The organism is Herminiimonas sp. (assembly GCF_030655415.1).
In genome coordinates, this window is record NZ_JAURVN010000014.1 from 691685 (window position 1) to 807027 (window position 115343).

Annotated in this window: 74 protein-coding genes and 2 tRNA genes (1 of these 76 cut by a window edge); 21 read left to right on the top strand and 55 right to left on the bottom strand. The window is 51.6% G+C overall.

The window, feature by feature from the left end:
• The 9 genes from dapA to Q7T66_RS12540 form a co-directional block, all read right to left on the bottom strand.
• A protein-coding gene (dapA, locus tag Q7T66_RS12500; protein ID WP_304933640.1) for a 4-hydroxy-tetrahydrodipicolinate synthase crosses the window boundary here: on the bottom strand, positions 1-410 show its start. It extends 469 nt beyond the left edge of the window; the window shows 410 of its 879 coding nt (coding positions 1-410); it begins with the start codon at positions 408-410; the stop codon falls past the left edge of the window.
• A gap of 83 nt (positions 411-493) precedes the next feature.
• Entirely contained in the window at positions 494-1084 is a 591-nt protein-coding gene (locus Q7T66_RS12505) for a bifunctional 2-polyprenyl-6-hydroxyphenol methylase/3-demethylubiquinol 3-O-methyltransferase UbiG (protein ID WP_304933641.1), read from the bottom strand.
• A 42-nt stretch (positions 1085-1126) separates the two neighbouring features.
• Complete coding sequence (locus Q7T66_RS12510; protein WP_304933642.1) at positions 1127-1783, bottom strand: site-2 protease family protein; 657 nt, start codon at positions 1781-1783, stop codon at positions 1127-1129.
• A gap of 147 nt (positions 1784-1930) precedes the next feature.
• Positions 1931-2554, bottom strand: a complete 624-nt coding sequence (locus Q7T66_RS12515) for an L-threonylcarbamoyladenylate synthase (RefSeq protein WP_304933643.1) — start codon at positions 2552-2554, stop codon at positions 1931-1933.
• Between the two features lie 80 nt (positions 2555-2634).
• Positions 2635-3510 (bottom strand): protease HtpX, encoded by an 876-nt coding sequence (gene htpX / locus Q7T66_RS12520; RefSeq protein ID WP_304933644.1) that lies wholly within the window; start codon positions 3508-3510, stop codon positions 2635-2637.
• A 129-nt stretch (positions 3511-3639) separates the two neighbouring features.
• On the bottom strand, positions 3640-4476 hold the full coding sequence (locus tag Q7T66_RS12525; protein ID WP_304933645.1) for a 3',5'-nucleoside bisphosphate phosphatase: 837 nt from the start codon (positions 4474-4476) through the stop codon (positions 3640-3642).
• A gap of 98 nt (positions 4477-4574) precedes the next feature.
• Entirely contained in the window at positions 4575-5447 is an 873-nt protein-coding gene (locus tag Q7T66_RS12530) for an alpha/beta fold hydrolase (RefSeq protein ID WP_304933646.1), read from the bottom strand.
• A gap of 263 nt (positions 5448-5710) precedes the next feature.
• Complete coding sequence (locus tag Q7T66_RS12535) at positions 5711-6013, bottom strand: hypothetical protein (RefSeq protein ID WP_304933647.1); 303 nt, start codon at positions 6011-6013, stop codon at positions 5711-5713.
• Between the two features lie 201 nt (positions 6014-6214).
• A complete protein-coding gene (locus Q7T66_RS12540) occupies positions 6215-7069 on the bottom strand; it encodes a ferritin-like domain-containing protein (protein WP_304933648.1) in 855 nt (284 codons plus the stop codon).
• A 172-nt stretch (positions 7070-7241) separates the two neighbouring features.
• Here Q7T66_RS12540 and Q7T66_RS12545 point away from each other — a divergent pair, with 172 nt between their 5' ends.
• Both Q7T66_RS12545 and hslO read left to right on the top strand, forming a co-directional pair.
• A complete protein-coding gene (locus Q7T66_RS12545) occupies positions 7242-7766 on the top strand; it encodes a gamma carbonic anhydrase family protein (protein ID WP_304933649.1) in 525 nt (174 codons plus the stop codon).
• A gap of 3 nt (positions 7767-7769) precedes the next feature.
• A complete protein-coding gene (hslO, locus tag Q7T66_RS12550; RefSeq protein ID WP_304933650.1) occupies positions 7770-8696 on the top strand; it encodes an Hsp33 family molecular chaperone HslO in 927 nt (308 codons plus the stop codon).
• Between the two features lie 64 nt (positions 8697-8760).
• Here the strand turns inward: hslO and ftsB are convergent, their stop codons facing one another.
• The 7 genes from ftsB to Q7T66_RS12585 all read right to left on the bottom strand — a co-directional run bounded on the left by ftsB (position 8761) and on the right by Q7T66_RS12585 (position 17682).
• Positions 8761-9093, bottom strand: a complete 333-nt coding sequence (ftsB, locus tag Q7T66_RS12555; RefSeq protein ID WP_304933651.1) for a cell division protein FtsB — start codon at positions 9091-9093, stop codon at positions 8761-8763.
• Between the two features lie 56 nt (positions 9094-9149).
• Positions 9150-10433 carry a phosphopyruvate hydratase gene (gene eno / locus Q7T66_RS12560; protein ID WP_304933652.1) on the bottom strand — a complete coding sequence of 428 codons (1284 nt, stop codon included), beginning with the start codon at positions 10431-10433 and terminating at the stop codon, positions 9150-9152.
• A gap of 92 nt (positions 10434-10525) precedes the next feature.
• A complete protein-coding gene (locus tag Q7T66_RS12565) occupies positions 10526-12181 on the bottom strand; it encodes a CTP synthase (RefSeq protein WP_304933653.1) in 1656 nt (551 codons plus the stop codon).
• A gap of 232 nt (positions 12182-12413) precedes the next feature.
• On the bottom strand, positions 12414-14828 hold the full coding sequence (locus Q7T66_RS12570) for a DNA internalization-related competence protein ComEC/Rec2 (RefSeq protein ID WP_304933654.1): 2415 nt from the start codon (positions 14826-14828) through the stop codon (positions 12414-12416).
• Positions 14829-14835: 7 nt separating this feature from the next.
• The gene (locus Q7T66_RS12575) at positions 14836-15633 is read right to left on the bottom strand and encodes a TatD family hydrolase (RefSeq protein ID WP_304933655.1); all 798 of its coding nucleotides are present in this window, start codon (positions 15631-15633) and stop codon (positions 14836-14838) included.
• An 89-nt stretch (positions 15634-15722) separates the two neighbouring features.
• A complete protein-coding gene (gene lolD, locus Q7T66_RS12580; protein ID WP_304933656.1) occupies positions 15723-16424 on the bottom strand; it encodes a lipoprotein-releasing ABC transporter ATP-binding protein LolD in 702 nt (233 codons plus the stop codon).
• Entirely contained in the window at positions 16417-17682 is a 1266-nt protein-coding gene (locus Q7T66_RS12585) for a lipoprotein-releasing ABC transporter permease subunit (RefSeq protein WP_304933657.1), read from the bottom strand. Before Q7T66_RS12585 ends, lolD begins: the two co-directional genes overlap by 8 nt.
• 198 nt (positions 17683-17880) lie before the next feature.
• On the opposite strand from Q7T66_RS12585, the gene Q7T66_RS12590 reads away from it, so the two are divergent.
• Both Q7T66_RS12590 and recJ read left to right on the top strand, forming a co-directional pair.
• Positions 17881-18966, top strand: a complete 1086-nt coding sequence (locus Q7T66_RS12590; RefSeq protein ID WP_304933658.1) for a hypothetical protein — start codon at positions 17881-17883, stop codon at positions 18964-18966.
• Positions 18963-20660, top strand: a complete 1698-nt coding sequence (recJ, locus tag Q7T66_RS12595) for a single-stranded-DNA-specific exonuclease RecJ (RefSeq protein ID WP_304933659.1) — start codon at positions 18963-18965, stop codon at positions 20658-20660. Before Q7T66_RS12590 ends, recJ begins: the two co-directional genes overlap by 4 nt.
• 21 nt (positions 20661-20681) lie before the next feature.
• On the opposite strand, the gene Q7T66_RS12600 is transcribed toward recJ, so the two are convergent.
• Complete coding sequence (locus Q7T66_RS12600) at positions 20682-21407, bottom strand: hypothetical protein (RefSeq protein WP_370691647.1); 726 nt, start codon at positions 21405-21407, stop codon at positions 20682-20684.
• Positions 21408-21546: 139 nt separating this feature from the next.
• Here Q7T66_RS12600 and prfB point away from each other — a divergent pair.
• The 3 genes from prfB to Q7T66_RS12615 all read left to right on the top strand — a co-directional run bounded on the left by prfB (position 21547) and on the right by Q7T66_RS12615 (position 25100).
• A protein-coding gene (gene prfB, locus Q7T66_RS12605; protein ID WP_304933661.1) for a peptide chain release factor 2 occupies positions 21547-22651 on the top strand; the annotation gives its coding sequence in 2 pieces (ribosomal slippage) (positions 21547-21627 and positions 21629-22651; 1104 coding nt in all).
• Between the two features lie 60 nt (positions 22652-22711).
• Positions 22712-24247 carry a lysine--tRNA ligase gene (gene lysS, locus Q7T66_RS12610; RefSeq protein ID WP_304933662.1) on the top strand — a complete coding sequence of 512 codons (1536 nt, stop codon included), beginning with the start codon at positions 22712-22714 and terminating at the stop codon, positions 24245-24247.
• Between the two features lie 208 nt (positions 24248-24455).
• The gene (locus Q7T66_RS12615; protein ID WP_304933663.1) at positions 24456-25100 is read left to right on the top strand and encodes a glycine zipper 2TM domain-containing protein; all 645 of its coding nucleotides are present in this window, start codon (positions 24456-24458) and stop codon (positions 25098-25100) included.
• 139 nt (positions 25101-25239) lie between these two features.
• On the opposite strand, the gene iscX is transcribed toward Q7T66_RS12615, so the two are convergent.
• The 8 genes from iscX to iscR form a co-directional block, all read right to left on the bottom strand.
• Positions 25240-25434 (bottom strand): Fe-S cluster assembly protein IscX, encoded by a 195-nt coding sequence (gene iscX / locus Q7T66_RS12620; RefSeq protein WP_304933664.1) that lies wholly within the window; start codon positions 25432-25434, stop codon positions 25240-25242.
• Between the two features lie 19 nt (positions 25435-25453).
• Positions 25454-25792, bottom strand: a complete 339-nt coding sequence (gene fdx / locus Q7T66_RS12625) for an ISC system 2Fe-2S type ferredoxin (protein WP_304933665.1) — start codon at positions 25790-25792, stop codon at positions 25454-25456.
• 110 nt (positions 25793-25902) lie between these two features.
• Entirely contained in the window at positions 25903-27765 is a 1863-nt protein-coding gene (hscA, locus tag Q7T66_RS12630; protein ID WP_304933666.1) for a Fe-S protein assembly chaperone HscA, read from the bottom strand.
• 75 nt (positions 27766-27840) lie between these two features.
• Entirely contained in the window at positions 27841-28356 is a 516-nt protein-coding gene (hscB, locus tag Q7T66_RS12635) for a Fe-S protein assembly co-chaperone HscB (RefSeq protein WP_304933771.1), read from the bottom strand.
• Between the two features lie 151 nt (positions 28357-28507).
• Positions 28508-28831, bottom strand: coding sequence for an iron-sulfur cluster assembly protein IscA (iscA, locus tag Q7T66_RS12640; RefSeq protein ID WP_304933667.1), 324 nt, complete (start codon positions 28829-28831; stop codon positions 28508-28510).
• Positions 28832-28894: 63 nt separating this feature from the next.
• A complete protein-coding gene (gene iscU, locus Q7T66_RS12645) occupies positions 28895-29299 on the bottom strand; it encodes a Fe-S cluster assembly scaffold IscU (RefSeq protein ID WP_304933668.1) in 405 nt (134 codons plus the stop codon).
• Positions 29300-29355: 56 nt separating this feature from the next.
• On the bottom strand, positions 29356-30609 hold the full coding sequence (locus tag Q7T66_RS12650) for an IscS subfamily cysteine desulfurase (RefSeq protein ID WP_304933669.1): 1254 nt from the start codon (positions 30607-30609) through the stop codon (positions 29356-29358).
• A 16-nt stretch (positions 30610-30625) separates the two neighbouring features.
• Positions 30626-31099, bottom strand: coding sequence for a Fe-S cluster assembly transcriptional regulator IscR (gene iscR, locus Q7T66_RS12655; protein ID WP_304933670.1), 474 nt, complete (start codon positions 31097-31099; stop codon positions 30626-30628).
• A gap of 534 nt (positions 31100-31633) precedes the next feature.
• Between iscR and Q7T66_RS12660 the strand changes: the two genes are divergently transcribed.
• On the top strand, positions 31634-32362 hold the full coding sequence (locus Q7T66_RS12660; protein ID WP_304933671.1) for a TetR/AcrR family transcriptional regulator: 729 nt from the start codon (positions 31634-31636) through the stop codon (positions 32360-32362).
• Here Q7T66_RS12660 and Q7T66_RS12665 read toward each other — a convergent pair whose 3' ends face one another.
• Together Q7T66_RS12665 and uvrB are read right to left on the bottom strand one after the other, a co-directional pair.
• On the bottom strand, positions 32363-33154 hold the full coding sequence (locus Q7T66_RS12665) for a uracil-DNA glycosylase (protein ID WP_304933672.1): 792 nt from the start codon (positions 33152-33154) through the stop codon (positions 32363-32365).
• A gap of 141 nt (positions 33155-33295) precedes the next feature.
• Entirely contained in the window at positions 33296-35389 is a 2094-nt protein-coding gene (uvrB, locus tag Q7T66_RS12670; protein WP_304933673.1) for an excinuclease ABC subunit UvrB, read from the bottom strand.
• A gap of 117 nt (positions 35390-35506) precedes the next feature.
• Between uvrB and Q7T66_RS12675 the strand changes: the two genes are divergently transcribed.
• Both Q7T66_RS12675 and Q7T66_RS12680 read left to right on the top strand, forming a co-directional pair.
• Positions 35507-36721 carry an amino acid aminotransferase gene (locus Q7T66_RS12675; RefSeq protein WP_304933772.1) on the top strand — a complete coding sequence of 405 codons (1215 nt, stop codon included), beginning with the start codon at positions 35507-35509 and terminating at the stop codon, positions 36719-36721.
• A 107-nt stretch (positions 36722-36828) separates the two neighbouring features.
• A tRNA-Asn gene (locus Q7T66_RS12680) sits at positions 36829-36904 on the top strand.
• 206 nt (positions 36905-37110) lie between these two features.
• Here Q7T66_RS12680 and Q7T66_RS12685 read toward each other — a convergent pair.
• The 5 genes from Q7T66_RS12685 to Q7T66_RS12705 form a co-directional block, all read right to left on the bottom strand.
• The gene (locus tag Q7T66_RS12685; protein WP_304933674.1) at positions 37111-37242 is read right to left on the bottom strand and encodes a hypothetical protein; all 132 of its coding nucleotides are present in this window, start codon (positions 37240-37242) and stop codon (positions 37111-37113) included.
• 221 nt (positions 37243-37463) lie between these two features.
• Complete coding sequence (locus Q7T66_RS12690) at positions 37464-38084, bottom strand: OmpW family protein (RefSeq protein WP_304933675.1); 621 nt, start codon at positions 38082-38084, stop codon at positions 37464-37466.
• 162 nt (positions 38085-38246) lie between these two features.
• On the bottom strand, positions 38247-39575 hold the full coding sequence (locus Q7T66_RS12695; RefSeq protein WP_304933676.1) for a cyclopropane-fatty-acyl-phospholipid synthase family protein: 1329 nt from the start codon (positions 39573-39575) through the stop codon (positions 38247-38249).
• 387 nt (positions 39576-39962) lie between these two features.
• Positions 39963-40328, bottom strand: a complete 366-nt coding sequence (locus Q7T66_RS12700) for a hypothetical protein (RefSeq protein WP_304933677.1) — start codon at positions 40326-40328, stop codon at positions 39963-39965.
• Positions 40329-40379: 51 nt separating this feature from the next.
• Positions 40380-40694, bottom strand: a complete 315-nt coding sequence (locus Q7T66_RS12705; protein ID WP_304933678.1) for a hypothetical protein — start codon at positions 40692-40694, stop codon at positions 40380-40382.
• Positions 40695-41262: 568 nt separating this feature from the next.
• On the opposite strand from Q7T66_RS12705, the gene Q7T66_RS12710 reads away from it, so the two are divergent.
• Positions 41263-43908, top strand: a complete 2646-nt coding sequence (locus tag Q7T66_RS12710; protein ID WP_304933679.1) for an EAL domain-containing protein — start codon at positions 41263-41265, stop codon at positions 43906-43908.
• Between the two features lie 198 nt (positions 43909-44106).
• Positions 44107-44898 carry a hydroxymethylpyrimidine/phosphomethylpyrimidine kinase gene (locus Q7T66_RS12715; protein WP_304933680.1) on the top strand — a complete coding sequence of 264 codons (792 nt, stop codon included), beginning with the start codon at positions 44107-44109 and terminating at the stop codon, positions 44896-44898.
• 91 nt (positions 44899-44989) lie between these two features.
• Here Q7T66_RS12715 and Q7T66_RS12720 read toward each other — a convergent pair whose 3' ends face one another.
• The 11 genes from Q7T66_RS12720 to Q7T66_RS12770 form a co-directional block, all read right to left on the bottom strand.
• The gene (locus tag Q7T66_RS12720; protein ID WP_304933681.1) at positions 44990-45886 is read right to left on the bottom strand and encodes a radical SAM protein; all 897 of its coding nucleotides are present in this window, start codon (positions 45884-45886) and stop codon (positions 44990-44992) included.
• A 45-nt stretch (positions 45887-45931) separates the two neighbouring features.
• The gene (locus Q7T66_RS12725) at positions 45932-46819 is read right to left on the bottom strand and encodes a hypothetical protein (RefSeq protein WP_304933682.1); all 888 of its coding nucleotides are present in this window, start codon (positions 46817-46819) and stop codon (positions 45932-45934) included.
• A gap of 7 nt (positions 46820-46826) precedes the next feature.
• Complete coding sequence (locus Q7T66_RS12730; RefSeq protein ID WP_304933683.1) at positions 46827-47909, bottom strand: methyltransferase; 1083 nt, start codon at positions 47907-47909, stop codon at positions 46827-46829.
• Positions 47906-48547, bottom strand: coding sequence for a hypothetical protein (locus tag Q7T66_RS12735; protein ID WP_304933684.1), 642 nt, complete (start codon positions 48545-48547; stop codon positions 47906-47908). The genes Q7T66_RS12730 and Q7T66_RS12735 overlap by 4 nt, the downstream gene beginning before the upstream one ends.
• 11 nt (positions 48548-48558) lie before the next feature.
• Positions 48559-49464: an efflux RND transporter periplasmic adaptor subunit gene (locus Q7T66_RS12740; RefSeq protein WP_304933685.1), complete on the bottom strand. Its 906-nt coding sequence runs from the start codon at positions 49462-49464 to the stop codon at positions 48559-48561.
• 74 nt (positions 49465-49538) lie between these two features.
• Positions 49539-51665 carry a preprotein translocase subunit SecA gene (locus Q7T66_RS12745; RefSeq protein WP_304933686.1) on the bottom strand — a complete coding sequence of 709 codons (2127 nt, stop codon included), beginning with the start codon at positions 51663-51665 and terminating at the stop codon, positions 49539-49541.
• Entirely contained in the window at positions 51658-53808 is a 2151-nt protein-coding gene (locus tag Q7T66_RS12750) for an HlyD family efflux transporter periplasmic adaptor subunit (RefSeq protein ID WP_304933687.1), read from the bottom strand. The genes Q7T66_RS12745 and Q7T66_RS12750 overlap by 8 nt, the downstream gene beginning before the upstream one ends.
• Before the next feature lie 9 nt (positions 53809-53817).
• Positions 53818-55668 carry an HlyD family efflux transporter periplasmic adaptor subunit gene (locus tag Q7T66_RS12755; RefSeq protein WP_304933688.1) on the bottom strand — a complete coding sequence of 617 codons (1851 nt, stop codon included), beginning with the start codon at positions 55666-55668 and terminating at the stop codon, positions 53818-53820.
• A gap of 97 nt (positions 55669-55765) precedes the next feature.
• Positions 55766-56155: a DUF3467 domain-containing protein gene (locus tag Q7T66_RS12760; protein ID WP_304933689.1), complete on the bottom strand. Its 390-nt coding sequence runs from the start codon at positions 56153-56155 to the stop codon at positions 55766-55768.
• 34 nt (positions 56156-56189) lie between these two features.
• The gene (locus Q7T66_RS12765; RefSeq protein WP_304933690.1) at positions 56190-87353 is read right to left on the bottom strand and encodes a DUF4347 domain-containing protein; all 31164 of its coding nucleotides are present in this window, start codon (positions 87351-87353) and stop codon (positions 56190-56192) included.
• A gap of 88 nt (positions 87354-87441) precedes the next feature.
• Entirely contained in the window at positions 87442-88779 is a 1338-nt protein-coding gene (locus Q7T66_RS12770; protein ID WP_304933691.1) for a TolC family outer membrane protein, read from the bottom strand.
• Between the two features lie 346 nt (positions 88780-89125).
• On the opposite strand from Q7T66_RS12770, the gene Q7T66_RS12775 reads away from it, so the two are divergent.
• Complete coding sequence (locus tag Q7T66_RS12775; RefSeq protein WP_304933692.1) at positions 89126-90094, top strand: hypothetical protein; 969 nt, start codon at positions 89126-89128, stop codon at positions 90092-90094.
• On the opposite strand, the gene Q7T66_RS12780 is transcribed toward Q7T66_RS12775, so the two are convergent.
• Positions 90091-90879: a SapC family protein gene (locus Q7T66_RS12780; protein ID WP_304933693.1), complete on the bottom strand. Its 789-nt coding sequence runs from the start codon at positions 90877-90879 to the stop codon at positions 90091-90093. The genes Q7T66_RS12775 and Q7T66_RS12780 overlap by 4 nt on opposite strands.
• A gap of 738 nt (positions 90880-91617) precedes the next feature.
• Between Q7T66_RS12780 and Q7T66_RS12785 the strand changes: the two genes are divergently transcribed.
• The 4 genes from Q7T66_RS12785 (at position 91618) to Q7T66_RS12800 (ending at position 99619) form a co-directional block, all read left to right on the top strand.
• On the top strand, positions 91618-94941 hold the full coding sequence (locus Q7T66_RS12785; protein WP_304933694.1) for a DUF2126 domain-containing protein: 3324 nt from the start codon (positions 91618-91620) through the stop codon (positions 94939-94941).
• A 6-nt stretch (positions 94942-94947) separates the two neighbouring features.
• Positions 94948-97563, top strand: coding sequence for a circularly permuted type 2 ATP-grasp protein (locus Q7T66_RS12790; protein WP_304933695.1), 2616 nt, complete (start codon positions 94948-94950; stop codon positions 97561-97563).
• The gene (locus Q7T66_RS12795; protein WP_304933696.1) at positions 97548-98456 is read left to right on the top strand and encodes a transglutaminase family protein; all 909 of its coding nucleotides are present in this window, start codon (positions 97548-97550) and stop codon (positions 98454-98456) included. Before Q7T66_RS12790 ends, Q7T66_RS12795 begins: the two co-directional genes overlap by 16 nt.
• A 92-nt stretch (positions 98457-98548) precedes the next feature.
• Complete coding sequence (locus Q7T66_RS12800) at positions 98549-99619, top strand: putative zinc-binding metallopeptidase (protein WP_304933697.1); 1071 nt, start codon at positions 98549-98551, stop codon at positions 99617-99619.
• A gap of 107 nt (positions 99620-99726) precedes the next feature.
• Here the strand turns inward: Q7T66_RS12800 and Q7T66_RS12805 are convergent.
• From Q7T66_RS12805 to Q7T66_RS12820, 4 genes are all read right to left on the bottom strand, one after another.
• Positions 99727-99801: transfer RNA gene (locus Q7T66_RS12805), tRNA-Val, on the bottom strand.
• 38 nt (positions 99802-99839) lie between these two features.
• The gene (dnaQ, locus tag Q7T66_RS12810; RefSeq protein ID WP_304933698.1) at positions 99840-100547 is read right to left on the bottom strand and encodes a DNA polymerase III subunit epsilon; all 708 of its coding nucleotides are present in this window, start codon (positions 100545-100547) and stop codon (positions 99840-99842) included.
• Positions 100548-100689: 142 nt separating this feature from the next.
• Complete coding sequence (gene rnhA / locus Q7T66_RS12815; RefSeq protein WP_304933773.1) at positions 100690-101127, bottom strand: ribonuclease HI; 438 nt, start codon at positions 101125-101127, stop codon at positions 100690-100692.
• 41 nt (positions 101128-101168) lie between these two features.
• Complete coding sequence (locus tag Q7T66_RS12820; protein ID WP_304933699.1) at positions 101169-101939, bottom strand: class I SAM-dependent methyltransferase; 771 nt, start codon at positions 101937-101939, stop codon at positions 101169-101171.
• Positions 101940-101943: 4 nt separating this feature from the next.
• Here Q7T66_RS12820 and gloB point away from each other — a divergent pair, with 4 nt between their 5' ends.
• Positions 101944-102717, top strand: coding sequence for a hydroxyacylglutathione hydrolase (gloB, locus tag Q7T66_RS12825; RefSeq protein ID WP_304933774.1), 774 nt, complete (start codon positions 101944-101946; stop codon positions 102715-102717).
• A 180-nt stretch (positions 102718-102897) separates the two neighbouring features.
• Entirely contained in the window at positions 102898-104502 is a 1605-nt protein-coding gene (locus Q7T66_RS12830; RefSeq protein WP_304933700.1) for a transglycosylase SLT domain-containing protein, read from the top strand.
• Between the two features lie 101 nt (positions 104503-104603).
• Here the strand turns inward: Q7T66_RS12830 and Q7T66_RS12835 are convergent, their stop codons facing one another.
• From Q7T66_RS12835 to Q7T66_RS12850, 4 genes are read right to left on the bottom strand one after another with little or no spacing between them, the layout of a single operon-like run.
• Positions 104604-106202 (bottom strand): ABC transporter ATP-binding protein, encoded by a 1599-nt coding sequence (locus Q7T66_RS12835; RefSeq protein ID WP_304933701.1) that lies wholly within the window; start codon positions 106200-106202, stop codon positions 104604-104606.
• The gene (locus tag Q7T66_RS12840) at positions 106199-107278 is read right to left on the bottom strand and encodes an ABC transporter permease (RefSeq protein WP_304933702.1); all 1080 of its coding nucleotides are present in this window, start codon (positions 107276-107278) and stop codon (positions 106199-106201) included. Before Q7T66_RS12840 ends, Q7T66_RS12835 begins: the two co-directional genes overlap by 4 nt.
• Positions 107275-108333: a microcin C ABC transporter permease YejB gene (locus Q7T66_RS12845; protein ID WP_304933703.1), complete on the bottom strand. Its 1059-nt coding sequence runs from the start codon at positions 108331-108333 to the stop codon at positions 107275-107277. Before Q7T66_RS12845 ends, Q7T66_RS12840 begins: the two co-directional genes overlap by 4 nt.
• 10 nt (positions 108334-108343) lie before the next feature.
• Complete coding sequence (locus Q7T66_RS12850) at positions 108344-110143, bottom strand: extracellular solute-binding protein (RefSeq protein ID WP_304933704.1); 1800 nt, start codon at positions 110141-110143, stop codon at positions 108344-108346.
• A gap of 325 nt (positions 110144-110468) precedes the next feature.
• Here Q7T66_RS12850 and fabI point away from each other — a divergent pair, with 325 nt between their 5' ends.
• Complete coding sequence (fabI, locus tag Q7T66_RS12855) at positions 110469-111257, top strand: enoyl-ACP reductase FabI (RefSeq protein WP_304933705.1); 789 nt, start codon at positions 110469-110471, stop codon at positions 111255-111257.
• Positions 111258-111698: 441 nt separating this feature from the next.
• Positions 111699-113108, top strand: coding sequence for a DEAD/DEAH box helicase (locus Q7T66_RS12860; RefSeq protein ID WP_304933706.1), 1410 nt, complete (start codon positions 111699-111701; stop codon positions 113106-113108).
• A 124-nt stretch (positions 113109-113232) separates the two neighbouring features.
• Here the strand turns inward: Q7T66_RS12860 and Q7T66_RS12865 are convergent, their stop codons facing one another.
• The 3 genes from Q7T66_RS12865 to Q7T66_RS12875 form a co-directional block, all read right to left on the bottom strand.
• Positions 113233-114591, bottom strand: coding sequence for a DUF4010 domain-containing protein (locus tag Q7T66_RS12865; RefSeq protein ID WP_304933707.1), 1359 nt, complete (start codon positions 114589-114591; stop codon positions 113233-113235).
• 193 nt (positions 114592-114784) lie between these two features.
• Positions 114785-115018: a hypothetical protein gene (locus tag Q7T66_RS12870; protein ID WP_304933708.1), complete on the bottom strand. Its 234-nt coding sequence runs from the start codon at positions 115016-115018 to the stop codon at positions 114785-114787.
• A 37-nt stretch (positions 115019-115055) separates the two neighbouring features.
• Positions 115056-115283: a hypothetical protein gene (locus Q7T66_RS12875; protein WP_304933709.1), complete on the bottom strand. Its 228-nt coding sequence runs from the start codon at positions 115281-115283 to the stop codon at positions 115056-115058.
• Positions 115284-115343: the final 60 nt, after the last annotated feature.

The window sequence follows — 115343 nt, forward strand, 5'->3', positions numbered from 1 at the left end:
CCAGGGACGTTATATAAAATCGCCGGCAGATCAACCGCTTCAGCGATTTTTTTGAAATGCTGATACATGCCTTCTTGCGTCGGGCGATTGTAGTAAGGAACCACCAGCAACGAAGCATCCGCGCCCACGTCTTTGGCAAACTGGGTCAGTTCAATTGCTTCTGAAGTGGAGTTACCGCCTGTGCCGGCAATGATAGGGATACGCTTGGCGGTATGGTCAACCGCGACGCGAATCAGCTCGCAATGTTCATCAACCGAAACGGTAGGCGATTCACCGGTAGTACCGACGATCACGATGCCGTCCGTACCTTCGGCGATATGCCAATCGATCAATTTGCGCAGACCCGGCAAATCGAGTGAGCCGTCCGCGTGCATGGGAGTAACGATTGCGACTATGCTGCCCTGAATCATAATAGTGTCTGAACGAAAAATTGGAGAATATTAGATTGTAGCGGATCGCCCGCTTGTGTGGTGCAGTCTTGCTAAGGCCCAGATCAAATTAAACGAAGATTTTCTGGCGACGCTCTATGGCGGCTCTTGATGGCGCAAATTCTTTGTACCATCGCCGGTTTTGGCGTATCGATGTAACCATTTTCATAGGCAATTACTTGCAAGCCGTGACTATGAGCGATTTCCAGCAACTCACCTTGTCGCAACAAGAAATCAGGATTGGATGGCTTGCCAAATTGTTCGTTCCCCAAAGCGAAGGTTTCATAGAGCAAGATACCGTCTAGCGCGAGGCTTGCGATCATCTTCTTCCAAAGTGGTCTGTGCAGATAGTTCACCACGACCACGCCAGAAAAACGCTCTGCGGCAAACGGCCAGTCTTGCTCGGGATTACCGGTTTCCAGATCCACTTGCTGGGTCTGAATGCCAGCACCAGCAGCCAAGGCCAGTGCATCGGCATTGCGATCAACCGCCAGCACAGGATATCCCTGCGCTGCCAGCCAGCGACTGTGACGACCGGCACCAGATGCCAGATCCAGAACTTCGCCAGATGGAATCAGATGCGTAAAGCGCGTCACCCAATTCGAAGGCGAAGAAATCAAATGTGAATCGGGTGCAATTTTGTCTGTGGTGCTCATGCCTTGTAGCCCAAACCCATCGCGCGGTCGATAGACATCAACTCAGCTCAGGAAAAAAGTAAGAGGAGTAACGAGCAACAACAAGAAAGCTTTCGCACCTTCCATCACTGGCACCATCCAGAAGTGCAGCACTTTCAAAAACATCAGCGCCAACACAATGAAAAAGCCATACGGCTCCAACTGCGCAAATTTATACGCGTATTTATGCGGCAGCATGCTGGTCACAATGCGCCCGCCATCCAGCGGTGGTACCGGGAACATATTGAAGGCAAAGATCACCAGATTGGTCAACACGCCGGCTTGTGCCATACGCATGAAAAACTCTTCGTTGGCATTGAGGCCATGCAAAACGATGATCAGTACCAGCCACATCAGCGCCATCACCAGATTAGCCAGAGGACCAGCGAGAGCGACGAAAGCCATCTGCTTTTTCGGATTGCGCAGATTGCCGAAGTTGACCGGCACTGGTTTTGCATAGCCAAACAAAAACGGACTACCAACAAAGTACAACACGATAGGAATCAGCAATGTGCCGATCGGGTCGATATGTTTGATCGGATTCAAACTCATGCGACCTTGCGCATAAGCGGTGGTGTCGCCGAAGTACTTGGCAGCATATGCATGCGCTGCTTCGTGCAGCGTGATCGCAAAGACAATCGGCAACGCATAAACAGCAAAAGTTTGTATGAGTTCGTTCATGGGGAAGATTTTATCAGAGGGAGCACTGCAATTTTCGGCTGCATACAAAGCACTTGCATCCCAGCAGCTTGTTCACGGACACGCAGCGTAAAAGCAAAGTAGAAAAGAAGGCTGAACACATCATCCAGCCTCATTTAAAAAAACGAATTAAAGACCGAACGCAGACGCATCGCCGCGCCCTTGTCGTTGCAATACCGGTTCAGGGCCGGTCAAATCAATTACGGTGGTCGGCTGCAAACTGCAAGCACCGCCATCGATCACCAAATCAACCAATTTGGCCAGACGATCGCGCACTTCTTCCGGATCGGTCAATGGCTCTTCTTCATTTGGCAAAATCAGCGTCGTGCCGAGCAAAGGCTGCCCTAATTCTTCCAGCACTGCAGACACAATCGGATTTTCTGGCACACGCAAACCTATGGTCTTGCGCGATGGATGGCTGAGGCGGCGCGGTACTTCCTTGGTCGCTTCCAGAATAAAGGTGTACGGACCTGGCGTCGCGGCTTTCAACAAACGATATTGCTGATTATCGACTTTTGCATACAGCGCGATTTCACTCAAGTCACGGCATAGCAAAGTCAGATGATGTTTGTCATCGACGTTACGTATTCGACGCAAACGCGTCACCGCATCCTTGTCATCCAAATGACAAACCAGTGCGTAGCAAGAGTCGGTAGGCAACGCGACGATGCCGCCCTCTTTGATAATCTGCACGGCTTGATTGATCAAGCGCTGCTGCGGATTATCTGGATGTATTTGAAAAAATTGGCTCATTGAATATAAAAATCCAAGTATAAAAATCCAAAAATTACGGCGACCATGTGGTCGCCGTCGTATGCCTGTCTATTACAAAATTAGCGAATTTCGCGCAAGGCAGCGATACGTTGTTCTATCGGTGGATGGCTGGAGAACAAGGCCATGAATCCGGGTTTATCGTTAATGCCCAGTGACGCCAAGCCTTCCGGCAAACTCGATGGCGTGATACCACCCAAACGCGCCAGCGCATTCATCATCGGTTGCGGGCTGCCCAACAATTTGGCCGCGCCGGCATCCGCACGAAATTCACGATGGCGCGAAAACCATGCGACGATCACCGATGCGGCGATACCGAATACCACCTGGCACACCATCACGGTAACGAAATAACCGATGCCCTGCCCTTCACTATTGTTGTTGCGTGAAATTGCGCGATCCACAAAATAACCAACCACGCGCGACAGGAACACGACGAAGGTATTCACCACGCCTTGCACCAAAGTCATCGTCACCATATCGCCATTCGCGACGTGGGCAACTTCATGCGCGAGGACAGCTTCAACTTCTTCCTTGGTCATGCTTTGCAGCAGACCGGTCGAAACCGCAACCAGAGCTGAGTTTTTGAAGGCGCCGGTAGCGAACGCATTTGGCTCGCCGTCATACACAGCGACTTCAGGCATCGCAATGCCTGCGCGCTCCGACAACTTGTGTACGGAATCAATCAGCCACAACTCGGTGCTCGACGAAGGCGCATCGATCACGCGCGCGCCGGTCGACCATTTCGCCATCGGTTTGCTGATCAACAGCGAGATGATGGAACCGGTAAAGCCAACCACCAGCGAGAACACCAGCAACATAGGCAGGTTCAGACCGGCTTGTGAAATAAAGCGATCCACACCCAGCAGCGACAACACAACCGTCATCACGGCGATGACAGCAATATTCGTTGCAACGAAGAGGAAAATCCGTTTCATTCAATAATCTCCAAAGGGAATTAGATGCGTTTGATAAATAGGGACGTTGGCTGAAATTTCAAGAGCGCAAGATAACTGATTAGGCGACTTCATTCAACAAGCTGCACTATGCAGCGACATCAGGAAAATTCAAATCTGCCAGTCGTGCCAAACAGGTTTTACGCCGGATGGCAAAGGTGGCAATTTGCCAAGATCGACTCGCGATTCACCCGGGCCGTGGAAATCAGAACCACGCGACGCCAGAAAGCCGTAGTTATTCGCAACTTTTGCGTAGTAGTCGTACTGATCGACAGTGTGACTACCGGTCGTCACTTCAATCGCCGCGCCGCCCAAATCCTTGAACTCGCTAAACATTGCATCAAAGGCAAGATCGCTGAATTTATAGCGGCCCGGATGTGCAATGACGGCGATGCCGCCAGCACTGCGTATCCATTCCACCGCGTTCTGCAAAGTCGCCCAGCGGTGCGGCACGAAACCAGGCTTTCCCTCACCGAGATAATCGGCAAAGACGTCATGCAAGTTTTTGCTCAAGCCTAGTTCGATGATGTAGCGAGCAAAATGAGTGCGTGAAATCAAATCCGGATTGCCAACAAACTTCAACGCACCTTCGAATGCACCAGGAATGCCGGCTGCTTCAAGTTGCGCGGAAATCTCACGCGCACGTTCTTCACGACCGCCTCGAGTCGCAGCAAGTCCCTGCACCAGCAGTGGATTGGTTTCGTCGATTTGCAAACCGACGATATGAACGGTTTGGCCCGACCATGTGATGGAAATTTCTACGCCGGGAACGAAAGGTAAATCCAGCGCCTTCGCAACAGCGCGCGCTTCCGCAAGTCCACCGACTTCATCGTGATCTGTCATCGCCCACACATCGACGCCATTTTCCTTGGCACGCGTGGCGAGCGCCGTCGGCGTTAATATGCCGTCGGAGACATTGGAATGGCAATGGAGATCAGCGTTCAGCATGCTTGTGTGTGCAGAGAGTGTCAAAACAAAAATACGCTTCAATTGTACGCGTGATAATCGCGTTTTTGTTGCAATGCAAAATGATAGATATCAGGTTTTTACTCAAGACATTGATCTATCGCGTGCGCCACAATCTCAGGTTGATCGTGCTGCAGCATATGACCCGCATCGTCCACCATTAGTTTGGTGAGGTTACGAAAATGTGCAAGCCGCCTGTCTATCTCTGCACGCGCCTGTTCATTGGACCCCATACGCGGCAACAGTTCACTATTCTTTGCCTCGACCCACAGTACGTCCGCAGTCACCGCTTGCCAACATGCCATGACTTCTTCCACCCGATACAAATTTGGATTGGGTAGCTTATGCCAAGGATCGGCTTGAATATCCCACGTGCCTACCTCATTTTTAGTCGCCCAATGTTGCGCCAGGAAGGCCGTACGCTCGTCACTTAAACGCGGGTTATTTTTTTGCAGGCGTTGCGCAACTTGCTGCGCCGTTGCATAGCTGCGCAAATTCGGATTTCCCTGCACTTCGTCCAGCCATCTTGCGTATCGTGCCGGTGCTTCGTCAGGCTGCGTGGCCGGCATGCCGAAGCCTTCCAGCATCACGAGTTGCTTGATCCGATCAGGACGCACACCAGCGTAAATACTGGCGACATTTGCACCCAGACTATGGCCCAATAAATTGACAGGCACAGTGGGCGAACAGTGCTGCAGTATCGCGTCCAGATCGGCCAGATAATCAGGGAACCAGTACGAGCCGGTCGCATATTCACTCAAGCCAAAGCCGCGCCAATCCGGTGCAATCACGTGCCAATCGCGCTGTAATGCATCGACTAGAAACTGAAATGACGCAGAGACATCCATCCAGCCATGCAGCATGAATAACTTAGGCGCATGCTCTTCGCCCCAATGTCGGATGTGATATTGCATGCCACGAATAGACAGGAATTCCGAACGTGAAGACTTCATGTGAAATGAGATAGAAAGCAGTGAGTAATAACAAGAAAGCAGCTGCTCAAAATTCTGTCAGCACTTACAAAAGATAAGCCATCATTTTACCCGGCAGCCAGAGTAAGTCGGATTCAGAATTTTGGATGTAAAAACCAGCGTTCTTCATCGCAGATGCGGATTAAAAACTTGTAATACGTCGAGCCAGGATGGGCAAGAATCTGACCTGTTAACAAGAAAGCGCGCCGATGATCCGAATCATCGGCGCGCTAGCGATTACATCATTACTTGTTAGCAGAATCCTGCATTTTTTGACCGGTTTCTTCCAGTTTCTTGCCAGTTGCGTCCTGCGCATTTGCGGCGCTTTTGCTAGCTTCAGCTTTTGCCTCGCGAGCTTCCTGACCTATTTTGGTACCTGCTTCATCTAGTTTTTGACCTGCAGTAGCTGCAGCCTGATCAATCTTTTGACCCGCAGTTTCTGCTGGGCCTTTATCGATAGCGACATCTTCTTTTTTCTGGCAGGCAGCCAAACCTGCGATCAACACAGTAGCGGCAAGTATAGAGGTGAGAGTTTTGCTTGAATTCATGATTTTCCCTTTTTATAAATTGAAGTGACGCGAAATGCTTGAAGCCAACAAACGTCTTTGACAGTTTATTGCCCTCTTTTTGCACCTTTGCGCATTCGATTGCCAAGCACCTAAAAAGGTAACTTGATTGCAATCTTTCCATCTGACTATCAAGTTCTAATCAAGTTTCAACTATGCAGTAACAAGGTGTAACACTAACAACTACTTTGGTTCCGAGGCCGATGGTACGCCATCTGTCAGCGCGGTCAATTCGATCTCGCTAAAACCAGCCGCGCGTCTGGCAGGCAAATTAAACGGGCCTTTCAGCACAGGCGCTTTGTATTGCACGGTCAAGGTCGCATAGGTCGCGACCGGATCCAGATTGCGCTCATCGCACAGTACTTTGTACCAATGATTGCCAATCGCGACGTGACCAATTTCATCGCGCAAAATAATGTCCAGAATCGCCGCCGCTGGATGGTCGCCGGCCTGCGCCAGCTTGGCCCGCGTCCTCGGCGTGGCATCCAGTCCACGTGCCTCCAACGTACGCGGTACCAGCGCCATACGAGCCAAAATATCGCCACTGGTTTTATCCGCCATTTCCCACATGCTGTCATGCGCCGGGAAATCGCCATATTGAAAACCTAGCGTCTGCAGATGTGCGGCCAATAACGAAAAGTGCAAAGCTTCCTCGCCCGCTACTTTCAGCCAGTCTGCGTAGTAAGCGCGCGGCATATCGGCAAAACGCCATATCGCATCCAAGGCAAGATTGATCGCATTGAATTCAATATGCGTCAGCGCATGAATCATCGCGGCGCGGCCTTCTACCGTCAGCATGGAGCGATGTTTTACAAACTTCGGCGAGATCAGTTCAGGTTTGCTCGGCCGTCCCGGAATAGACTGTTGCGCCACCAATGGCTGCGCTGTATCCAACGACAACTCACCGGCCTGCCAGCTTGTCGCCATGGCAATCGTGCCCTGCGCTTTGCGAGATGGATCGGTCTCGCTCACCCATTGCAGTGCGAGCGCGCGCAATTCCGTGATGCCGGTCGGACTAGTAAGGTGGGGACTATTCATGTGAGTGACGTAAAATAATGCCTTTGCAGGCGGAAGCGCAGCTAGAGATCGCATTGTGGCGGAAAAGCCCCTTCCATTTCTGCTATTTGACCCCATTTGCATGGATTGCTGGAATTTAGCGCATCAACGCTATCAGCAAGCTGACTCAGCCCTCACCCATTTTACTGAACTCATGGCTATCTACCAATTAGGCGAACACATTCCTGACATCGCGCCATCTGCCTACATTACTGATTCAGCAACGGTGGTGGGACGCGTCACGATCAAAGCTAATTCCAGTGTCTGGTTTCAAGTAACGGTGCGTGGCGATAACGAAGACATCACCATCGGCGAAAACTGCAATTTGCAGGAAGGCACCGTACTGCATGCCGATCCCGGTTTTCCGCTGGTGCTTGGCGACAATGTCAGCGTTGGACATCAAGCGATGATTCACGGTTGCACCGTTGGCGAAGGATCGTTGATCGGTATTCAAGCCGTCATTTTGAATGGTGCAAAAATAGGTAAAAACTGCCTGGTCGGTGCCGGTGCATTGGTCACAGAAGGCAAGGAATTTCCGGACAACTCGCTGATACTCGGCACGCCCGCGCGGGTGGTTCGGACTCTGAGCGAGAGCGACATCGCCAACCTTCGCAGAATCGCAGACAGTTACGTGACGCGTAGTCGCGAGTTTAAAAATACATTGAAGAAAATAGGATAAAGCATGGCTGACACAATGCAAAAGTTCGTGTTTGAAGACGCGACTGTACGGGGCGAACTGGTGGATGTTTCCGAAACATGGAAGCAAGTACAAGCACGCCGCGATTACCCACAGCCAGTGAAAACGGTACTCGGCGAAATGCTGGCGGCGACCGCCCTGCTCTCGGCCAACCTGAAATTTAACGGCGCCATCATCATGCAAATATATGGCGATGGTCCATTGCGTTTGTTGGTCGTGGAATGCGATTCGGATCTGAACATGCGTGCGACTGCCAAGCTGGCAGACAATGCCGTTGTCAGCGACGACGCCACGCTACCAGAACTGGTGAACGTAAAAGGCCAAGGCCGCTTCGTCATCACGCTGGATCCAAAAGATAAATTGCCGGGCCAGCAAGCCTATCAAGGTATCGTACCGCTCGATGGCGATACTGTCGCGACCGTGATTGAAAACTACATGCTGCGTTCGGAACAACTCGATACCAAGCTGTGGCTCGCTGCTGATAGTGAAGTCTCACGCGGCTTGCTGCTGCAAAAACTGCCGCATGAAGGCGGCATCGTGATTGATACAGAAAACGATCTGGCAACCTGGGATCGCGCAGTGATGCTCGCATCCACCTTGCGTCCGGAAGAGATGATGTCGACCGATGTCAAGACCCTGATGCGACGTTTATTCTGGGAAGAAACCATCCGTGTTTTCGATCCGCAACATCCGCATTTTCTGTGCACGTGTACCCGCGAAAAAGTCGGCACCATGCTGCAAATGCTGGGGCAGGAAGAAGTAAATTCAGCGCTGGAAGAGTTAGGCAAACTCGCAGTCGATTGCGATTTCTGCGGTCAGCATTATGAATTTGATCCGGTAGATTGCGCGCATCTGTTCACAACTGAAGCGCCGGTAGAAACCCTGATTGCGGCCAGCCCTATCAAGCACTGATAGAAATATCCGGGCAATAAAAAAACGCGCTTCATCAAGCGCGTTTTTTACGGGCAAAAATTATTCAGTGCTTTTCTTTAGGCTCAATCTTCGGCGGCGGGATAGAAACGAAGTTCGACTTCTTGTTCGGATCAAGAACTTGCACGAAGATTTCGTTTTCCTTGATCATGCCCAACTCGTAACGCGCACGTTCTTCAACTGCGCCTGTACCTTCCTTCAAATCCTGCACTTCAGAATTAAGCTTCGCATTGCGCGCTCTTAAATCATCGTTCTTCTTTTGTGCAGCGACGACTTGCTGGTCCAGATCCCATACGCGCAACCATCCACCCTTGCCCAACCACAGCGGGTACTGAATCAGCACAACGAGTGCAGCGAGACAGAGAATGATGAGGCGCATCGGACATTTACACGGCAAATCCGGTCATGCAGCAAAGCCGCATGACCGTAAAGGGATTACTTCAAATTGTAAAACGCACTACGACCAGGATAGCTGGCGATATCGCCCAGATCTTCTTCAATACGCAGCAACTGGTTGTACTTCGCCATGCGATCCGAACGCGACATCGAGCCGGTTTTGATTTGCAGGGAATTAGTGCCAACCGCGATATCAGCAATCGTCGAATCTTCAGTTTCACCTGAGCGATGCGAGATCACGGCGGTGTAACCAGCACGTTTTGCCATTTCAATCGCTGCAAATGTTTCTGTCAGCGTACCGATTTGGTTGATCTTGATCAGGATCGAATTGGCGATGCCTTTATCAATACCTTCGCGCAGAATCTTGGTATTGGTGACGAACAGATCGTCGCCGACCAATTGCACTTTTTTGCCCAGAGCTGCGGTCAAGGTTGCCCAACCTTCCCAGTCGTTTTCGGCCATGCCGTCTTCGATCGAGATGATAGGATATTTGTCGCACCAGGTTGCCAGCAGATTGGTGAAGTCAGCGCTCGACAAGGTCAGGCCTTCGCCTTCGAGTTTGTATTTGCCGTCTTTGTAGAATTCGCTGGCTGCACAATCCAGACCCAATGCGATTTGCGTACCTGGCTCATAGCCGGCTTCTTCAATCGCTTGCAAGATCAGTTTGATTGCGGCTTCGTGATTTTCAACCGAAGGTGCGAAACCGCCTTCATCACCAACTGACGTCGGCAAGCCTTTGTCGTTGAGGATTTTTTTCAGTGTGTGGAACACTTCAGCGCCCCAACGCAACGCTTCGCGGAAGCTAGGTGCGCCAACTGGAATGATCATGAATTCTTGCAGATCAAGATTGTTGTTGGCGTGTGCACCACCGTTGATGACGTTCATCATCGGCACGGGCATTTGCATTGCGCCTGAACCGCCGAAGTAGCGATACAGCGGCAAGCCGGATTCTTCAGCGGCTGCTTTTGCAACTGCCATCGAGACTGCCAACGTTGCGTTCGCGCCCAGGCGAGCTTTGTTGTCGGTACCGTCCAGGTCGATCAAGGTGCGGTCGAGGAATGCTTGTTCGTTCGCATCCAGGCCCATGATCGCTTCAGAGATTTCTGTATTGATGTATTCGCAGGCTTTCAATACGCCTTTGCCGAAATAGCGGCTCTTGTCGCCATCGCGCAATTCGATCGCTTCACGCGAACCGGTCGATGCGCCTGACGGTACCGAAGCACGACCCATGACGCCGGATTCCAGCAGTACATCGCATTCCACGGTTGGATTGCCGCGTGAATCAATAATTTCACGGCCTATGATGTCAACAATTGCACTCATCTATTTCTCCCTAAATCAGCAAAATTCTGAATAACGTTTTACAAGCGATGGCAAGTCAGAAGCATGCGTGCATGCTCAGACCTGCGCTGTCGTCATGCCACTTTTTTTGATGTCGCCTGATTTTGTGCCAGCGCAGCCTTGATAAACGAGATGAACAACGGATGTCCATCGCGCGGCGTTGACTTGAACTCAGGGTGATATTGCACACCTACGTACCAAGGATGTGCGTTCTTGCCGGTACGCGGCAATTCCATGATTTCGCACAGCGATTCGGTCGGGGTACGAGCAGAAACAATCAAGCCCGCATCTTCGACGCGACCAAGGTAATGGTTATTTGCTTCGTAACGATGACGATGACGCTCAGTCACTTCAGCACCGTAGATTTCAGCCGCGAGTGTGCCCGGTTTGACTGCGCAAGTTTGCGCGCCCAAACGCATGGTGCCGCCCAGATCCGAATTCAAATCGCGACGTTCAACCTTGCCGTCGTGGTTTTGCCATTCGTTGATCAGCGCAACAACTGGTTGTTCTGTATCCGGATCGAATTCAGTCGAGTTTGCTTTGGTCAGGCCAGCCATATTGCGTGCATATTCGATCAGCGCAACTTGCATACCCAAACAGATACCGAAATACGGAATACTGTTTTCACGAGCGAAACGTGCAGCAGCGATCTTGCCTTCTACGCCGCGTTTGCCGAAACCGCCTGGCACAAGAATCGCGTCGTACTTGGACAAACATTGCGGGCCACTGGTTTCGATTTCTTCGGAATCCAGATATTCGATATTGACGCGGCTTTCGGTATGAATACCGGCGTGACGCAATGCTTCCGTCAATGATTTGTAGGATTCGGTCAGATCGACGTACTTGCCGACCATGCCGATGGTGACGCTATGCTTAGGATTTTCCAGTGCGTGCACCAGCTTGGTCCAGACCGACAGATCAGCCGGTTTTGGCGACAAGGCCAGTTTTTCGCAAACGATGCGATCCAGACCCTGATCGAACAACATTTGTGGAATTTTGTAGATCGTGTCTGCATCCCAGACCGAAATAACGGCATCTTCCTGCACATTCGAGAACAACGAAATCTTCGCACGTTCATCATCCGGAATTGGACGGTCAGCACGGCACAACAAGGCATCTGGCGAAATACCGATTTCGCGCAGTTTTTGCACACTGTGTTGAGTCGGCTTGGTTTTCAATTCACCAGCAGAAACCAGATATGGCACCAATGTCAGATGCACGAATGCGGCCGCATTACGACCTGCACGCAAACTCAGTTGACGTGCCGCTTCGAGGAAAGGCAAAGATTCGATATCACCAACGGTACCGCCGATTTCCACCAATGCAACGTCGAAACCTTCGGCGCCACGATGGATGTAATCCTGGATTTCATTCGTGATGTGCGGGATGACTTGAACAGTCTTGCCCAGATATTCACCGCGACGTTCTTTGCGGATCACCGATTCATAAATCTGGCCGGTCGTGAAGTTATTCACCTTGCGCATTTTCGCAGTGATGAAACGTTCATAGTGACCCAGATCCAGATCGGTCTCGGCGCCATCTTCGGTAACGAAAACTTCGCCGTGCTGGAATGGACTCATCGTGCCGGGATCGACGTTGATATACGGATCGAGCTTGAGAAGAGTGACTTTGAGGCCGCGCGATTCAAGGATCGCTGCGAGAGAAGCGGCAGCTATCCCTTTACCAAGGGAAGATACAACGCCGCCAGTTACGAATACAAACTTGGTCATTACAGAAGGTGCCGAATGGCACGTGCGGGAAATTCGAATTATACCTCAAACACTCGCAATTCTTCGACGTTTTAGCAGGAAATTTACACGGAGTTTTTATACATAAGCGGAAATCTTCAGACGCTGCCGCCACCACACAAGGTGCAAGTAGCTAGCCCTGAATGTCGGCGCGGCCAAGCTGGCTCGGCATTCCTGAAATACCAGGATTGCCATTTTTACTATCTTAAGCTTGTTAGCGGCCATACCAATATCGAGCATGATCCGTCCGGTACTCGCTTACCTCTATAGTAGAACCAAAACGTAAAGAAATTGCACCAGCGTCGTCGTTACGCAAGCGCGTAATACCCAGTTCGCCATAGCGTTCGAAAATCTCGGGCTTAGGATGTCGATAACGATTGCGATAGCCGACCTGGAACAAGGCGATCTGCGGCTGCACCGCCTGCAGAAACGGCAAGGTGGATGACGTACCACTGCCATGATGCGGCGCGAGTAAAACATTCGCCGCCAGTTTGGCCGCATCACCCTCGACCAACTCGGCTTCCTGCACCGCTTCTATATCGCCGGGCAACAAAATGGAAAGTCCATTCAACGTTATCTTCAAGGTGCAACTGCGCGCGTTTGGCTTCCATTTATCGCTGGCATAACTGGCGGCAGTTGGATGCAGCAACTCAAAATCCGCGCCATCCCAATGCCAGGCTTGCCCCGCGACACACGGTTCATGCATAGGTGCGGCGAGAACTATCCGATGATCCTGTGGCAAAGACGACGACACTCGCGCAACTTTGATTTCATTCAAGACGGAAAGCGCACCGCCCGCATGATCCATGTCGCTATGCGAAATCATCATGCCATCGAGTTTGTTGATGCCACGTGCATGCAGGTAAGGCAGGATCACACGATTGCCGCCATCCGATTCCGGCGAATAAAATGGGCCTGTGTCATATAGAAACCTATGCTGTTCGGTTTCAATCAGCAGCGCCATGCCCTGGCCGACATCAAATGCTGTGACCCACATTTCTCCAGCGCGCGGATGGGTAGGCGCATTCAACACCAGCGGCAGCCATGCAAATACGCCGAGATAACGCGCCGGCCAGCCACGCGGTGCCAACATCCACAATGTGCCTATCAATGCGAGGACAAACATCCACCAGGTTGGCACGGGCGCGGCCCACACAGCGAATGAAAATCCGCTCAACCAATTCAGCAACTGCGCCAATTCCGCTACTAAAAATTGCGCAGACAATAAGCACCAGCCAGATAAAGGTGCTGGCAATACACTACCGACCAGCGCCAGCGGCGTTACCAGAAAACTGACCAGCGGGATCGCGATCGCATTCGCGACAGGACTCACTAAAGAAGTTTGCGCAAACAATAAAACTGTCAGCGGCACCAAACCTACGGTCACTGCATATTGCGTCAAGGTCGCAGTCTTTAAAACTGTGCGCCAGTTTGATTGCGCTTCAGGCTTATTTTCTGTCGCACGTCCGACGCTGACATACAGAATCACGGCTACCGCAGCAAACGACAGCCAGAACCCCGGACCCAACACCGCCCACGGATCCAGCAAAACGACCAGCCCCAAAGCCAGACACAACACGTGCGAAATACTGGTAATGCGTCCGCACCACAAAGCCGTCGCAACCACGCTCAACATGATCAAAGTGCGCTGCGCCGGCAAACCTGAGCCCGCCAACAAGACATAAATCAATGCTGCGAACGCGCCACCCAATGCGGCTGCTTTCTGCGCGGGTAGGATTAATGGCAAACGAACGGAAGTAAAAAACGAGCGACGCCATAGAGCAAAAATCAAACCTGCAAACAAGGCCGCAACCATGGTTATATGCAATCCAGAGATGCTGACCAAATGCGATATTCCCGTTCGATTAAACACTGTCCAATCAGATTGACTGATCGCACGCTGGTCTCCGACAACCAAAGCCACAATCACACCGGAATACGATTTTCCCTGCAATGCATTTTGCACACGCTCGCGTAACCAACTGCGGCAGCGCTCAATAACATTATTAAAGCTGAAAACAAAACTATCCAGCCGCGCGTTCTTTAATTCAGTCGACGGCTCCGGGCGGATATGCCCTGTCGCACGGATATTTTGCTCCAGCAGCCACACTTCGTAATCAAAGCCCGACGGATTCGCGTTGCCGTGAGGCTTGCGTAAACGCACAGTAAATTGCCAGCGTTCGCCAGGCTGCACTTCAGGGATTTTTTGTATTTCTTCTGAGCCGAAAGAGGAATACCACGACAAGGCTAACTTGCCTGGAATAGCGGGCATCGCACCTTCAAGCGGCAATACTTTTTCAACCAAAAAATTGAAGCGCACGCCCCGTTCGAAATAGCTGGGCATGCTGTCTATCGTGCCAACTATCGTGACGTCTTGTCCTTCCAACTCTTTCGGCAATTCTTGCGATAAATAATATTGTGCGAATAGCGCTGCCCAGACGAAACCTAGCAACGCGCCCATTGCTAAACGCAAAACAATTTTGAATTGATATAGAACGTCGCGACGACTCAATGCAGCGAGCGCGCAGGCAAGGACAAACAGGGAAATGAGAATGAGATAGTTAGGCAAGTTTGCCTGCATCTGCAGGCAGGCAGCACCGACGACAAAGCCGACGATCGCGCTGCGCATTCGGCAGCTAGATCACGGCGCCGAGTCGCGGCATCACGGCAAGCGCGTTCGCAGACGTTATTTGTGCAATCGCTTGTAGCGGCATGTCGCGCAATTCGGCCAGCACTTGACCTATGCGCGGCAATTGCTCAGGACTATTGCGTTGCGGATGTACCCACGCAGGAGAAATATCGGGCGCATCGGTTTCCAGCACGATGGACTCGATCGGCAGCGTGGCTGCGAGGCGCCTTAATTGCAATGCGCGGGTAAATGTCATTGCGCCGCCGAAGCCCAGCTTGAAGCCCAGATCGATAAAGATTTCAGCCTGTTGAAAGCTGCCGTTAAATGCATGCGCGATACCGCCGATGACTTTGATGCGACGCAAATATTTCAGAATGCTGTCTTGTGATTTGCGTACATGGAGTAAAACCGGCAGACCAAAATCGCGCGCGATTTTCAGTTGTTCAGTATAGAAAAATTCCTGCTTTTCGCGCATCTCCGGTGTCGTCAGCATCGGAATAAAAAAATCCAAACCGATTTCACCTATCGCGACAAAACGCGCATCGTTCATCGCAGCTTCAACAGCGACACGCATCGCGCCAAGATCTTCTTCTTTTGCCTGCGGAACAAAAATAGGATGTATGCCTAGCGCGTACGTGCAATTGGAATTTCTGTGTGCCAGCGATGACACCGTGGCGAAATTATTGCGTTCGACTGCAGGGATCACGATCATCGATACGTTTTGCTGCTGCGCACGTGCAGCTACCGCATCTTCTTCAGACGCAAACTCCACGGCATCCAGATGGCAATGGGTATCTATCCACATATTAGTAGCTAGTAGCGCTTTGTAGAGCAATGAAACCGACTGCACGCATTCATCATATTGAATCCTGCTCCACGAGCGTAGTTTGTCAATCAGGCGCGATGCAACTCATCACTGTACGGTTGCAAACCATCTTCCGACAAACGTAGAATGCGATCGCAATGCGTCGCGAGTTCAACGTCATGCGTAACGATGACGAATGCAGTACCCAAGGTGTGCGACAGCTCCAGCATCAAGTCGAAAGTTTTTTGCGCAGTCACTCTATCCAAGTTGCCAGTCGGCTCATCCGCCAGCACGCAAGCAGGTTGCGTCACCAATGCACGCGCCAGAGCAACACGTTGACGTTCGCCGCCTGACAATTCGCCAGGCACGTGCGTCACGCGATGTTCAAGACCAACGCGCGCTAGAATTGCACGCGCTGCGTCATGCGCTTCTGCACGTGGTACGCGTCGTATCATCAGCGGCATCGCGACATTATCGAGTGCCGAGAATTCAGGTAGCAGATGATGGAATTGATACACGAAACCCAGCGAGCGATTACGCAAATTGCCGCGTGTCTTTTCGTCCAGGCTCGCAAAATCCTGATTCAGCAAAGTCACGGAACCAGTGCTAGGTGTATCCAGCCCGCCCAGCAAATGCAGCAAGGTTGATTTTCCCGAACCCGACGCGCCAACGATCGCTACGCGTTCGCCTTTGACGATATCGAGATTGACGCCCTTTAATACATCGACCGCGTATTTCCCTTGCGTAAATGTCTTCGCAAGATCGCGGCAAGCCAATACATGTTCACTCATAACGCAATGCCTCCGCAGGTTTTACGCGCGCTGCCCACCAGCTTGGATAAATCGTCGCTAGGAACGCCAATACAACTGCCACGCCACCGATAGTCCACACATCCGGCCAACGCAAGTCAGACGGCAATGAACTAATCAGGTAAATATCTTTAGGCAGGAACTGCACGTGCAAGAGTCGTTCGATAAACGGCACGATGACGTCGATATTCGATGCGATCAATACCCCGCCACCAACACCGATTGCCGTCCCCGCCAAGCCAACCAGAGCACCCTGAATCATGAAGATTTTCATGATCGATCCTGGTGATGCGCCCAGCGTACGCAGGATCGCGATATCCGCTTGTTTATCCGTTACCGTCATCACCAGCGTCGACACCAGATTGAACGCAGCGACTGCAATGATCAAGGTTAGGATGATAAACATCATGCGTTTTTCAGTCTGTACAGCAGCGAACCAGTTGCGATTTTGACGTGACCAATCACGGATCAATACATCGCCGCTCAAAGTGTGCGACAAATCCAATGCGACTTGCGGGGCTCGCTGCATGTCTTCAATTTTCAAACGCAAACCAGATGGTGCATTCAGCTTGAACATTTTCATCGCGTCGTCGATATGGATAAACGCCAGCGTAGAGTCGTATTCAAAATGCCCTGAATCAAAGATGCCGACCACCGTAAATTGCTTCAGGCGCGGAATCACACCAGCCGGCGTCACCTGGCCTTGCGGCGCAATCATCGTGACCTTGTCGCCGAGTTGCGCATTCATGCTGCGCGCCAGCTCGTTGCCTAAAACGATATTGAATTCGCCACCACGCAAATCATTCAAGCTGCCCCATTTGACTTGCGACGCCACATCCGAAACCTTGGGTTCCTGATCAGGCAACACGCCGCGCACCGCAACGCCACGCAACGTTTCATCGCGCGTCATCATCGCTTGCGCATCGACGTACGGCGCTGCGCCGCGTACTTCTTTATTGGTAAACGCCTCGCGTGCCGTATTTTGCCAATCCGGCAAAGCACCTTGCGGCTCGAAGATTTCAATATGCGACAGCACCGACAACATGCGATCGCGTACTTCCTTTTGGAAACCGTTCATCACCGACAAAACGACGATCAATGCCGCCACGCCCAGCGCAATGCCGGCCATGGAAATCAATGAAATGAATGAAATAAAACTGTTGCGGCCACTACGTCGACCAGCACGCGTATAGCGTATGCCGACCAGCCACTCGAAAGATAGATTTTTTATGATGCTCAAAGAAGGCTCCTGAATGCAGCACGCAGTTTGCCATACATTTCCCACTGCCAGCAAAGCAGCGTAAGGAAAATAAGCGATTGCGAATCCTGCGCGTGATCCATGGACTCGCCAGCATCATTTCCGTTCCCGGCAAAGGATCAACCTTATGATCATGCCACCTGCGGGTGGCTTTTTTATTGCTACATCCAGACAAGCGGCATGGCGACAAGCGCATCATTGCCCTACAATCGCGGCATGACTCAACTTGATCTATTACTTCCATTTGCGATGCCGCCAGCAGAAATGGCGCGCGACCTCTTGCGCGAGCTGAATATGCCGTCACTGGCTTTGCTAATGGCGCGCGCCAGCCGTACTGCGCATCAGGCTTCCGATGGCTTTTCGCGCGCATTGCCGCATGAATACTGGCTGGCAAGCCAATTTGGCTTACCAGCTAACGATAGCGATACCAGCCCGGCGGTAGCAGCCAGCGGTATGCGAACCTTTAATTTGCCGCTTGAAGGCGGCAACTGGTTCGTCTTGCAACCGGCGCATCTGCACATCACACGCGACCACCTTGTCCTGACCGATCACCGCCAGTTGCAGCTAACGGAATCTGACGCCCGTGCCTTGTTCGCGATCGTGCTGCCCCTGTTTGAAGAAGTCGGCAAAACGCTGTTCTACGGCGATGCGCAAACCTGGTTCATGCGCGCCGACGACTGGAATACATTGCAAACCTCAACACCCGACGCTGCCTGCGGACACAACATCGATATCTGGATGCCAAAGGGAGCGCATGAGCGCGACTGGCGCCGGCTGCAAAATGAAATTCAGATGCATTGGCATGGGAATGCGATCAACGACCAACGCGAAGCCCGCGGATTGAAAGCGATTAACTCGGTTTGGCTGTGGGGCGGGACGCCAGTAGCGTTGGAGCCAGCACAAACAAAATTTGAAGAAATATTCACTTTTTCTCCCATCAAGGAATCCTTTGCTGCCTTGGTCGGCAAGCAGATTCCTGTCACTTCAATTGCGGAGATCATCAACTCACAAACGCAGCGCGGCTTACTCATTCAGGATGAGCTGACTGAAGCCGGCCTGGCTGGTGATTGGTCGGAATGGTTGATGCGTTTTCAGGCGATGGAAGCCTTATTGTTCGCGCCCTTGCTGGACGCGATAAGAAATGGCCAGCTTCAAAAATTGCATATCACGATCAGCCATAACACCGCGTATTCCACTTTTGCAGTCGGCGCCTCATCGCTGCGTAAATTCTGGGCCAAACCTTCACTTGCACGCCTCGCCTCATGACCCGCATCGCTACCCGTCCGTATCCGTTTCGCGATGCCGAACGCATGCATCAGAGCGGCGTGCATCCGGTGATGGCGCGCTTGTACGCCGCGCGCGGCTTGCTGGATTTGAAGGAACTGACCAGCGATCTGACTGCACTGCTGCCACCGCCGGGTTTGCTGCATATAGAAGTGGCCTCAGTTTTTCTGGCCGACGCGATTGCCGCTAAAAAGAAACTGGTGATCGTCGCCGATTACGATTGTGATGGCGCGACTGCCTGCGCGGTTGCATTACGCGGCCTGCGATCCATGGGTGCGATTGTCGACTTCATCGTGCCGAATCGTTTTGAATATGGGTACGGCCTGACGCCGGAAATCGTCGCCCTCGCTGTCCGTGAAAAATCGCCGGACATTATTGTGACCGTCGACAACGGCATCGCCAGCATAGACGGCGTGGCAGAAGCCAATCGTCGCGGCATCGATGTCGTCGTCACCGATCATCATTTGCCTGCCGATAAACTGCCGGCAGCGCGCGTCATCGTCAATCCGAACCAACCCGATTGCGGCTTCCCTAGCAAAAACCTGGCTGGCGTTGGCGTAATGTTTTACGTCTTGCTCGCGCTCCGTGCAGAAATGCGCAAGCGCGGTATCTTCGATGCGCAAACCCAACCCAAGCTGGATACCTTGCTTGATCTGGTCGCACTCGGCACCGTAGCCGACGTCGTCAAACTCGATGCCAACAATCGCATACTGGTCGCACAAGGTTTGAAGCGCATGCGCGCCGGTCGTATGCATGCCGGCATCGCCGCACTGTTCCGCGCCGCAGGACGTGAAGCGCGACGCGCATCACCGTTTGATCTAGGCTTTGCTTTGGGGCCACGCTTGAATGCAGCCGGACGCCTGTCGGATATGTCGTTAGGTATCGAATGCCTGACAACTGATGACGAAGGCCGCGCGTGGGCGATTGCCCAACAACTCGATGAAATCAATCGTGAGCGTCGCACCATCGAAGCCGATATGCAAGAAACCGCATTGCTCTTGCTCGATAAATTCGACCCGCAAAACAATACAACCATCAGCGTATTTGACGCCAGCTGGCACCAAGGCGTAATCGGGATCGTTGCATCGCGTTTAAAGGATAAATTCTATCGTCCGACCATCACCTTTGCCGATGCTGGCGATGGCTGGATCAAAGGTTCAGGTCGCTCGATTGCCGGTTTCCATTTGCGCGATGCGCTGGATCTGGTGTCCAAACATGCGCCGACTTTGATCGATAAATTCGGTGGTCACGCGATGGCCGCTGGTCTGACGATACGCGCTGATGCGCTCGACGCATTCACGCAAGCTTTTGAAGCAGTAGGCAAGAACTGGCTGAATCAAAATCAACTAGAGCGCGTGATCGAAACCGATGGCCCGCTAGAATCAGCTTACTTCACGACGCAATTCATCGAACTGATGGAAGCGCAGGTGTGGGGTCAGGGTTTTGCACCACCGCTATTCTGCGATGAATTCCGCGTCATCAATCAACGCATTCTGAAAGAACGTCACCTGAAATTGACATTGGAAAAAGATGGTGTGAGCTACGATGCCATCTGGTTTGGCCACATTGATTCTCTACCTGGTCGCGCCAAAGTTGCCTATCGTTTGGATGCCAATGAGTTCAATGGCAGAACGCGCGTGCAATTGCTGGTAGAACACGCGGAAGCTGCCGAATAAGAAAGCTCTGAAATACCAGCGTTAGCGCACCGGCAGGAACTGCAGGAACGAGCCGCCAACCAGGCTCTGGACATAGGTAATACCCGCACGCCGATATTTTTCAGTGACGAATTCCGCCAGCAAATCGAGCCGCCCGACGATCTTGCCAAATTCACGCTCGAAGCTCAGATTGCGCCCGTTCTCGCTAATATCATCAGACAGCAGCAGCACCCGACCTGTCGCATCGCGCCGACTTCCCATGAGCCAAATGGCGACTTCAATATTGCGCGCGGCGTTATACAGATGCTGGGCATCCAGACTATCGACCAGAAAGAATTCCGTCTTGCCATTGTGCGCAACGATGATCATGTCGCTGGAGGCGTAGATAAACGCCGCCACTCGATCGCCATTGAAGTCCGGCGTCAGCGCCAGCGATAAAGCTTTGATATCGCGTTGCCCCTGCAAACCCGCCCATGCTTGCCGCAGTTCGATTGCATCACGCACTCGCTTGATGGCGTCTTCGCGACTGGCCGCGGTTTTTTTCCATTCTGCCGGGTTACGTCGGTACAGCTTGTCCATCAATAGGTAAAGGCTGTCCAGATTGTCGCGCATGCCTATCGTGGCAATCCGATTAGTATCCGATTGCGCCATTTCCTTGCCGCTGGTCGACATCCCTTTGACTTCTCCGCGCGGCGCTGGCGTGGCCGTACATCCTGCCAATACAGCGCACATGCAAAGTAATCCGCAGGACAGTCGCGATCGCGCCATATTTGTTTCCCTTGAAAAATCCAGTTAAAGAAGACTGAAAACTGCCAAAAAGTGCATAGTCCGGCAAGCCGCTCGAAACGCCTTAAAAGCGCGGTGCAGCTCGCGTATAATGTCCGGTTTTACCGCAAAAGAAAATACTATGGAAGCCGAACGCCTCAATTCCCTCGAATCCCTGCTCGCCGATCTCACGACTCGCGCGACCGAACTTCGGAGGTATCTTTGACTTCGATATCAAGTCAGAGAAGCTAGACCAAGTCAACGGCGAACTGGAAGACCCGAAAGTCTGGGACGAGCCTAAACGCGCCCAGGAACTGGGTAAAGAAAAAAAATCGCTGGAAAACATCGTCCATACCTTGATCAAGATCGATGCCGAGTTGAATGACTCGCGCGACCTGTTCGAGATGGCACGTGAAGAAAAAGACGAAGACACCATCGAAGCGATCGAAGCGGATGCACAAGAGTTGCTGAAGCTGGTCGAAGGCATGGAATTCCGTCGCATGTTCAACCATCCTATGGATGCGAACAACTGCTTCATCGATATTCAAGCTGGCGCAGGCGGTACTGAAGCGCAGGATTGGGCATCGATGTTGTTGCGCCAGTATTTGCGCTATTGCGAACGCAAAGGCTTCAAGGTTGAAATCATGGAGCAATCCGATGGCGAGGTTGCCGGTATCAAAACCGCGACTCTCAAAGTCGAAGGCGACTACGCCTATGGCTTCTTGCGTACTGAAACCGGCGTCCATCGTCTGGTGCGCAAATCGCCATTCGATTCTGCCAATGGTCGTCACACCTCGTTCTCGAGTCTGTTCGTGTATCCGGAAGTCGATGATTCGATCGAGATCGATATCAATCCGGCCGACGTCCGCATTGATACCTATCGCGCGTCCGGCGCTGGTGGTCAGCACATTAACAAAACCGATTCCGCGGTACGTCTGACGCACGGCCCATCCGGTATCGTTGTGCAATGCCAGAACGACCGTTCGCAGCATCGCAACAAGGCTGAAGCGTGGGACATGTTGAAGGCCAAATTGTTCGAGCTGGAATTGCGTAATCGCATGAGCGAACAGCAAAAGCTGGAAGACTCCAAAACCGATGTCGGCTGGGGTCATCAGATCCGTTCCTACGTGCTGGATCAATCGCGCATCAAGGATTTGCGCACCAGCTTCGAGACCGGCAATACCAAGGCTGTGCTTGATGGCGACCTTGACGATTTCATTGCTGCATCGCTGAAGCAAGGCGTGTAAAAATTTCGTGCGCCTTGCTGTACATTTTTAATCGATATAACTAATAGATTGTTGGCATCCATGACAACGCATAACGACGACGCTGTAGCATCGCTACCGATAGACGAAAACAAAATCATCGCCGAGCGCCGCGCCAAGCTGAGCGCATTGCGCGAACAAGGCATCGCCTTCCCTAACGACTTCCGCCCGCAACACAAAGCGGCAGATCTGCACGCGCAATACGGCGAAAAGACACGCGAAGAACTCGAAGCAGAACCGGTCAACGTCGTGTTGGCAGGCCGCATGATGTTGAAGCGTGAAGCCGGCAAGAAAGCTGCCTTCGCAACTCTGCAAGATGCATCAGGTCCAAAAGCCGATGGCCGTATCCAGATCTACGCAACGCTGGATCTGACTGGCGAAGCGGCGATGGCTGCATTGCACCACTACGATCTGGGCGATATCCTCGGCGTTAGCGGCACACTGTTCAAAACCAAAACTGATGAATTGACGATCAAGGTGACTGAGCTGCGTTTGATCACCAAATCGCTGCGCCCATTGCCCGATAAATTCCACGGCCTTGCTGATCAGGAAACCAAATATCGCCAGCGTTACGTCGATCTCATCATGAATGAAGACACGCGTCGCACCTTCAAGGCACGTACGGCTGCAATCTCGTCTATCCGTCGCTTCATGGAAAAGAACGAATTCATGGAAGTGGAAACGCCGATGCTGCACACGATCCCCGGCGGCGCAGCAGCCAAGCCTTTCACGACGCATCACAATGCGCTCGACATGCAAATGTTTTTGCGTATCGCACCTGAACTGTATTTGAAACGTTTGGTTGTCGGCGGCTTCGATCGCGTGTTCGAGATCAACCGTAACTTCCGTAACGAAGGCGTATCGATCCGTCACAATCCAGAATTCACGATGATGGAATTCTATGCGGCCTACACCGATTACAAATGGTTGATGGATTTCACTGAAGCAGTGATACGTCAGGCAGCCATCGATGCGCACGGCACAGCGACATTGACCTACGGGGGTCGCGAACTGGATCTGGCGAAACCGTTCCATCGCCTGACGATTGTTGAAGCGATCAATAAATATGCGCGGGGTTATTCGCCTGAACAACTTAACGATGTGGAATTCATCAAAGCCGAATTGAAAAAATTCGGCGTCAAACCATTCGCCACCGCTGGCCTCGGTGCATTGCAACTCGCGCTATTTGAAGAAACAGCAGAAGCGCAATTGTGGGAACCGACATACATCATCGATTACCCGGTTGAAGTCTCGCCATTGGCGCGTGCGTCGGATACGGTCGCTGGCATTACCGAGCGTTTCGAATTGTTCATGGTTGGTCGCGAAATCGCCAACGGTTTCTCAGAGTTGAACGATGCAGAAGATCAAGCCGCGCGCTTCCAGGCACAAGTCGCAGCGAAAGATGCAGGCGACGAAGAAGCGATGTATTACGACGCCGACTACATTCGCGCGTTGGAATACGGCATGCCGCCAGCCGGCGGTTGCGGCATCGGCATCGATCGCTTGATGATGATCATTACCGACTCGCCGAATATTCGTGACGTACTGCTGTTTCCACATCTGCGCCGCGAGGACTAACTTCTACCGTTAAGTTTTCATCGGTAAATTTTACAAAAAAGGACTGCTGCGGCAGTCCTTTTTTATCTCGGCAACTATTTCCAGACATCACCAGTCATAGTTACATCAGCTTACATCTGACACAGGTTTAAGCTTTTTATTTGATTCAAGTGGAGCAATACTTCATCCACATTAACAAAACGTGGAAACATCCACATCCGGAGGATTTATGGAAACCAACAATAATTCAAAACGTATTCATCCCCTCGTTGCTGCCGCTGCCGTCGGCGTATTGCTCGTCAGCTTGGTCGGGGTGGCCGCCATGACAGGCATACTGCCAAATTCAAACAGCGCGAGTTCACAAAAAGAAGCGATCGCTGCATTGGAAAAAGATGCTGCAGACAAAGCCGCCGAAGCACAAGCAGCTGAAGACAAAGCAAACCAGGCTCGTAAAGAAGCTGACGAGCGCCAAGCCGCAGCGAACAAAGCGGATAAGCAAGCCAAACGCGAATCCGATACCAAGGTTGCACAAGCGCAAATCTGCTACGACTGTGGCCGTATCGAATCGGTACGTGCAGTCCAAACCCAGGCTAAACCAAGTGGCGTCGGCGTAGTTGGTGGCGCGGTTGTTGGCGGCTTGCTGGGTAACCAGATTGGCGGCGGTAATGGCAAGACGCTGGCGACAGTTGCAGGTGCAGTTGGTGGCGGTTATGCCGGCAATGAAATCGAAAAGCGCTCACGCACCGCAACCACGTATGAAGTACGTGTCCGCATGGAAGATGGAAAATCGCGCACCTTCCCTTATGATCACCAACCGAACTGGAATACTGGTGATCGCGTTCGCGTAGTCGATGGTTACTTGCGCTCGCGTTAATCAGTAAGCAGGCAAAAAAGAGCGCCAATTTGGCGCTCCTTTTTTATATCTGCAATCGTTTGTTCAAAAGTGCTCAAGATAATTACTGAATTCAATTCAGTCTGCTGATGCCATCTCATTCAAACATTTATTCACAGCTTTATTCCGCTTCTTCTATCCACGCCTGCTGAATCGCTTCCAGAATCTTTTCGCCGGAACGATCCGGTGCATCATCAAAATCTTCCAGTTCGCAAACCCATTTATGCAAATCGGTAAAACGAATGGTCAGCGGATCGATATCCGGAAATTTATCATTCAACTCTTCCGCAATGCGGATGGTATCTGTCCATTTCATTGCAAGCTCCTAGTAATTTTTAATGATTTTCGCTAGCGTGGTTGATCGTGTAACGCGGGATTTCCACCACCAGATCTTCTTCGGCCACGATAGCCTGGCATGACAGACGCGATGCCGCTTCCAGACCCCATGCTTTATCCAGCAAATCTTCTTCGGTATCGCCGGCTTCATTCAAGGATTTGAAACCTTCGCGCACGATCACATGACACGTGGTGCAGGCACACGATTTTTCGCAAGCGTGCTCGATGTCGATATCGTTTTCAAGCAAAACATCGCATATCGATTTACCAGCTGGTGCGTCGATCACTGCGCCATCCGGGCACAAAACATGGTGAGGAAGAACAACAATTTGCGGCATGTGGATTACCTAGAAGTTAAATGTTATTACGTTGCGTAAATGGCGTTTTCTTTGCCGACTTGCTGCAACGCTTGCTGCTGTTTACCCGATCAAATCAGGCAAACGATCTATTAAATTTCGTCCAGTTTTTTGCCCGACAAAGCGGTGCGTACGCTTCTATCCATTCTACGCGCGGCAAATTCTTCGGTGCCGTGCGCCAGCGCATCGACTGCCGCTTTGATCGCAACGTGGTCGGTGCCATTGCCGGCTTGTCTTACATTTTCAAGCAAGGAGATGACCTCTTTTTGCTCATCATCCGACAACAGACTTGCGTCCGTATCCAGCGCTGATTGCGTCGCCAACACGATACGTTCAGCTTCGACCTGCTCTTCGCGTAATGCACGCGCTGCCATATCGATATCTGCCGACTTGAATGAATCCTGCAGCATTTGTGCGACTTGATCATCAGCCAAACCGTAAGACGGTTTAACTTCTATCGATGCCTCGACACCCGAGCGCAATTCACGTGCAGACACTGACAACAATCCATCCGCATCAACTTGATAAGTCACACGTATGCGCGCCGCGCCAGCCGCCATCGGAGGAATGCCACGCAACTCAAATTTCGCCAGCGAGCGGCAATCCGTTACCAGCTCACGTTCGCCTTGCACGATGTGCACGGCAAGCGCGGTCTGACCATCTTTGAAGGTGGTGAATTCTTGCGCGCGCGCGCATGGAATCGTGGAATTACGCGGGATGACTTTTTCTACCAAGCCACCCATGGTTTCAATACCTAGCGACAGTGGGATCACATCCAGCAACAACCAGTCATCGCCTGCAGCGCGATTGCCAGCTAACAGATTGGCTTGAATCGCAGCGCCCAGCGCCACGACTTTGTCCGGATCGATATTCGCCAAAGGCGTAGCCTGGAAAAAATCGCCAACCGCTTTGCGTATGTGCGGCATGCGCGTGGCGCCGCCTACCATTACCACGCCATCGACGTCATCCACAGTCAGATCGGCGTCGCGCAAAGCCTTCTTGGTTGGCGTGATCGTCTTTGCCACCAAGTGTTGCGTAATTCGTGTGAAATCTTCCGCAGTCACCGTCACGTGCACTTCTTCGCCTGAGGTCAACACTGCATCGATATGGGTTTCCGATTTCGACGACAACAGTTCTTTGGCTTCGCGCGACTTGACCATCAAGATGCTGGTATCGATATCGGATAAAGGTGCCAAATTGGATTGTTCGATAACCCAGCAAAACAAACGGTGATCGAAATCGTCGCCGCCCAGCGCAGAATCGCCGCCGGTGGACAGCACTTCAAACACGCCCTTGGTCAATTTCAGGATGGATACATCGAATGTACCGCCGCCCAAATCGTAGACAGCAAACACGCCTTCTGACGCGTTGTCGAGTCCGTAGGCAATTGCCGCTGCAGTCGGCTCATTCAACAAACGCAATACATTCAAGCCTGCCAATTTAGCCGCGTCTTTAGTCGCCTGACGCTGTGCATCATCAAAGTATGCAGGGACGGTAATCACTGCACCGACCAGCTCATCACCCAATGCGTCTTCAGCTTGTTGACGCAAAGTCGCGAGAATTTCTGCCGATACTTCGACTGGGCTTTTGACGCCAGCAACGGTTTTCAATTGCACCATGCCGGGCGTATCCAGAAAATCGTAAGGCAGGTTTTCCGCGTAGGCGATGTCTTTCAAGCCGCGGCCCATGAAGCGCTTGACGGAAACGATGGTATTTTTTGGATCGCTATTTTGTGCCGCTTGCGCCTTATAACCGATTTGCGCATTGCCATTCTTCATGTAGTGCACGACGGACGGCAGCAATGAGCGCCCTTCTTCATCGGTCAATACTTCAGGAATACTGTTGCGCACTGTCGCGACCAACGAGTTGGTCGTACCAAGATCGATGCCGACCGCCAGCCTGTGCTGATGCGGGGCGGTAGACATGCCGGGTTCTGCGATTTGAAGAAGAGCCATATTTGTTTGTAACTTATTCTTTATCTTGTTTCAGGGAAGTCACAGCTATCGTTCGATCGGCTGCGCACAACTTAATTAGTCCGGTAACACATCCAGTGCGTTGGATACTTCGTCTGCAAATTTTTCGAGGAACATCAACTGCCGCACCAAACCTGCTGCTTGCGTAAAGTCATCAGCGTCCAGCAATGTTGCGATCGCCGCCAACTCTGCTTTACGCGCGCTACGGATAGCTGTATCCAGCGCTTCCAGCTCAGTTCTATTCTTTTGGGCACGCGCATCATCAAGCGCTTCGCGCCATTCCATCTGCTGCATCAAGAACGCGACCGGCATCGCCGTGTTCGACTCTGTCTGCAAATCAACGCCATTCAGCTCGCACAAATACGCTGCGCGCTTGAATGGACTCTTCAGAGTTTTGTACGCTTCATTGGCGCGTGTTGCCCATTGCATCGCGACACGTTTTTCAGCGTCGGAGGCATTCGCAAATTTGTCGGGATGGACCTGATTCTGCACGCTGTGATAAGCGCTATCTAGTGCGCTGGCATCAATCGTGAAACGTTGCGGCAGATGGAAAAGGTCGTAGTGGTTTTGCATTCTTGTGCGCTGGCGGTCGGCTGGCTTATCTTGCGATGCAGCGCTATTGCTGCCGAATTGTGCTTGCATCAAATAAAAGAGCCTGCACACGTTCTACAGGCTCTATCAGTACGGAATATCTGCGACGGATTTGACTACGTGCAGCCGCCAATCAAATGCGGAAGCTTTCGCCACAACCGCACTCGTCCTTGACGTTCGGATTATGGAATTTGAAGCCTTCGTTCAAACCTTCACGCGCAAAATCCAGCTCTGTACCGTCGATATACGGCAAGCTTTTAGGATCAACAAAAACCTTCACGCCATGCGATTCAAACACGCTATCTTCATTCGCGCTTTCGTCCACATATTCCAGCTTGTACGCCAGGCCGGAGCAACCGGTCGTGCGCACGCCGAAACGAAGGCCGATACCTTTGCCGCGCCGTTCCATATAGCGATTGATGTGTTTCGCTGCTTTTTCAGTCAGTGTAATAGCCATGATCTTTGCTCAAAAAGTTGTCGTTGAAACGTGCAGCGTTCATGCCGCACGAAGCAAACAAACTTAAGCTGCTTTTTCCGCTTCTACGACGCCATGCTTGGCTTTGTAATCCAGCACTGCAGCCTTGATCGCATCTTCAGCCAGAATCGAGCAGTGAATTTTCACTGGTGGCAATGCCAACTCTTCAGCGATTTGCGTATTCTTGATCGACAGTGCTTGATCCAAGGTTTTGCCTTTGACCCATTCGGTCACCAGCGACGACGATGCAATCGCCGAGCCGCAGCCGTAGGTTTTGAATTTTGCATCTTCGATCACGCCATCAGCGCCGACCTTGATTTGCAATTTCATCACGTCGCCGCAAGCCGGTGCACCAACCATACCGGTACCAATCGTGTCATCACCTTTATCGAACGCACCAACGTTGCGTGGATTTTCGTAATGATCGAGAACTTTGTCTGAGTAAGCCATTTTGATGCTCCTTGTTAAACCTGTTTCTATGCCTTATCGGCAGAAACGAAAAACGATTAGTGTGCCGCCCATTGGATCGTACTGATGTCGATCCCGTCTTTATACATATCCCACAGCGGCGACAACTCGCGCAGCTTCGTAACTTTTTCCTTGATCAAATTGATCGTGAAATCCACGTCTTCTTCGGTTGTGAAACGACCGAAAGTAAAACGGATCGAGCTGTGCGCCAGTTCGTCGCTGCGACCAAGCGCTCTCAATACATAAGATGGTTCCAGACTGGCCGAAGTACAAGCCGAACCTGAAGAAACAGCCAAATCTTTAATCGCCATGATCAACGATTCGCCTTCAACATAGTTGAAGCTGACGTTCAGGTTATGCGGTACGCGGTGATCCATATCGCCATTGATATAGACCTCTTCCATCACCATCAAACCTTTGGACAGACGATCACGCAATGCAGTGATACGAACGATTTCTTCGTCCATTTCTTCACGAGCGATGCGGAAGGCTTCGCCCATGCCGACGATTTGATGCGTTGCCAATGTGCCCGAACGCAAGCCGCGCTCATGACCACCGCCGTGCATTTGCGCTTCGATACGGACGCGCGGTTTGCGACGTACATATAAAGCACCGATACCTTTAGGGCCGTAGGTTTTGTGTGCGGTAAAAGTCATCAAATCGACTTTGGTTTTTTCCAGATCGATCTTCACTTTGCCGGTTGCTTGCGCAGCGTCGCAATGGAAAATGATGCCATTGCTACGGCACAGCTCGCCAATCTCGTCGATAGGTTGGATCACGCCGATTTCATTGTTGACCAGCATGACCGATACCAAGATCGTGTCAGGGCGAATGGCCGCAGCCAATTGCTCGATCGTGATCAAACCATTGTCTTGCGGTTGCAAATAAGTTGCTTCAAAACCCTGGCGTTCCAACTCACGCACGGTGTCCAGCACAGCTTTGTGCTCGGTTTTGACCGTGATGATGTGCTTACCCTTGGTTTTATAGAATTGGGCTGCGCCTTTGAGCGCGAGATTGTTGCCTTCAGTCGCGCCCGAAGTCCAGATGATTTCGCGCGTATCCGCGTTCACCAGTTTGGCGACTTGTTCGCGTGCGTCTTCAACCGCCTTTTCTGCAGTCCAGCCATACATATGGCTGCGCGAAGCTGGATTACCGAACTGCTCACGCAGATAAGGAATCATCTTGTCGGCGACACGTGGATCGATAGGCGTAGTCGCCGAGTAATCCATGTAAATTGGGAAGTGCGGTGCCTTGATCGTATCTATCAAGCTTTTATCTAACGGGGCATTCATTTTATAGCTCCAATAATCAAACGGCTGCGTGGTTACGGTGTACCACCACTACGCATTGTTCAGAAATCTTTTGTTTTTGCTGATCGACCAAATCTTTCAAGGACACAGAATCGAGATAATCCACCATTTTTGAATTCAGCGTTGCCCACAGGTCATGTGTCATGCAACGTGGACCATTTTCATGGTCTACGCTATGGCAATTTTCCTTGCCACCACACTGCGTTGCATCCAGCGGCTCATCGACTGCAATGATGATATCGGCGACTGTGACGTCTTCTGCACGACGCGCGAGGTTATAACCACCACCTGGTCCGCGTACCGATTCCACGATTTCATGGCGACGCAACTTGCCAAACAATTGCTCTAGATAAGACAGCGAAATTTCTTGTCGCTGGCTAATACCGGCGAGCGTGACGGGACCGTTGTCCTGGCGCAATGCCAAGTCAATCATTGCTGTTACAGCAAAACGTCCTTTAGTCGTCAAACGCATTAATTACCGCCTTTAGAATCAACCGAATGTAATAACCCGAGTTGTTGATCGATTTGGTCAAGTATAACAAACTTGACTGAATCTGTCAGGTACTCGCTTTTTACCAGCTCGCCGGACGCGAATTGGTAAAGGACATACGATTTTCATAGGTCAATTTTATTCTCTAACTGCCCGCTCAACATTGACCCGCGTCACTAAGGCGAGATATAGCCGCTCGTGAGATACCTTGAATCCACATTAAAAAAGATTAATCTTCGGCCAACAAACTACCAACTGAAAATATGACCCACCCCGCAAACCAATCATCACCCGCCATAAGAATTAGGCAAGCACTCAGTCAAAAGCGAATTGAAAACACATATTTGAACGATCATTCAATCAAGTAAAAAATGGTTTACAAAGACATCGAAAAATTCAAAAGAACAAAACAACCGGCGCACCTAGCTGCCTTACAGATACTTTTTATTTTGAGCGAATATTCAATTTATAATAGGCACCACATTAATTGACTGAAACTTCGTTTCGATATTCGCAATGGCCACACGCACTTCCAAGACTCCGCAATCCCCTACCCAAAAAGCCGACAAAAAACGAATCGAAGTTCTCAAGGCTGCGGGCAAATGCTTCCGCAAAACCGGCTTCCACCAAACTTCCATGCAACAGATTTGTGCCGAAACCGGCTTGGGTCCTGGTGCGGTTTATCGTTATTTCACCGGCAAAGAAGCCATCATCGAAGCGATGGTGGAGGACGAACGCCGCCAAGCGCGCGCCATGCTGGTACAAATGCGCGATGCCGAATCCATACAAGCAGCGTTGAGCGCGATCACCCGACTTTTTGCGGAACGCTATCGTGCTGGCGGCGATGCCAGCCTGATGACCGAGGTGTACGCCGAAGGCATGCGCAGCAAACGCGTAGGCGCGGTTTTACGCAAGATTGAAGCGGAATGGATCATGGGCCTGACCAATCTTTTACGCATTGCACAGGCACGAGGGCAGATAGATGCATCGCTCGATGCTGCGCAAACAGCTTTGTTTTTGACAGGAATGTGGGATGGAATGGTGATACGCCAGCATTTTCACGCGCATGAAGATCAAAACGCCTTGCCGGCTTTTTTTGAAAGCATGATTGCGCGGCTGCTGACAAAAGATAACAAGGTCAGCGGCAAGCCATTGACCACGCCACCTATAGAGAACTCGCTGTTTGCGGAAGAATTAAAGAAACGCGCAGAGTCAGAAGATCTGCGCCAACTCAGCCTTATTTAATTAAGGCAGCTTCTTTTTCAGCAGATGCATGGAACCGAAAAGCTCTTGCATCACTGCGTTGCCAATAAAGCTCAAGTTGTATGGATGCTCAGATACTTTTTTCGGGAAACGCGCACTCTCAGGCAAGGCTTCCAACTGCACCGCAATCTTCCCCCACAACACCAAGGTCGGTGCCTGTGTCGCATTGCGCTCTGCGTGATCGACCAAAGCTGCCAGCACTGTTTGCAAAAATGGAATCCACGGCTTCGCCTCTTTCACCGGCGCGACGTGCGAGCGAAAAACCAGCGCTGCATTGAGCAAGAGAAAACCGTGTGAAGTTAGATTTTCCTGCAAATCCGGCAAGGTTTGAATAACAGCAGAAGGCGCAGCCTGCGCCTTGGCAGATACGCCAGCCAGCGCATCACCAGAGGTTTGCTCTATTGCTATTTGGCCATCAGCCACCAGCAACATCTTCATGAAATTGCGTAATGAAGTCGCGCGATTTACCTGTTTGGACAAACCTTTTTCCGACCACAACGATCCAACCGCGCCGTCCATGAAGCACACGCCGGTCGCACTATCCGGACGCGGATACGGGCCCTCACCCACTAGCACATAGCGCACCGCATCTAGTGGCTGCGCAAACGCGGCAAACAGTCTGCCGCCATTCGGTAAATAATTGTCGTCTGCCAGCGCTGGCAAATAATCCGGGAATGATTTGTGAACTGCGTTCAAGCCGGCCAGAAGAATCGGACGCCAGGATGCGTCAGCGACGTCCAGCATGGCAATGAAAGATGATGGAATTGTTTGCATGAGATTTGATGCCCGAAGATTACAGCCGGCAATTCAAGCCGGCTGACGAAAGCAGCGATTGTATCCGCAAGTTTGTCGGATACAAGTCGAAAGCTGTTCGCCGCCGTAGTACAGTTCAGGCGCTTAATGAGACACCAAAAATTATGCGCTGGCCAACGGTTCTATCGTATCGCCGCCCGATGCGCCAAACAATTGCTCTTTCAATATCCGCAATTGATCGCGTACTTGCGCAGCTTTTTCGAACTCCAGGTTTTTTGCATGACCCAGCATTTGTTTTTCCAGTCGCTTGATTTCCTTGCTGACCTGCTTCTCGCTCATCGACTCGTACTTCGCATGTTCTTGAGCAGCATTCAACTCTTCGCGCGCTTCCTGCGGGCTGTAAACGCCATCGATCAATTCGCGGATATTTTTCTTGATACCTATCGGTGTGATGTTATTCGCAGTATTGAACGCAATCTGCTTGGCGCGACGGCGCTCGGTCTCGTCAATTGCGCGTCGCATTGAATCCGTTACCTTGTCACCATAGAGGATTGCCATGCCATTTAAATTACGCGCAGCGCGACCTATGGTTTGAATCAGACTGCGTTCGGAGCGCAGAAAGCCTTCCTTGTCCGCATCGAGAATCGCCACCAATGACACTTCGGGCAGATCCAGACCTTCGCGCAACAAGTTAATCCCGACCAAAACATCGAAGGTACCAAGACGCAAATCCCGCAAAATTTCAACACGCTCAACCGTATCAATATCGCTGTGCAAGTAACGCACCTTGATGCCGTTATCGCTCAGGAATTCCGTTAACTGTTCCGACATGCGCTTGGTCAACGTCGTCACCAATACGCGCTCGTGTTTTTTCACGCGATCGGTAATTTCCGACATCAAATCATCAACCTGGGTTGAAGCCGGCCGCACACTGATCATTGGATCAACCAAGCCGGTAGGGCGCACAACCTGCTCCACCACTTGATCGGCATGCGTATTTTCGTAATCAGCTGGCGTGGCAGAGACGAACACCATTTGCCGCATCTTGCCTTCGAACTCATCAAAGCGCAACGGCCTGTTATCCAGCGCCGACGGCAGACGGAAACCGTAATCAACCAGATTAGTTTTGCGCGCCCTATCGCCGTTGTACATGCCGTTGAGCTGCCCCATCAACACGTGCGATTCATCCATAAACATCAGCGCATCCTGCGGCAAATAATCAACCAGCGTTGGCGGCGGATCGCCAGCTTTGGCACCGCTCAAGTGACGTGAATAGTTTTCGATGCCTTTGGTGAAACCGATTTCCTGCATCATTTCCAGATCGAAGCGCGTGCGCTGTTCCAGCCTTTGTTCTTCGATCAAACGGTTTTCCTTGCGGAAAAATTCCAGGCGATCGCGCAGTTCATCTTTAATGGTTTCAATCGCACGCAACACAGTCGAGCGCGGCGTCACGTAATGCGAACCTGGATAAACAGTAAAACGTGGAATCTTTTGGCGTATGCGGCCAGTCAGCGGATCGAACAACTGCAGGCTTTCAATTTCGTCATCGAACATTTCAATGCGAATTGCCAACTCGGCATGCTCAGCCGGGAAAATATCAATCGTATCGCCACGCACGCGGAAAGTACCGCGGCCAAAATCCACTTCGTTACGTGTGTACTGCATCGCGATCAGACGCGCAATCACATCGCGCTGGCTGACTTTATCCTTGGCGCGCAAAGTCAAAATCATCTGATGGTATTCGCTAGGATTACCAATACCGTAAATCGCCGAAACCGTTGCAATGATCACCACATCGCGACGCTCCATCAGCGACTTGGTGCAAGACAGACGCATCTGTTCGATGTGTTCGTTAATCGATGAATCTTTCTCGATGAACAAATCGCGCTGCGGCACATACGCTTCAGGTTGGTAATAATCGTAGTAACTGACGAAGTATTCCACCGCGTTTTGCGGGAAAAACTCGCGGAATTCGCTGTATAGCTGCGCAGCCAAAGTCTTGTTCGGCGCAAACACAATTGCCGGACGGCCCATTTGGGCGATCACATTGGCAACGGTATATGTCTTGCCAGAACCGGTAACACCCAGCAATGTTTGATAAAACAAACCATCGTTGATGCCCTCTACCAGCTTCGCAATTGCGGTCGGCTGATCGCCTGCCGGAGGAAAGGGCTGGTGCAGGCGAAACGGGGAATTTGGGTAGGTAACAATTTTCGATTCATCAACGGAATCGGGAACTTGGGATAAATCAGCCATTTAAATCCGACCTTTGGTAAAATAGTGAGTCGCATTTTCCGCAAGACTTATGGTCTTGCGCTCTACACAACCCCACTGCAAAACGACCGTTTGCAGCTAACTTTTGATGTTATCACGATGAACGCACCTATTCCTGCTTCGCTCCTCAACGCCATCGAAATGGCGCCGCGTGACCCGATTCTTGGTATTACCGAGGCTTTTAATGCCGACAAGAATCCAAATAAGATCAATCTTGGTGTCGGCGTTTACAACGACGATAACGGCAAATTGCCATTGCTTGAATGCGTACGCAAAGCCGAAGCGCAATTGATGGAAAAATTGTCGCCACGTGGCTACCTGCCTATCGACGGCCTGGCTGCGTATGACAAAGCAGTACAAGAACTCGTATTTGGTGCCGATAGTTCAGTAGTCAAGGACAAACGTGCAGTCACCGCACAAGCAATCGGCGGCACAGGCGCATTGAAACTCGGCGCTGATTTCCTGAAACGCTTTGCACCAAACGCGCAAGTCTGGATCAGCGATCCAAGCTGGGAAAACCACCGCGCTTTGTTTGAATCGGCTGGCTTTACCGTCAACAATTATCCATACTACGACGCAGTAACCCGCGGCGTTAATTTCGCTGGCATGCTCGACACACTCAAATCGATTCCTAGCGGCTCGATCGTTCTGTTGCACGCTTGCTGCCACAACCCAACCGGCGCGGATCTGAGCGATGCGCAATGGCTGGAAGTGTTGAACGTTGTCACAACACGCGGCTTGATTCCATTCCTCGACATGGCCTACCAAGGTTTTGGCGACGGCATCGAATCCGACGGCAAAGTTGTGCGTCAATTCGCTGAAGCAGGCGGCCCAGTATTCGTTTCGAACTCATTCTCCAAATCGTTCTCGCTGTACGGCGAACGCGTTGGTGCATTGAGCATCGTCGCCGTCAATGCAGAAGAAGCAGCACGCGTCTTGTCGCAATTGAAACGCGTCATCCGCACCAACTATTCCAACCCACCTATCCACGGCGGCCAAGTCGTTGCAACAGCTCTGGCATCACCAGAACTGCGCGCATTGTGGGAAGAAGAACTGGCTGGCATGCGCGTACGTATTCGTGAAATGCGTCAAGCGTTTGTACAGAAATTGAAAGAACAAGCACCTGCTCACAACTTCGATTTCGTTACTGCACAACGCGGCATGTTCTCGTACTCAGGCTTGACCAAACCACAAGTAGATCGTCTGCGCGATGAGTTCTCGATCTACGCTGTCGACACTGGCCGCATTTGTGTCGCTGCACTGAATACGAAAAACATCGATTACGTTATTGCAGCAATCGCAAAAGTTCTTTAATATTCGCCCCTGCAATAAATTTCTGCGCCAAGACTAAACAAAGCAAAGAAATTTATTGCACAAGCTTTGACAGGCGAGCAAGAAACATCTTATAATCTCGCTTCTGTTCCCTGATAGCTCAGTTGGTAGAGCGACGGACTGTTAATCCGCAGGTCCCTGGTTCGAGTCCAGGTCGGGGAGCCACAGAATATGAAGGGCCTAGTTGAAAAACTAGGCCCTTTTCTTTTGTCTAAAGCAATTGAAACTTCGAGCCACGAAATTGAACGTTAGTAGTCCAAATTAGATGTGTTCTTTTTAACTCCACTCCGCAAATTAAAAATCCCCGCATGAAGCGAGGATTTTTAGAGTTTGAAAACGGCCGCCCTTCTTTCTGGCCGCATTCACTTTAATTACAGGCTGCGATATTCTTTCAAGCCTTGATACTGAGAACCGCGAGTCGCGCAGAGTTGATCGATCAACGCCGCACGCTTTTCTTCAACATTGACTTGCGATACCACTTGGCTAGCAACGGATGTAGACATGATGATTTCCTTTCTGGAGTTAATCATTTTGCTGATTCCAGTCTAGGAAACCATCAGCCATAAATCCAATTTGAATTCATGATATTGGTAATTCACGTTTGATATATCTAACGTCAGGCAGATACCGTTTTCTGCATCTCCTGCGAAGGTGGCTAGCGACATATCAATGCGCGTTGACATATAAGTTTGCCGTGATCAAACCTCTCCTTTAAACATCGCGTTTAAAAACGGTAACCAACGCCAACACCAATCAGCCAAGGATCGATTTTTACAGCGCTGATTTGTCCTGCCGCAGTATTCACATCACTTCTGATTTGGACTTTCTTCACGTCCAGATTCAATGACCAATTTTTATCCAGCTTGAAATCAACGCCCGCTTGCAAGGCAAGTCCTAGGCTGCTGCTTTCCAGATCTGCAGCACCATTCAGCAACTTGACGCTGGAAATTCGAGTGTAATTAATACCGGCTCCAACATACGGGCTGATGGTTTTTTGTGGCGTGAAGTGATATTGCAGAGTGAGTGTTGGTGGCAAATGTTTGAAGCTGCCTATTTCTGCGCCATCGAGGGAGACTTTCTGCTTTTGCGGATAAGTCAGTACCAATTCGGTTGCCCAGTTAGGCGTAAAGAAATAGCTGATGTCGACTTCTGGAATCGTTTTGGAATTAATAGTCAAACGATCGGATGCACCGATGCCACCGATGGGATCTGACTTGTTGGCTGGATCAAGATGGACCGCGCGGACACGGACTAACCACGGCCCTTCTTGTACTTGCTGTGCGTAGACTTGCGAACTGATGCTGACTAAAGAAACTAATGCGACTGCGAGAACTGACTTTTTCACGATAACTCCGACGTTGATGGGAACGAGTACCAAGGTATCGCACCAACATTTTCAGAATTTGATCTTGATCAAATCTGCAGCAGACCAATGAAAAATATCGTCGCGCTTAGAAAAACTGCTCAGCTCTTCATTTTTACTGAAACTGCGTAAGCGTCACTAGCGCTATGCGTAGATATCACTACGCGTCAGCGGTACAGCAGGTTTAGCGCCACCAGGTTTGGACGCGAGTATCTGATAAATTCCGGTGCCGCCTGATTCAAATTCCAATGCACACGCGGCCATATAGAGGCGCCAGACACGATATGCCGATTCGCTGACGTATTCCAACGCTTCTTCGCGTCGTTCTTCCAAGCGACTGACCCAATGTCTGAGCGTCAGCGCATAGTGCGGACGCAGCGCTTCTACATCATGGATTTCAAAACCTGTTTGTTCCATCCTGCGTTGAATATTACTGATCGTATCCAGCTCGCCATCAGGGAAGACATAACGATTGATGAACTCGGTATCGACTGTGCGTTGCCAGCCTTCTTCATCGTGCGTGATGCCGTGATTGAGGAATAGACCGCCGGGACGCAGCACGCGCTTGATGGTGGCGTTATACACGGGAAGATTCGCCAGACCTACATGCTCAAACATACCGATGCTGGATACTTTATCGTAGACAGCCTCGCCTTCCAGATCACGATAATCGCGTAACTCTACCGTCACCAGATCGCTCAAGCCTTCTGCTGCGATACGTGCCTGCGCATACTCGTACTGCTTTTGGCTCAGCGTGATGCCATGCGCACGCACACCGTAATGACGCGCGGCCCAACACACCATGGCACCCCAACCGCAACCTACGTCGAGCAAACGTTCGCCTGGTGAGAGTCGCAGCTTGCGGCAGATATGGCCGAGTTTATGCTCCTGCGCATGCTCTAGCGTGTCGTCTTCAGACTCGAAGTAAGCGCATGAATACACCATCTCTTTATCGAGCCACAATTTATAAAACAGATTTGATACATCGTAGTGAAAAGCGATCGCCGCTTGATCGCTGCCTTTTGAATGTCTATGCGAAAAGCCACCTGCATCAAATGGGGTATTAGCGAGATTCTTTGGTTTTGCCGGCAAGCGCCACGCGTCGCGCAATAAAGCCCAACGCACGCCTAGCGAAAAATTAAAAGTTTGGAAGTACTGTTTCAGTCCCAGCGCAGCATACAAATCACCTTCGACATCAATCAAGCCGTTGATATACGCATCGGCAAGCGGCAACGGACTGCGCCCAAATATGAGCTTGCGCAAGACCACTGGATCTCTCAGCAATAGCGTAAATTTTGGTGTGGTGATCTCGATGTGATGCAGTTGATCACCGAGCAAACGTAGTGTGGTCGCCCCCGGGAAATCGCGCAATAAATGCTTCAATATCCGCAATGCCGCATCTGCCTGTCCCGCCTCAACCGCATTGGATGACAGGAAGGAACCGCTAACCACATTATTGTTTCTATCGTTCATTGCTGGCCCTATCTTGAAAACTCTGACGGGTTGCCCTTGCAAGAAAGTCGATAGGGCAAAGTAAAACTGCGCGCAACAAGCTTCCGATACGCGAGGCGCATCAGAATTATTGGGCGATTATCTAAAAAAGAAATTGTGCTGCAGTTGCGTCCTTACACACGACGACAACGATCCTGGCATATGAGATGCAAAGGCGCGAGCTTGATGAAAATGCGCATCAGATTGCATGTAACTTTCCTCATACTTTAAAAGTAGAAAAAACCGTTACGTCTATCTAGAACGACTTAAATTTTTACAGAAATAATACAGAAAATCAGACATCCAAACATGATGATACAACTTCGCATTAGCGATGTGTATCACCATGTTTCTATGAAAAAGGCAGAATTACTTGGCGTTAGTGTCTATGTCGAGCAGGCACTCACGGCCTTTTTGGGTAATCTCAAAACCGCTGCTTCCTTCTTGAGCCGCGATGTGCCCTTTCTTGCCGAGGAAGGTGGCGACATCAGATTTCAGCGCAGCGTTTGAATCATTGGAGATTGCACGCAGGCCTTCAATGCAGCTCTTAACAAACAAGGTCTGCTTGCCTTTATCGGTCAAACCGAGGCTGCCATCTTTTGCATAAGCAATATATTTCAAACCCGTCAGACGCTTGGTATTACGCGCCACGCAGGCAGATGGTCGTGCATGCTTGATGCCTGCGACTATCTGCTGCAACGCGTCAAATTCATCTGTCGTTAAATCCCCACCCATACACACTTCCTGTCTTTAATATCTATGATTCCCGCAGCCAAATGGCGACGTTTAAAATCGTGGCAAATCGGCCAAAGTACGGCCAGGTACATCGTGATCTATCGTGTCGATATCTTCAATGCCATGTTCGGGTATGACGATATGCACTCGCGGTCCGAGCACCATTTCGTTGCCGACCTTGAATGCTGTCGCCACTTCATCGCCAAAATGCAGCGCATCGACCACCAAGCTGACATCTTGCTCCAACACAACGGCCTCCCAACCCGGAGAACCATCGCCCTTGCGATGTCCGCGCCCCCAACGCACCATTTCTACTTTGTCGCCTGCCTCGTTAAATCGCACTGCTTCAATCAAATGAACTGACATCAATCTCTCCGAAAAAAAATTGCCGACTTTTCCGCCCTCATGGTACGCGCCCTACCCATTCCCAGCAAGGCACACAGGTATTCATTAGTGAAGAAGACATTCCGCTCAACAGGCCTAAGCAAGACTGTAATTCACATATCAATATATTAACAATGTGCACTTTTCATCAAGAAATTTGTTAATTCTTAAAATAAAAAACTACGTGGCGATGACGTTTGAAGAGGTTTTAGCCACGAAGATCACTCAGGAATTTTCCTTAATTTGAAGCAACTTTGGCTATTTGTTAATTCTGGCTGCGTCAGCGTATTCATATCCCATATTTATGGGATGTAGAACCTTGAAGCGAATGACTAGACTAGACAAAAAAGCGGCTGGATTTATAAACACACGGATGTAATCAATAACACATAAGAAACCATCCCATTTTGACATTTCAGCCTACATTTCCCGGCATCAATTCAACAAATGTTGATAGCGTTATTGCTCGTTAGTCCTGCCTTTTAGAGAGCCGCACTCGTTTGCCATTTATATGCTTGGGAAAATTTCAGGAACTCATACACGCAGCAGAATGACAAGGGGCAGCTACGTTCGGCGCAATATTCGTTTCATGATTCTGTGGCCTTTGGCTGCAGTGCTGCTGACGCTTCTGCTGTGGGGCGTCATGTTATCAAAACTCGCGAGCGACAAGAAACAACTGGAAGAAAATGCGCTGAGAAAATCAGCCGCCATCTCAAAAGCGTATGCGCAATATTTAACGAGAACTGTTGAGCAATTAGACCTTCTAGCCAGGCAAATAAAATTTGGTTGGGAAAAATCCAATGGTTCATTGAGCTTTGAAAGAATGAACCTGGAAGGCGCGCTCAACGTTCCTCGATTTGGCTCAGCTGCAATTTATGATGAGAACGGTATCCCGGTTACAGGAACCATTCCATTAGGGAAGAAAGTTGGCGTCGCTGACCGGGAATACTTTCAATTTCACAAAAACTTCAAGTCAGAATCTTTACGTATCGGTACGCCGACTATCGGACGTCTAAGCGGCAAGAAAATCATCCAGGTAACACTGCGTATCGAAAAGGATGGCGGCAAATTTGGCGGCGTATTGGTGATGGGTGTTCCACCAGAATTCTTTACTCTTTTTTCAGATGATCAAGTGTTGGGTGAAAACGGCATCCTCGCCTTCATAGGTGACGATGGCATTGAGCGCATGTCCAAAGTCGGGAACGAACAACGTGATAGTTCGCCTCTCTCTGCGCAAAAATTTGATCCGAATATTGATACCAGAAACGTCTATCTTTTCCCTGATGGGAAAACTCGTTTTATCTCTACGCACACCTTAAACGGCTATCCATTTTTCGCGTTGGTTGGGTTGGATCAGCAAGACGTCATGCAGCCGTATCAACGTAATCTTGTGATGTACCGCAAGATTGGTATCGTTGGCAGCATCGTTATTTTTCTGTTCGCATTCATCGCGATGTGGATGTCGATGCGCCTGGCATGGCGCAATCATCAGGCAAAAACCATACGTGAAACATATCGCCTCGCGACCGAAGGCGGCAATGAAGGGTTTTACATTTTGCTTTCCGAGCAGGATAAAAATGGTTTCATCACCGATTTTATGGTGGTGGATTGCAATGAAAAAGGCGCGTCATTTTTCGGTTTACCCAAAGAGAAATTTCTGGGTGCCAAAGTATCTGATTACTACTCCGGCGAATATTTTGAGCGTGTGATGAATACGTATCGCCTCGGCATGGAAAACGGGTTTTACGAAGATGACTATCGCATTCCGGAAGGTAGTCCAATCAAGGCAGAATGGGTAAAACGCAAATTCGTTCGCGCCGATAAAGGCCTTGCTATTACCTTGCGCGACATAAGCGAATCCAAACGCTATGAACGCGAAATGTCTCGCTTGGCAACAGAAGATGCGCTCACAACTTTACCGAATCGGCACTGGTTGATGAATTATCTGCCGGCCGCACTGGCTACCGCACAAGCAAATAAATCGATGCTGGCTGTGCTCTTCATCGATCTGGATGACTTCAAGAACGTCAACGACACGCTGGGTCATTCGGCCGGAGATCAATTATTGTGCGCAGTCGCTGCCCGCTTGAAATCCGTGGTGCGTTCGACCGACAAGGTCATTCGACTTGGCGGAGATGAATTTACGGTAGTGCTGGAGGCAATACATAACGAGGAAGAAGTTGCGCACATTGCATTGACGATCAATCAGGTATTACATGAGCCGTTCGAGCTTACACGCGATACGACGCCAAAGAAAAACAAGGTAGGTGGCTCTATCGGCATCGCCTTGTTCCCACGCGATGGGCACGATGTGGAAACACTCTTGAAGAATGCAGACATCGCCATGTATGCAGCAAAGATAAACCGCAAGGGCGAATTCCGTTTCTACGATCGCATGCTGTATGAAAATATCAAGCAACGCCTGGATACAGAACAAGATTTAGCGCACGCTATTCGCGAAGATCAGTTCGAACTTTATTTCCAGCCGCGCGTTGCCACGCCAACCGGCACATTAACCGGTATGGAAGCCCTGATCCGATGGCAGCATCCGACGCGAGGTTTGCTAAAAGCCACCGACTTTATAGAGTTGGCGGAAGAAAGCGGAATGATCAATGCGATAGGCGAAATCGTCATTGATAAAGTGTGTGCGCAAATTGCCGTATGGCTGGCACAAGGCATTAAAACTTTACCGATTTCAGTGAATGTTTCTGCACATCAGTTCAATGATGGCAAGGTCAAGAACCTGATCGCTGCATGTCTGAGCAAACATGCAATCCCTGCATCGCTACTTGAAATCGAGCTGACCGAATCCGCGATGATGCAAAATACCGGCGATATTTTCGATGAGATATCCGCCATTAACAAGATGGGCATCACGATGTATGTGGATGATTTTGGTTCGGGATATTCATCGTTGTCGCTATTGCAGCGAATTGATATGGATGTCCTCAAAGTCCATCAGGCATTTACTGCGCAACTGGGCGTCACCAAGGACGGAGAAATTTTCTTCACCGCGATCTTCTCTATGGCCAAGGCGTTGAATATGCGCGTGGTTGCTGAAGGCGTTGAAACAGCAGCTCAGTTGCAGATACTGCAAACCCTTGCTTGCGATGAAGTACAAGGATGTTATATCTCTGAAGCACTACCGGCAGCGGATGTTCCTGCCTTTATTGCAAAACACCATCTTTTTCCTTGAGCCCCCTCAAGGACGTTCAATCCAACTCCAAACAGTGCGCCTTCTTGGTCCGCTGAAAGCACAAGCCCTAACCTTCCATATGAATCATATAGGGCTTTATAATGTTGGCCGTGGCAGCCTCCTTTATTCTGCCCGCTTCATCATTTTTCCTGCATTTGCTGCAAGCGATGCGCTCTTGTTAAAGAATAATTTTGCACCATGACTAATCCACGCCCTATCGTTCTCTGTCTCTCCGGCCACGACCCAAGCGGTGGCGCAGGTCTGCAAGCCGATATCGAAGCATTGATGGCACAAGGCTGCCATGCAGCACCGACGGTTACCGCATTGACCGTGCAGAACTCGGTTGATGTCTCGGATTTCCGCGTACTGGATTCCGAATGGGTATTGGCACAAGCCGATGCCGTCATTACTGATTTAACCGTAGCAGGGATCAAGCTTGGCATGCTTGGCTCAGTCAAGATGGTCGATACCGTTGTACAAATTTTGCAGCGCCTGCCAAACGTACCGATTGTGTGCGACCCCGTATTGCGCGCTGGCGGTGGCGGTGCGCTCGGCAAGGATGAGGTCGGCTACGCGATGCGCGAACGCTTGCTGCCGCTCGCTACTATCGCAACACCAAACTTGCCTGAGGCACGTATCCTGGCAGAACTGCCGAACGGCACACCGGATGAATGCGCTGCAAAGTTACTCCCGTTTTGCCAGCACTTGCTAATCACAGGTGGCCACGGCGATGAACACGAAGTCCACAACCGCCTGTATTCACGCGACGGCAGCACCAGCACTTTCACCTGCGACCGACTACCAGGTAGCTATCACGGCTCTGGTTGCACGCTTGCCAGCGCGTTGGCTGGCCGCCTGGCACTTGGCGAAGATATCTTGACCGCAGTGGAAACAGCATTGACTTACACATGGCGCACCTTGCGCGATGCAGATAGACCGGGGAAAGGCCAGCACTTCCCACGTCGCTTGCCACTGGATTTTTGTGCTTGATATGCAGTAGCTGATTACTAACTGACCGAAACAAAAAAGCCTGACGATTTTTCGTCAGGCTTTTTTGTTGTGCTGCTGCGCCGCAAATAATTTAAGCAAGCGGCGACAACTCTTCCTTGTGCCAGCCAAACTTCTTCACATAAGCCGTATTCAATCCCAGGCATTGTTTGGAACTGCATTGGTCGCGATGTACGCATTGATAAAAACCATTACGCATGAATTCGGTCCAGAACGCATCATCGATATATAACTCAGGCTGATCGTTATACAAAGCTGCGCGATCGCTACCAAGCAGACACTCGGGGAAGTTTTTAACTTCTATACCGCGACCGACTGCTTGCGCATCCGCTATCGCCTGTTTTAACAAAGGCAGCGCAGCGATGTGAGATGCGACCAAATTCTTGTCGTCGCTCTCGCTCATTGGAAAATAAAACCAGAATTCCATCTGCGCCAATTGCTTCAGATGCGCCAGCCGTTCCACCAGTTGCGGTAGTTGGCGATAGCTCCGCTCCGTAACGACGGTGTTGGTGATGGTAACGACGTCCGGAATCTTGTCTAGTATCTCGAGTCCGCGCATGGTCTTATCGAAGGAACCGTGGACAGTCGTGATGCCATCATGCGTGGCGGCATCTGCACCTGCGACACTGATAAAGAATTCATTCACGCCGGCATCGACCAGTTCGGCGCAATAACTTTCGCTACCGAGACGCATGCCATGCGTCTGGATACGGACTTTTTCGAAGCCGGAATTACGCGCCATGCGCACCCATTCAGGCAAGTCGCGGTGCAATGTGATTTCGGAACCGGTCAGGATCAAACCTTTCCATTTTCTATGCATACCGTTTTGCGCAAGCAATGCATGCAACTGCTCAGTCGTCTGTGGCTTGAGCCTATCCATGGTGTCTTCGATCATGCAATGGACGCACTTCAGGTTGCACCTGAATTCCATCGTCATCGAGACATACTGCCTGTGATCAAAACAGCCCATGTGGGTCCTTGTTATTTCGCGGATTGCGCGAGTAATCAGCCGCGCTCAAAACACACCATAGTATGCGCTCTTCAATACCTTGACGACGCCATTTTCCATACGGTAATCGATACCTACGTCGTACAGCAAATGATCCAGCCCGGCCCGGTGGTGCTCCGCAAAAGCAATCTGCTCTGGCGGGAACTGCATTTTTCGTAGAAAGAACAGCAACTGATCTATCGTAATCCTTGAAAAATACACGCCATCGTGGGTACGCTTGTTGGCTACGACGATGGTTTGGCATTCGCGCAGTTCCGGCCACAACACAGTATCGAGATCGAAATGTGCCAGATCAAGATAAACCGATGAACGCACCTTATCCACGATCTCCCGTGCCTGCGTACGCGCATCGAAGAAGAAATAAAAATTCTTCATCGTCATCGCGTCTTTTGTGAGCGCGTAGCAAATGCCGGAGGAAACCGTACTGCCGACATTCCCCATATACATCTGCAACTCATCCATCTGAGCGCCCTCATTCAATAAGGCGTGATTCAGATCGATGGAAAACATGAAGTAGTCAGATGACTCGGTTACCGTTAAATCGCAGGCTATCCATGGCTTGATGACTTGCAGCAATTGCGTAATCGAACGCGCACGCTGCTGGCGATCGTAATCGTAAAAGTACAACTCCCAACTGATCTTGCCATTCTCTTGCTTCACGCCCCATACGGTACGCGACATGCCAAATGTTTGACGAATCTCGGCAATAACTTCTGCTGCATGCGGGCCGATTGCTTCTGACGTAAACGTATTGTTCAGTAAATTGATCGAGCGCAGCTTGCCTTGAGAATTCGCGATAGGAGCGTATTCCCAAAGACAATAATCATAATAACGGTCATCCGCCGCAGTCAGTTCAAGTGGAAAATTTGTGGACGCGTTAGCAGAGGGTTTCACATGCACCTCACTTGATCGCAGTAATCAGGATGAAAGACATATCCAGCGGCACTTCAGCGACAGCAACCGAATGAAAGCCTATCGCTTCAAGTTGCGCGTGATACGCCTGCGGCGTGCGATACGATCGGAAAAACAGCATCAGCGGCAATTGCCCGTAGGCGATCTGTACATCGTTAACGCTTGCTTCAGCTCGTTCGAAAATCATCAGCGTGCCACCAATGTCCAGCGCATCATAGGCGCGACGTAAAAAATCGCCCATCTCTGCATCCGGCCAATCATGCAACATGGATTTGAACGTAATCAGATCGTAACCACGTGGCAAGGCAAGCTGCGTCGGATCACGTTTGATGAATTGAATACGAGCGGCTTCTTGTTCTTCTGCTACGTGCTTGGCACCAATATCGCAAACCAGCGGTAAGTCATACACGGCTGCGCGTAACTCTCGATGCTTGCGGCAAATGCGTAAAACAAATTCTCCGCTATTACCACCTATATCCAGCATGCGACGATACGGTGAAAAGTCGAATGCGGCGATACAAGCTTGCGCTTCGTATTTGGTCAGCGCAGTTGTGATGCGCATCCAGCGCGCTGTTTGCTCATAATTCTCTGCAGTCGGCTCAAACGCGCGTTGATATGAAAACAATTTGAAGATGCGCCCCTGCTCGGCAAACTTCGCCGGCTCCATCAACAATGCTGTCAACAAATGTAGAAAGTCCGGTGCGACTAGATTCGCAAAGTACAACTTGGCTTCCATCAAATCACGAAAGACGACAGCGGCCTTGAAACTTGCAGAAAGCTGGATGGCATCAATCTTATCCGCCATCGCCTCATCATTGCGCGTGCTTTCAATCACGCGATTCGCGCGCAACATACCCAACAATAATTGCAAGCCGCGTCTATCCAATTGCAGATCAACTGGCATTGCTTCGGACGTGCATGAAGCATGCGCGATCATGTAATCGATGACGCCCGTTTCAAATGCTGTCGACAACGCGCGTGCCCCAACCATATCAGCGAGGAAGGCATCAACACATAGATAGTCGCGCTCTTTTCCGACATGCTGATCCCAGTGCACGTCACGGATACTCATCGCGCCACCAATGATGAGGGAGATTGCGCAAGATGATCCAACACGCGCTGCACGATAGTCGCGACTGGCGCTGCGCCATCGACAATCAAGTCCGCCTGCGCGCGTACTACTTGGCGCTGCGCTTCCAGTACCTTGTGTATCGTTTCGATATAGTGGCCAAGATAATCGTTGAGCCAGCCCAAGCCGCGTTTTGCACTAGCCGCGTCTTGGCGCAACATATCGGCACTGACTTCGCGTATGCGACGTGCCAATGCAATATCGAGCGGTACATCGACCCAGACCAGCACGTCGATATTGTCAGCAGTAGCAGACCAGGCACGGCCTAAAGGCATTTCAAAAATCAGCTCTTGCATACCAGCGTTAATAGCTGAGCCATTGCGATCTGTAATCGCTTCCCCGTTACGCAAAGTGGCGATATCTTCGGCCAAGCCAGGTGCTTGTAACTGATTGAAGTCGGCACCATCAGCCAACCATTTTGCAAGCTCGTCGACGGATTGGCGCGTAGAGGTTTCATAGTCATCAAAACGCAGCGTGGCTGCATTGTTCAATGCAGATGCAAGCGCGGTAACCACTGTCGATTTGCCGCCACCTATCGGTGCAGCAATCGCAATGACTTTCCGCTGAATGCGAGCTTGCATGATGTTCGGTTTTATTTAACGAAGCGCACGTTGCAACGGATGCCGGATGGAATCTTGTTGCCCGGATTACGCAATTCCAAACGTACACCGAAGGTTCCACTGGCCGCATCAATCACACGATCAACTACCTTGACGCTAGCAACATGACTGCCGCTCACCATGGAGCCCATCGTTACTTCACCTTTCATGCCTGGTTTGATTTCGCCAAACAGTTCAACCGGCACAATGACCTCAACATTCAGAGGATCAATCTGCGCCAGTTTCAGAATTTTTTCTTGTGCGATATGATCACCTGGTGCGAGGTAACGCTCAACTACCACGCCATTTATTGGGCTGGTGATGGTGCGCAGGTTCAATACTTCCTGCTGTTGCTTGCGTTCCAGCGAGGCAAGCCGCGTTTGTGTTTCCAGCTCGTCTTTATCACTAGCGGAAATCAGATCTTTTTTGAACAACTCATCATTACGCTGCACCTTGCGTTGACCATAGGCTTCTTGCGCTGCGCGTAAGGTGACGGTCGCGGCTTCTACGGTTGAATTCAGACGCGCAACGACCTGCCCTTTCTTGACGTCTGAACCACGGTCGACCAAGACTTGACTAAGCGTACCTTCTACCGGGCTGCCCACGTTGGCTATGATGTAAGGCTCAAGCAAACACTCCATCTGATCGCCGATATTTTTGCCGCGATTACCGCTTTGCGGCATCGCTGTCGAAGCGGGCTTGGCTGCATTAGCGGCCTTGTTTGGTGTCGGAGTTGTTACCGGCGCAGCTTGTTTTGCACCCGGTGTCAGATTAGGAACCGGTGCTGGCAATGGTGCCGAAAATACCGGCTTGTCAGCGGCCACAGCCATCGATGCGAGCGCGCTCAAAATGAACCCTGCCAGGATGCTGTTCAGTCCGCTGGTGTAATGCTTTTGCATAAAGATTCCCTTGTATCTTTGTGATTCTGAAATTGATCGACTGAAAACATCGAATGATAAAAATTAAATTAAATTTATTCAGCGCGTCCAGAGAAGGACAAGATATCGCCCATCTGCTTATCCGCTTTCAACAGGCTCTTGCGTATGCGCGACTGGCTGCGTTCCGTGCGCTTTTGCGCAAAGCGTATCCACTTGGCATGCAGCATTTCCTTCTTATCGCTGAACCTGCTAACCAGACGTCGCAAGACCAGAGCCGACAAGCCATTGTTGTACGGCACCAGCAACGCATCCTCCAATGACAAGATCGCTTCAACATTGCCAGGATCGCCCTGCCTCGCGCAACGGCCGGCAATCTGTCTGTCTATGCGACCAGCCTCATGGCGCTCCGACAAAATGACATGCAAGCCGCCAAGTTCTGCTGCACCTTCACGCAATTTAATATCCGTGCCGCGTCCCGCCATATTGGTGGCGATGGTGATGCGACCGACGTGGCCAGCGTCGGCCACGATATCGGCTTCTTCACCGTCCTGTTTGGCGTTCAATACTTTGTGTGCGATGCCGCGTTCTTCCAGCTTTTGGCTCAACAACTCGGAAGAGACTACCGAACGCGTGCCAACCAGAATCGGTGCACCACGTTCATGGTGATGCAAGATGCGCTGCAGCACGCACGCCCATTTTTCTTCATCGGTAGCGAATACGCGATCTGGATGTGTCATGCGCAAGCTTGGACGATTGGTAGGTACCTTGACGACGCCCAGGCCATAGATGCTGCCAAGTTCAGCCGCAACTTCAGATGCGGTGCCGCTCATGCCGGACAAATGTTGATAACGACGGAAGAAGCGCTGGTAACTGATACGCGCCAAAGGTTCGCGACGTGCAGTGACTTCCAGCCCTTCCTTGACTTCGATCAGTTGATGCAAGCCCTGGCCCCACGAGCGATCTGCCATCACGCGGCCGGTAAATTCATCGATCACCTGGATCTTGCCATCGCGTACCAGATACTGTTCGTCGCGCGAGAACAATAACAAGGCAGTTAGCGCTTGATTGATCATCTCTTCGCGGCGCAGAGTAATACTCCATACGCCGCCGAGAGATTTACTCAAATCAATCACACGCTGATGACCTTCTTCCTGCATTTCGATACGCCGTTCGCCACGCAGAATACGATAGTGCAAACCTTCTACTAATTGATGTGCAAGATCTATCGCTTGCCCCGCGAACAAAGCTTCATCTGGCGATGAAACTTCGGCAGAAATAATTAACGGTGTACCGGCCTCATCGGCAAGCACACTGTCGGCTTCATCGACAATGGCAAAACTGAGGCCACGTAATAACAAACGGCGTATGCGGGATTTGGCTGCATCGCCACCGTAAACTTTTTCCAACTTCAAGTGTAGAGAATCAGACTGCGTGCCCAGCACGATACGGTCGCGCAGATAATCGAAAACCACAGTCTTGTTGGTGCAATACACTACATCGCAGGCATACGCCAACTGACGTTCTTCGTGGCTCATTTCAGATGTGACCGCTGCGGAAGAAATACCCAACGCGGCATACACAGGCTGCATCAATACGTGATCGCGTTCGACCAGATAGTCATTAACGGTAATCACGTGTACGGGGCGGCCAGCCAGCGCAGCGGTACAGGCTGGCAGCGTCGCTGTCAGCGTCTTGCCCTCACCGGTTTCCATCTCGGCGATCATGCCTTGTAACATGACCCAGCCACCGATCAATTGCGAATTGAAATGGCGCATGCCGTGGATACGATCGGAGGTTTCGCGCACCAATGCAAACGCATGCGCGACCAGTTCGTCCTTCATGCCTTCGCGACGTAATTTACGCGTCAGCTCGCGAGCCAGTTCGCGCAAACCTTCCGCATCAAGTTCGCGCAAAGGCGCTTCAAACGGAGCAACCTGATCGACAATTGCATACACTCGTTTCGGTCGTGCGCGTAATTTGCGGACGATAGTACCGGTCAATGCATTGCCGATGCGATCCAGCAGTTGATCGGCTTCTGGCTCGTCACGCTCTGGATAGACCTGATCAAAACGCGTCAACTGCGGACGCAACATGAACTCGATGTTAGCTCGCAGTCCATCCTTCAAGCGCTGCATCTTACTTGCTACAGGTTGATCCGGATTCGGCAGATCGCCGTTCAGTTCAGGATCGAACTCGGGAATGGTTTGTACCTGATTAGACATTGAAGGTCCTCAGGAAAATGCGACGTGCGCCTGAGTACCATTGCAAGCCGATAGGCTCAGGCTGATGTTCGAAGCGGACATAAATCCGGCTACCGAGTTTATCCATCTTGACGCCTTTGGGTAGCTGCAAATCAAGCACAAATAGTTTTTGCAAGGTTTTAGCATCGCCATCGTGTGCGGAAGGATCAAGACCAATCTTGCCGCCGCCCTGAAAACTCAAGGTCATGCTCGGCAATTTATCTGTCGCTGCCGGCACCTCACGTAACACCTTGGCTTCAATCACGGTTGAAGGTTGATCGACAGCACGCACTTCAACGCTCTGCGATCCCTTACGTACTTTGTCCGCATTCGCTTGCGGAATCACAACGCGTATTGTCGTCAATCCTTCGTCCATCACATAAGCAAGCAGTTCACCACGCTGAACAAAACGTCCCTGCATGTTCTGTACGTCAGCCATCACGAAGGTACCCGAACTAGGTGCGCGGACTTCAATTTCAGCCAAGCGTTTTTGCGCCAACTCCATCGCAACCCGCGCGTGCGCCATCTGCTGCAACAGGATGTCGGCTTGCACGCGATTGCTGGATAAGGCCGCAGTGTATTTTGCTTCGAGGCCAGACAGTTCAGCTTCCAGCACGGTGGAACGCGCAATCAGTTCAGGATCCTCACATTGAATCAACAGCTCGCCTTTTTTTACTTGTTGCCCCGGTTGCGCGACAACTTTGGTAATGAAGCCGTCAACGTTGGCACGCACCTGCGCTTCATCCGGCGCCCACACCACGCCTTCACTACGAGTGAATGACGGCGCAGGTAACCAGAATAAAATCAATGCGGCCAGCAAGACTGTTGATCCACTAATGACAAGTGCACGTGTGCGTTGTTGACGTAGCTTAGGACTATTGAATAAGTAGCCTATCTTCTTCGCAATTGGCTGTATCAACATATTAAATACCGACCACACCGCCATCAAAATACCGAACAAGAAGAACTTGCTCGCCACCAGTAGCACGATGGTAATCATCATGAACATGCGATAGAAAAAAGACGTGATGCTATAGAAGACGAACCAGCGCTCCTCACCTTTAGCTACGACCGGTGACTGCACGTCTTTTACTTCAAACAAGTAATGATTAATCAGGTAGCCAAGATAATCATTTGAGCGCTGACCGAGATTCGGAATCTCAAGATAGTCGGACAGGATGTAATAGCCGTCGTAACGCAAAAATGGATTGCCGTTAAACAGCAACGTAGAGATACCTGTGATCAAGATGATGTTGTAGGCAATCGCGCGCTCAGTACCCGGCTCCAGATAAACCCACACGATCATCGCAATCGCAGCGATAAACAATTCCGTCAACATGCCAGCCGCCCCGACCAACATCCGCCATTTCTTATCTTCAAACGCGGAGGCAGCAGATGCATCGACATATGGGATCGGCATCAATAGCAAAAGCATGACGCCCATCTCATGCACTTCGCCACCTCGCGCCTTGACAGCGAAGGCGTGACCTAACTCATGCAGAATTTTTACCAATGGAAAAAGTATCCACATCAGCAAAATATTTTCGACCGAGAACACGCGATCCAGCATGCCGCTGGAAAATGCCTTCCAATGCATTGCGGCCAGGATGATCGCAGTCACCATCGTGACGCACCACAGACCTGCGCCAAACCAGCCAAACATCGGTCGCATGAACGGCATCATGCGTTGCAAAATGCGATCGGGATCGAACAAAGGGAAACGTAGCGACATCGGATTGCCGACGTACTGTTTTACTTTTTGCTTCAGGTGTTTGCCGCGCCGTTCATGCTGCTCGCGGATATCCGGCGGTGCATCACTTTGCAATACGTCGGCTCTATGCAGATCCGACATCAGCTTGATCATCTCCGGTTGCGATGGCACTTCATCGCCCAGTTGTTCGCAGGCGATATCCCAGATCTGTTGCATCGTGCGTTCGCCATCCATCAAGCCGATGACGAGATTAGCAACTGGCGTAAAGCGATGGAAGCGACCGCTGATATGATCTTGCAGCACGTACCAGACACCACCGCGATAGACGTGTCTGTGAATTTGCGCGTGATTACGCAGGCGCGGTTTGACGTTGGCAACGCGGTACCATGATTCGCTGAATAGTGACTCTGCCATGAGCTGCGCTTACATCCAGGACCAGAACATCAGGCGCAACCAGTCAAACATTTTGTGCGTCCACTGCCAAATCAATTTGCGATCACCGACATCGATCTTGCCTATGCCTTCCATGCCGGGACGCAGGCGTTCACTAACTTTTCCTACCGTCGCTTCGACACGGAAGTAACTACGTCCTTCGCGCGAACTGGTGACCGGTGTCATGTGTGCAATCACTATTGGGAACACTTCACCCGGCAGCGACGTCAGCATCAAGGTACCGGTTTGTCCCTGCTTGACGCCAGTGATATCACTTTCATCGACTTCCAGAATCACGCGATATTCATTCAGTGGTGCGACTTCAAATAATGTTTGACCACGCTTGACCGCGCTACCCAACGCTTGCGACAAATCGCCGCTGACGACAATCCCGGGGAAAGGTGCGGTGATGTTGGCACGTGCCAGTTGCTCGGCCAGCAATTCCATCTGCGCTTTGGCTTGCTGCACTTGCGCCAGGCTGACATTGACCTGTACGCGATCAGATTTCGCCAACGCCTCTTGATACTGGTTGGAGTATTGATCGCCCTGACTTGCCCAACGCAAATATTCGAGTTGCAGATCGCGTTGATCAAGCGTCGCCAACACATCGCCGGCCTTGATCAAATCACCAGCGCGATGAACAGAGGTTTCTACATAACCGTCAAATGGCGCAACCAAAACACGGCGTATCGAACCTTCCAGCGCGGCATTCGCACCGACTGTATAAGTGCTGCTGGCGAAGCTAAAGAAGATGACAGCGAACATCAGCAATCCCGCTGCCAGCTTGCGACCGAAATAGCGCGGGCCGATAAACTTGCGCAATTGGTCACGCGCGATGTCTTTAAAGCGTGCCACCAGCAGTCGATCGTTCAGACGTTTTTCTTCAAGGATACGACTGCACAAGGCAACGACTGCCTGACAGAGCTCAATTTCTGCCAGCGTGAATGACCGGTCACCCGAGCGTTCAAAAGTGAACGCACCGCCTACCAATTCGCTGGTGACAAACGGCACTGTCAAAATGTAATCACTGCCATGCTGGCGTGCGAGTGCCGCGTGGTCACGCGTCACCAATACTTGCTCACCTACGGCCGGCATTTGTATCAATGATTTTTGATCGATCGCTTCATCCATCGCACTGCCGATGGCACGAACCAGATTCATCCGCTTACCTATCTGTGCGCTATGCGATACGGCATCGACATTACAACGGTCATCGCGACGAAAACCAACACTGACACGATCACAATCAAGTCGAATCGCCAGATCGGTTACCAATGCGTGTGCCGCAGCAGAAAATTTTTGTTCGGTCATCGCCGACGCAACCAGATCCAGCGTGGTCATCAAACGCTCACGCGTACTTTGCTCGTGCGAGGCCTGTTGGCGCAACAATGCGGCTTCTATACCTTGCATGCCCCATTGCAGTTCGCGTATCAAACAATGCAAGGCGTCATCGCTGCGACGCAGAGTTTCCAATGCGACCAAGCCATGTAAATGACCGTCGATGATGATGGGATAAGCAAGCGCGGAATGATTATCGCGATGCTGCAGAGTTGCCTGCCGTCCCTGCAAGGCAATATCAGCAACCTCGACCAACAAAGGGCTGGCTGGCTGCGCTGGCGGCCAGAATGCGACGGGTAGAAAAGGACCGAGGTCGGGAGGGCCGAGCACCATCACGGCACGCACGGCTCCCTCTATCATTTCGCATTGCAATGCCAACCACGTCGCGTTGAATTGCTGCGCATCGGCCGGATCGGCAAAACGAAGCCATAGCGCTTGCTGCTGGTCGATCTCTTCTCCGGCCACTACGTCAGATGCTGCTGGTGCAAACAAATTATTGCTCACTTGTTACGTTGTAAAAACGATGGTCTGTATAAAGAGATTGCCGCATCTCCGAGCATTGCTGCGAAAAAATTGCGGCACAGGCTTTGCGATAAATCGTTCAAGACAATTTGATTTCGCCAAAGCGTTGCTCGTATTCGCGCACGCCTTGTTCCATCATCTGGCTCAAACGCTTTGCCGTATACGGCGTCAACACGATACGTTGCGACAGTTGTACACCGACTTCATCGCTACCAGCCTGCCACGCTTTATTTGTACCGAACAACAACGTGATCTCTTCACGTGTACCAAGTACGTTGCAGACGTTTGCATACGCGCTTTGCATCTTGCTGTCATCCCATCTAGGTTTGATGGGCACGCTGACTGCTTCGACAGGCGCTGCTTTTACAGCTTTCTCTGCTGGTAGCGATTTAGCTGACGCTGCTTCGGTAACTGCTGCAGCGATTGTTGCTTCTTCCGCTGCAGCGTTTTCTTTTTTACTTTTTGCCATTTCTGTCCTGGTCGTTATCAAAAACAAGCCTTGTTCAAGGCGTTGTTTCCGGTTCTTTTTTGCTATTCCAATCGATGGATGCGTTGCCAGTATTCACCGCAGCTTCGGTATGCGTTTCGACAATTTCAGCCACGCCAGTGATGCGATCGAGCCAGCTGCGCGCAGCGACCGGTGTTTTCACTACGACGTCGGATGAAACCACTTCCGCTTGCTGCAACAAGGTGTTGCGATCAAACGTCGTGCGAGCACGCGTCGATTTTTCAGCCTTGCTCCATTTACCGGTACGTGGATCAAATTGCATTGCATCCTTGCCGCTACGACCGAGTTTTAATGCATGTGCGCCAGCCAAACCGGCGAATGCGATATCCACGTTGTCGATTGCAGGAACGACATCACTTGCGTCTGAACTCGGCGCTGGAACAGGTGCTGCCTCAACTGCAGGTGCTGCATCGGCAGGCACAGCGGGAGCTGCACAATTTACGGTCGGGAAGCTGCCATCAACATTTGGTATCGTGCAATCGACAGGCTGCTGCTCAAACGCATCTTGTCCCGTAAGACCTTCGATGCCTGCCGCTGTAGCTGGCAATGCATTCAAGTCACCCAGCTCGCTGATGTCATTGACAGCAGTTTGTGTTGGGCTATTGCTACGGCTTGAACTGGACGAGGTCGACGAATCGCTGGAAGAACTTCTAGCGCGCAAATTCAACAAGCTGAGAGAATCGCCACCAGTTGCAGAGATACTGGAAATCAAGGCATCCATACGATTCGCAAACGTCACGCCGTATTGCAGACTTGAATTAGCTCGCGACACGCCAGCTGATACCGGAACAAACACGTTGTCCTGTTTGTTGGCGATCAGATCCGGTGAGTTGTTAGCCGAACCAAAGCGCACCACCGATACCGCCTGACGCTGAACAAAGTAAGCAGCCGCATAGTCACCAGCCATGATGTCGTTGTTGAAGTTACCGTACAACAGATCGCTATCAAAGCCGCCGAAGATCACACTCAGATCATTGCCGCCGTGCAGAATATCGCTACCGCCGTTGTACAGATCAATGGTTTGCGCCAATGACACGATGCCACCGGTGTATTCAACCAAACCACTGTCGCCGATAATGACGTTGAAGCCGTTATTACCAAACAGTTCATCCGCGCCATTGCCGCCGAGCAGAACATCTTCGCCATTACCGCTGACGATCATGTCATTGCCGCCTATAGTCGGATTCGTTGTAACGATACGGATGTAATTGCCGCTGGCATCACGTGTGACATCGCCGTTATCGCCGAAGATCACATTACCGCCATTGCCTGCACGCAAATCATCGTTACCGATACCGCCAACCAGCACGTTACGACCATTGCCGCTCACGATGACGTCATTGCCGCCAACTGCCGGATTGGTGCTGACCATGGTCAACACGTTACCTGCATTGTCGAAGTCAACTTTGCCGTTATCACCAAAAGCGATGTTGTTGCTATCGCCCATCGTGATGCGATCGTTGCCGTAGCCGCCGATCACATGCTTGACGCCTTGCAACGTGACGATCACATCATCGCCACCGCTGACTGCGGTATCGAAGAATGATTCGTACGAAGTCGTGATGCCTGCTGCATTCAATACGATGCGGCCGTTGTCACCGAAGATGTAGTCCAGACCGTTCGCCGTGTTGACGGTGTCGTTGCCTACGCCGCCCATGACAAAGTGATTGCCGCTACCGGTTTTAATCGTATCGTCATCACCGAGTCCAGTGGTGTAGCCGACTGTTTCAGTCAGATAGCCGGTGGTTTCGATCAACTGTGCCAGATTGCCTGCTGCGTCGAATTCAATAAAGCCGTTATCGCCGAGGAAGATGCCGTTGCCAGCACCCACGATGATTTCGTCTTTGCCGACACCACCGATAACAAACTTGTTGCCGTCATTAGAATGAATGATGTCATCGCCGCCGCTCAGCTTCGTATCAACGCTGGAATCCAGCGACACCACTGTACCTGCTGTATCCAGATCAATGATGCCGTTATCGCCAAACAGATAATCGGTACCGTTACCGGTTGTGATCTTATCCGCGCCGAAACCGCCGATGATGAAGTGATTGCCATTACCTGCTTCGATGGTGTCATCACCACCAAAGCCTTCGTGATAACCGGTGCTCTTCACTTGACGCAGAATGGTGCCAGCTGCATTGAAGGTAACCAAGCCATTGTCGCCGAGTACGATACTGCTACCAATAGCCATATTGCCTAGAGTAATGCTGTCGTTACCGATACCGCCAATCACAATCTTGTTGCCGTCGATTGCAGTGATAGTGTCGTTGCCACCGCCAGTTGCCAGCGTATCGACAGTGCCATCAACACTGATAACCAGACCGGCTGCGTTCAATGTAATGACACCATTGTCGCCAACGATAACATCGCGGCCGGTTCTGGTTGCTATCGTATCGGTACCAATGCCACCGATGATGAAGTGATTGCCGTTACCAGTAGTAATCTTGTCATCGCCACCCAGCAAGCCAGTTGAGAAATCGAGACTTTCAATCACTTGCGGCAAGAGGCCTGCAGCATCAAACGTGATGCGGCCGTTGTCACCAATGATGATCGAAGAGCCGTTAGCAGTCCCTGTGCCGACTTCGATTTCATCTGCACCTACACCAGCGATGATGAATTTGTCGCCGTCAGCTGCATGGATGATGTCCGCACCGCCACTGATATTGCTATCGACATTCGATGTCATCGACGTGACCTTACCGGCCGCGTTCAACATGATGTTGCCGTTGTCACCGATGATGTAATCCGAGCCGGTAGCCGTTGTTATCGTATCGTTACCGATACCGCCGATGATGATGACGTTGTTACCGTTGCCAGTGCGAATTGTGTCGTTACCGCCGAGCAGGCCGGTTGTGTAATCGAGACTTTCAACCAATTGCGGCAGAAGGCCGGCAGTATCAAACGTGATGCGACCGTTGTCACCGATAACAATCGATGAGCCGTTAGCGGTGCCAGTGCCGATTACAACTTCATCTGCCCCTACACCGGCGATGACAAACTTGTCGCCATCAGCTGCATGGATGATGTCCGCACCGCCACTGATATTGCTATCGACATTCGAGGTCATCGAAGTGACTTTACCTGTCGCGTTCAACACGATATTGCCGTTGTCGCCAAGAATGTAGTCACTGCCTGTACCGCTCGTGATCGTATCTGCACCGAAACCACCGATGATGAAATGCTTACCGTTACCTGCAGTAATGGTGTCACCTGCGCCATAACTAGTATCGCCAGCCAGACTCTCGATGCGTCGAACGTTGGTACCAGCGGTATCGTAGGTAACGGCGCCGCTGTCGCCCAGAATGATGCCGTCGCCAACACCGACATTGATAATGTCTACGCCGGTGCCACCGATAACGATCTTGTTGCCATTGATCGACGTGATCGTGTCATCACCGCCGCTGGTTGCGCTGTCGCTGGTCGAAACCAGGGTTTCGAATTTGCCTTGCGCGTTGAAGGTGATGACGCCGTTGTCGCCGAAGATCGTGTCGTCACCATTGCGCGTAGTGATTTGATCAGCACCAAAGCCGCCGATGATCACATGGTTGCCATCACCGGTTTTGATGATGTCGTTACCGCCGAGGCTGCCATTAGCAGCCAGATATCCTTCGCTCGCAGCTTGCAACGCAAACGCGCCGGTAGCATCGAGTTGGATAGAGCCATTGTCTCCAATGACGATACCGTTGGTGTTATCCAAAGCTGCAAGGCCGAGCGTAATTTGATCCGCACCTACACCGCCGAAGACAAATTTCTTGCCGCTACCGGTTGTGATGATGTCAGCACCGCCGGATGTTTCTTTGGTGTCCGTTGCGCGCAGCAAGGAAGCGATACCGGTAGCGCTGTAAACGATCTTGCCGTTGTCGCCAAAGATCGTATCGTCACCGATTGCGGTGGTGATGATATCTGCACCAACGCCGCCGAACAGAATGCTGTTGCCGCTTTCCGCAGTAATCGTATCGTTACCACCGAGGAATGCATCGTAGTCGGTAGTTTCAATCGAAACCAGTTTGCTCGCATCCGCAGTAAACACGATCTTGCCGTTGTCGCCGAGTACGATATTGCTGATACCAGCAACCGTGATCGTGTCACCACCGATGCCGCCGAACACGATGTTATTGCCGGAACGATCGGTAATCAGGTCCGCGCCACCAGCCATGTCGTTGAATGTAGCGATCTCCGTCACGTTGCCGTTACTCAGCAAGCGTTTGGTACCGGCGATCTGTGTGATCGTACCGTGATCGCCGATGATGATGTCATTACCTTCATTGCCATTGATCGTATCGTTACCGACTGCGAGGTTATCGCGTGTCGCCATGTAATCGCCAGCACTACCCGCATTGACAACTGTCAGCATATCGCCGGCAACGCTGAAGCGTTTCGACAAATCGATGTTGAAGCCGGCATCGCCGTAGATATGATCATTACCCCTCATGCCATTGATGGTGTCATCGCCTGAACCGCCGGCAATCTGATCATCAAAGTCGCTGCCGAAGATCGTATCGTTGCCCTGACCACCGTAAATCGTGACGCCGCCACCCGCACCGCGCGCATCGATCAAGTCATCGCCGAAATTGCTGAACGCAAAACCGTGACCGGTAATGTCCAGCACGGTCGAGTTATAGGACTTACCATCCTGGCTCGCATCGCCAAACAAGACCAGTGGTGCTGCAGCGCCACCGCCGCCTGTGACGTAAAGCTTGTCGCTGCCACCGCCACCTTGAATTACTGTGACAGCACCTGCTGTTGTATGAGCAACGGTGAAGGTATCGTCACCTTTGCCGAGCATGACATCGACGATTTCGATACCGTGATACGTGATGCCGGAATCGAAGGTGCGCCATTCAGGAACTTGCGTGGTGCCGAAATTCAACGTCACGCCAGCGCCCATGCCCAAGCCTTGCAGGTTGGCGAATTCCGCCAGCTTGGCAGCTGTGTTGGTTGCATTGTTGCCGAACAGAGCCGACAGGCCGCTCGTGTTGGTTATATGTCCAAGCGTACCGGTGTCGTTCGACACACTACCGTCGTTGAAAATATTGAGCGTATCGGTGTTAGTGCTTTCTTGCGCTTCCAGATTCACGATAGGCAAAGCCGTATCGGTTTCGGATGGCAGCATGACTGCCACTTTGAGCGAGCGGTCGCGACCTTCGATGGCGCTGCCTTCGATGAAGAGCGGGCCTTTGACTTGCGCCACGACATGCTGTTGCAATGGATAGGTTTGCACTGGTTGCGTACCCACTACTTGCGGCGCATTCGGATTAACCGCCACTTTGACCTTGAATGCCTGATCCCAGTTCGCCGCAGTGAAGGTGACGCTAGGGACACCATCAATCATCGAGAAACGTGGATCAGCATCGTAGCTAGTCAACAGTGTTTTGCCATCCGACAGCAGTTTGATCGTGACTGGAGCAGTCGGTTGCTTGGTCAATTGAATCGTGTAGGACTCATCGCTGGTATCGGATACCAGAGTTGAACCTTCAGACTGAATTACCAATACGCCACCGATATCGTTGTCACGTACATCGACTGTCAGGTCTTGTGTATCAACGTTGATGAATTCACGTGCGCCACCGTTGGTGCTGATGCTGGTGACACTGTGTTTGACAACAACGCCAGCAGTGTTTTCAGGAATCGAATTTTCGACACCAGTGACTTGCACCACGAACGGTGTATTCCAATTGCTGCTATCGAATGTGATGGTGCCGTTGATTGTATCAATACGTGCTTGCAAGGCAGCGTCATTAACTGCCGAAGCGATCGCAAGTTGCGTCATGTCGAAACCGAGATGAACGGTGACGATTTCATTTGCCGCTGGCGATTTGGTCAATGAGATCGAATACGTATCGCCAGTTGTATCGCCTTCGAGCACTTGAGTTGAACCAGACGTTTCCGTAACGATGACACCAGCTTGATCGTTATCAATTACGCGGACTTGTACGTTAGCAACCAGCAAATGGTTAAACGCTGGATCTGCACTCAAAATCGAATGACTGATCATCGCGACACGTTCGCCTTCAGCAGCGAGGTCACCAGTTGCGCGCACATAAATTTTCTGGTCGCGCAGCCAATCGTTGACTGAGCCAGCCACAGCGCTTGGATCGAAAGTCAACACCAGCGATTGCGAGAAGTTGATGCCATCAAGTGAAACCTCGATGCTTTTGCCGCCAGCAGCCGTGTCTTTGCTATTCGATTGCGTACCGGATACTGTCAAGTAAATCGGCGCAGCATTCGCGTATGTCGGCGGTGCGACGTTCATTGCGATGTTGTAATACGTTGTGTCGGTGCCTAATGCGCCGTTTTCCACGACCGTCAAATCGCCTGCAGCCTGTTGCTTGATACCGACTGCGCCCACTGCTCCAGTTGCCACATTGAGCTTGATGCCTTCAGCATAAATACCGTTGTAGGCTGGATCAGTACTGCTGACTGCATGATTGATAAAGCCGTTAGTGCCCTCGACGTCTTTAGAGACGATTTTTTGGGTAACGTCGCCGCCGATATCAATCGTATCGTTGCCGAGACCACCAATAATCGTCGTGACCATGCCAGCTGCAGTGCTGAGAACGAAGAAGTGATCGTCGCCTTCCATGCCGTCGATTTCAAGTTTCTCGACGCCGGTGAAGTCGATATTCAGACCTGCACCTTGCACACCCTTGTCGGTAATGACAAAGTTATCGGACGCTTCAGTACCCACCACAACGATCGTATCGACACCAGTACCACCATCAATGCTGACTGGCGCGTTGATGTTGTACTCGATGTGATCGTCGCCGCTGCCGCCGTTCAATTGCGTATCCGCAACCGAAAGGCCGGTACCGGTCAACAAGAACGCACGCACCACGAATTCATCGTTGCCGGCTTCGCCAAACAATTTTAACGGCGCTTTATTACTGTAGACAGTGAAGCGATCATCGCCATCGCCGCCAAATGCAGTGGTAGCGAAGCTGATACCACGCGACAGATAGCCGAGCGTGGTTTGAACCGTTTCGATTTCATCACCTAAAGCGACGTGTGTCGTATCACGGACGGAACCAAACATCTGACCGAACTGGAAGTAGTCCGAACCGTCACCACCATCGAGCGTGGTGATGGTCGAGTTGTCATCGACGTAGAACGAATCGTCGCCATCCAAACCATTGATCAGCAGACGACCATTGATGCTTTCGTTGTAGTTAATGCGCTCGACGAGGTTGGTGTAATGAACTTGATCGCCCGCTACAGCAGGAAGCGCATCCATAGACGCTACAAAGTTTTTGCGTACCAGGAATGTATCTTCGGTATTGGTGCCGTTGATCGTCAGTTGATCCGCGCCATCGGCTGGTGCGCCGCTGTCATTGATGTTGACGATGTAGTCGGAGTTACCTTTGACATTGATGATGTATTGATCTGTGCCACCTTGGCCATTGATCGAAATCTGATCACGTACGCCATTGTGCGATGTTGTCATCGTCAACAAATGGCTAACAGACATCGTGTCTTCGCCTGCACCGCCTTCAATATTGGTATTGGCTTGCAAGATCAAATTATAAGTAGCATTGAAACCGGCGGTCACACTATCCGGATTGAGCGCGATATTATCGTTGCCCGCATCGCCATACAGATTGAACTGTGTCGCTTTGATCGTTCCCCAAACGTTGATCGTATCGTCACCATCATCGCCGTGGACGTTGATGGTAGTTGCATTGATGATGCCGTAAAGATCGATCTTGTCGTTGCCTTTGGCACCACTGAAATTAACGATAGGTGCGGTGATGGAAGCAGTACCAGACACGATGATCGTATCGGTTTCGACTTCACCCAGGAAATCGATATGTGTTCCTGCTTTCAAGGTGCCGTTGATCGTAATGGTACTACCACCGACGTCGATGTTGGCTTGACCTGCTGGTGCAGCATTGCCATCTTTATCGCCTTGATAATCACCTTCGATAGTCAGTTCGGTTTTGGCAATGACACTCGCACCAGCTTCGACGGTGACGTCATCACCTGCCTTGATGTGCACGAACGAGGTCGTACTTTCAATCGTCTTGCCAGCTTTGATGACAACGCTGTCTGTCGTACCACCTGATTTATCCAGCGCGATCAGCGTAATACCGCCACCCGCGTCAACGTTTTGGCTGACCGTCATCGGACTAGCTGTTGTGATGACAACCGTACCGCCCGATGTAATCGCTGCGCTGTTGGCGCCGTCGAGCGTTGCTAATGTCATCGCACCTGTATTCGAGATATAAGTGCTACCCAGTGTTGCGTTACCTTGCAAGGTACCGACTTTGGTCGTCAGATGCTTGCTGGAAGTACCGATATCATCAGTCGCAAACAACTTGGTGCGGCCAGATGTGATGTTGCTGCCATTGTCGGAACGCCCGTTGAAAATACTACCGGCTGATGCAATGAATGCCGTGTAAGCAGTATTACCAACTGCATTGACGCCAATACCAATTTCATTGATGAACAGGTTGCCGAGTACTTCGATGATGAAAGTGTCTTGCATGCTGACGGTCGTCAGGGTGCCGGAGGTACCAGCCAAATTACCGCTATTGGTATCAATATCAATGTCATTGCCAGAGCGGCCGATAGAGCCGTTTTGAGCAGTCAGCGAAATACTCCGAGCAAAAATATCAATGCCTGGTCGCGATGCATCAACATCAGCAACGATGCCGACGTCAAGGATGGAACCGCTGGCACCCAAAGTGACATCGCCGCCTGTAGAACGGATGACGTCGAGATTCAGGTCACCCAAGGTTTCCCACATGAAGATGTCACCGCCGGCAGTAGCCAGCAGAGTACCCGTTGCTGTCAAATCGGTCTCCAGCATATTGCCGCTGGCACCGATTGCACCTGAAGCTACCAACTCAATACGGTTACCAGCGATTTTTGCAGTGTCGCTATTGAGGCCGTCAAGGATAGAACCAGATGTCGCTTCCAGATGCACGGTACCTGTCGTCGATTGCACGCCTTCCAACAGCATATTGCCGCTAATCTCTGTGATGTACAGGCTATTAAACGAGCGTGCAGTCAAAGTACCTGTGAGGTTAGTCAGCAGCGCTTTTGAAATCGAACCAATCGCGCCCTGTCCTGCCTCAACAATCAGATCGTTACCAATAACGTTGGCACTACCAGCAACCACAGCATCGTTGACCACGCCAAACTTGCTCTTGATGCGAATATCCTTGTTATTCGTGCTCACGACTTGATCGATATTCATCGCTTGCTGCAACTGACCAGAACCGAGATAGACCTCGTTACCTGCAGTAACTTTGACGCGGCCGGTAGCATCGACGTTAACATCGTCACGACGTTCGATCACGATTGCCGTCAAGGCTGGACGCAATGCGGCTGGATTCGTGACCTTCGGCGTAAATACCGCTTCGACACCAGTTTCAGCAACAAGTGTAGTACCGGCGACCAATGTAATAGTCGATTCAGTGACGCTGGCAATCGTGTAATAAACCGTGCTGCCGGTCGAATTTTTCGTGTTACCGGAAACCTGGAACAACTCACCTGCAGCAAAACCATCAGCCAGCCAATCGCCACCGTCAGTGCGTGTGATCGTCGGTACGCCGGCTGTCAACGCAAAGTTGATCGCAGCAGAAACCACATCCGAACGCGTTGGGTTGAGCGCGATCGGCGTCATCGTAATGACTTTACCGGTTTCGTTAACCAGCGTTGCGCCAGATGTCAACGTAATGGTGCTGGTCAACACGCCATTGACGGTTACATCTGTAATGCTCTTGATCTGATACGACTCACCTTTGTCAGTTGCATTACCCGTCGCGCCGGAAATCTGAATATGCATGCCTGCAGCCAGACCACTGGAAGTCCAGCTGCTACCGGTACGTGTGATGGTGTCGTTAGACGTTCCGTTGTCATGGAAGTTGACCGTCGTGTTGACGATAGGATTACCCGCAAGGTAAGTCACATCGATACGATCTGCTGCCGCAAACGCCAGTTTTTGTTCCGGCGTCAGCACCAGTTGCGAACCATTGGTCGGCAAGGTAATCGTCAACGAAGTGTCATTGCTACCGACATTATTCGACGCATTGATCGTAACGTTTTTACCGATGATGTTCGGTGCTTCGATGTTGACCTGCGTATTAGCAGCAGCTTTCAACAAACCGGCACTCATCGTGTTCAGCAATTCTGCTTCAGTCCAAACTTTGATAGTCGACTTCAGCTGATTCACTTCTGCCAAGCCATCGCCAGAGGTGATATCGAAACTGTACGCTGCGTTATACGTATTGCCCACGCTGCCATAGCGAGCGTGAAGTTCTGCGTATTCAGACGTCAGTTTGTTTTCCAGCGTAGTGATTTGCGCCGTGCTGTAACCAAGCACACTCGTGTAATACGCCGACTGTTCCGCTGTCAGATGAACCTGGAAGCTTGCATCGTAGACAGCAGGATTCGCCTGCTGTTCGCGATACTTCCAATAAGTGCGGTAGTCCTGTTCTTTCGCGTTTTTGTACGCAAGAATAGTGTCGGATACTTTTTGCAAAGCACCGGTGCCTTCTGTCAAATTGAGGTCTTTCCAGACACCGCCCAGCAGTTCTTCGCGTGCGCGTTCATCGACTTCTTGTGACTTGTTGCCATCGATGAGCGAACCATCCTTGACCGTCAAGACGATTGTTCCATTCGAAGAGCGCGATTCGATCAACTCGATACGCATATGATCCAGGCCACTGGTTCCGCCTGCAGCGAAGTCTCCTTCAGTCAGATAGATGTTTTGTGCTGCCAACGCAATGATTGTGTCAACCGCAGTGCTGCCGGAATAAAGCGTCAATGCTTGTGCTGCACTACCGATGCTGCCGTTCAATGCGTTCAGCGTAACCGAGCCGCCTGCTTGCGTTTTCACACCAACGCGACCATCGGTATTTTTTGCAGCGAGTATCGAACCTTGCGCTGTTAAAGTGACGGACTGTCCTGCCCCGGCGCGAATCGCACCAACCGCCAGATCACCAACAACTTCATTAATCAGAACCTTGCCACCAGCAGTGACATTCAATGCAGGCAGGGATTCGACTTTGGCCCACTTCGATGTATCTGCATAGTTGGTTGTTGCCAAATCGATCTTGGCTGCATCACCGATGTATTTGTAGACCTGACCGACTTCGCCACCAGCTGTATAGCCAGCACCGATCAAAACCTTTTGACCGACAACGATTTTTGCCGAGTTCTCAGCAACGTAACTAGCGCTGCTCGACGTCGTCAATTGCCATTTACTGGTATCTGAATAATTTTGCGCACCCAGATTGAGCGATGTACTGCTACCGATATATTTATAAACTTTGCCTGCAACACCGCCACCGTTATAGGTCGTGGACAACTTGATCTGCGTACCGTTAGAAACAGATGTTGCGCCAGAGCTGGTTGTGAAATCGTAGGTTGGTGTCGCCGACAAATCGGTGTTCAAGCCATTGATCAGCGTGGTACTACCACTGACGGAATTTGTACCAATACCGTTAGCCGCTGTCAGGTTAATGATCTGGCCACCGATATAAGCACTATCCACCAGATGATCAATACGATTGCCTGCGATCAGCGTAGTTGTACCTGATTCATTGGAAATCGCACCCGCCAGCAGAATCGAACCACCTGATTTGACGGTGACATCGCTGCTGCTGTCGCCGATGAAATTGATCTTGATATCGTGATCAGCTTTGATCGAGAACGTGTGAATGTCGGTAAATTTATTTTCCTGGACGAAGGTAGTCCATTGCGTTTCCTTACCGTACCAGGTGCTCGTGGTGTGCTGATTGGTCTGATAGGTTTTAGTGCCTGTCTCCACACGGTTATACAAGTAATCGAAATCAGTACCGTTGTCGCTTGTGTACGTAGTATCGCTATCATTGTAGTAATAAGCAGCGCCACCTATTAATTTTGGCGCCCCCAGCGGTTCGGTACTTTCCCATGTAATCGTGGTTGGATCTTTTGCAAATGCATCGATGCCCAGCCAACTACTTTGGCCATAGGTAGCTGACTTACGTTCCGCGGCTTCTTGCGCGATTGCCCAGCCGTAGCGCTGGCCATCCTGTACATCGTAAGTGCTGATGTTATCGACTACTGTTGATACAGGTGCTTGTCCTGCAATACCTCTATCAACGGTTACCGTAACCTTGTCTCCTGATTTTTCATACAGGGTAACGGTGAAACTATTGGCGACACTATTTACCAGTTTGGAACGGTCAACAATTAATAGCTTGCCGGTGCCACGCTCGGAAGTATCTATACGTTTGATCACCAAATCGTAAGTGGTCTGATTGTCGATGGATACATCCGCATAACCGCCCAGAAGTTTGATTTCGCCGGTGCCGGTATTGGTGATATGTGCGTCGAGCTCGATGTAACCGCCGCTGACACGCAGCTCGTCAATTTCGATACGCTTGTCTGCAGTGTTCCAGAACACATTGAAGTCGCCGTTCGAAGCAGTTTTCAACAGCACGCGACCAGTCGCATTGCTGGAAATTGCTTGAATCTCTGTCCGAGTCGCATTCGTGATTGTGAGGGTGTAGTTATCCTTGCCGCTTTGGATCACGCCATTCACGTTCAGATACTGTGCAGTGATATGAATACGATCCGCATACAAATTCACGCCAGGCATGGATACGGTCGAATACACCGGTGCGCCATCTTTATAACCAATCACGACGCCACTTGCCGGACCCGCTGCCTTTGCCGCAGCAATCGCAGCCAAAGCTGCTGCTGAAGTCGCGTCACCTGCGACACCATCGGTGCCGGACATGATCGTATCGGTGACAGTTTTCCATGCGGCCAAAGCTTCGCCGCCTACAGAATACGCAGTCACGCCATCGATATAGACGTTGCCGCCTGTGACGATCGCCATATTCTTGGCGCGGACTTGCGCAGAAATCTGAATGTCACCGCTACCACCTTCAATTACGAGCGAGAGGTTGCCACCCAAATTGGTGATTGCTCCCAACACGGTGATGTCAGGCGAGGCAAAATTCACACGTCCTGGAGCTGGTGTGTAAGTAGCAGGATTAAACTTATTAGTCACTGAGATCAACGGTGGATTTGCCGTCGCAGTTTGCGTAATCGCATTAAAAGTAGCTGTAGTCGACACACCTGTTACCGCTGTGTTGAGTGCAGTGATTTCCGTATTGCTGCTGGCTTGCACACCATTGATAAACAGGCCGCCATTACTTTCTGGAATGGTAATGCCCATCAGTTTGATGAACGCTGGCGTGTTGTTAACGATGACGACCGATGCATCACCTGGTGCATCAAATTTACCTGTGCCTTTGACGACGTCGGCACGAATGTCGATGATGCCGGCTTGTGCCCAGATTGGATCGACGTAAACAGTTGTAACAGATTTATCTACCAATTGACCGCGATCGCCAAGCAAACCTTCTGCAGCAAGATCGGCCTTGATACGTGTAATTTCGTTTGTGTAGAACGTGATCAAGGTAGTGTTGCCAGAGAACTGATACGCAGCCAATTGGGATTGAGCGTTCTGCAATTCTTTAGCGAGACCTGTGAGCAAAGGCTCGGTGACAACACGATAGGTAATACCGTCACCCGTTACAACACCAACGATGCCGTAATCAACCGCAGTGGCAGGATTGGCAGTGCTGGTTGGATCCCAGTTCAATGTCAAGGTTTGAGTACGAGCGATACCAGTCGTCAACGTACCGTTGATGGTGACTATGCCATCGGCATTGCTGTCGAGCGAACCACTGAAAGATTCTGAACCGTTAATTGCATCCGCAATCGCACTCGCCCAGTTGACGGCTTTCGCACGGCTGGTCATATCGGCGTAACCGAGACGCTCTGCATTCAGATTGATATCACGTGCGCTGCGCAGATTGGCACCTGCGGCAACAGTGATCGTATTCGTTTGATACAAAATCGCCGTCGAATCGACATCATCGATAGGGATCGCGCTACCAGCAAATGTATCGGTACGTGCGATCAGTTTGTATTGATCGCGATTGAAGGTGATGCTGGTACCGGACGATACATTCACATTTGCGTCGGCTTGCAACAAGGCATCGGCGCTAATAACGACTTCATTAACAGGACGGATATCGGTGACTGATTTAGCGACCGCAACAGTAGCGGCACCATATGTTTCCGCATCGACGATGGTCGAAATAGTGCCTTGACCACGCGCAGTGATATCGATTGCACCGACCGTTTTCACCGTTGCTGCGTTACCGATCAGGACACGTGAGAACACGCCATCCGTACGGATGGTCGAAAATGCACCAGCACCTGAAATTGCACCGCCAGTTTTCAACGTAATTTTGTCGTAGGCAACGATGTCATTCAATGCTGCCAGACGCATGTCACCAGCTGTTATTGCATAGCCACGTACTTGCAACAGTGAACGGTCACCAACCTTGACTGTGGTATCCAGCTTGATGCCTGTTTCGCTGGTCGCACCTGCTGCGGAAGCGATACCACCGGTTACACCGGCGATATTCGCCGCGGATTGTTCAGCTTTCAGTACATGGCTGGTGGCGAGAATGCTGACGTCTTTGGCATATACCTTGACGTCATTGTTGAGACCCGAAGTGACTTTGGCATCAACCGTATGATTCGATGTCGCGCCGCTACCTGCCAATGCGCCGCCGGCAACAGTTGCCGTTGTGCTGTTGAAGGCCGCAGTATGTTCAGCAGACATCGACAGCTTGCCGGTGCCGTCCATAATGCCAATCGCTTTCCACTTGCTTGTATCTGCGAAGTTGGCGGTAGCCAGATTGATGCTTGCAGTCGAACCGAGATATTGATAGCGGGTACCAACATCGCCGTTGCCGATATGTGCAGCGCCTACGTCAACAGTTTGGCCGTTACTCACGGTGCGTACGCCATTGTCGGTGCTGTAATTCGGTACTGACGAAATCAACAGGATAGGCAAGACATTGTCGGCCCCGAGTGTGATGTTGCGTGTTGCCACGCCATCCTTGATCAATGCGCTGGTATTACTAATGTTGCTGGTATCAGCAGTTGCACCTGCGCCTGCCAATACACCACCACTGCCGGCGATTGTCAGTGCAACGTTGTTGTCGTAGCCGACTGCTGTAATCGTCAGGCTTGCACCATCAACTTTGACGCCAGTACCAAGATAAGCCGATGTCTGTGTGTTTGACTTTGCGTTGGATTGTGCAACGCCAGCCGAAACCAAACCGATGGCATAGCTACTTGCATCTGCTGTTTGTTGCGATTTAGCGTTTGCGACTACGGAAGTTGCACCACGAATCGTCAGCGTTGCATTGTCAGCGACGTAAGCATTGACTGCAGACAGGCTGCCTGTCTTGCCGTTGATTGCTGTAGCCGAGGTCGAGGCAACACCGATCAAAGCACCGGCCGAACCAGTGGCCTTGGCATAGGCAGAATCACCCTGTGATGGCAACACTTGTGCCGCGTTTACACTCAACGTGCCAGTCGTGATTTTTCCAGCTACATAGGCATTCACGGTCGGTGTGGTTGTCGCAGTTGCTTGCGACACACCAACAGCAAAACCACCCGCAGCGACACCAAATGCATACGCTTCAGCACGTGGTTTGACTGTAGCGGAAACACTAATTAGCTGCGTCGTCGTAATCTCTGTGCTGCTAGATGCACCGATATACGCTTCTACAATCGGTGACACTAACGCAGTGGCTACCGTACCACTGCCAGCCACGATGCCGCCCGCAACGGCATAGCTTTCCGCCTTCGCAGAATCAGTCGCATAGGCGTTGATATTAAGTTCTTTTGCAGTCGTCACACCACCATTGACATAGGCACGGACGGAGCCATTCGCTGTAGCACTCGCTATGCTGGTGCCAATCGCCGACATGCCACCAGCAGCACCTATGGTTTTGGTGTTGGAAGCATTGAGCGATGTTGCGTTGACGTTGATTTTTTCTTTGGCACTAAGTGTCGCGCCGCTACCAGCATAGGAAGACAGATTCGGATTCACAACAGACGTCGCACTGGCACCTGCGCCAGCGCCACCGATAGCGCCAGCAATAGCAGTCGCGTAGGCCAGCGTCGAGATCGCATCATCCGAATTTGTAGTAATACTGATGCCATCGTTAGTAGACGTGACAGTGGCATTGTCGATGAAAGCGCTAATGCCGCTAGTCACCGTATTGCTGGACAAGGAGGTACCGACCGAGCCGCCAACAACACCTGCAGCGATACTGGCGGAACCGACATGTGCCGTAAGGCGCGCGGTTTCAAATGCACTCAGCGCGATGCCATTAGCGGCCGTCGTGGTGCTCTTGACTGTTGCACTGGTGCCGGTAATGAATGCTGAGATTGTATTGTTGATCGTATTTTGAGAATCGGCACCGGCACCCGAGAAGGCCCAACCAATTGGTGCCGCACTGACGGCAACCGAAGCTGCGATCGATTTAGCACTGATTGTTGGCGTTGAGCTGGCTGTCAGCGACAAAGTCCCTGCTGACGTCACAGTGGTTTCTTTGCTGTAAGCGCGCACAGTGTTGGTAACCGTATTTTTTGCTAGCGCTGTACCCACAGCGACGGTACCAGCACCGACACCACCTGCAATAGCAACCGAGGCTGCAATGGTATCGGCAGAAATGTTCGCTGTATCCTCGGCGCTCAGCGAAATATTGCCACTGCTTGCAGTGGTGACGTTGGCTGCTTCGAAATAAGATTCGACTGTGTTGGTAATTGTGTTGATCGAGCTACCACCCGCACCTGCAGCGGACGCCGCTGCAGCACCGCCAGACAAGGCGACTGCGCCGCCCAGCGAAGTCGCATCAATGGTCGAACTTTCGCTTGCGCTTAATGCAATGTCGCCGCCCGTTGCGGTTACATTCGATGACTTGATGTAGGCCTGAACGGTATTAGTAATCTTATTTTTCGCGGTAGCTGCACCGATGGCACCAGCTGCACCGACTGCACCACCGCCAACTGCGCCAGCCATACCACCCGCATTTGCAATCACCGAGGCTACGTCCGTTGCAGTCAAACTGATTTTTCCACCAGCCGTGACGCCTTTGCTCGCAGCCGTGGTCGTATCGTTGATGTAAGCCTGAACGGTATTGGTAATCGTGTTGCTGGAATCTGCACCAGCGCCTGCGACGCCGACGCCGACAGCACCGCCGCCAACCGCAACTGCACCGCCCACAGCATATGATTTGATCGTGGCGCTTTCATTCGCCGACAGGCTGAGTGCACGTGCCGCAGTGACCTTGGCCGAATCGATGTAGGCCTTGACCGTATTGGTGATTTTATTTTCAGAGAATGCAACACCTAGTGCAGCGCCAACACCAACTGTGCCGCCACCGACTGCGAGGCTCAAACCGCCAGCGTCAGCTGTGATGCCTGAAGTATCACTGGCTTTCAGGCTAATCGCGCCAAGCGCGCCCGTACCCGTGGTCGTCGTGACTTTCGCGCCATTTTGAATCGATGCCGTTACGGTGTTGCCTATCGTGTTGCCAGAACCAGCACCTGCAGCACCGACACCCACACCTGCACCACCTCCACCGCCAACTGCGGTTGCTCCACCTATCGACATCGCCTTGATCGTCGAATTGGAGATTGCACTTAGCGACAGATCGTTGCCAGTAACGTTGACGACGGAATTGTCTATATAAGCTTGAATGGTGTTGTTGATTTCATTGGTGGCTGCCGAAATGCCAACCGCCACGCCGACACCCGCACCGCCGCCTGCACCGACTGCGATACCGATACCGCCACCATTCGCAGTGACTTTTGAGGTATCGCTTGCGCTCAAGGTCATCGCACCTTTTGCCGACACAGTTTTCTTCTTGTTGATGTCGGTATCGCTGTCGTTACTATCTTTGATGTAAGCCGAGATCGTGTTGTCGATATCGTTGTCTGAACCAGCGCCTGCTGCTGCGACACCCACACCTGCACCACCACCGGCACCGACCGCGACTGAACCACCGATCGAGATGGCGTTGATGGTTGCATTTGACAATGCGGTAAGATCCAGAGCGCCTGCCGAGCTTACTTTTGCGTTATCGATTGCTGCGGTGATCGTATTGCCTATTTTGTTATCCGCCACGGCAACACCGAGTGAAACACCGACGCCTGCGCCACCACCCCCGCCCACTGCAATACCAAGTCCACCAGCATTGGCCGTGATGATCGACTCATCTTTTGCACTTAAAGCGATCTTGCCGCTAGTGACGGTCGAAACCACCGCGCTGTTGCGGATTGCTGCCGTCACGACATTACCTATCGTATTGCCTGAACCGGCACCTGCCGCGCTCGCGCCAACACCCGCACCGCCACCGCCGCCGACGCCGAGCGAACCACCGATGGACAATGCTTCTATCGTTGCGCTCGCGGTTGCGCTCAAGGTCAAATCATCCGTTGTCACAGTGACGACGGAATTGTCGATATAAGACTGAATCGTATTGTTGATAGCATTGGTTGCTGCCGATACACCTACCGCCACACCAACGCCTGCTCCGCCGCCACCTGTCAAGGCAATCGCTACACCACCGCCATTGGCAACGATGTGCGATGTATCACTCGCCGTCAAACTCATCGCGCCTTGCGAAGTGACCGACTTCGTACCGTTGCTGGCAGAAATGGTTGCCGAAATCGTGCTGTCGATATCGTTGTCTGAGCCTGCGCCTGCACCGGCTACACCGACACCGCCACCGCCACCGCCACCCGCAGCTACTGCGCCACCGATAGAAAGCGCTTTAATCGTCGAAGTCGAGGTCGCCGACAGCGTCAATGCGCCCGCCGACGTCACGCTCGAGCTATCGATCATGGCTGTGATTTCATTGCCAATCTTGTTGTTTGCTGCCGCCACGCCCATCGACACGCCAACACCGCCACCACCACCGCCGGCAATCGCAATACCGACACCGCCGGCATTTGCCAAAATTTCGGAAAAGTCGCTTGCGGTCAGCTCTATCGCGCCGCTAGTCACGGTTTTAACATCGCTGCCATTTTGAATTCGTGCGCGCGCCTTGTTGGATACCGTATTGCCGGAACCCGCACCGGCCAGACCGACACCCACACCACCACCGCCACCACCAGAACCTGCAATCGCGCCACCGATAGTCAGGGCTGCGATCGAAGCTGTTTCTGTTGCGGTCAATAAAATGCCACTGGAGCTTGCCGTCACTGTTGAACCGTCGATGTATGCATCAACTGTATTAGTGATCTTGTTGGTCGCAGCCGAAATGCCGATCGCCACGCCTGCACCGCCACCAACACCGCCCTGGATCGCGACACCGACACCGCCAGCATCCGCCGTGATCGATGAATCATCGCTTGCCGTCAGCGTGATGCCGCCGGTTGCACGCAAACCTTTTTCGACACCGTTAGCACCAGTAGTTGTCAGGCTGTTGCTGACATATGCCGCAACCGTATTCTTAATTGTGTTGTTGGAACCGGCACCCGCTGCTGCAACTGCCGCGCCACCGCCTCCTCCAGCCGATACTGCAACCGCGCCACCGATACTCAGCGATTCGATGACCGAAGTTTGGCTGGCCGACAGCAATACTGCCCCTGCGGCTGTCACCAATGAATTATCAACATACGCTTTGACGTTGTTTTCAATATTATTGTCTGCTGCGGCAACGCCGAGCGAGACCCCTGCGCCGCCACCACCTCCAGCAGAAATACCGATACCCAGACCACCAGCATTAGCTGTGATGTGCGAAGTATCGGAGGCCAGTAATTTGATTGCACCGCTGGTGCTGGTCGTCACTGTGCTGCCATTGGTAATAGATACCAACGCGTTGTTTTTGATTTTGTTACCCGAACCCGCGCCCGCTGCGCCCACACCGGCGCCACCGCCGCCACCGCCGGAAACACCGACCGCGCCGCCGATAGTCAGCGCCCGGATCGTTGCGTTTTCAGTTGCTGTCAGCACGATGTCATTACCTGTGACGGTAACGTCTGCACTGTGGATATACGCTTCTGTCGTGTCAGCGATATCGTTGGTCGCCATCGATATACCGACAGAACCACCCGCACCGCCACCACCGAACGAACCTGCAAACGCTAATGCGCCTGCTCCAGCCTTGATGTCCGCTTCGTCGATTGCTGTAATCGTCAATGAACCTGCGGCCGTGATGCCTTTGCCATTTGCGGTCAGGCTGTTTTTGATGAAACTGGAAATCGTGTTTTTGACTTTATTTCCGGAACCAGCACCTGCACCTGAACCTGCGAATCCACCGCCACCAGTGCTGGCAGCAACTGCAACGCCTATTGTCAATGCTTCAACAGTTGCTTGTTCTTTTGCGCTCAGTGCGATGCCGCCACCAGCGTTGATTTTGCCGTTCTCTACATAGCCGCTTACCGTGTTTTCAATCACATTGGATGCAACTGAAACGCCCGCCGCGATGCCAGCACCGCCTTCTTTGGCGATGGCAATTCCAACGCCACCTGCCAGTACGCGGATGGTCGATGTGTCTGCTGCATGAATCGACACGCTATCGGCTGCCGTACCAGTAGTCGTAATACTTGCTGCATTCAGAATGTAGGCTTCGCTGGTATTGCGAATGCGATTGATCGATACCGCACCGCCGAGAGCAAACGTGCCTGCCGCTGCGCCTGCGATTGTGATGTTGTTGATGACGCCGCTATAGCTTGAACCGATTTCGAGTGAGCCAGCGCTGATGCTGCCAAGAATGTCTTCTATCGATGCACGCACGACATTGTTATTGGTCGTGGTTGGATGGTTAGGATCACCACCTAAATAGTTGTATGCAATCGATGCGCCAATTGCACCCGACGCACCAGATGCGCCTATGCCGGAAATCGCAATCGCACCAGCCAGTGAACTGATGGTTGAGTTGTCCGAAGCCAGCACACTCAGTTTGTTGCCAGCCTTGATCGTTTGTGATGCACCGATGTTGGAAATTTTTGCGATGACGCTATTGCGCACCCAGTTCAACGCAACAGAACCTGCGCCTGCAATTGTGTCTGAACCGCCGCCACTGACAGCCATTGCTGCGATCTGTACATCAAGACCGACCGGCAGTGAACTCGGTTTGGCAAACGTTGCTTCTACCAAAATATTACCGGTGTGCGCTTCGACCGAAGCATTGTCAATCACAGCAGTAACGCTGTCTTGAATACTGTTGACCGCAAACGCAAAACCCACACCGAATTTGCCGCCGATTGCAGCCGAAATATTACCGGCCAATGTTGCAATCGATGCAGTGTCTTTCGCGGTGACTGAGATATTGTTGGATGCGTAAACTGTGGATGCAACAGCAGCAGTACCGCCCTGGATACTTGCACCGACTGTGTTGTTGATCAAGTTGATCGCGAACGAGCCGCCGATTGCATTACCGCCACCAGTCGCCGCCGCACCGCCGATAACGACGTTGATGATGCGTGCTGATTCTTCTGCACTGACCACAACGTCACCCGCTGTTGCTGTTACTTTAGCGCCGGCGATTTGTGCAGTTACATGATTCTTGATGTCGTTGACGCCGACCGATGCGTTAACTGCGCTGCTCTTGCCGAGTGCGATACCCAGTGAACCGGTACCTGTATTAACTTGCGAAATATCACGTGCCATTACGGTGATGTCGCCACTACCTGCTTTTACTTCACGCTCGACACCTGCAACGCTACCCGTGTTGGAAATATAGGCAGACACATTCATGCGCACGAAGTTGAGCGACACTGCGCCTGCGCCAGCCGTATTTTGACCGCCCGCACCTGCCACCGTAACGCTAGTGAGTTGCGCACCGATAGTTGATGGCAACGCAATCGCGATGCCGGCTGCATTGACCTGGCTTTTCTTGACCACAAAACTGTGATCGGTACCGCTACCTTTTGAAGTTAGCGTAATCGCTTTGGCATCCGTCGCAGTTGCATCCGCATAACTCGATGCGAGACGCACGTGCGTTGCATCGACCTTGATGACGTAATAAGTTTCACCATCGATCAGGCCACCAATTGCGGTGTTAGCAGTAACGCCTTTGCGATAAACAAAGGCATCGCCGGTATTCAAGCCATGAGCTGCGGCGAACGAAACCGTATCGCTAAAGGTAGTGGAAACTTTGATTGCAGACGAGGCGAACACTTTAGCAACCGGCGGAGTCGCCGTTGCCAGAACTTGCGTCAAGACGTGAGCAGTGCCGCTACCTTTACCAGTCAAATCGACAGCAACACCAGCAACAGCATTCGCTTTGGTAGTCGCCAATTTGATCGTGTCAGCATCAACCACGATTACATAATAAGAATTGCTGCCAGCAACCAGACCGACGATATCGCTACCTGTGCCATGGCTATATTGAACTTCATCGCCTGCGGCGAAACCGTGCGCGGTCGATGTGATCTTGTCGGTACTGGTATTAACAGCCGATGTTGGATCGATGGTCTTGACGATAGGTGTCGCTGCAGTTGCAACAAATTTGATCAAGCTATGGCTGGTGCCAGTGCCTGCTGCAGTCAATGCAATCGCCTTGTTATCCAGCGCATTTTCTTGCGAGGTAGCGAGCTTGACCGTATTCGCATCGACCACGATGACGTAATACTTGGTACCGCCTACCAGACCGGTAACATCAGTCCCTGTGCCATGGCTATAGACGACAATATCGCCGGTTTGATAACCGTGCGGTGCAGTTAAGCTAATCGTACCGTCGGTCGTGGTGACGACAGTAGACGGATTAATATTTTTAATACCAGCCAACAGCGGGCTCGACTCCAAGGTTTTGCTTGGATCATCGAAACCAGCAAGTATCGTGACCGAACCGTCAGCGGCTACTGCAGAGCTGTCAATATAAGCGGTGACGCCTGCGGCAGTCGCCGTATCGCTCCCAGCAACGGTCACTGATTTCGAACCGTTGGCATCGCTGCCAGCTGGCGCATCAGCGATGGAGATCAAATTAGGATCGGCAATGCTGTTAGCCGAGCCAACAAAGTTATACGACAGTACTGCGCCTATCGCCGAACCGTTGGTGGAAACGCCAATTGCAAGTGATGCGGAATACAAGCTTGCTGATTCACTCGCGACAACAGTCACGTCGCCGTCTGCAATAATCGTAGAACCATTATTGATGTGTGCATCGATCTGGTTAGCGATCGAGTTGATCATCAATGCTCCTGCACCGCTGGTACCTTGACCACCACCGCCAGCAGCACCAATTCCAACCAGCAGTGCATTCGATTTCGCGGTGACGCTAACTGAACCGGCCGAGCTGTCAACGGTCGAGCTGTTGATGTAAGCGGTGATACCGTTACTGACACGGTTCCAGCCGATCGCCACGCCGACACCTTTTTCGGTGGTCGAAATACCGACCGCACCCGCCAGCGACACGAGCGTCGATTTGTCTTGTGCGCTGACAGCAACTGTACCTGCTGTGTAGATTTCTGAATTCTTGATGTGTGCGTCGATGCCATCAACGATTGTGTTGATACCGATCGAACCGGCGACTGCCGTTTTTTCCGAGCCAGCACCACCAATGGCAAAGGACATGATGGTCGCTTCTTCGCTAGCCGTAACTTTGGCATCCGTAGTCGCGTACAGGATCGAATCTTCAATCGCAGCAGTCACATCGTTGCCGATGATATTGACACCTGCAGCAACACCGAATGCCTTGCTGCGACCGAGCGCAAAGCCGCCCGAAAATGCATAGATTGCGGAAGCATCCGCTGCTGAAACAGTGATCTCGCCACTCGAACCTGATGCCGATTCACTGTTCAGGATTTTTGCAGAGACGGAGTTGTCGATTATATTGGCCGAAACCGTACCAGCAACCGCCGTACCAGTCGCACCGCCACCACCAGTTGCAATACCGAGCGAAGCAGAGACAGTGACGATCATCGCATCAGAATCTGCTGTCACGCGATAGCCGCCCGACTTGGTCAGATTTGCGTGATCAACCGTAGAGGAAATATCGTTAGTCAGGACATTCACGCCCAGACTGACGCCATAACCACCTTTGCCACCGAATGCAGCAGCGCCGGCAACACTAATGATGTTGTTATCGTCGTGTGCATCGACCGAAGTCAGACCCAGCACCGAGCCGCCGACGTGACCAAACTTGGAATTTGTTTTGTTATCAGTGACATTGACGCCAACCGAACCTGCGATCGCTTTGCCACCACTACCAGAAGCGCCACCGACACCGGCTGCCATCGCAACGATCCAACCGGTACGTGCGGCTTCTATGCTGACCGTATCAGCGGTCAGTGTAGTAACGTAATCAAGGAAGGCTTCGTTGTAACCGCCAAAGAAATTGAAGCCAAACGCGCCAGCCATCGCTTTCGCATCTTTGCCCGGGGTCGAAGGCTTGGCCACCGACGCTGCGCCGGCCAGCGATGCAACGATCGTGTTGTCGAGTGAATCAATCTTCAGATCGTCAACCGTCAAGATACCCAAACGATGCACGTAAGCGCGCGTGTTGTCGTAGACGATGTTGACAGTAACAGCGCCAGAATCTGCGGAGCTACCTTTGGATTCAGCTGGTTCCTTGGTCGCTTCTTTGACTTCGGCCGGCGCTTTATTCATCTCCGCCAGCACCGCTTTCATCTTGTCTTGCCAACTGGTCAGATCAGCCTGACTTTGAGCAGAACCATCCGCGCCTTGCGTACCGCCGGTGCCTGGATTGGAAGCAGGTGGTGTTGCGGCGGGCGGATTGGTTGGATTGCTGGATGCTTTTGCACCAGCAATTGCCATACTGGCGACCACGCCGGTATTTTTGGCATTAACGCTAACGTCGCCGTTGGCCACGAATGAACCAGTGCCCGCGACGTTATCACCGAGCAAACTACCGATGACAGCTTGGGTATTGCGCTGAAGCACGTTGACGCTAAACGAGACACCAGTACCACTGCTTTCACCCGATGCGACTGCACCTGCGACAGCAAATACATAAGAACGGTCAAGTGCGCTAACGTAAGCAACGGCATCCGGCGAGGCCGCCATGCCAAGCTTGTGATTACCAAGCGTGATGAATGCATCGTTACCAACTTGCGCCAAAGTGTCATTGAGGACCGCGTTTGCAATACCAACGCCGTTTGCACCCGATGCGCCACCTTTGGAACCAGAACCACCAAGTACTGCTGTCACTACGTCATTTTGCGCGGTTACAGCAAGGCTATCGCCATACAGACGGACGCCGTCTTCAACCACTGCTTTGACCGCGTTATCGAATACATACACACCAAATGCGGCACCAACACCGCTACCACCGGACGCAGGCGACAATCCACCACCTGGCTTCGAGATACTGTTCTTGAGCGACCATTCTTTTTCAGTCGAACCGTTGATGCCTGGCGTCTTAAGGTTGCCGACCAGATTGATCAGATGTTGAACGCTTTGCGCGTTGACTTTCACATCCTGCAAACCACCTCGGAAGTTATCGAGGTTGGTGATGCCATTGGCATCCTGATTGATCTGCGCGCCGCTCTTGATACTGGCTGACGCATCATGGTTCAGCACCATCGCGGTGAACGAACCGGCTTTAGTCGCAACTTGGCCCTCAGCCGTGGAGTTGCTCCACGAATCGACCAGATTATCGTCCAAACCAAGGTTGTCGTTGAGGTAACCGGTCAAGTTTGTAACAAAGTTTGTCGCTACCGATTTGGCTGGCGAACCGACGTCTTCCCACAGTGCATTGTCGGTGAAATCAGTTTTACTCAAATCGACCGGCAAACCAGGAACTAGCACACCGCGATACTTGTACCAGCTACCAACATCACCACCGGCGGCATGTCCAGTTGCGACTTCAACTGTGTCGCCGTTAGCGACTTCGGTCGGGCCATCCGTACTTTTATAGTCAGGCGTCATTGCGCCGGTAGCGAAGGGCTGCTCAAGATTTTTTCCCCAAGCTGTATCAGGATCGATTTGATTGAGGGTCTTGGCATCAACCGTCAACGTGCCCATCGCGTCTACTTTTGCATTGCCATTGATGTCAGCATGCGCAATGTTGTTATAGACCCCGACTGAAATGGCGATTGCCACGCCGTTTTGAGCAACAGAACCTTTGGTCTCATCCTTGGTCGCTTCATTTTCGACGGAGCTGGAGGACGTGATGTCTGGACGGCTTTCTACTTTTGCCAGAACAGAGATCGTGCCGTTTGCTTCAACATCGGAAGCATTCACTGTGACGCCGTCACCTATGCGTGCGATCGCTTCGTTAGTGTCGATTGCGACTGCGACCGCTGCGCCTACATCCCACTTATTGGTGGAAGGTGTTTCCTTGAATAATCCGCCAATCAGTGGAATGCCCGTTGCCTTGGCTTTCGCTTTGGTTTTCGCAGATTCCAGCGCGCCTTTTTGCAGGCCCATCTTCTCAGCCGCTGAAGTACCTAAATTACCCGCTTTCGAGTACAAAGATTTCTCAGCATCGTCTAGTAAACTACCAGTGGAATCGATACCGACGTTGGCAGATGCCCTGACACCACTCACCGAGCCTGGAATCTGTCTGAACAGCTGCGCCTGCGATACGTCTGCCTGTTTGGTGGAAGCAGAGACCGTGATGTTCAGTCCCGCATCGGCCTTGCCATCCAGATAGGCGTGCGTTTTGCCGTTTTCTACACCAACCACGAATGCCATGGCCAGCTTGCCGTCTTTTGGCGAATTGCCTTCGCCGAGAGTACGCGTGCGATCTATCGTTTCGGCATTAATATAAATGCTGCCGCCGCTGGTCAAGCTGGAGGTGCTTGTTGCGTGTGCGGTGGATTCCGAATTAACGATACTGATTGCAATCGCGATACTGGCCGCTGCGATTGAGCTCGGACGTGAGACGACATTAATCGTGTTATCGGCATTCGATTGCAATGTGATCGAACCGGTCGCGTTGATCGTACCGTCCACAGTCACAGTGGCAGTGGTGTTGACGATACCGACAGCAACACCCAGGCCGAAGCCTTTCGGGTTCGGTGCGGAGATGGCTTTTGCCGTGGCGAGCGCAACGAAATTACCTTTGGCGGTGATCACGCTAGTGCCATCAATACTAATCGTCGCACGCGAAGTGGAAATGGCGACGCCGGCGATCAACGCCAGGCTTTCCATACCTGCCAATGCGCCTTGCGCTGCACTTGTCAGCTTGCCGCCTATGCCTGAATCACCGTAGGAAATGTCATAGCGTTGTGCCGCTGCAGTGGCGGTGATCGTGACGTTGCCGCCAGTGATATTTGCGCCGACAACGGTAACTGTAGCTTCGTTGAAATCAATATTGGCAAAACCCTGCCCAGTGAAATCTCTCAGCGTGTCTTGCGCAGTGATCGTGATGGCGCCATTGGTGCCTGTACCTGAGCTGATCGCGGTCAAGATACCGTTCAAATTAATATGCGCGGCGGTTATCGAAATACTGCCGGCGTTGGTCGTGCTATTGGTGTTGATCGTTTTGCCGTTAAGGTTGAACGTGTCATATTCAAACGACAGGTTGGCACCGCCGGAAACGATGTTTTCGGTAAGGTTACCTGCACCGCCTTTGAAAACAACCTCGGCGGTGGTCGCGCCTGTCAATTGCAGCCAATTCAAATCAGCGGAATCGATGTCGCCTGCGCCCAGCATGTAAACCTTGTCGGCACCCGCTGTCGTGTTCACCGAAACTTTGTCAGTACCCGTCAAACCTGCAACATCTATATAGAAGACGTCATTGCCTGTACCGCCAGTCAGAATATCCTTGCCACCATTGCTGTAGAAGGTAACGCCACCTGAAAAACCAGCTGCGTTAATCGTATCGACCTTGGTGCCACCTTTGAGGACGGCTTTCTGGATATCGGTAAGGGTATCGTCACCTTCGCCAACAACCTTGAACGAGTTGGTGGTCAAAGTCATCGTATTACCGGTCGCGCCGGATGCGCGCTCTTCGATCAATGTATTAACGCCAAGGCCACCATTGATCTTGTCTGCACCCGCACCGCCGGTCAGGAAATCATTGCCTGACGTACCTGTCAACACGTCGTCGCCTGTACCACCATCCAGCGTCACATAACCGGCTGCAATCAGAGCAGTTGTATACGTAGCACCGGCTTGAGTACCGCCAAGCAGGCCAAGATTAGTTGCAGCGGTTGATGCACCTGAGTTCTGCACGTCTACCAAGCCGCCAGTTGCAGAGCTTGAAGTGATAATTATTTTGTCGCCGGTTGCATTCAATGTCGCAGTCAGCGTTGCATCGGCAGCATGAATCGCGTCAAACAAATCCTGTACAGTTTCCGCCGCTTTCAGATCGATGGTCACCCATGTGCCGAGGCGGTTGCGAATGCTAATTGCGAGCGTATTGTCAGTTGCACTGACGCCAGCGCCGTTATTCAAGAACGACAAAGGCGTATCCAACGAAATCCCAGTAAACGCCGTGGCATTGATGATGTTGGCGCCAATGCCACCTGTCAGCGTCGCACGCTCGATACCAGAAACTGTGCTGACGACGCCACCGACTGTCAACGACGTGTTGGTGAGCGTCATGTTGGCATCGCGAATTTCCACGATGGTGTCTATGCCTTTGCCACCGATGTAATGATTCAAACCCGCATTGCCCGTAAGCGTATCGTCGCCGATGCCGCCATCCAGCGTGTCATTGCCAGCGCCGCCGATCAAGACGTCGTCACCATAACCGCCATATATTTCGACATCGCCGGTGAACGCGGAAGCATCCATCAAGTTGTTGCTGATGCCCCCAGACAGTTTGGCGCGCGCAATGTTAGTCAAGCTCGAACGCTTGACTTCACCGAGCGTAGTTTGCGTGACGACGATAGCACCGCTGCCGACCATCGCCGGCGAAACCAGCAAGGCGGCGACGTTCATTCCAGCCAGATTATTGGTGAAGGAGACCGTCCAGCCGGTTGCCGTGGCACTCACTTCCACATCGCTATCGCCGATATTGCCGAGGCTGATCAATGCGCCGCGCACTTCTTCGGCAGTGGCATTCCACGCGATGTTCTTGGTGGTTTGTCCGTCGAAGGTCAACGTGAATGTGCCACCGGTAATCGTGCCGGTACGGGTGATTGTTTGTACTGAAGAAGAGCCCTGACTCATGTCGAGCGCGGTATCGGTCAGAACAAAGCGCACATCGGCTGCTTCGACCAGGGTATTGATTCCGCCGACGCCACCGTCGATGACATCGACGCCACCACCACCGGTAACTGTGTCGTCGCCTGCACCGCCAGTGATCGTATCGTTACCGAAACCACCAATCAAAAAGTTGGCGTACTGACCGCCGGTAATCGTGTCATTACCAAAACCGCCATCCAGCGTGACCGTGATTTGTGACGCGGCGGACACTGCCAACGCACTCATGATGTTGGCGCTATCGCCGCCAGTGATCGATATCTTGCTGATGCCACTGAAGTCATCAGTTGTGGTCGTGCCGCCGACAGTGGTCTCCAGCGTACCAGTGTGCAAAGTTGCCGCAGTAACGACAAAGTTTGCGTCGGATGCTTCGACCAGCGTATCGACGCCGCCGCCGCCAACAATCGTGTCCGCGCCCGCACCACCGGTCAGCAAGTTGTCTAGCGTATCGCCGGTCAAGGTGTCCGCATAAGCTGAACCGACGATGTTATTGAAATTGCTGATTGCAGTGAAACCGGTCGCAGTACCTGTCGACAAATCGACCGTTACGCCCGCGGTGTATGCGGAATAATTGATCGTGTCGGCCGCGGTACCACCGGTCAGAGTCTGGAATTTTTCAAACGCAGTGCCATTCACAGAACCTGCCGCAACACCTGTAATAGCCCAGGTATTTACCTTGTTTGCACCAACCATTGTGTTGCTGCCGGTGGCAGAACCAACGATTCTATCGATGCTCGCAAAGCTCATCAGGTTGTTGACTTTCAACGTCTGCATGTTGACGTTGATGTCTAACGGAACCAGAGAAAAATCGAGCGTGGTTGTGCCGTCAAGCGTACCGGTTACGGTACCGGTCAATGCACCGATAAAAATAAAGTTGTTCTTGCCCAGACCACCGAGAATATTTTCAATTCCTTCGGCATGCAAAGTACTAACAGTCGTCGGTAATGCCGCGAATGCAGAAGCGCTAGTATTGGTCGGCAGCAAAATGCCCCATACATCAACGCTGCCATCCAGATTGATACGGAATGTCAGGTCGCTTGTAACGAGAGAAAAATCCAGCGTGTCTTTGAAGAGCGCATCGGTCGCTTCAAAAACGGTGTCATGACCCCAGTTGTCCGAGAATTGATAAGTGTCATTACCTGTTTTCCCCGACATCAAATCATCGTTCAAGGTACCGACCAAGACGTCGTCGGTGAGCTCGGCACCACTCAACACATCCAGTGTGTAAGCGTAAGCATCGATCGTATAAGTCGTGGCTTCAATATGGCCCGTTGCATACTCCAGCGCCCAATTGCCACCAAGCTCCGTGTTACCTGTAGCGTCAGTTGAAGCAGCCACATCGGCGCCAGTCAAACGCGCCAGACTCTGCACAAAATTGACGCCGTAATTGCCCTGCGCAACATCGCAACCGTACAACACGATATCGCCGCCGGCACGCAATGCATCGCCCCACGAACCTATGCTGGATTTGTATTGATCGAGGTTGCTGCTATCGAGTTCGGCATTGCCGAGATTCAGCGTGCCGCTGCTGCCGTGCGACAGAATTTGAACTGCGTCCAGATCCTTGTACGAATTGAGGATGGAGCTGATTTGATCGACGCCGTTGAAACGTGAATCGAGCACGATGATATCCGTGTCACCACGATGAATGACTTGCAGTTGCGCACCCAACGACGGCGAATCCGCAGACGGATTTTGGCTATCCGCATTCGGATTGGTCGTGTCGTTTTCGCCTGCAGGCATTGCGTTCAGCAAGCCATCCAGCAAATTGCCTACGTGCGGAATCGATGAATCAACAATCACAACCTGGCTCGCGGCAGGACGCGATTCCATGTACTTGGCAAAATCCGATAACGCGATTTGCGTACCCGGCAGCGCGTTTGCAACATCGGCATTTGCAAGTGCGGCGGTGGTATCGGCAGGATTCGAAGATGGCGTCGCGCTACCAAGAACCGGATTGGTAAGCGAGGCATCAGCGGGAGGAGCATCAGCCGGCAAAGTCAGCTTGATTTGACCGGGCTCATTGATCAGCAATGGCGCTTCAAGGACAGCTTGCTGCACTGGCGGCGGTGGCACAACCAATTCCGCAGAAAGCAAAAAACGCTGTTCGAGTGCTTCGAACAGCGTTTTGCGACGTGCGCTAGGTCTTGGTGCTCCTGAGCGACGTATTGATTTTGCGATACGTCCGCCTAGTGAAGCCAGTTTTTTCGAAGCCATGGTAGTTCCAGTATGTTCTGTACTCTTTGCTGCATTGCAGGCCGTTAGTTACGTAGACGCCGATCGTCTGCGCACGGCCCGAAACAACTTATTGCATCGCTCTGCTGATCGTCAAAAGATCTTCTTCGCTCAAGGTCCCTGCCGCCTGTTTCAGCTTCAAGGTATTGAGTTGATAGTCGTACCGCGATTGTGCGTAATCGCGTCGTGCCGAATACAGGTCACGCTCTGCATCCAGTACATTCAGAAGTGTCGACAAGCCTGCCTTGTAACCTTCTTCTTTTAACTGACGTGCACCTTCAAATGCATCGACCGATTTATCGAGAGCACGCACGCGCGCTGCACCGCTGACTACGCCTTTATAGGCGGAGCGGGCTTGACGTTCGACTTGACGGCGATCACGCTCAAGATCGTGCAAGGCAGTTTCGTAATGCTTGCCTGCTTGCCCGGTTTGCGCACTGGTTGCGCCGCCTTCATAAATTGGAATATTGATGCGGAACATCACATCGTTTTGATTGACGTTACTACCGCCGCCAAACAAGCTGCCGCCGGTCTCGCGTTGATTACGTGCAATCGACAAATCAGCAGTTGGGTAATAACCGGCTTTTTTCTTGTCTATCTCTTGACGCGCAACATCCACTGCTTGCATGCGTGCTTCGAGTAACAGATTTTTTTCGAGTGATGAACGAACCCAATCCTCGATGTTTTGTGGATCAGGCGTGACGAGCGGAATGGCTTTAGGCAAAGGAGTCAATGAAGTGACGACAGTGCCAGTCAATTCTCGCAGTGCTTGAATTTTGTCGGACAGATCATTTTCTGCCGCGATGACATCTGACTCTTTCAATGCGTTACGTGCTTCTGCATCGTAAAGATTGACCTTGATTGCCTGACCGCTTTTGAACTTGGCATCGGCCAAAAACAATTGACGTTTGATCGCTTCGTTTTCGCTGCGTGCAAATGCCAGTGCATCTTCCGCTGCGAGTACCGCCATGTAGGCAGTCGCTGTACGCACAATCAAATCTTGTTCGGCGGCTGCATACGCTGCGGCTGCTTGCTTCTCGGTCGCCTTGGATTGCTTCCAGTTACGCCATGAGGCGAGACGGAAAATTGGTTGGGTGATCGATAGCGTTCTGTCGTTGGTCGGATAGGTTGCGGTGCCAGTATTGAATACTTGATTTGCACTACTGATAATATTTTGATTAGTATTCGTACGACCGATTTGATATGAAACCTGCGGCAGCAAAGCAGCGCGCGCTTCGGTCACGGCAAAACCGGTTGCTTCATATTCGGTACGTAAGGCGAGATACTTGGGATCGCTCTGTTTTGACAGAGCATAAATTTCCGCGAGCGTTTCAGCTGATGCGGAGCTTGCCGCGAAACTACCGATAATAGCGGCAGCGACGATAAAGCGCGAGTGCATGAGAGTCATTTTTGTTCTTGTGATTAAAGGTTGACCAACACAATTAATTTTTATTTCGCCTCCAGCAACTCGTTGAAAAAATCTCCTTCAACGCGCTTCTTTTTTTTTTGCTGTTTCTCCCGACGAAACTAACTAAATTTCTTCCGGGATTATCGTGGTTGCCAGCAACATTAACAAGACAATTTCTTGTGTTTAGAGAAATATATTTTAGGTCACAAAAAGTCACAATTTCTCTATGGAAACTTAATGAAATTCTCTTTTTTCTCATGCGTTTTTTGGTGCGATTTTGAAGGCTGATCGATGGGGAAATCAGTGGTCGAAAAACGGTGTGTTTTTACGCTTCGGAAACAGCGCAATGGCTACAGCCATTGCTCTCGACCCAGTTGCCGCAAAGCATCTTTCTTTGAGCTTGATGCACACCATGCACCAACATGAAACAAGCTTCGGCACTAGTTGGTCTGAGCATGATGACCAACGCGGTGCAATGGCTGACGCACGCCTGCAATGTGGCGAATTAAATACAAGTAATGCGTTTGCTCACGCTTTGTATCTACTCATTAAAAATCTGCCGCTCAATGGCTATGAGCGCTCATTCAAAATGGCCGCAAATAATCTCTGGAGTGAACGCTTCCTGGTAGGCATCAGCACTGATGTAATTGCTCTGGAAGATATCGTTTTCTTGATGAGAAAAATGGGTTTGCCTGAAGCCTTTATCACGAGCGCTCAAGAGCAACTGCCAGATGCAAATTTCATCCATATCGGCTTTGAACAGGGACAAATCAGCACGTACAAATTCTATTTGGAATTCCCCAATGGCAAAGGCGACGCAAGCACGCCACACCCGCTGTACATCGGCTACAAATGGAATGCTGAAAATTTAGATCAACGCGCGATATCGCGCTATACGCGACCGCAGACAATGAGCTTGCCAAACCTGCTTGAAAAAGTGGATGCCATGTATGGCGAGCAAAAAGAAAACGACGTTGTGCGCAACATCGCCAAGACCATCATTACCCAGGCAGCAGAAAAAGTCTCAACAACCGAACTACTGTTCGTAGAAGTACGAGAAGAAAATTCTCCACGTCTTTCCTTCGACATCAATTTGTACGAAACCGGAATGCACATACGCGATCTGCAGCCTATGCTGCGCGATTTACGTGAACACTTTGTGATTGATGAGAAAGAATTTACAGAGCTGATGACGCGCACCGAAGATGATCTTGCAGGTCATCTATCAGGTGGCACCGACCGTAACGGTAATGCGTTTTTAACTACCTATCACGCATGCGTTACAGCCGGAAATACCGATACTAAAAACGTTTAATGAACAGCTGCACTGCCTGTTGCTTCTGCAGTTGTTTCTGCAACTGAAGCTGCCGAAGCAATGCGACGTGAATCCATGCGTTTAGCCAAACGAGTGACATTGTTCAGCGACATCAGGTGTGCATAGATCCATGCCATGTAACCGGTACGAACCAATTCCAAAGTCGTAGCGTCGTCCAAGGCATTCAGTTTCACTTCATCGACGACCCAAGCGCCTTCCAGCGTTTGCTTCACGCCTTCGCGTTCGATGGTGACGACTTTGGATGTCAGCAATCCAAGCTCTGACATCTTCGCAGCGAATGCACTGGTACGTTTCATTTCGCTGTGGAACAAGACCAGGAACTCGATAACATTTTTCAGGTATGTCGTTTCGGTACCATCAGCAGCGAACAATGCTTCGCCGCGCTCATCGTTCAAACCGGCGTAGGCTTCATCGATGCAGACCGTCAACGATTCTGCATCATCACTACCTGCCAGGACAAATGGATAACGACGGATAAATGCCGGGATGTACGTGCCTGGTTCCCAGTTATCGCTGTCATTGACCAACAGATTGTCTTTATCACCCAAACCAACCAGCGCAGCCATCGTGAAAGGACCGCCTTCTTTACCGATAAAAACGATAGGGTAATCGCGCGATGCTTCCGTCAATTCACTACCAGCAATCAGGACTGAATTAGTTTTTGCAGCGAATGCAAAATGATTTGTTTTCAGTTGGATTTTCAGTTTTTGATGCCGTTCACGATTCAGCGCAACTGCGCGTTCGTAAAAAATCATTGTTGTCATTGTCGTCCCTGGATAAACGGAAAAAAGTGGTAGCCGATCGCTGTAACCGATTAGATGCTCGTTCTATTGTGCCATAGCAAATAGTTAACATGGACTAAATTTGAAGTCACAATTCCTGGCCGAACTTCTTAGCAACAAGCTTTCCAACTCAACGCGACAATGAATAAATCCGCGATGATGCGACCAATTTACGACCACAATAAAAGCTGATGACGATTAAAACTGCATCAGCCAATATTAAGAAGACCTACTTATTAAGTTAGCTGAACATAGTGGATGCGGGTCAGAATGACGCATCCCCACGACATGCACAAGACTTACTGCTAAATCAAAATTCCGGTTTATGTGTGCGCACGTCTGCTTTTACTGCCCATATCGCGTCAGTAACTTACCAGAAAATTTATATCATCCCTCAATGCGGCGTACGTAAATGCTAAATACGTGTCGCATAGTTCGGCACTGATGCAGCGCCCTGATGTCGAACTCCGCAAAGTTATAATGAACGTCGCGACACACCTTGAGCAGCGATACCCTTATTCGCACAACTCTGAAAAATTTTGCACTTGAGCGTATCGTTTTATTTTTTATCTCTGCCCTATCCTCATGCACACCCGGGTACACTTTCTGCTTATTGAAAAGCATTAATGGTCGAAATACAGGGCACCCGATGCACTGGTAAAAGCACATTGCATCCGTGCCCTCAACCCCTGCTTAAACGTTGAACGAAAGATTCGATCCATGGCTATTCGCGTCGCGCTGCATCACAAAACCCGATATCAATATGACAGACTCGTTAATCTGTCTCCCCATAAAGTCCGTTTGCGACCGGCACCACATGCCCGCACGCCTATCCTGTCGTATTCATTGACAGTCGAACCGGAACAGCATTTCGTCAACTGGCAACAAGATCCCTACGGCAATTACATCGGGCGTTTTGTGTTCCCGGAAAAAACCGATGTACTTGAATTTACCGTCGATCTGATCGCGGATATGACGGTCATCAATCCTTTTGATTTTTTCGTCGAAAAATACGCAGAACAGTTTCCTTTCAGTTACACGTCGCAGCTGATTACCGAACTGAGCGCCTATCTGAAAGCAGATACGCCAGGGCCGCTGCAAGCTAAATGGATAGCTGAAACCAAAGCCGAATTGCTGAAGAAAAATTTGCCGACCAACGATTTTCTGGTGGCGATCAATCAGCGTTTGCAAAAGCACATCGGCTATCTGGTACGGATGGAACCCGGTGTCCAGAAGCCGGAAGAAACCCTGCTGAACAAGACTGGCTCCTGCCGCGATACCGGCTGGCTGCTGGTGCACATTCTGCGCAATATGGGATTAGCGGCGCGCTTCGTTTCCGGTTATTTGATTCAACTCAAATCGGATCAGGAATCGCTGGATGGTCCAAACGGTCCGGACGCCGACTTCACCGATTTGCATGCGTGGTGCGAAGTTTATATACCGGGCGCGGGCTGGATTGGGCTGGATCCGACTTCCGGCATGCTGGCCAGCGAAGGCCATATTCCATTGGCCTGCACCGCCATGCCATCGTCAGCGGCGCCGGTCACTGGTTACTCCGACAAGGCGGAAGTCACCTTTGTGCATGAGATGAAAGTCACGCGCATTCACGAAGATCCCCGCGTTACCAAGCCGTATACCGAAGCCGAATGGAACAGCATCGACAAGCTGGGCCAACTGGTCGATGCTGATCTGAAAAAAAATGACGTACGTTTGACGCAAGGTGGCGAACCAACCTTTGTCTCTATCGATGACATGGATGGCGCGGAATGGAACACGCTTGCGCATGGAGACAAGAAGCGTGAACTGGCGGGGCAATTGATGCACCGTTTGAAAAAGCATTTTGCGCCTGGTGGCATGGTGCATTATGGCCAGGGCAAATGGTATCCAGGCGAGCCATTGCCACGCTGGGCACTGAATATTTTCTGGCGCATCGATGGTCAGCCGATGTGGCGCGATGCCGCGCTGTTTTCCGATGAAGAAAAAGATGATGGTTATGGCCCGGCAGAAGCCGAGCGCTATGCAACGGAACTGGTCAAGGCCTTGTCGCTGCCGGCTGGCAGTTTGCTGCCAGCGTATGAAGATGCGGCAACCCAGTCGCAGATCGAACAACGTTTACCGGTCAATCTCGACCCGCTTAAATCCGACCTGGATTCACCGGTAGAACGGCAACGTCTGGCGCGTTTGCTGGAACAAGGACTCGGCGAACTAGTCGGCTATGTGCTGCCGATCAAGCCGGCTGAAGTCGATCCGGATATTGCATTGGGAACCTCGTGGCGTACCAGTAAGTGGCCACTCAAACGCGAGCATTTGTATTTGGTCGAGGGCGATTCACCTATGGGTCTGCGCCTGCCGCTGAATGCCTTGCCATGGGTATTGCCGGAAGATGTACCGCCAGAATTCGATGTCGATCCTTACGTCAAGCGCGGTGCGCTGGCATCCGCTAAAACAGAAACAGAAAACGCCGCGCGCGCCAAACCGCCAGCAGCGAAACTGCAAGAAAATCCGGACGCGCGTGAAGTCATTCACACCGCACTCTGCGTACAAGTACGTGAAGGCCGCCTGCATATTTTCATGCCGCCACTCAAACGCATCGAAGATTATCTGGCGCTGGTAGCGATCATTGAACATACCGCCGCCAAGCTGAGCATGAAGCTGTGGATGGAAGGTTATCCGCCGCCACGCGATCCGCGCATCAAGATGCTGAGCGTCACGCCAGATCCTGGTGTGATCGAGGTCAACATTCATCCGGCCGCGACCTGGAATGAGCTGGTCTACAACATCACGACGTTGTATGAAGAAGCGCGTCTGACGCGGCTCGGCACGGAAAAATTCATGGTCGATGGTCGCCACACCGGCACTGGCGGCGGCAATCACGCCACGCTCGGCGGTGCGACCACTGCCGACAGTCCGATCCTGCGCCGTCCACATGTGTTGAAAAGCCTGATCACCTACTGGCAAAATCATCCGGCGCTGTCGTATCTGTTCTCGGGTACCTTCATCGGCCCTACAAGCCAGGCGCCACGCGTGGATGAAGCGCGCGACGACAACTTGTATGAATTGGCAATTGCGTTCCAGCAGATGGATCAGATGTTGCCGAACATGCAGGAAAGCGAACGCCCTTGGCTGGTCGATCGCTTGCTGCGTAACCTACTGGTCGATCTGACCGGCAATACGCATCGCTCGGAATTTTCAATCGACAAGTTGTACTCGCCAGCGGGACCGACAGGCCGGCTTGGCATATTAGAATTCCGCGGTTTTGAAATGCCGCCGCATGAACGCATGAGCCTGCTGCAAATGTTACTAATCCGGGCACTGGTCGCGCGTTTCTGGAACGAGCCGTATCCATGCAAACTGGTGCCGTGGGGCGTTGCATTGCATGACCGCTGGATGCTGCCGCACTTTGTGGCGCAGGATATCCGCGACGTGGTTAAGGATTTACGCGCAGCTGGCTATGCATTTGAAGAAAGCTGGTTCGATCCATTCATAGAATTCCGCTTCCCGCGTTTCGGCACCGTCGTCTACGAAGGTGTGGAAATGGAATTGCGCCAGGCGATCGAACCATGGAATGTTTTAGGCGAAGAAGTTGCCAGCGGCGGAACCGCGCGTTATGTCGATTCATCCGTCGAACGGATGCAGTTGCGTTTGCGCGGCATGACCGAAGGCCGCTACATCGTGGCGTGCAACGGCCGTCCCGTTCCGCTGCACCCAACCGGCATACCGGGCGAATTTGTCGCTGGCATACGCTTCAAGGCATGGAATCCGTGGTCGGCCATGCATCCGACTATCGGCGTTCACGCGCCACTGACTTTTGATCTGGTCGACACTTGGAGCGGTCGCGCAATCGGCGGCTGCACCTACCATGTATCGCATCCGGGTGGCCGTAGTGAAGAAAATTCACCGGTCAATGCCAACGCTGCCGAAGCACGCCGATTTGCCCGCTTTTGGGAACATGGGCATACTCCGGGTCCGATTACGGTTTATAAAGAAGACTTGAACCCAAGTTTTCCAATGACGCTCGACCTGCGCTGGCAACCAAACCGATAAGAAAAAATGTTATTAGAACAATTGCTAACGGACTATCCGGCGGCACAGGGCAACTTCGACGAGATGCGCGATGAGGCCGGGGAAACGCGGGCTCATTGGCGCACTTTTTTGGAGTATTTATCCAGAGAAACGCCCAATGAGATGCGTCAGCGCATCGACAATGTGCGCCGACGTTTACGCAACAACGGCGTCACCTACAACGTGTATGACGATGCCAGCGGTGTACACAGACCGTGGGATCTGAACGTACTGCCATTGATTTTGCCGCACGATGAATGGGCCGAGATCGAAGCAGCCGTCACCCAGCGTGCCACACTGCTCAATCGTATCTTGCTGGATGTGTATGGCGAACAAAAGCTGCTGGAAGAAGGTTTATTGCCGCCAGCGCTCATCCATGGCAATGCCGGTTTCCTGCGTCCTTGCCACGATATTGCACATCGCGATGGCATTGCCATGCACTTCTACGCAGTCGACATGGCGCGTGCGCCCAACGGCCAATGGTGGGTCGTCGCCGACCGTACGCAAGCGCCGTCCGGCGCTGGTTATGCGCTGGAAAACCGCTCCATTATTTCTCGCGCTTTTCCTGATTTATTTCGTGACCTCAAAGTACAGCACTTGGCTGGATTTTTCTCCACCATGCGCGACAGCCTGGCGCATTGGGGTCGCTTGTGCGCCGCAAATCAATATGGCGATGAGCTTGGTTTGCCTTTGCGCGAAGACGAACAGCCGCTGATTGTTTTGCTGACGCCAGGGCCGTATAACGAAACCTATTACGAACAAACTTTCCTCGCAAAGTATCTTGGCTTTCCTTTGGTCGAAGGTAGTGACCTGACGGTACGTAACGGCATGGTCTGGTACAAAACGCTGTCCGGCCTGCAGCGCGTGCATGTCATTCTGCGCCGCGTCGATGATGATTTTTGCGATCCGCTTGAACTGCGTACCGATTCGGTTTTGGGTGTGGCCGGCTTGATCGAAGCCGCACGGCGCGGCAATGTACTCATCGCCAACAGCCTCGGTTCCAATCTGCTGTCATCGGGTGCCTTGCTGGGCTTCTTGCCTACTCTATGCCAACGCCTGCTGGACGAACCGTTGAAAATGCCTTCCGTCGGCACTTGGTGGTGCGGCGAACCTCTTGCGCTGGAACAGGTGATCGAAAATCTGGATAGGCTGATCATCAAGCCGAGCTTTCCGCAATTGCAAAACATGCCGGTGTTCGGTCAGGATTTGAAAGGTGAAGCGCGCGACGCGTTCATCGCCAGCTTGCGCGCTGAACCGCAAAATTTCGTCGCACAAGATTTAGTACAACTGTCGCAGGCCCCTGTTTGGAAATCCGATAAGAAACCCGGCCTCGATGCATCGGCGATCGGCTTGCGGGTCTATGCCTGCGCCACGCCAGATGGCTATGTCGTGATGCCAGGCGGCTTGACGCGCGTCGCGACCGGTCCTGATGCGCGCGTGCTGACGATGCAGCGCGGCGGGGGTAGTAAAGATACATGGGTACAAGGAATAGCCAGTACTCCAATGCTGAACATGCGGCAACTCGCTGTCAGCAATGAAGACTTGCTGCGTGAAGATACGCGCCTGTCGAGCCGTCTAACTGAAAATTTGTACTGGTTTGGTCGCTATACCGAACGCTGCATGACTGTGTCGCGCCTGATACGCACCACTCTCGACTTCATGCTGAATACTCAGCCAGAACATCGGGGTAAAGAATGGCCAGTAATTCAGGGTTTGTGCAAGTCGTTCGGCTTGATAGAGAGCATTCCGGAAGAACAAAGCCAAACGCAAAGTCAGGGGCAAAGTCAAAGTCAGTCGCAAAAGACGGAAGAATTGCTAAGCGATGCCGAGGTCGAAGCTGCATTGGTGCTGGCGGTCATCTCAACAGATTTGCCGGGACCTGCGTCCTATCTTGAACAGCTCTATCGCATCGGCAGCCAATTGCGTGAACGACTGTCACAGGACAATTGGCGCATTCTGAACCGCATGATAGAACGTCCCGACAGCAGCGCGCCGCCATCTTTGGCCGAAGCTGGCGTAATACTCGATGAGACGATCACTTCGCTGATGACGCTGGCGGGCTTTGCGACCGACGGTATGACGCGCGACAACAGCTGGCGCTTTCTATCGATAGGCCGACGTATAGAACGGCTGCAATTTCAGTGCGTCATCCTGCAACATGCGCTGCAAATGAACTCCGGCAGCTACCTCGATTGGTTGCTCGAATTATCGGACAGCAGCGTCACTTATCGCTCGCGTTACAAGGCGCGTCCGGAATGGGTACGCACCCTAGATCTGTTGCTGCTGGACGAGACCAATCCACGCTCCGTCATGTTTCAACTGCAAGGTATCGTGAAGTATCAGGAAAAACTTTCCGTGACCTATGGCTATTGCGGCGAAAGACTGCTGACACCGGTCATGAAAGAACTGAGCGCTCTATCACCGAGAACCGATCTGCGCAGTGGCAATTTAGAACTGGTTGATTTGCTGGCGCGTATCAACCTCGCCAGCTATGAAGTTTCTGAACAACTAGGCTTGCGTTTCTTCAGCTATACGGGTGACATGCGTGGCGATGTTCGTGGCGACAATATGGACGAGGAACAAGCAGCATGTGCGCATCAATGACGAACAATCCGGTTGCGCATTATCGGATTGTGCACCAGACGCGCTACACTTATCAAAGTATGGTGACCTTGTCGCAGCAATACCTGCACATGTCGCCGCGCTCTTTTTGTTATCAGGATGTGTTGTCGCATGATGTGCAGATAGGCCCAGAGCCGGCTGAGTCTTCTGACAGCGCTGATTATTTTGGCAACAGCACTCGATACATCACGATTACAGCGCCGCATCAAGAGTTGCTGGTGCATGCGGAATTTACCGTCGCAGTGCGAGCGCGGCAGACTGTTGACGCCATCAGCGCTACCTTGCCGTGGGAAACCGTGCGCGATGAGCTGCGCCAGTTCCAAGGCGGCGACGCGCTGGAGCCACTGCACTTTCTTTACGCGTCGCCGCATGTGATCTGCAGCAAGGATCTGGCGCAATACGCGCTAATCAGCTTCACACCAGGTCGACCACACCTGGATGCAGCGCTCGATTTAACCAAGCGCATTTACGATGATTTCGAATTCGATGGCGAAGCCACCGACATTTCCACGCCGCTGGCACAAGTACTCACAGATCGACGCGGCGTGTGTCAGGATTTTGCGCAACTAATGATCGGTTGCCTGCGTAGTATTGGTTTGCCGGCACGTTATGTCAGCGGCTACATCCTGACGCATCCGCCCGCAGGTCAGCCGCGCTTGATAGGCGCCGATGCATCGCATGCCTGGGCTTCTGTGTTCTGTCCCGAATTCGGCTGGGTTGATTTCGACCCCACCAACGGCTGCCTGGTACAACACGAACACATCACCTTGGGCTGGGGTCGCGACTTCAGCGACGTTACGCCTATGCGCGGTATCGTACTCGGCGGCGGCAAGCATGGACTGCAAGTCAACGTGACGGTCAGTGTTAATGAATAAAACACGCTAGAACATTCGATTCACGGAACGATCTCGATTCCAGATGATCAATCTTTTCATCTCTGTAACTCACCCGAACAAGACAGGACAGAATGAAAACATTTCACTGCGATCAATGCGGTCAGCAAGTATTTTTTGAAAATGTGCGCTGCGAAAACTGTGGCGGCATGCTTGGCTTTCTACCAGATCAGCGAGCGATCGGCACCTTCGAATCTGAGGATGAAGGTTTATGGCGTAGCCTGAATCCAAAAAATGCCGGCCTACATTACAAACAGTGTACAAATTACGTGCAACAAAATGCATGCAACTGGATGTTGCCTGCCGATGCAGAAAATGATTTGTGCGACTCCTGCCAATTGACGCGCACCATCCCCGATTTATCTAACGAAAAAAATCTGCTTTACTGGAAGCGACTGGAAGCTGCGAAACGCCGCTTGCTGTTTTCGCTGTGGGAATTGCACTTGCAACCGACGCCTAAAGTGGTCGATGAAGATACCGGCATGGCTTTCGAATTTCTGGAAGATACGCCGGAGAAAAGAGTCATGACTGGTCATGACAATGGGCTGATTGTCATCAATATTGCAGAAGCCGATCCTGCCCGACGCGAGAAGGCGCGCGAAAATATGAACGAGCAATATCGCACCCTGCTCGGTCACTTCCGCCATGAAAGTGGACATTATTATTTCGACCGACTGATCGTCGATTCAAAATGGCTGACACCGTTCAGAGAATTATTCGGCGACGAACAGCAGGATTACAGCGAAGCTCTCGAAAACCATTACAAAAATGGTCCACCTGCGGACTGGGATCAACGCTTTGTCAGCAGCTATGCGAGCTCGCATCCGTGGGAAGATTGGGCTGAAACCTGGGCGCATTATCTGCACATGATAGACACGCTGCAAACTGCCTATTCCTGCGGCATGACACTAGAGCCGCGTAAAGCGCGCGAACCAACTCTTGCCATCGAAAAGCAACCGCTAAAAACCGGATCATTCAGCGAATTGGCGGACAACTGGTTTGCATTGACCTATGTGCTGAACAGTCTGAATCGCAGCATCGGCATGCCGGATGCCTATCCGTTTGCGCTATCGAACGAAGTGATGCAGAAACTGCAGTTCATCCATGAGGTAGCACTTGCGCAAAAAACCGCAGCCAAAGCCTAGCCCGGTGCAACACAAAAGCTGTGTTATTGGAACGTATTATGTAAGAACACGATCAAGAAATTGATCGTGGATGATGCAGATCGCAGCACATATCTGATCAAGGAATTTGGTGGGAAGTACAAGTTTCGAACTTGTGACCTATCGCGTGTGAGGCGATCGCTCTACCCCTGAGCTAACCTCCCGAGTTTGGTGAAATTATCTCATAAAAGGCTCGCGCCTATCAATTGGGAGTCGCGGCACGCCACAAGCATTGTCCGCGCACTTCCTTGTCCAGACTTTTCATGACCAGTTCATGTTCGGCCAGCTCATCCTCGCTTGCCTTCTGCAACAAAACATCAGCGATTGCAACCACTTCCAGCATCACGCCATCGCTATCAACATCTTGCCCGCCTAGATCCATAGACAAGCTGTTCTGACCGCGCGTCATCGCCAGATAAACTTCTGCCAGCAATTCAGCATCCAGCAACGCGCCATGCAATGCACGGTGCGCGTTCGATATGCCATAACGATCGCACAATGCATCCAGCGAATTACGCTTACCTGGATGCATTTCTTTTGCCTGCACCAGCGTATCAATCACCAGGCCTACATGCTCTCTGAAGAGTGGACTATCGACGCGTTTCAGTTCAGCATCAAGAAAGCCGACGTCGAACGGTGCGTTATGAATAATCACGTCGGCGCCGCTGATGTAGTCGCGGAATTCATTTGCAATTTCTGCAAACTTTGGTTTGTCGCTGAGGAATTCAGTCGTCAATCCGTGGACTGCCAACGCGCCTTCTTCAGAATCACGTTCAGGATTGATGTAGTGATGAAAGTTGTTGCCCGTCAAACGACGGTCTATTAATTCAACGCAACCGATTTCAATAATGCGATCGCCGGAGCGTGGATTCAGTCCAGTGGTTTCTGTATCGAGAACAATTTGGCGCATGACTTAAATCTTCAAAAATTGATGGTTATTTTCGCCCCTACACATCGCGAAAAAATTAACTGCATTGGCGAACAAACGTCCGTGCATAAGCTGGGATTTATCTGACGGAAAATCGAATGCCGCGCAGCGTTTGAGGTGTACTTCAGGCTGAGCTGGTTTCTACACCGCGATTTGCCAGCGCGTCTGCACGCTCATTGCCGACGTGACCGTTATGACCGCGCACCCAACGCCATTCGATTTTATGTCGGGCTTGCGCGGCATCCAGCGCTTGCCATAAATCGACGTTCTTGACCGGCGCCTTCGCTGCAGTTTTCCAGCCGCGCGCTTTCCAGCCATGTATCCATTCGCTGATACCTTTTTGTACGTATTGGCTATCTGTATGTACGACAACTTCGCATGGTCGCGTCAATGCATTCAACGCTTCGATTACTGCTTTCAATTCCATACGGTTATTCGTGGTGCCTGGTTCACCGCCGAACAATTCTTTCTCGCGTTCACCCATCACCAGCAATGCGCCCCAACCGCCGCGACCGGGATTACCCTTGCATGCGCCGTCGGTAAAAATGTCTATCTTTTCCATACGTTCTTCGTGTTTTTCCACTTTGCTGTTCTTCTTTTAATCTATCGATGAATCTTGTTCGTTGCCGGCACGCCTTGTGGTGCCGCAGCTTTTTGCGTCTTCCATGCAGGGCCGATCAGACGCATCCCTTTGACGCGCTTGATCGCTTGCACTACGTACACTGCGCCCAGATAAGGCCACCATTGTTCGCCGGCTTTTTCCATGAAGGAAAACCGCTGCAACCATTTTTCAGTTTCGCAAGGTGGCGCATAACAACCTAGATGGCCGCCACTGACTTCCATATTCAATAATTCCAACCAATCCTTCAGACGCGACAAGCTGATGAACTCGCCCTCTTGCGGCAAGAAATAGCTTTCACTCAAACGTCCCGCGACTTGCCGCGCGCCCCACAAACTGAATGGGTTAAAACCGGAGATGATGACCTGACCTTCCGGTATCAGCACGCGCTCCACTTCGCGCAAAACCTGATGCGGCTCTTTTGCAAATTCCAGCACATGCGGCAACACAATCAAGTCGATGCTATTCGAAGCAAATGGCAATTCCTCAAAATCCTGCACCACCACCAACGGTTTGGCGACATTATCGTAACCAGTCGCGGGAATCAACGTATCAGTCAGCCATTGATGCGGCATCCGGTTCGCACGCAAAGCTTGAATCTGCGGCAAACCTATCTGCGTCGCGTTAAAGCCAAAAATATCGACAGTCAATTCATCAAGACGCGCGTGCTCCCAATCGCGCACATAATTGCCGGCCGGCGTCTCTAGCCAGGAGCCGAGAGATATAATGGATTTTTCAGACGAAAATGTTTCCATGCGCATGTTGAATGTTTTAACCGTTCCCGCTTTTAACGACAATTATCTATGGATTATCCACGATGGCGTGCACGCTGCCGTAGTTGATCCGGGCGATGCTGCGCCGATTCTGGATGCGTTGAAAGAACACAAGCTGTCCTTAGTCGCTATTCTACTGACACATCACCACAGTGACCATGTCGGCGGTGTCGCAAAACTCTTGCAACATTACAAAGTCCCGGTATTTGCGCCACGCAATGATCCGATTGCCAACGTGACGCAGCCCTTGGATGAAGGTGACATTGTCACCATTCCCGAACTCGATTTGAAATTATCTGTGCTCGAAGTGCCCGGCCATACGCTAGGCCATATTGCCTATGTGGCAGCCGAGCAAGGCTGGCTGTTTTGTGGCGACACTCTGTTTGCCGGCGGTTGCGGGCGTTTGTTTGAAGGCACGCCCAAGCAAATGCTGTCGTCGCTGGAAAAACTGGCAGCGTTGCCGGATGACACCAAAGTCTATTGTGCGCATGAATACACAATATCCAACCTACGCTTTGCCTTGGCTGCAGAGCCTGGCAACGCGGCGTTGGCTGCCCGCTTTGAGGCTGAACAGGCGAAACGCGCTAAAGATATCCCGACGGTCCCATCCAATATCGGACTGGAAAAATCGACGAATCCCTTTTTGCGCGCCCGCGTACCAGCGATTGCGCAGCAATTGATAGACGAAGGCCGAGTGGAAAATAACGATCCGGTCGCCGTATTCGCCGCGCTGCGCGAATGGAAAAACAACTTCCGCTGAGATTTTTTCTTGTAATTTAGCGGATTAATGTTAATTTATTAACAGCTAGCGATAGTCAAAAATCAACTTTAATCACTAGCAGTTGTGTAAATTGTCTTGACGAGCAAAATGCGCATTACTTACACTCGACAATTATTCTTTTCAACCGGCTGATCATGGGTCGGTATTTTGTGAGACCCCATGCCTAGATCCGATTTAAAAGTATCTGTTAAAGTTATTTCCGCTGCCGTTTTCCTACTCGGCACCGTCACCGCCTCCCACGCCGCCAGCGATTTGTCGCTACCCTACTCCTACAGTAGCTGGGCACAAGATGCAGCGCTGCAAGACAACCCCAACCTCGCCAATGATCCGCTTAGCGAATTCGTCGTCGCCAGCGATGTCGATGTATGGGCGCGCATACGCAAGGGTTTTGCGATTCCGGATCTGGTAGACAACCAACTCGTCATCAACCAGACGCTTTGGTACAGCTCGCGTCCTGACTACATAGGTCGCACCACCAAACGTGCATCGCTGTATCTGTATCACGTGGTCGAGGAGTTGGAAAAACGCGGCATGCCGACCGAACTGGCTTTGTTACCGTTCATCGAATCGGCTTTCAATCCGCAAGCGTATTCGACTGCGAAAGCAGCCGGCATGTGGCAATTCATTCCATCCACAGGTCGCGACTTCAATCTGAAGCAAAACATGTTCAAGGATGAACGTCGCAGCGTGCTGGCATCGACCGATGCAGCGCTGACTTATCTGCAACGTTTGTATGGCATGTTCGGCGACTGGCAGCTTGCATTAGCCGCGTATAACTGGGGCGAAGGTTCAGTGCAGCGCGCGATCAAGAAAGCCGAAGCGGCTGGCGTAGGTACCGATTTCAACAGCCTGTCGGTTTACATGCCGGCAGAAACCAAGAACTACGTTCCAAAGTTGCAAGCGGTCAAAAACATCATCGCAGCGCCTGACTCTTATGGCATCACGCTGGTCAAGGTCGATAATCAACCTTACTTTGTCAGCGTTGCAAAAACCCGCGATATCGACGTCAAGCTCGCGGCACAGTTTGCAGAAATGCCTATGGACGAATTCAAGGCATTGAATCCGCAATTCAATCGCCCTGTCATTACCGGCAGTAGCAACACACAAATTCTTCTGCCGCAAAGCAACGCAGAAAAATTCAAAACGAATCTGGGCAAGTGGGGACATGCATTGTCGTCATGGACTGCGCACAAAGTCACTAACGCGCGCGAAAAAATTGAAGTCATTGCCGCAAGATTCCACACCACGCCGCAAGTTATTCGTGAGGTCAACAATATTCCACCGAAGATGGTGTTGAAAGCTGGCTCAACGATTTTGGTGCCGCGTACTGACGAGTCTTCGCAAAAGGATATTACACAAGACGTTGCTGATAACGCGACGATGGCGATGGCGCCCGATGTGCCGGATTCGAAAAAAATCCATGTCACCGTCAAGAAGAGCGACACGATCAACACCATCGCAAACCGCTACAAAGTCACGACTGCTCAGATCAAGAACTGGAACGATTTGCGTGGCGACAAACTGGCGAGTGGCCAGAAGCTAGAACTGCACGTACCTTTCCGTGCTGCCAGTACTACACGTACGGCCAGCAAATCGAAGGCCAAATCCGAGTCCAGCAAAACCGTCACTCGACAAGCAAGCCGCAATACCAAATCGACTAAAACGGCCGCAGCGAAATCCAGTAATAGCCGCTCTGCTTCGAGCAACAACCGCTCCAGCAAAGTCATCGTCTCCGCCCAATCTACTCGCGTCGCGATCAAGTAATAAACCATCAAATAAAAAAAGCCCGACTCTGATTGAGTCGGGCTTTTTTTCAATGAGCGTGTTTAAAACATCCACTCGTTTTCACTGTGGATTTTTCTGCATCAAGCCTTTACTGCGCCGTCTTTAGTATCGGCATACACCGCAGCTGCCAGCAATCGTTGAGTGTAAGCCTGTGACGGTTGCGACAGCAAGACATCGGTCGCACCACTCTCCACCACCTTGCCGTCTTTCATCACCAGCACACGATGCGCCATCGCACGGATCACCGCCAGATCATGACTGATGAAAATATACGCCATGCCATATTTTTTCTGCAGTTCGGCCAATAGCAACAAGACTTGCTGCTGTACCGATACATCCAGTGATGAAGTCGGCTCATCCAGCAAGATCAAATCCGGCTTCAATACCAGCACGCGCGCAATCGCGATACGTTGACGTTGGCCGCCAGAGAACTCATGCGGATAACGCGACATAATGTCTGCCGGCAAACCGACTTCCAGCAAACCGTCGGCGACCGCTCTGCTTATCCCATCCCCGCTCAATTGCGGCTGATGCAGTGCCAAACCCTCACCGACAATTTGTTCTATCGTGCGACGCGGCGACAGAGACGCAAACGGATCTTGAAACACCACTTGCATGCGCGCGCGCAAAGGACGTAAGGCATCGCTACGCATCGTGTTAATAGCTTTGCCATCGAAGGCAATAGTGCCTGTTACTTTGGCGCTGGACAGCCGCAACAAGGCCAATCCCAGCGTTGATTTTCCAGAGCCAGATTCACCGACTATGCCCAGGGTTTCGCCAGCACGTACTTCAAGGCTGACATCATCAACCGCGACAAAATTCGTCTTCTTGAACCAGCCTTGCTTGATATCGAAGGTACAGCGCAGATGCTCGGCGTTCATCAATGGAGTAGAAGTCGAGTCCACCGTATTCACCAGTTTATGCGGCTGGCTCGCCAACAATTTGCGGGTATAAGCTTCGCGCGGTGCGGCGAATAATTCCTGCGTAGTGGCGACTTCAACTAGCCGCCCTTTTTCCATCACGCCAACGCGATCCGCAAAATGTCGTACCAGATTCAAGTCGTGCGTGATCATCAGCACCGCCATGTTTTCTTCACGCTGCAACTGATTCAACAATTCCACGATTTGCACTTGTATCGTTACATCAAGTGCGGTCGTTGGTTCATCGGCGATCAGCAATTTAGGCTTGCAGGCAAGTGCCATCGCAATCATTGCGCGCTGACGCTGGCCGCCGGACAATTGATGTGGATACGACAAAGCACGGCGCTGTGGCTCGGGTATGCCGGTTTTATCCAGCAACTCGATAGTTCGCAGCGCAGCAGCTTTGGCACTGATACTTTCATGCAGCATCAATACTTCAGCGATCTGATTGCCTATCGTGAACAGCGGATTAAGCGCTGTCATTGGCTCCTGGAAAATCATCGCAATGTCATTGCCGCGCACCGCGCGCATGGATGCTTCGGTACGCTGCAAAATATCCTGGCCTTCGAACAGGATTTTCCCGCTGTAATTCACATCCTGATTCAAGCGCAAGATGGATAGAGCCGTGACGGTTTTACCCGAGCCGGATTCACCGACCAGCGCAAATTTTTCTCCCGCTGCGATGCTGAAGCTGACATCGTTAACGACTTTAGTCGTATCGAAGGCGACCTGCAGATTTTGAATGTCGAGCAAGCTCATGCCTTCCTCCGGACATCCAGAGAGTTACGCAAGGCATCACCGATATTCGTAAGCAGCAACAACATCACAGTCAGCACAACAAAGGTCGATACCGCTATCCACCACGCATCCAAATTATTTTTTCCCTGTGCCAGCAATTCACCAAGGCTCGCGGTCGATGCCGGTACACCAAGTCCAAGAAAGTCCAAACTAGTCAGTGCCAGGATCGCACCGCTCATGCGGAACGGCAAAAACGTCACGACTGGTGTCAAACTATTCGGCAGTACGTGGCGCCAGATGATTTGGCCGTTCGACAAACCAAGCGCACGTGCGGCTTGTACATATTCAAGATTGCGATTGCGCAGAAAATCGGCGCGTACATAATCCGACAAACCCATCCAGCCAAACAGCGACAGCAGCAGCAGCAGCAAACCGACACTAGGTTGAAAAATCGAAGCGAAGATAATCAGCAAATACAGCTCCGGCATCGAACCCCAGATTTCCATAAAACGCTGGAAGAACAAATCCGTTTTCCCTGCGAAGTAACCTTGAATTGCGCCAGTGAGCAGACCCAGCAGCACACCGGTAAACGTCAGCGCCAGCCCGAACAACACCGATACGCGGAAGCCGTAAAGCAAACGTGCAAAAACGTCGCGACCTCTATCGTCAGTACCCAACCAGTTGTCGGCTGAAGGCGGCGCTGGATTTGGCGACGTTGCAAAATAATTCAGCGTATTGAAGTGGTAATCATTGAGCGGATAAATCGCCCAATTGCCATCCTTCTTGAATTGATCGCGTATGAACGGATCAAGATAATCCGCCTGCGATTCAAAATCGCCACCGAATTTCTTTTCCGAATACGTAGTCAAGATAGGAAAAACAATCTCGCCCTTGTAACTCGCAATCAATGGCTTGTCGTTCGACACCAGTTCGGCCAGCAAACTGATCACGACCAAGACACTGAACAGAATCAGGCTCCAGTATCCACGGCGATTTTTCTTGAAGCGCAACCAGACACGTCGCCCGGGCGAAACGGATTTCGCTGCCGAAGCTATTGGAGCCGCAGGAATTTCAGTTGAAATGACAGATGCATTCATCGATTGAGGCTTTCAAACTGCAGGCGCGGATCAGCCCAGACGTAGCACAAGTCACCCAACAACTTGACCAGCAAACCGATTAGCGTGAATAGATACAACGTGCCCATCACGACTGGATAATCGCGACGGATTACAGATTCATAAGACAACAAGCCGAGACCATCTAGCGAAAACAAAGTCTCGATCAGCAGACTGCCGGCGAAGAACGCACCTATGAATGCCGCTGGAAAACCCGTCACCAGAGGAATCAACGCATTACGAAACACATGTTTGTAAAGCACAGCGTTTTCGCTCAAACCTTTGGCACGCGCAGTCAGTACATATTGTTTGCGTATTTCTTCGAGAAAGGTATTTTTGGTCAGCATCGTCATCACTGCGAACGATCCCGCCACAGATGCCATTACCGGCAAGGTGATGTGCCAAAGATAATCGAGCACCTTGCCTATCACCGACATCTGCTCCCAATCATCGGAGGTCAGACCACGCAAAGGAAACCATTGCACAAAACTGCCACCGCCAAACATCACCAACAAAAATACACCGAGGATGAAACCGGGGATCGAATAACCAACCAACACCACCATGCTGGTGATCGAATCAAAACGACTGCCTTCACGCACTGCCTTCGCGATCCCTAACGGCACTGAAATAAAATAAGTCAGGAAGAAGGTCCACAAACCCAGCGTGATGGAAACCGGTAGCTTCGAGACAACCAGATCCCACACATCTTTGTGGTGATAAAAACTTTTACCCAGATCGAAAGTGGCGAAACCTTTCAGCATTTGCCAGAAGCGTTCGCCGGCTGGTTTATCAAAGCCATACAGAGCTTTGATCTCTGCCACACGTTCGGCATCGATGCCTTGGCGACCACGATACTGCGAAGCACCACCACCGGTCGCCTCACCTGCACCGACCTGCCCTTTTAATTCGATCAGCGCCTGTTCAACCGGCCCGCCAGGCACAAACTGAATCACCGCGAATGTGATCGCGACCACACCGAGTAAAGTCGGCAGCATCAACAACACGCGCTTGATTATGTAAGACCAGATATTCATCGCAGCATCCTCATCTTGCTTTCTCTTGCCACCATGTTGAAATCACATACGGATCGGCCTGATAGTAAAGCGGCGCGGTCGCAGGAATGCCGAAGCGATCGCGATACGCGACGCGATGCGTGGATGAATACCAGTGCGTCACGACGATGTGTTTGTGCAGCAGAACCCTATCCAGCGCACGCGCAGCAGCAACAAGTTGTTGACGACTATCGGCAGCCACTAATTTCTCAACCAGCCTATCAACCGCAGGATCTTTCAAACCCCAAGCATTGCTTGAACCTTTTTCATCGGCCGCTTTGGAGCCGAACATGTCGAACATTTCATTGCCGGGACTGCTGACGTCCGGGAAGCGAATACTAGTCATGTCAAAATCAAATTCATCCATGCGCTTTTGCACTAACGCAAAATCGGCAGTGCGTTGCGTGACTTGTATGCCGAGTTTTTCCAGATTGCGAATATAGACGCTGATCACGCGAGACAAAGCAGATTGATCGTCGATGATTTCAAACGCAAACGGTTCGCCCTTGGCATTGCGCAAAGCGCCATCGCGATACGTCCAGCCGGCTTGACGGAATAGCTCAACCGCTTCCAGCAAGTTAGCGCGCAAGGAACGTGGCGCATCGGTATTTGGTGGAGTCGGTGCCGGACCAAACACGACAGGATCGAGTTTGTCGCGCAAAGGCTCCAGCAACTTCAGTTCATCCGCGGAAGGCAAACCAGTTGCCGCCATCGGGCTGTTATTGAAAAAGGAATAAATCCGTTTGTACGAGCCAAAGAATAACTGGCGATTCATCCATTCGTAATCCAGTGCGAGATCGAGCGCGCGGCGCACACGCACGTCCTGGAACTGAGGCCGGCGCAAGTTCATCACGAACCCTTGCATGCCGGCTCCGTTGGAATGCGTCAGTTCGCGCTTGATGATTTCGCCACTGGTAAATTTCGGGCCTTTGTAACTACGCGCCCAGTTCTTTGCGCTGTATTCAACTACCAGATCAAATTCACCTGCTTTGAAGGCTTCCAGCTTGGCAACATCGTCTTTATAAAAGCGATAGTTGATACGTCCGAAATTGAAAGTTCCTTTTCGTGTCGGCACATTCGCGCCCCAATAATCCGGATTCAATTTGTAGCTGATAGAGCGGCCGGTATCGTAACGATCAATCAGATACGGACCACTGACGATAGGCGGCGTCAACTGGATCTGATCGAATTCGGTACCTGCGGCCCATTTGCGTGAGAACACCGGCACGCTGCCGACTATCAGCGGTAACTCATGATTCAAGGATTTGAATTCGAACTTCACTGTCCGCTCATCGACAACGACACAGCGCTTGACTTCGGCGAAGATGGATTTGAATTGCGGCGCGCCTTTTGCCATCAGCGTGTCGAATGAATATTTGACGTCCGCCGCCAATACTGGATCGCCGTTATTGAAACGCGCTTTCGGATTGATGTGAAAGGTCATCGCCAATTTGTCCGGTGCCAGCACCATATCGTCGGCCAGCAAACCGTACATGGTCGCGACTTCATCACCTGAACTGACAGCCAGCGTTTCAAACATCAGATTGGAAACGCCTGCAGCCGCAACACCCTTCAACGAATACGGATTGAATTTGTCGAAGCTGCTGCGACGATCAGGATTGGCAAGAAATAACTCGCCGCCTTTGGGCGCATCGGGATTGACGTAATCGAAGTGAGTAAATCCAGCCGGATATTTCGGCGTGTCGTAGAGAGAAAAAGCGTGGGTGGCGAAGGCAGCGTGGCCTTGCGCCATGAAACAGAGCAGCAAAAATGCGTAAATTGATTTAACCATGCGCCTGTTGTAATGAATGGTTACTGAAGGTGGTTATTGACGGTACGGTTTCTAACCACGGCAGCTGAGCTTGTCTACCGTCGAACGAGCCGCGCTACTACTGTCGTTTGATTGCCGATGTTGTCGATCCGGCTATTCTACAGAAACAGCCACTTTGCGGCGCACTAGCGAGATGCAAATACGTCGCGAATCGAACTGAACAGGCAGAGAATTCTCACAAAAGTTGCTGTTGTTCCCGCCAGCCCCTACAATCTTGCCCATTCCGCATTTATTCCAGCGCACTTATTCACGCGCAGTTAATGTCAAAAATCCACCGGAGTCGTTCATGGCATTCTTGCAAGGCAAAAAAATTCTCATCACCGGTTTGTTATCGAACCGGTCTATCGCTTACGGCATTGCAGAAGCCTGCAAACGTGAAGGCGCTGAACTGGCGTTTACCTATGTCGGTGAACGCTTCAAGGATCGCATTACCGGCTTCGCCAAAGAATTCGACAGCACATTGATTTTCGATTGCGACGTCGGCAGCGATGAACAGATCACGGCCTTGTTCGCCGATCTGGGTAAATCTTGGGACAAGCTTGACGGCCTGGTGCACGCAATCGGTTTCGCACCACGTGAAGCGATTGGCGGCGATTTCCTCGAAGGTTTGTCGCGCGAAGGCTTCAAGATTGCGCATGACATCTCCGCTTACAGCTTCCCGGCAATGGCGAAAGCTGCATTGCCTATGTTGAGCCCGAACGCTGCCTTGCTGACTTTAAGCTATCTCGGCGCGATCCGTGCCCTGCCTAACTACAACACGATGGGCTTGGCCAAAGCATCGCTGGAAGCCAGTGTGCGCTACATGGCTGAATCTCTCGGCCCTAAAGGCATACGCGTCAACGGCATCTCGGCCGGCCCGATCAAAACCTTGGCCGCTAGCGGTATCAAGGACTTCGGCAAGATCCTCAACTTTGTTAAAGATCACGCGCCTTTGCGTCGTAACGTCACACAAGAAGATATCGGCAATGCATCTGCATTCCTGTTGTCGGATTTGTCGAGTGGCATTACCGGCGAAATCACTTATGTCGACGGCGGCTTTTCGCATGTGGTCGGTGGCATGGGTGGCATGGAATAAGTGCTTGTTGAAATTGCATGAGCGGTAGAACACACGCAACGCCATGTAATTAATTCAATACAAGTTACGCAAAATGCGGCAGAAAATTCTGCCGCATTTTTTATGGGCAGCACGCGTGCATCCACGCCCATTTTCAGTGCAGATCAGCGAATGACTCGACAGCGCGCCCGTTCTGTACTACAATGCGCGCTGTGCTTTGCGACAGGCATTGCACTTTGTAGCATCGCGAACCGTTAGCATTAACGATAAAGCCCTCCCGCCTTCAGGTGTTGAAGTTTATACACCGTCCCGGCGCAAAGCTTTTGTGCCGAAATCTCTCAGAGTTTTCACAGCTGTTTCTGTTTCGTTTGGTTAGCTTTGCATTTTTGCGCATTTCGCAGTCTCCGCTTGGACACGATCCGGGTCAGATCCTGCTGCGCTGCTTTATACGAAAGAAAAATAATGACATTTGAATCACTAGGTCTCCACGCGTCCATCATCAAAGCATTGACTGAATCCGGCTATACCGCCCCTACCGGCGTGCAAGCACAAGCGATTCCTGCTGCGATCGAAGGCCGTGACATGATGGTTTCGTCACAAACAGGTTCCGGCAAGACAGCGGCATTCATGCTGCCTGCGTTGCACAAATTTGCAGTTCAATCAGAACAACAAGCACCTGAAGGCGGCAGAACGCCAAATCAGGAAGCGCAATCGGCACGCTCACGCGGCGATCGCCCACGTTTTAAAGCTGCTCAACCAAAAATGCTGGTGTTGACCCCAACCCGCGAACTGGCTTTGCAAGTGACCACTTCGACCGACAAGTACGGCGCGTTCATGAAACGTGTCAAAGCTATTTCGATCCTGGGCGGCATGCCTTACCCAAAACAAATGCAATTGTTGGCGAAGAACCCAGAGATCCTGGTTGCTACGCCAGGTCGTTTGATCGACCACATGGAATCGGGCAAAATCGATTTCTCGGAATTGCAAATTTTGGTACTGGACGAAGCTGATCGCATGCTGGACATGGGTTTTATCGATGACATCGAAAAAATCGTTGCAGCAACACCAGAAGGTCGTCAAACCATGTTGTTCTCGGCCACGCTCGACGGCACCGTCGGCACCATGGCTAAACGCATCACCAAAGACCCATTGATCATCCAGATCGCTGGTTCCGCTACCAAGCATGAAAACATCAAGCAAGCTGTGCATTTTGTCGACGATCTGTCGCACAAAAATCGCCTGCTCGATCATTTGCTGCGTGACGAAACCATGGATCAAGCTGTTGTGTTCACCGCGACAAAACGCGATGCAGACACGATCGCTGATCGTTTGAATATCGCTGGCTTCGCTGCTGCTGCGCTGCATGGCGACATGCATCAAGGTGCACGTAACCGTACACTCGACGGCCTGCGCCGCGGTCAAATCCGTGTCTTGGTTGCTACCGACGTTGCTGCTCGCGGCATCGACGTACCAGCGATCACCCACGTATTCAACTACGATCTGCCGAAGTTCCCGGAAGACTACGTTCACCGTATCGGTCGTACCGGCCGTGCTGGTCGTAACGGCGTCGCGGTTTCGTTGGTCAATCATGCAGAAGGCATGAACGTCAAACGTATCGAACGCTTCATCAAGCAATTGATCCCGGTCTCGGTTATCGAAGGTTTTGAACCAAAGCGTACAGCTTCGGCTCCACGTTCGAACCACAAACCAGGCGGCTGGAAACCAGGCGACAACCGTGGCAACGCGGCTAAACCAGGTCAACGTACATTCAGCAAACCAAATGCTCCACGCAACGATGGCGGCGGCTACAACAAAGGCCCACGTACCAGCGATGCAGGCGGCGCAACACGCCGTCCTTTCGGCGAGCGTTAATCGTTGAATTTTCAAGTCATGCTGTGACTTGACGCGATCAAATAAAAAGGCCGTTCCTGATGAGGGAACGGCCTTTTTTATTGTCCTTAATGACATGCGTGTACTACACGCTGCGACCACAATCTCAATTGAATTGCGACAGCACTGGAAATGTTTCAAGCAGCCAAGACATCAAAGGCTTCGCAAGAAAAGCACCGACTATGCCGACTACTGAAATAGATACCATCGCGATTGATAGCCTTAATGTCAGCTTGCGATTATGTGCGCGCAACACTAGCGGCAGATTGATCAACACACTCGCCAGCGATGCAATCACTGCGCCTGTCGATGCAATATGTGCCGGCACAGAACCACTAGTGACCAAACTGGCCGCAGCAGCCACCGCGCTCGCGCTGGAAACTACGCCGCCGACCAAGCTGACCGCATAGAAGCCGGCTTCGCCCAAAGTCTGCTGAGCAATCACGCCAGCGATATGCAGGATCAAGAACACCAATCCGTATTTCAACGCGGCACCTAGCGCAAACGGCAATGGCAGATCGACTGACTGTGCAGGATTTTCTGCAGGTTTTTGCCTTGCATTCGCGTCAAAGAAAAACCAGCCAGCATTAATCGCGAGCATCAATATAAACGGAATGGTCGCCGCCAATGCTGCAGTCGGCGCGAGTATCAATAGCAATGCACCATTGCGAATAATCATCGCCGCAGTTGCCAGTAAAATCCCGCGATACGCAGCACTAACCGTATCACGTTGATTGTCCTTGGCGCGCGATGCCAGCTCGCTAACGGTCACACTGCTATTCACCAAACCACCGAGGAAACCCGCCATCACAATTCCGCGCGTGCCATACATCTTCCACAGCACGTAGTTGACGAAGCCGATACCTGCAATAAGGATCACCGTGACCCAGGCGGCACGGGGTTCGATCAAATTCCATGGGCCTATTGTGCCGACCGGCAGCGCCGGATAAATCACGATGGCGAGAATAGCCAGCAACAGGGCCGAACGCATTTCATTCTCTGTCAGACCAAGACTGAAACCGGTCAGCCTATCCTTCCATGCCAGCAACGCAGTCACGATCACGATGATGGACGCTGGCGTCGCTGTATGACCTTTGCCGCACAGAATGCCGGCGACGCAAGTAATCAACATCGCTGCCGACGTAGTGAGCTCGCTACTGTCGTTGGTACGCAAGCGCTGTATGTTCAGGAAGACCGTCAGAACACCCGTCAGCATCAAAATCAGATACGCGTAGTTGTCACCGAGTGTGCCGCCCATTGCGCCTAGTAATGCGATCAGCGAAAAAGTACGGAGGCCAGCTTCCTTGCCGCGCCGCTCGCGCTCCAGTCCAATTAACAAGCCGAGTGCGAGTGCCAGGCTCAAGCGCGTCAGGCTGACCAGATACGGCCATTTAATTTCAGGCAGCGACATGCCAACCTGAATCAAAGGTTCAACGACGTTGGTAAGGGTGTGCGGGTCAGTCATGATGAAAAGCCAAGTGTCTAATTAGAAACTATAAACCAGTCAGCGTGGATTGTCCGCTCAAAGCACGCATGTTTTTATGAGAAGTGCGCATAAAGGCACTCAGCAAAGTGCGCCCTAAATAATTAAGCCGCAGATGACGACATCTGCGGCTTAATTAGAGATCGGGAGTGAACCCTGTCGAAGGACTTCGTTGCTAAGGCTTCGCAAGCAGATCGTCTATCTTCTGTTTCGTCTCGGCTAAAACAAGCGCCTTGGCTTCGGCACTGGTATGCGCTTCACAGGGTCCGCCAAAACCTTGCGATATATCGATGCCGTCGGCACCATTAATTTCTATTTCGCTGGTAGCAGACCATAGTCCGCGATCGGTTGGCACCAGCATCGTGAATATTTCATAACCGTGGTAAATCGCGTCGGGTGTTCTACTCATGAGGCCTCCTTGTTAAATATGTCCAGGACAAAAAAATTTATTCACGACCTTCAGGGTGATCTGCCACATAACGCGCGATGAAAGCATGTGCCTCATCCAGGGCCTCACGTTCCGTGCCGACTGTACCTGTGTCGTAAATTTTTTCCGCAGTGGCCGGCTCACCTTCTATCGAATGCGAAACATGTCCGGAAAAAGTGCCGTCTTTTAATTTGGTCGCATAAGCCTTGAATACATGGCGCTGTGGTTCTGGTAAAAACTCACTCATATCGATCTCCTGATTATTCAGTTTCAATCTATATTAGAGATACCGTGGAATGTAAAAGGT

Bases quoted from the DNA above. Each gene is read 5' to 3' on its own strand.
- Q7T66_RS12730 (WP_304933683.1), bottom strand. From the start codon at position 47,909: ATGAGTATCCGTGACGTGCACTGGGATCAGCATGTCGGAAAAGAGCGC.
- Q7T66_RS12750 (WP_304933687.1), bottom strand. From the start codon at position 53,808: ATGGCAGAGTCACTATTCAGCGAATCATGGTACCGCGTTGCCAACGTC.
- recJ (WP_304933659.1), top strand. From the start codon at position 18,963: ATGACCCGCATCGCTACCCGTCCGTATCCGTTTCGCGATGCCGAACGC.
- Q7T66_RS12770 (WP_304933691.1), bottom strand. From the start codon at position 88,779: ATGACTCTCATGCACTCGCGCTTTATCGTCGCTGCCGCTATTATCGGT.
- Q7T66_RS12590 (WP_304933658.1), top strand. From the start codon at position 17,881: ATGGCGACAAGCGCATCATTGCCCTACAATCGCGGCATGACTCAACTT.
- Q7T66_RS12840 (WP_304933702.1), bottom strand. From the start codon at position 107,278: ATGAATGCATCTGTCATTTCAACTGAAATTCCTGCGGCTCCAATAGCT.
- rnhA (WP_304933773.1), bottom strand. From the start codon at position 101,127: ATGGAAAAGATAGACATTTTTACCGACGGCGCATGCAAGGGTAATCCC.
- gloB (WP_304933774.1), top strand. From the start codon at position 101,944: ATGTTGAATGTTTTAACCGTTCCCGCTTTTAACGACAATTATCTATGG.
- Q7T66_RS12575 (WP_304933655.1), bottom strand. From the start codon at position 15,633: ATGTGGATAGATACCCATTGCCATCTGGATGCCGTGGAGTTTGCGTCT.
- iscX (WP_304933664.1), bottom strand. From the start codon at position 25,434: ATGAAATGGACAGATACCATCCGCATTGCGGAAGAGTTGAATGATAAA.
- Q7T66_RS12830 (WP_304933700.1), top strand. From the start codon at position 102,898: ATGCCTAGATCCGATTTAAAAGTATCTGTTAAAGTTATTTCCGCTGCC.
- Q7T66_RS12530 (WP_304933646.1), bottom strand. From the start codon at position 5,447: ATGAAGTCTTCACGTTCGGAATTCCTGTCTATTCGTGGCATGCAATAT.
- hslO (WP_304933650.1), top strand. From the start codon at position 7,770: ATGGCTGACACAATGCAAAAGTTCGTGTTTGAAGACGCGACTGTACGG.
- lolD (WP_304933656.1), bottom strand. From the start codon at position 16,424: ATGAGTGAACATGTATTGGCTTGCCGCGATCTTGCGAAGACATTTACG.
- Q7T66_RS12865 (WP_304933707.1), bottom strand. From the start codon at position 114,591: ATGACTGACCCGCACACCCTTACCAACGTCGTTGAACCTTTGATTCAG.
- Q7T66_RS12515 (WP_304933643.1), bottom strand. From the start codon at position 2,554: ATGAGCCAATTTTTTCAAATACATCCAGATAATCCGCAGCAGCGCTTG.
- Q7T66_RS12545 (WP_304933649.1), top strand. From the start codon at position 7,242: ATGGCTATCTACCAATTAGGCGAACACATTCCTGACATCGCGCCATCT.
- Q7T66_RS12505 (WP_304933641.1), bottom strand. From the start codon at position 1,084: ATGAGCACCACAGACAAAATTGCACCCGATTCACATTTGATTTCTTCG.
- Q7T66_RS12780 (WP_304933693.1), bottom strand. From the start codon at position 90,879: ATGACAACAATGATTTTTTACGAACGCGCAGTTGCGCTGAATCGTGAA.
- Q7T66_RS12570 (WP_304933654.1), bottom strand. From the start codon at position 14,828: ATGCGCAGCGCGATCGTCGGCTTTGTCGTCGGTGCTGCCTGCCTGCAG.
- Q7T66_RS12800 (WP_304933697.1), top strand. From the start codon at position 98,549: ATGAAAACATTTCACTGCGATCAATGCGGTCAGCAAGTATTTTTTGAA.
- iscR (WP_304933670.1), bottom strand. From the start codon at position 31,099: ATGCGTTTGACGACTAAAGGACGTTTTGCTGTAACAGCAATGATTGAC.
- fdx (WP_304933665.1), bottom strand. From the start codon at position 25,792: ATGCCGCAAATTGTTGTTCTTCCTCACCATGTTTTGTGCCCGGATGGC.
- Q7T66_RS12665 (WP_304933672.1), bottom strand. From the start codon at position 33,154: ATGCAAACAATTCCATCATCTTTCATTGCCATGCTGGACGTCGCTGAC.
- ftsB (WP_304933651.1), bottom strand. From the start codon at position 9,093: ATGCGCCTCATCATTCTCTGTCTCGCTGCACTCGTTGTGCTGATTCAG.
- htpX (WP_304933644.1), bottom strand. From the start codon at position 3,510: ATGAAACGGATTTTCCTCTTCGTTGCAACGAATATTGCTGTCATCGCC.
- Q7T66_RS12540 (WP_304933648.1), bottom strand. From the start codon at position 7,069: ATGAATAGTCCCCACCTTACTAGTCCGACCGGCATCACGGAATTGCGC.
- uvrB (WP_304933673.1), bottom strand. From the start codon at position 35,389: ATGGCTGATTTATCCCAAGTTCCCGATTCCGTTGATGAATCGAAAATT.
- Q7T66_RS12535 (WP_304933647.1), bottom strand. From the start codon at position 6,013: ATGAATTCAAGCAAAACTCTCACCTCTATACTTGCCGCTACTGTGTTG.
- Q7T66_RS12835 (WP_304933701.1), bottom strand. From the start codon at position 106,202: ATGAGCTTGCTCGACATTCAAAATCTGCAGGTCGCCTTCGATACGACT.
- Q7T66_RS12820 (WP_304933699.1), bottom strand. From the start codon at position 101,939: ATGGAAACATTTTCGTCTGAAAAATCCATTATATCTCTCGGCTCCTGG.
- Q7T66_RS12695 (WP_304933676.1), bottom strand. From the start codon at position 39,575: ATGAACGATAGAAACAATAATGTGGTTAGCGGTTCCTTCCTGTCATCC.
- Q7T66_RS12705 (WP_304933678.1), bottom strand. From the start codon at position 40,694: ATGTCAGTTCATTTGATTGAAGCAGTGCGATTTAACGAGGCAGGCGAC.
- iscU (WP_304933668.1), bottom strand. From the start codon at position 29,299: ATGGCTTACTCAGACAAAGTTCTCGATCATTACGAAAATCCACGCAAC.
- Q7T66_RS12615 (WP_304933663.1), top strand. From the start codon at position 24,456: ATGGAAACCAACAATAATTCAAAACGTATTCATCCCCTCGTTGCTGCC.
- Q7T66_RS12600 (WP_370691647.1), bottom strand. From the start codon at position 21,407: ATGGCGCGATCGCGACTGTCCTGCGGATTACTTTGCATGTGCGCTGTA.
- Q7T66_RS12685 (WP_304933674.1), bottom strand. From the start codon at position 37,242: ATGTCTACATCCGTTGCTAGCCAAGTGGTATCGCAAGTCAATGTTGAA.
- fabI (WP_304933705.1), top strand. From the start codon at position 110,469: ATGGCATTCTTGCAAGGCAAAAAAATTCTCATCACCGGTTTGTTATCG.
- Q7T66_RS12870 (WP_304933708.1), bottom strand. From the start codon at position 115,018: ATGAGTAGAACACCCGACGCGATTTACCACGGTTATGAAATATTCACG.
- Q7T66_RS12860 (WP_304933706.1), top strand. From the start codon at position 111,699: ATGACATTTGAATCACTAGGTCTCCACGCGTCCATCATCAAAGCATTG.
- Q7T66_RS12710 (WP_304933679.1), top strand. From the start codon at position 41,263: ATGACAAGGGGCAGCTACGTTCGGCGCAATATTCGTTTCATGATTCTG.
- Q7T66_RS12790 (WP_304933695.1), top strand. From the start codon at position 94,948: ATGTTATTAGAACAATTGCTAACGGACTATCCGGCGGCACAGGGCAAC.
- hscA (WP_304933666.1), bottom strand. From the start codon at position 27,765: ATGGCTCTTCTTCAAATCGCAGAACCCGGCATGTCTACCGCCCCGCAT.
- hscB (WP_304933771.1), bottom strand. From the start codon at position 28,356: ATGCAAAACCACTACGACCTTTTCCATCTGCCGCAACGTTTCACGATT.
- Q7T66_RS12775 (WP_304933692.1), top strand. From the start codon at position 89,126: ATGGCTACAGCCATTGCTCTCGACCCAGTTGCCGCAAAGCATCTTTCT.
- Q7T66_RS12740 (WP_304933685.1), bottom strand. From the start codon at position 49,464: ATGCAAAAGCATTACACCAGCGGACTGAACAGCATCCTGGCAGGGTTC.
- Q7T66_RS12745 (WP_304933686.1), bottom strand. From the start codon at position 51,665: ATGTCTAATCAGGTACAAACCATTCCCGAGTTCGATCCTGAACTGAAC.
- Q7T66_RS12760 (WP_304933689.1), bottom strand. From the start codon at position 56,155: ATGGCAAAAAGTAAAAAAGAAAACGCTGCAGCGGAAGAAGCAACAATC.
- Q7T66_RS12795 (WP_304933696.1), top strand. From the start codon at position 97,548: ATGTGCGCATCAATGACGAACAATCCGGTTGCGCATTATCGGATTGTG.
- iscA (WP_304933667.1), bottom strand. From the start codon at position 28,831: ATGGCTATTACACTGACTGAAAAAGCAGCGAAACACATCAATCGCTAT.
- Q7T66_RS12650 (WP_304933669.1), bottom strand. From the start codon at position 30,609: ATGAATGCCCCGTTAGATAAAAGCTTGATAGATACGATCAAGGCACCG.
- Q7T66_RS12715 (WP_304933680.1), top strand. From the start codon at position 44,107: ATGACTAATCCACGCCCTATCGTTCTCTGTCTCTCCGGCCACGACCCA.
- Q7T66_RS12660 (WP_304933671.1), top strand. From the start codon at position 31,634: ATGGCCACACGCACTTCCAAGACTCCGCAATCCCCTACCCAAAAAGCC.
- Q7T66_RS12850 (WP_304933704.1), bottom strand. From the start codon at position 110,143: ATGGTTAAATCAATTTACGCATTTTTGCTGCTCTGTTTCATGGCGCAA.
- Q7T66_RS12700 (WP_304933677.1), bottom strand. From the start codon at position 40,328: ATGGGTGGGGATTTAACGACAGATGAATTTGACGCGTTGCAGCAGATA.
- Q7T66_RS12785 (WP_304933694.1), top strand. From the start codon at position 91,618: ATGGCTATTCGCGTCGCGCTGCATCACAAAACCCGATATCAATATGAC.
- Q7T66_RS12525 (WP_304933645.1), bottom strand. From the start codon at position 4,476: ATGCTGAACGCTGATCTCCATTGCCATTCCAATGTCTCCGACGGCATA.
- lysS (WP_304933662.1), top strand. From the start codon at position 22,712: ATGACAACGCATAACGACGACGCTGTAGCATCGCTACCGATAGACGAA.
- Q7T66_RS12720 (WP_304933681.1), bottom strand. From the start codon at position 45,886: ATGGGCTGTTTTGATCACAGGCAGTATGTCTCGATGACGATGGAATTC.
- Q7T66_RS12735 (WP_304933684.1), bottom strand. From the start codon at position 48,547: ATGCAAGCTCGCATTCAGCGGAAAGTCATTGCGATTGCTGCACCGATA.
- Q7T66_RS12875 (WP_304933709.1), bottom strand. From the start codon at position 115,283: ATGAGTGAGTTTTTACCAGAACCACAGCGCCATGTATTCAAGGCTTAT.
- Q7T66_RS12765 (WP_304933690.1), bottom strand. From the start codon at position 87,353: ATGGCTTCGAAAAAACTGGCTTCACTAGGCGGACGTATCGCAAAATCA.
- dnaQ (WP_304933698.1), bottom strand. From the start codon at position 100,547: ATGCGCCAAATTGTTCTCGATACAGAAACCACTGGACTGAATCCACGC.
- Q7T66_RS12845 (WP_304933703.1), bottom strand. From the start codon at position 108,333: ATGAATATCTGGTCTTACATAATCAAGCGCGTGTTGTTGATGCTGCCG.
- Q7T66_RS12565 (WP_304933653.1), bottom strand. From the start codon at position 12,181: ATGACCAAGTTTGTATTCGTAACTGGCGGCGTTGTATCTTCCCTTGGT.
- Q7T66_RS12675 (WP_304933772.1), top strand. From the start codon at position 35,507: ATGAACGCACCTATTCCTGCTTCGCTCCTCAACGCCATCGAAATGGCG.
- Q7T66_RS12510 (WP_304933642.1), bottom strand. From the start codon at position 1,783: ATGAACGAACTCATACAAACTTTTGCTGTTTATGCGTTGCCGATTGTC.
- eno (WP_304933652.1), bottom strand. From the start codon at position 10,433: ATGAGTGCAATTGTTGACATCATAGGCCGTGAAATTATTGATTCACGC.